Source organism: Collinsella sp. LCP21S3_C7 (assembly GCF_052118485.1).
In the GTDB taxonomy this organism is placed as follows: Bacteria; Actinomycetota; Coriobacteriia; order Coriobacteriales; family Coriobacteriaceae; genus Collinsella.
Genome location: NZ_JBQKHC010000005.1, coordinates 1 through 106,381 on the forward strand (window position 1 = coordinate 1; position 106,381 = coordinate 106,381).

Genomic DNA, 106,381 nt, shown 5'->3' on the forward strand with positions numbered 1-106,381 from the left:
GTTTTTAGCGAGCGGGCGAGCGCGCCGGCAGGCGGGCGAAGCCGGTGCGGATCCGCGAAGCGGATGCGCGGAATCCTATACGCCGCACCAATCGAACTTGAAGCCTCCGGCAACGGGGGCTTTTCTTTTACGCCGCCATTCGACCCCAGGCACTCGACTGGAATCGTGCGCCTCCGCCCGCGGGAGACTATTTCTTATCGACTCGTGTAAGATTCCGAGTAGATGTCGCGGTCCATCCGCGACCACTCCTTCGCTAGACGACCGATCAGGGTGATATTTCGTGGCAGAGCGTCCGACATACAAGCTCAGGTTTCTCGACCCCAAAAAGCGTTTTCCATCGATGCCAGAGCAACCCGCGGGGCGCTCGTATGGTGTTGTCTGGAAAGTTTTTGGCGAGGATCCTAAAGAGTCTTGCTACGTCGTCGAATTCGTAGGCAAAAGCCACATATCGCTTTTGGGCTACGTGAGCGTGTCAGGTGAGGTCTATAAGGTTGACGGCCCTGTTCAGAAAGTGCCATTGCCCAAGAGCCCCGAAATGAAATTGGTCCTTGACGAGTCCGATTCCAGTGTTGGCGAGATTTTGGTGCGGGGAGCCAACGGTGCAATGCGCGCTTGCGCGCGAACGGCCGGCTCTCCCGAAGGGCCCATGCGTGAGCAGTCCGACCACGAGACATGGAATTCGAGCCGTGCTCTCCCTTATGGCGAGTTTATGGCCTCGATGTTCTTGCGCTACGTGATATTTGCCGATCCCAAAAACGCCCTTGCGAACACGGTACCTGCCGACGAACTCGATGAGGGTATAAAAAACACCGCCAACAAGATCAAACTTGTAAAGTTGCCCGAGCCGGTCGAGGTGTTTTTGGGCTTTAACACGGCACCGCTCCCCGATGCTATCGAGACGCTGCTCTACCGCGTTGACCATGCCGATAATCCGAGCGGTATCGAGCGTTATGCCGCCGCCCTTATGAGCGAGGTCGATTTGCCCCGACTGCGCACCATCGCTGCCAAGTCCGAGATGGGCCTAGCGCGTATCGACCGCTCAAAGCTGTTCTATCTCAATTTTGATCGTAGCCTGCTGGACCAGGACGAGATCGACATGCTGCTTGCTATCGAGTGTCGTCTTAACCGCCTCTCCGGCATCCTTGAGCGTATTGGGGCAGGGTTGGGCCCCGTTGCCTCGTCGCCAAGCTTTGAGGGCTGCTCGCTCTTTGACCTATGGCATATCAGCAAGACGACAAACGACGTTCCTCGCCTGCTCGAAACGTTGCCGAATGACAACCCGTGGGCCAAACCGGGGACGGTTGCGTGCCAGCCGGGTGGCGAGTGGGACGTTCGCACCCGCTTTGCACGTATCGTAGAAGCACTCAACGTGGTCACGCGGCTCGACTACACCTATCGAGCGAACGTCGCCGAGGGCATCATGCTGGTTCGATTTGGCCGCACGGTTGTCGATGCTATGCCGCAGCGCGAATACGATGCTCAAGATGATGCCTGGCGCGAGGTGGATGAGCCTAAGCGCGCAGCATGGGCCGCGGAGCACGATGCGCGCGTGGCGCTCACGCTGGCAGCGGCTTGTTTTGCTGCCGGTGCCAGCATTACGCGCTGCTACGTTCAGATTGCGGCTCCCGATGGCGAGCAGGGCGAGCGCATCATTGCAACATATTCCTTTGGGCGTGCGGCCTATCTGGCCAATTGCGTTCCCGCCGCTAAGAATTTTGAAAGCATGGATATGGATGATATGCCGTGCAAGCGCATGCTTGAGGCATATGAGTCGGACGCGCCGGATGCGATTGAGCCCGCTGAGGTTCATGCTCGCCCGCGTGACGACCACCGTTCGCTGCCGCCGGCGTTGCGCGACCTGCTGCTTGCCGATACGGCTGATGAGCTTGAGGTTATGGAGGAGGGCGATGACCCGTATGTGGCGCGCGTCGCTGAGTTGCGCGAGCGGGCAAAAGTCGACCGCGCGGGTGCGTTTGAGGGCTTTTCCCGTCTTGTTGAGGAGCTGGAGGCCAAGTGCGCCGTTGCCGAGCTTTTGGCGACAGGACCAGTCCAGACGCTGTTTTGCGACAACCAACTGGTGCGTATGGTGCTGCCGGTAATGGAGGAAGACCGCTCCGTTCGTATTTTGCGCGCTCCCGATGCGCTGTACTTTGCCCAGCATGAGATTTGCAGCTTTTACGCCGATCAGGAGGATTTTGAGCGGGCATTGCCCGAGGTGCGTCATCTTTACGATCTGGCGCGCTCATCCATGCAATCACACTTTGCACTCATCAACGTGCTGGCGCGTCTGGAGCGCTATGACGAGGTCATTGAGGTGGCGCGCCACGGCCTGCGCATTGCCAGTGACCGTTCCGCAATCGGCTACCTGTTCTATCGCCTAGCGTTTGCCTACTGGAACTGCGATCAGCTCGAGCTGGCGTTGGCGTGCTACCGCTTGGTACCGCGCGGCGAGGAGTCGGGTAGCAACGCACTGGAGGAAATGCAGGGCCTTATGAACGAGATGGGTGTCAATGAGCCACCGACGTTCGAGGAAGCGGTTGAGACCATCAGTAAGGCCGGGCTCGAACTGCCGCCGGTGCCCGCCGTGTCCAACCAGCTGGCAGACGCTGCTGTGCAGCTGGTCGATAACGGGTTCTTTTTCCTGGCACGCGTCTGCATCTTCCAAATGTGGCGCACGATGGGAAACGATGAGCTCGGCTCCCTCAGCCGGTCGTTGGGATAGGGGTTTGATTTATGGGGGAGGAAAGCCTGCCGGCCAATTATCAAAATTTCCCCTTGCCCGGATTCGAGTGTTTGGTTACTATGGAACGGCTGTTACGGAGAGCTGACCGAGAGGCCGAAGGTGCTCGCCTGCTAAGCGAGTATGCCCCAAAAGGGCATCTGGGGTTCGAATCCCCAGCTCTCCGCCAGTACGAATTTGAAGAAGGGCTCCGTAAGGGGCCCTTTTTGGTATGGAGAACGTTAGCTGGGGATTCGAACCCGAGAGGGCACGGGCGTTAAGCAAACGCGAAAGCGTTTGTAGCCCGTGGGCGAAAAGCCGCCAGGCTTTGAAGCCGGAGGGCATGCGCAGCATGCCCGGACATCCCCAGCTCTCCGCCAGTACGAATTTGAAAAAGGGCTCCGTAAGGGGCCCTTTTTGGTATGGAGAACGTTAGCTGGGGATTCGAACCCTCAAAAAATGAGGCGCCCCGTTGGACGCCTCATTTGGTTCGATGTGATAACGCTTCGGCCCTACACCTCAGGAGCCTTGGCTACGGTCTCGCTCTCGGCTGTGAGCGGGCGGTTGTCGATGCGGCGGCCCAGGCGGTCGAGCTTCACGAGCAGCCACTCGATGGGATTGGGCCCCGTTCCTTCCTCGTCGGCAACCAGGTCCATGACGGCAATCTTGGTGCCGTCCTGCTTAAGCGTAACGCTGCCCACCTTATCGCCAACATGCACCGTGCCCGAAAGGTCATCGTAGCTAACCTTTTCGGTCACTTCGCCGGCGAGTGAGAACACCGTTGCCTGCGCGGTGGGGTCGGCAAGCGTGGCGTCGATCGTTTTGTCTGTCCAGTCGGTTTGACTGACACGTGCCATCAGCGGATTTCCGTTGGCGGTCTTCTTTTGCGTATTGGCGATTTCGACCGTTACCTTGTGGTCGTAATACCAACTAGCAAGTGTGGCCGTATCGGCAAAACGCTGGTCGGTGGTGCTGGAGTTCAAGACAACGGTATAGATCTCGTCGCCATCGCGATTGTAGGCGCTTGCAAAGCAGTATCCGGCATCGTCGGTGGTGCCGGTCTTACCGCCGATATTGCCGTCTTGGCCCAATAAAACATTGTGCGTATCCATGGAATGCGAATGATCGGAGCCGTCGGCGCCCGTCACTTCGATCCAGGGATCTTTGCTCGCCATGACTTCGCGAATCGTGTCGTCCTTCATGGCCTCTTGCATCATCAATGCCACATCGTGTGCGGTTGAATGCATATCGCCGGCCCATTCGTCAAAATCCAGCCCGTGCGGGTTCTCGAAGAGCGTTCCCGTGCAGCCGAGCTTCTTGGCCCGCTCGTTCATGGCTTTTACAAACGTAGCGACGGCATCTTTGGTCTTGGGGTCAAGTTTTTTGCCCACGTGTTCGGCAAGCGCGATGGCGGCGTCGTTGCCCGAGGGGATCATCAGGCCGCGCAGCGCTTGCTCGACGGTGAGCTCGTCGCCTTCGAGGAGTCCCGCGGTCGAGTTGCCTACGGTTGCCGCCGCGTTGCTCACGGTGATTTTCTCGTCCATTTTGCAGTTCTCGACCGCGAGGATTGCAGTCATGACCTTGGTGATCGAGGCGATTTTGACTTGCTCGTCGGCGCTACGGGCATAGTAGACGGAGCCGTTTTTACCCATGACAAACGCATTGGAGGCATCGATATCGGGCAGGTCTTCGGCTGCAATGCCGCGTGCATCGGCGGCTTTGCCGCAGATGTTATCGGTCGTGAGCACTTGGGCGCCGGCGACGGACGGAATACCGGCGACAAGGGCGACGGCGCAGGCAAGGCCAACGGTCAGCTGCGCGGAACGCTTTACAAGAGGGGTAAGATGCTTCACTGATTTCGCTTTCGACGGGATGGTCTCCTTTGGCTCTAGAGTATATCGTTTACCGGCTGTGCCGCTTGGGGTTTGGCGCGTAAGGTTTATCTTCGTGTCTGAGCGGACGCTTGGGTGTGCACGGTCGATATGATTGCCCGTCGCGTATCGAGGAGGTCCTTACAAATACTTGACAATACCCTCACGCATATATGAGCTGCGATTTTTACTATCGATACTGCTGATTTGATATCGATGTGGAGGTATGCGGTATGACGGCTGCTGCGGCTGTGGGGCCCACGGAGCTCGAGGAGCTAATGGAAGCGCAGGCCGAGGCCACGCATGAGCGCGAAGTTGGGGATGCGACTCGCCCCACGGCAGAGGACCTTGCCGCCTCGCCGACGCGCATCGATGTCGAGGGCCTCGACCTGTTCTATGGAGATCACCACGCGCTTAAGGATGTGTCCATCAAGATCCGCGACAAGCAGATTACCTCGTTTATCGGTCCTTCGGGCTGCGGCAAGTCGACGTTGCTGCGTTGCTTTAACCGCATGAACGACGGCATCAAGGACTGCCGCATCGAGGGCAAGATTGCGCTCGATGGTCAAGATATCCTGGGCGATTACGACATCTGCCGCCTTCGTCAGCGCGTGGGCATGGTGTTCCAGCGCCCCAACCCGTTTCCCATGAGCATCTACGACAACGTCGCCTATGGCCCCCGCGGTATGGGTGTGCGCGATCGCGCTGTGCTGGATGAGCTGGTCGAGGATTCCCTGCGCCGCGCTGCCCTGTGGGACGAAGTCAAGGACAAACTCAAGGAGTCTGGTCTGGGGCTTTCGGGCGGACAGCAGCAACGTTTGTGCATCGCCCGTGCGCTTGCCGTGCAGCCCGATATTCTGCTGATGGACGAGCCGACCTCGGCGCTCGATCCCGTGTCGACGCTCGTGGTGGAGCAGCTGGCCTGCGAGCTCAAAGAGACCTGCACGCTCGTGGTCGTTACACACAATATGCAGCAGGCGGCGCGCATATCCGATTCCGTCGCGTTTTTCTTGCTAGGTGAGTTGGTGGAGCACGCGCCCACCGCTCAGCTTTTCAAAAATCCTACCGACCCGCGTACGGCGGATTATTTGACGGGCCGTTTTGGCTGATACCATCTAGTAAAGGTACCTTTAGGATTAAGATGCGGTCATGCCGGCCGCAAAGGGGTTCAACATGATCTATTACGTCGAGGACGATGACAACATCAGGGATTTGACGGTCTATGCGCTGCGCAAGCAGGGGATCGAGGCCGAAGGCTTTTCGTGCGACGGTGAGTTTAAGGCTGCCGTGGCGCGACGGGTGCCCGATGCCGTGCTGCTCGATATCATGCTGCCCGATACCGATGGCTTGGCGATTATGCGTCGCCTGCGTGCCGATCGCCTGACGGAGACGGTGCCCATCATGATGCTTACCGCCAAGGATACCGAGCTCGACAAGGTGATGGCGCTCGATGGCGGTGCCGACGATTATCTGACTAAGCCGTTTTCGCTCATGGAGCTTGCGAGCCGCTGCCGCGCACTGCTGCGTCGCGGCGGCATGGTCAAGCAGGCGAGCGATGTGCTCAGCGTGGGCGATATCGTGCTTTCGCCCAGCCATCGCGAGGTGACCGTTGCCGGCGAGCCGCTTAAGCTCACCCTGCGCGAGTTCGACCTGCTCGAGTACCTCATGCGCAAGCCCGGCGTGGTCTTTACCCGCGAGTCGTTGCTGCAGAGCGTGTGGGGTTGGGATTTCGACGGCGGATCGCGCACCGTTGACGTGCACGTGCAGACGCTTCGCCAAAAACTGGGCGAGCATGCCAGCGCCATCGAGACCGTGCGCGGCGTGGGCTACCGCTTGGCCGAGCCTTCTGCCGGTGACGGTGCCGAAGGTGACGACACCGCGGCCACCGCATCGGAGGAGTAACCCGTGGTCTTCGCCCCCCAGGGAAAACATACGCTGTCGCACCGCGTTTTTGTGACGATCTTTGTTTGCGCCATGGCGGTTATCGTGGCGTTTACGGTGCTGGGTGCGTTCTTTGTGCAAAACACCTTGGCGGATGCCACGAGTGCCAATCTGGCGCAGGAAACCGAGCTCATTGCTGCCGCCCTCGACGAACAGCAGGAGCCCATCCCGTTCTTGCGTAGCCTCGATCGCGAGGATTTGCGCATTACGCTGATTAACAAGGATGGATCGGTTGCCTACGACAACGAGGCGTCGCCTTCCTCACTGCCCAACCATGGCGATCGCCCCGAGGTCATCGAGGCCTTTGAGAGTGGTTTGGGTTCCGCGGAGCGCGCAAGCTCTACGCTCGACGAGATTATGCTGTATCGCGCCGTCGCCCTTGATAACGGCCAGGTTGTCCGCTTGGCGCAAGCCCAGCCTGGCGTTGCGGCGATTTTGCTGTCGATGGTGGCGCCGATGCTGCTTATCGCAGCAGCGGGTGCAATACTCTCGTTTTTTATGGCGCGCCGCGAGTCCCGTGCAATCATCGCGCCGTTGCAAGAGGTGGATTTGGACCACCCACGCCGTAGCTATGAGCACGCCTATGCCGAGATGGTCCCCATGCTTGAGCGTATCGAGTCGCAGCGCCAGGAACTCAAGCGCCAAATGGCGGTGCTAGCGGACAACGACCGAATGCGCCGCGAGTTCACGGCCAATATCACCCATGAGCTCAAGACCCCGCTTACCGCGATTTCGGGGTATGCCGAGCTTATTGCAAACGGCATGGTTGAGGGCGAGGACGACTTGCGCAACTTTGGTGGCCGCATCTATCGCGAGGCGGGCCGCCTGGCAGCGCTCGTCAACGACATTCTTACGCTTTCCAACTTGGACGAGGCGGAGCGAGCATCCGAGGGCGAGGCGGTGCCCATTGGGTCCACAGAACCCATCGAGCTCTCTCGCGCCATTTTGACGGTGGAACAGCGTCTTGAGCAAGTTGCCCGGCAGTCGAATGTGACCATTGGGCACGAGACGAAGCCCATGGTGATCGAAGGCGTGCCGCGCCTGATTGACGAGCTGATCTACAACCTTGCAAGCAACGCCATTCGCTACAACCGACCTGGCGGTACGGTCACGCTGCGCTGCGGGACCAATGACGAGGGTCATCCGTACCTGTCTGTTGCCGATACGGGTATCGGTATTGCGCCCGAGGAGCAGGGTAAAGTGTTCGAGCGTTTTTATCGCGTGGACAAGAGTCGTTCTAAGGCGCGCGGCGGAACCGGCCTGGGTTTGGCGATCGTCAAACACGCCGCTCTGTACCATCACGCCGCGATTGACCTGTCGAGTGAGCCGGGCGTGGGAACCACCATTACGGTAACGTTTCCCGTGCAACAAGAGGGACCGTTCGCGTAGCGGCATAGCAAAAACCGAGGATTAGACGGTACGCCCGCGCCTCCGCTGCCGCGTGAATTGTTGCGCAACTTACACGCGGACGCTGTATCTTATGTATAGAGCTCGGGTATGGTAGAAATATGCGATATTATACGAGCAGTTTTGTCAATACGAACTCGGGAACTGAAAGGCAAGCTGCATGACCCTTCTCGAATTGTTCCAGCTGCTTAAAAAGCACCTCAAGCTGGTCATTGCCCTTCCGGTGGTCTGCGCGATCGCCATGGGCGTCGTCTCCTTCATCATGATGGACAACACCTACACCGCCACGACGAGCATGTACATTCTCGCCAAGACCGATGGCGGTCAGATGAGCTATAACGACCTTTCGGCGAGCCAGATGCTTTCCAACGATATCGCCACGCTGCTCGACAGCGATAGCGTTAAGAGTGGTGCGGCCAAGGATCTGGGCCTTTCCGATCTGGATGATTACAAGATTGCCGTTTCGTCCGAGACCACGACGCGCGTCATTACGCTTTCGGTGACGGGTACCGATGCCAAGGAGACGGCCCAGGTTGCAAGGGCCATGGCCAACTCGGTAAGCACGGTCGCCCAAAATGTTGGCGCCGCCCAGAGCATTAACGTGGTCGATGAGGCCAAGACCCCTGAGTCTCCGAGCGGCCCCAAGCGCTTGCTGTACGTTGCCGTTGCGTTCCTTGCCGGCGTCTTTATCGCAATTGCCTACGTTGTTTTGGAAGATATGCTCAACACGCGTATTCGCGGTGCCGAAGAGGCGGAAGAGCTCCTGGGTATTCCCGTTGTTGGCCGAATTCCGGCTATGAAAGGTGGTAAATAGGCATGGCTAAGGCGAAGAGCACCGATAAACTTGTTGTGCAGAATGCCGCCAAGACCCTTTTGGCCAACATTCGCTTTTCGAGCGTAGACGATCCCATTCGCACCATTACCGTTACGTCCTCGATTCCCGACGAGGGCAAGTCTACGGTTTCCATCAACCTTGCCCAGGCTATCGCCACCAGCGGCAAGAGCGTTCTTCTGGTCGAGGGAGACATGCGCCGCAGGTCTCTTTCCGATATGCTTGGCGTTCGTTCGCGTGGCGGACTCTACGCAGTCCTGTCCGAGCAGATTTCCATTGACCAGGCAATCGTCGAGACGGGTCAGAAGAACTTCTACTTCCTCGATGCTGAGCCTCATATTCCCAATCCTGCCGACATCATCGTGTCTCACCGTTTTGCCAAGCTGGTTAAGGCGTTGTCTGCCAAGTTCCAGTATGTCATCTTTGACGCTCCTCCGGTCTGCACCTTCATCGATGCTGCCGAGATCGCCAGCCTGACTGACGGCACGCTGTTTGTGGTGCGCGAAGACTTCACCAAGCGCGAGGAGGCGCTCAACGCCATCGCTCAGCTTAAGAAGTCCGAGAAGGTCAAGCTCATCGGTACCGTTATGAATTACTGCGAGACCGAGACCAGCGATTATTACTATTCTTACTACACCAAGGAAGGTAAGAAGGTAAAGAACGGTTCCGCTGCTCAGGGTACTTCTAAAATGGGCATCTTTACCAACCGGGCAAACGTTTAGTTGATTAAGGCCGACCTATGCGCGACATTCATTGTCATATCTTGCCGGGTGTAGACGACGGCGCTGCCGATCTTGATGAGAGCTTGGCGATGCTTGCAGCTGCCAAGCAGGCTGGCGTAACCAGAATTGTCTGTACCCCGCATTGCCGAGATCCCTATTTTGACTACGACAAGATGTGGGATGCCTTTGAGCTATTGCGGGATAACGCAGATGGTTTTCCGCTTCAGATGGGCTTTGAGGTCAACCACCGAAAGCTCGTCGAGCTGGGCATCGACGCTGCGGAATACCTGCATTTCGATGGAACCAACGAGTTCCTGCTCGAGCTTTCGACGCATGCTGATTCCTATGCGTTTAGAGAGTACGAGAGTACGATTTACGATTTGCAATGCCGCGGCTACCAGGTGATCATCGCTCATCCCGAGCGATATCGCGCTGTTCAAAAGGATGTGAGTGTAGCCGAGCGTCTGGTCGATATGGGCTGCAAGCTGCAAGCTTCGGCAGACTTTATCGCCGGCGGCCGCTTTGGTCGCGAGAAAAAGCCGGCGCAGCGCCTGTTCGAGCAAAATCTGTACAGCTTTATCGCGAGTGACGCCCATAACGTGGGCCACTACGATTGCCTGGCAAAAGCGCGTGCGAAGTTTGGCGTGCGCGGGGCTCATTTTCGCTAAAATCTGTCCCTAACGTTCTTACTGAATGAAGGGGCCGCTTTGGATATCCAACTTAAGACAGGTTGCTTTGAGGACGCGGCGCTGGTGCGCCGCGCCGTTTTTATGGACGAACAAGGCTATGAAAACGAGTTTGACCAGATTGACGAGGACCCGGGCTGCATCCATGTGACGCTGTATGTGGATGGCCAACTCACCGGCTGCTCGCGCGTGTTTCCCGAGGAGCTGGAGCGCGCGGCAGATGCGGAGGCTCCGGTGCCACCGGCGTGCGACTTGGACGAAGGCGTCGCCGCAGGGGAGACCTACATTATGGGGCGCGTCGCCGTGCTGCCGGCTATGCGTCGTCGCGGGTTGGCAAGCGCGATCGTCGAGGCCAGCGATACATGCGCACGCGATGCCGGAGCTAGACTTATTAAGCTGCACGCGCAGGAATACGTGTTGCCGCTCTATGAAAAGGCTGGCTACACACAAATTGCCCCGGTTGACTACGAAGACGAGGGCCAGCCCCATGCCTGGATGGCCAAGCGCGTAGATGGCAGATAGGGACGTTTCTTTCCTGTCGGCAGTTGGGGACACTCCTTGGCAATTGGCGCATCGGAGTGCTCGGACATACAGTTTTTCGATTCCGCATGTATATATGCACGCTAATGGGTTATAAAATCTAAGTCTGAACATAGCAGGTCTGCGATACGGCTCGGGTAACCGGGCTGTTTTTGCGGACGGGGGTAGCGCGAAAGGACTGCACATGCGTCAATTTAAGACCGAGAGCAAAAAGTTGCTCGACCTCATGATCAACTCCATCTACACCAACAAGGAAATCTTCCTGCGCGAGCTTATCTCTAACGCGAGCGACGCCGTCGACAAGCTCAACTTTAAGAGTCTGCAGGATCCGAGCGTCAAGCTCGACCAGGGCGACCTGGCTATTCGCGTCTCCTTTGATAAAGACGCCCGCACCATTACCATCTCGGATAACGGCATTGGCATGACCGCCGAGGAGCTCGAGCGCAACCTGGGCACCATTGCCCATTCCGGCTCCGAGGAGTTTAAGACCGAGAACGCCGAGCAGCAGGGCTCGGATGTCGACATCATCGGTCAGTTTGGCGTGGGCTTCTACTCGGCCTTTATGGTCGCCAGCCACGTGAAGGTGGTCAGCCGCGCTTATGGCGAGGATGTCGCCCATGTGTGGGAATCCGACGGTCTTGAGGGCTATACCATCGAGGACGGCGAGCGCGCCGAGCACGGCACCGATGTCATCCTGACGCTGCGCGAGAACGAGAAGCTCGACGCCGATGGCGAGGCCGAGACCTACGATCGCTTCCTGACCGAGTGGGGCCTCAAGAGCCTGATTCAGCAGTACAGCAACTATGTGCGCTACCCGATCCAAATGATGGTCTCCAAGAGCCGCCAGAAGCCCAAGCCCGAGGACGCGCCGGAGGATTACAAGCCCGAGTACGAGGACTACCAGGAGCTCGAGACCGTTAACTCCATGACGCCGATCTGGAAGAAGCGCAGCTCCGATGTTGAGCAGAAGGACTATGACGAGTTCTACAAGTCTACGTTCCACGACTTTGACGATCCTGCGCGCACCATCAGCTTCCACGCCGAGGGTACGCTCGAGTACGACGCCCTGCTGTTTGTGCCGGGCCGCGCGCCGTTCGATTTGTACAGCAAGGACTACGAGAAGGGCCTGGCGCTCTACAGCTCCAACGTCCTGATCATGGAGAAGTGCGACGACCTGCTTCCCGACTACTATAACTTTGTCCGCGGCGTCGTGGATTCCGCCGACGTGTCGCTCAACATCTCGCGCGAGACGCTGCAGCAGAACCGTCAGCTCAAGGCTATCGCCAAGCGTGTGGAAAAGAAGATTACCGCCGACCTTGAGGATATGCGTGACAACGACCGCGAGGCCTACGAGAAGTTCTTTGAGAACTTTGGCCGTGGCCTTAAGTACGGTATCTATTCGAGCTATGGCATGAAGGCCGATGAGCTCGCCGACCTGCTGCTGTTCTGGTCTGCCAAGGAGCAGAAGATGATTACCCTGGCCGAGTATGCCAAGGGCATGCCCGAAGATCAGAAGGCCATCTACTACGCCGCCGGCGACTCGCGTGAGCGCTTGACCAAGATGCCCGTGGTAAAGGGCGTACTCGACCGCGGCTATGACGTGCTGCTGCTGACGCAGGATGTGGATGAGTTCACGTTCCAGGCTATGCGTGAGTACGTTGCCGTCGATATGCCCAAGATCTACGAGGACGATGCTGCCCGCGAGGCTGCCGAGAAGGCTGTTGCCGACGGTGCCGAGCCCGAGGTCGAAGATCGTCACCTGGAGCTCAAGAATGTCGCTACCGGCGATCTTGACCTGGCGACCGAGGACGAGAAGAAGGAGGCCGAGGACGCCACTAAGGAGAACGAGGACCTCTTTAGCGCCATGAAGGAGGCACTCGGTGACAAGGTCGAGAAGGTCGCTGTCTCTGCGCGCCTGACCGATGCTCCCGCGTGCATCACCACCGAGGGTCCGCTTTCGCTCGAGATGGAGAAGGTGCTTCAGAAGGGTCCCGAGGGTGCGCCCGACGGTATGCCCAAGAGCCAGCGTGTGCTCGAGCTCAACGCCAAGCACCCGGTCTTTGCCAAGCTCGTCGCTGCTCAGAAGGCGGGCGACGCCGACAAGATCAAGCAGTACTCCGGCCTGCTCTATGACCAGGCCCTGCTCGTCGAGGGTATTTTGCCCGAGGACCCCGTTGCCTTCGCGGCGGCTGTCTGCGAGCTTATGTAATTGGTTCCGCCGTTCTGCCGAACGGCGGACCGGTCGACGCTGCGCGGGCACCAGAGCGACAACTTGTCATTCAAAGAGGACGGCATGACCAGAAGGTCTATGCCGTCCTCTTTTCATGCCAATTTGTTCGCTCTGGTGCCCGCTCGCTGGCATTGCCAAAACATCGACGTTACCGTGGTCCAAACTAGTCGTTGGGGACGTTCTTGTTTGACTGGTCGTTTAAGAGCGTTCCTAATGACTAAAGAACGTCCCCAACGACTAGTTGGGTTGCTAATTTGTGCGGGTTGTGGTTTTGTGACCTGCTGAAATTTAAGATACTGTACAACTGTACGTTAACTCATCTTCGTAGTATATTGCTACCCGCAAAACTCAATACCATTGTGCATCGAGACGTTAAAACGCCTTCGTACAATGGTTATCGATAGTACGATTCGATTCAACGACAGGATGGATGGTCCAAGCGTGAGTCTCGGCAGCAAACTATCCGATGCAAAGGTTTCCTTTGCAATCTTTAAACGCGACATCAAGCGATTGATCGTGAACCCCGTCGCCCTGGTGGTTACCTTCGGCGTGTGCGTTATTCCCTCGCTGTATGCCTGGTACAACATCGTTGCCAACTGGGATCCGTACGGAAACACCCAGGGTATCAAGATTGCCATCGCCAACAGCGATCAGGGCACCCAAAACGACTTGGTGGGCGAGCTCAACGCGGGCGATAAGGTCGTCGATCAGCTCAAGGAGAACGATCGGCTGGGCTGGACCTTCGTCGATTCGGCGGCCGATGCCAAAGAGGGCGTCGAGAGCGGTGAGTACTATGCGGCCATCGTAATCCCCAAGAACTTCTCGGATAACTTGGTTTCGATGCTCGACGGCAACTACCATCAGCCCAAGCTTACGTACTACGTCAATGAGAAGAAGAGCGCCATTGCGCCCAAGGTTACCGACACCGGTGCAAGCACCATCGAGGAGCAGATCAACTCGGAATTTGTCTCCACGGCGGGCGAGACCGTTGCCGGTATCGCCAAGGATGCCGGAGTCGATTTAAAGGACAAGGCAACCCAGACCCAGGATTCGCTGGCAAGTTCGGTGTCCGAAGCATCCGATACCTTGGGCGAGGTGCGTGGTTCGATTGGCGACATGAATGCAGCCATCGATAAGACGAGTGGTTCCATTGCCTCGGCAGATGCAGCACTTGCCGGTCTACAGGGTCAGGCGCCGTCGCTGACGCAGGCGATCTCCCAGGGCAACGACCTGCTGGGCGAGGCTCGCGCCACGGCGGGTAATTCCATCACCTCGCTCTCCAAGGCGCTCTCGGAAGGCAGCCTTGCGCTCACCAAGACGTCAGCCTCCGCGAACGCTGCGATTGGCAAGCTGACGGGCACGGTCACATCTACGACCACCCGTATCGACAACTCGCTTGAGTCTCTCCAGGCGACGATCGACCACAATAAGGCCGTTATCGGGCACTTGGAAATTCTCGTTAATGACACGTCGACAGGTTCCGAGGAAATTGACGCGCGCATTGTATCGATCATCGATTTGCTCCGCGAGCAGAATGAAAAGCTTCAGAGCATCAAGGATAGTCTGTCTGCGCAGTCGAGCGCCATGGCGAATGACGTCGCGGCTGTCTCGGGTGCCAGCGACGCTATCAATAACGCAATCCAGACCGGTGTGACTAACCTTGGCCAGGCCCAGACGGACCTGGGTCAAAACGCGCTGCCGAAGGCCTCGAGCGCGCTTGATTCATTTGCCGCCGTCTCGGGTGATCTGACGGGAATCGTGTCTGGCCTCACGCCTGCTATTGCAAGTGCGCGCGGTACACTTTCGCAACTCAACGCTACGCTCGGTCAGGCCAAGACCACGCTGTCCCAGACCGATGCCTCGCTTGCCAAGGTCCAGGACAAGCTCGCAACCGCCGCCAACGACATTGCGGCGCTGCAGACCTCCGAGTCCATGGGCGAGCTGGCCGACCTCATGGACGTCGACGTCGATGACGTGGCAGATTTCATGGCATCTCCGGTTGAGCTGACGTCCAAGTCAATCTATCCGGTCAAGAGCTTTGGCTCGGGCATCGCGCCCTTCTACACCAATCTGGCGCTGTGGGTAGGCGGCTATGTGCTCATCGCCATCTACAAGCTCGAGGTCGACCGCGAGGGCATCGGTAGCTTTACGGCGCGTCAGGGCTACTTTGGCCGCTGGCTGCTGCTGGTGATCCTGGGCGCGTTCCAGGCCATTATCGTTACGGTGGGCGACCTGGTCATTGGCGTTCAGTGCGTCAATCCGCTGCTCTTTGTGCTGGGCGGCATTGCTATCTCGTTCACTTACGTCAACATCATCTATGCGCTGTCCACCACCTTTAAGCATATCGGTAAAGCCATTGGCGTCATTCTCGTCATTGTGCAGATCCCCGGCTCGTCGGGCATGTATCCCATCGAGATGATGCCCGGCTTCTTCCAGTGGCTGCATCCACTGCTGCCCTTCACCTATGGCATCAACCTGCTGCGCGAGACGGTCGGTGGCATGTATGCGTTCAACTACCTGTTCAACCTGTGCATCCTGGGCGTGTTCCTTATCGTGGCGCTCTTTATCGGTCTGCAGCTGCGCCCGTTGCTGCTCAACCTTAACCTGCTCTTTGATAAACAGCTTTCCACGACGGGCCTCATGATCTGCGAGTCCAACGACCTGCCGCGCCAGCGCTATTCGCTGCGCACGGCCATGCGTGTCATGCTCGATTCGGATTCGTACCGTCGCGAACTGCTCGATCATGCGGTCGCCTTTGAACATCGCTACCCGTACTACATCAAGGGCGGTTTTGCCGCCGTGGTGGGCGTTCAGGTCCTGCTCTTTGTCCTGTCGACGGTTCTCGATATCGACAATAACGGCAAGATCATCCTGCTTGTCATTTGGATCATCTCGGTTATTGCCATCTGCGGCTGGCTTATCAATATCGAATATATCCGCGCGAGCCTCAATACCCAGATGCGCATCTCGGCGCTTTCGGATGAGGACTTGCGTCGCGAGATGCGCGAACATACGGCCGCCATTCCTGCCGCCCGCCACATGTTTGGCCTCAACGCCAGCGAGCGTGGTGCCAAGGGCGGCGATCAGTCCACGGGCCGCTTGCCGCATATAGGCTCGCACCATAAATCTCAGGGCAGCGACAGCACAGCCACAAATGATGGAGATACCACCGCGCTTGGCAAGCACTCCAAAGGAGGTGAGGCATAAATGAAGAACATCCTGCATCTGTTTAAGCGCGATGTCCAAAACGTGTCTCGCTCCGTGATCGGCATGATTGTCGTGATGGGCCTCATTATCGTGCCGTGCCTGTATGCGTGGTTTAACATCGCCGGCAGCTGGGATCCGTACGGCAACACCGGCAATCTTAAGATTGCCGTGGTCAACACCGACGAGGGCTACGAGAGCGATCTGATTCCCGTCGAGGTCAACGTGGGCGAAAACGTAACCGCCACCCTGCGCGGCAACGAGAACTTCGACTGGGTTGTCCTCAACGACCGCGATAAGGCGATCGAGGGCGTTAAGTCGGGCGCGTACTACGCTGCCGTCGTTATCCCTAAAACGTTTAGCGCCGACATGATGACGCTTTTCTCGACTGAGGTGAAGCACGCCGATATCGAGTTTTGCGAGAACCAGAAGGCCAACGCCATTGCCCAGATTGTGACCGAGAAGGGCTCGAGCGCCGTCCAGAGCCAAGTCAATGAGACCTTTACCAAGACCATCACGACCATCGGCCTTAAGACGGTGTCCAGCCTGCTCGATTACATGAGCACCGACCAGGTGAGCAACTTTATCGCCAATCTGTCCTCTACGCTCGGCGATTCGGTCGAGGACCTGCGGGACGTTCAGGCGAGCGCGACGTCGCTCGCGGGCATTTTGAGCTCTACGTCCGATTCACTGACGTCGGCGAGCGGTATGCTCAAGCAGACGGGCACCGTCGATGAGTCGACGAAGCAGCTGATGGAGCACGCCAAGAGCGGCATCAATGATTCCAAGGAAGCGCTCAAGGCCGCCAACGATGCCGTTGACGCGGCGATTGACGGAAGCGCGGGCTCGTTCGACAAAGTGTCTGCCGAGCTCGCGAAGGCGTTCGACACCGCAAACCAGCATGTGGACCTTACGGTGTCCCAGCTCAGCGCCGCCGCGACGGCGCTCAATACGCGTGCCGACGATATCGACGCCACGGCCGACCAGCTCCGCAGCCTTGCCGACCAGGTGAGCGATGAGAATTTGAAGGACGGCCTCAAGTCCGCCGCGACATCGCTGGGCAGAATCGCCGTTGAGTACAGCAACAATGCGAAGGACCTGACGGCGACCGCAAATTCCCTTTCGGACGGCATGGCGGAGGTCAACAACTCGCGTGCCGAGGTCGACCAGGCCATCGCCGATGCCAAGGCCGGCATCGCGGGCGCCAAATCCGATTACGATTCCACGTTCTCGGTTAAGGCCAAGGAGCTCAAGAAGACCGTCTCGGGCATTCTAGACTCGCTCGATGGTATCTCGGGCGATTTGGATAGCGCCGTAGATGGCCTGACCGACGCATCCGGTTCGCTGTCAAAGGGCCTCTCCAAGGCTGCAAAGCTGGTCAACAAGGCTTCCGATCAGCTGGGCGAGGCGTCGGACAAGATCAGCGCGTTTAAGGACGAGCTCGACGGTGCCTTGATGTCGGATGATCTTGCGACGATCAAGACGATGATCGGCAACGATCCCGAGGGCCTCGCCGCGTCGCTTTCCGGCCCCGTTGCGCTCGACCGCAAGCCGGTCTATCCGATCCGCAACTACGGTTCGGCCATGGCACCGTTCTACACGATTCTGTCGCTCTGGGTTGGCTCGATCGTACTGGCAGCCATGATGAAGGTCTCGGTCGACGATGAGCTTATCAACGAGCTCATCCCCGTGCGCCTGCACGAGATCTATTTGGGCCGCTACTTGTTCTTTGGCGGCTTGGCCTTGCTGCAGGCGACGCTCGTGTGCGCGGGCGACATTCTGTTCTTTGGCATTCAGTGCGACAACCCCCTGCAGTTTGTGCTTGCCGGCTGGGTCGCGAGCCTCGTGTTCTCCAATATCGTCTACACGCTTACGGTTTCGTTTGGCGATATCGGCAAGGCGCTCGCTGTCGTGCTGTTGGTCATGCAGGTCGGTGGTTCTGGCGGCACATTCCCCATCGAGATGACCGGTCCCGTGTTCCAGGCGATCTACCCGTTCCTGCCGTTTACCCATGGCATCAATGCCATGCATGCCGCCATGGCTGGCGCCTACCATATGGAGTACTGGGTTGAGCTGGGTATTCTGGCGAGCTATCTGATTCCGTCGCTGGCCCTGGGTGTGGTCTTCCGTCGTCCGGTCATCAAAGCCAACGACTGGATTATCGAAAAGCTGGAGTCGACAAAGCTAATTTAGTGCGGCAACGTTAACGCTGATGTAGCACTAATGCCAGCGAGCGAGCCGCATTTGCGCCAAGGTGACGTGAAATGAAAGGGCGCTGACCTTCTGGTCGCGCCCTTGAAATTGAACGTCAGATTGGCGTGAATGCGGCTCGCGCAGCGTCGGCCGGTCCGCCGTTCGGTAGAACGGCGGAACAAAACGCTTTAGTGGGCTGAATTGCGTGGGCTGCTTGATTGTTGCTACAGTTGCGGGGCGTGCCGGGGGTCCGGCGCGTCCCGTTTTTATTTGACCATGAGGCGGCATGCGGTCGCGCGCGTGCGGACACCACGCCCAGACCGAGCGCGAGGATGCCCTATGGCCCATCATGCCGCTATTGAAATCGAAAATATGCCCGATAGCCCTGTAGCCCGCGAAGACCTGGGTGCCGGCGGTGCCTCTCGCGGTGCCGGTGCGCGCTCGCCGCTGTTCTGGAAGGTCTTGCTGCTTTCGATAGCGGTCATCTGGGGCTATTCCTTTACCACCATGAAGGACGCGCTCGATACCATTCCGGTGTTCGAGCTGCTCTACATTCGCTTTCTTCCGGCGTCGCTGGTCATGCTTGCCGTCTTCCACAAGCGCATTGTTGCCCATTTCAACGCTCGAAATCTGATTGTTGGACTTGGCATGGGCGCGCTCATGTGGGGTGCCTACGGTTTGCAGACGATTGGCCTGGCGCAGACCACGGCAGGCAAAAGCGCGTTTTTGACGGGCACGTACTGTATCTTGGTTCCGTTTGCGAGCTATGTCCTAAGCGGCGAAAAACTTACCCGTTACAACTTGGGTGCCGCGTTGCTGTGTCTGGCGGGCATTGGCTTGGTGGCGCTTGATAGCGTCGAGTTCAATGTCGGCGATGTTATTACGCTGGGCGGCGCGGTCTTCTTTGCCATCCAGATGGCGGTGGCCGCTAAGTACGGTCGCAAGATGGACATCAACGTCATCACGTTTTGGATGTTTGCGGGCAACGGTGTGCTGTGCCTGATCTCTTCGCTGCCGTTCGAGACCCAGGCGCCTTTATCCGTGTGGACGCCGAGCTTTATTGGCGTGATGGCATTTCTCTCGGTAGGCTGCACATGCGTGGGTTTGCTCATCCAAAACGTGGGCTTGGCGCATGTCCCGGCCTCGACGGGCTCACTACTGCTTTCGATGGAGTCGCCATCGGGCGTGCTGTTCTCGGTGCTGCTGATGGGGGAGGTGCTCACCTCGCGTTTGCTTGCCGGCTTTGCGCTCATCTTCCTGTCGATTATCTTGAGCGAGACGCACTTTGGCTTTTTGCGTAAAAAGCCGCGAGCGCGTTTGTAAACAATCTGTTGCGCCGTCCCTCTGGGGCGGCGTTTTTTATGCGTCGCCTTTAAAGTTATGCCCTGCACTTTAGAGTATGAAAGTGCTTGCTGCTAAAACTTTACTGGAGGGCATCTATGGCACCAGCTCTGTCCGATTTCCAACCACAACCAGCGCTTCAGACCTCAGCGGCGGCGCAAGCCGCCATTGGCGACGGTCTGGTCAAAGAGGCTCAGGCTTTTGCCGATGAGCTTGCCGCATGGCGTCACGATCTGCATCGGATGCCCGAACTCGGTAACGACCTCCCACAGACCTCTGCGTATATCCAAGCGCGCCTGAACGAGATGGACATCCCATTTTCCACGCTCGTCGATGGTTCCTGCGTTGTGGGCCTTGTCGGTGCCGGTGCCGCCGCGGCCCAGGGCAATGGCGTCTGCACGGACGAACAGGCCGGTACGGTCGTTATGCTGCGCGGCGACATGGATGCCCTGCCCGTTGTCGAGGAATCCGGCGAGCCCTTTGCATCTACCAATGGCTGCATGCATGCTTGCGGTCATGATATGCACGCGACGGCGCTGCTTGGTGCGGCGCGCCTGCTCAAGGCTCGCGAGGCCGCGCTTGTCGACGCCAATGCCACCGTCAAGCTGTTGTTCCAGCCGGGCGAGGAGACCTTTGAGGGGGCACGTGCTGCCATCGCCGACGGCTTGCTCGAGAACCCGCGTCCTCAGGCGGCTTTTGCCATGCATGTCAACGGCCAGTCGCCGCTTGGCCTGGTGCTCTACGGCAGCCCGGCGCTTTCCGGCGTGTACGGTTTCCGCATCACGCTGCAGGGCAAGGGCGGCCACGGTTCGAGCCCCGAGATCTGCATCGACCCCATCACGGCAGGCGTGCATGTGCACCTGGCGCTCCAGGAGCTTATCGCTCGCGAGGTGCCGGCGGCCAAGGAGGTCGCGCTCACCGTGGGTAAGTTTGCCGGTGGCCAAGCGGCCAATGTGATTCCCGACACCTGCGTGCTCGAGGGAACATTGCGCGGCTTTGACGTTGAGCTCATGGAGCACCTCAAGACCCGCATCGCGGAGGTCGTCAAAGGCGTTGCCATGACCTATCGTACGCCGGCGACTATCGAGACGCTCTCGGATGTTCCCCCGCTCGTGCTCGATGACGATATGACCCAGGCTTCGCTTGGCTATGTGGGTGCGACGTTGCCCAAGGCCGCCTTCCTGCCTCTGTTCCATGCCATGGCGAGCGAGGACTTTGCGCTTATCTCGAGCGAGATACCGAGCGCGTACTTTACGCTCGGTGCGGCTGTGACCGATACGGACGAGCACTTTGCCCAGCACCATCCCAAGGCACGCTTTAGCGATGCCGAGTTGCCGCTCGGCGCCGCGGCTTATGCGGCGGTCGCCCTGGGCTATATCGCCGACCACAAGGAGTAATCCATGTCCCAGCAGCATAAATTCTTCCCCGGTTGGCTCGTCGTGGCTTCCGGCTTTGTCATCATGGCCACGTGTTACACGATTTTCGTTAACTGCATGAGCCTGTTTCAGCCGCTTATCGTGAGCGACTTGGGCATTTCCCTTGCTCAGTACAACATCTCCAACGCCATCTCAACCGTGGTGAGCGTTGTCGGCTCGCTTGTCATTGGCCATGTTGCCGACAAAGTGAGCGGTCGCATCTTGGGTTCCCTTACCGTTATCGCCACCTCTGCCGTTCTTGCCGGGATGAGCTTTGTCGGTGAGCTGTGGCAGGTCTACGTGCTCTTTGCCGTCTCGGGCTGCTTTGCCGTCGCCTCGACCCGCCTGCTCATTAGCCTTGTGACCGCCAACTGGTTTACGGCCAAGCGAGGTCTTGCGATCTCCATAGCACTTTCGGGCTCGGGCTTTGGAGGCGCTATTCTGTCTCCCACCGTGAGCTCGCTTATCGTGAGCGTTGGCTGGCGTTCCGCCTTCCTGGTGCTCGCGGCCATCTGCATGGTGGCGGCGCTGCCCATCACGGCCTATTCCTTCCGCACCAAGCCTTCTGAGATAGGCCTTAAGCCGCTCGGCGAGAACCCGGGCGATCCGTCTGTCTCGACAGCTGGCGACAAGGACGAGCACACGGCTCCCGAGGTTAACGTCGGTTGGTCTCGCATCAAGAAGAGCCCGGCGTTTTGGCTGCTTGTCGTTGCCTTCCTCTTTATGGGCCTCGTTAACGGTGCCATCTTGCCCAACCAGGTCACCAACATGACGAGCGTTACCGTCAACGGCGCCAAGATTGTCACGGGCGGTCACGATCCCGTGTGGGCGGGCACTGTGCTTTCGGCCTATATGGTCACCGTCGTTATCGCCAAGATTTCGCTCGGCGTCATTTACGATCGCTTTGGCCTACGTTTTGGCAACGTGTTGGGATCCGTTGCGTGCATTATCGCCTGCGTCGCCCTGTGCTTCCCCGCGACCGATCTTGGCCCCATCGTGGCTGCCGTGAGCTTTGGTGTCGGAACGTGCATGGGCACCATCACGCCCACTATCGCCGCGTCCAAGCAGTTTGGCATGGCCGATCTGGGCAAGGTCACGGGCACCATTACCTCGCTCGAGATGGTCGGCGGCACCGTGGGTGCCATTGTCTCGGGCGTGCTGTTCGATGCCACGGGCTCCTTTGCGAGCACCTGGATCGTGTGCCTGGTGTGTTCTGCGGTCATGCTCGTATTCCTGCTGGCATCCGAGCCCATCGCCGCTAAGCTGCGTGCGAGCGTGGCGGGGGAGTAGACGTCCGTCGCTCTTTTCTGTTCGCCCCGTGTTCTGTCCGTGGCCGCCTTGGAAGCCGAATGGATGCTCGTACCATCATTCGGTTTCCAAGGCGGCCACGGGCATACAAAATGATCCGTTTTCCTCTGTCCCCAACAGATCGCGTGATTCGAAGGGGGCGGAGGAAAGCGGATCGGCTGCAGCGGCGGCACGTCTGGCCGAACGAGCCCCCATACCCTCGTTCGGTCAGACGCGTCGCCGCGTTTTGTTTTTGTGCCGTATAATGACCACTACCTATGACGCGATACTAAAAGAAAGGTGTTTGCCCATGCAGGCACAGAAGGCGGAGGGAACCCGCGACCTTATCGGCGCCGAGATGCGCGCCTGGCAAAAGATGCAGCGGATTGCTGCCGGCGTGTTCGAGCCGTTTGGCTTTAAGCCCATCGAGACGCCCGCGATCGAGCAGGTGGACGTGTTTGTCCACGGCATCGGCCAGTCGACCGATGTCGTGCGCAAGGAGATGTTCCGCGTGTTTAGCGGCGCCAACCTGGAACGTGTCTTTACCGAGGGCACCGATGCCAAGCTCAAGCCCAGACAGCGCTTGGCGCTTCGTCCCGAGGGCACTGCCGGCGTGGTGCGCGCCGTCGTGGAGAACAACCTGGTGCCCCAGGGCTCCACGCCGTTTAAGGCCTACTATGCCGAGGCCATGTTCCGCGGCGAGCGCCCCCAGAAGGGCCGCCTGCGTCAGTTCCATCAGGTGGGCATCGAGTGGCTCGGTGCTCCCGATCCGGCTGCGGACGCCGAGTGCATCATTATGCTCATGGAGTTCTACAAGCGTCTGGGCTTCGATCTTTCCAAGCTCCGTCTGCTCATTAACTCGATGGGTGATGCCCAGTGCCGTCCGGCCTATCGCGAGCAGGTCAAGCAGTTCATTCTCGATCACGCCGACGAGATGTGCGATGAGTGCCGCGAGCGCGCCGAGCTCAACCCGCTGCGCGCCTTCGACTGCAAGAACGACCATTGCCGCGAGATCATGGCCGAGGCCCCGCTGATGGGCGACAACCTGTGCGACGAGTGCCGCGAGCACTACGAGCAGGTCAAGCGCTATCTGGATGCCGCCGGCATCGAGTATGTCGAGGACCCCACCCTGGTGCGCGGCCTGGACTACTACACCCGTACCGTCTTTGAGGTCGAGGCCCCTGGCGCCGGCGTCGGCTCCATCGGTGGCGGCGGCCGCTACGACGGCCTGGTCGAGCTCGAGGGCGGCAAGCCCACGGCCGGTGTCGGCTTCGCCGTCGGTTTTGAGCGCGCCCTGCTGGCCCTGCAGGCCTTTGGCAGCGACCTGGGTGCCGATGAGGCTCCGTGTGTCTACGTTGCCAACGCCGGCAGGGAACTGCGTCAGAACGTTTTTGCCATTACGCAGAAGCTTCGCGCCGCAGGCATCGTGACCGAGGCAGACTATCAGGGTCGTTCGCTCAAGGCTCAGTTTAAGCAGGCCGACAAGGTGGGCGCTAAGCTCATTTTGGTCTTGGGCGGCGACGAGCTTGCCGCCGGCAAGGTCAAGGTGCGCGACATGCAGAGCCATGACGAGGCGCTGGTCGATCTGGCCAACGTGGTCGAGGCGGTTCGAGAGCGCCTGTAGGGCATCATTTTGAGCTGCGGGTCCGCTAACGCGTCCCGCTCGCGGCGAACGATTGTTACGGGGGTGTTTCGCTTTTATGCGGAATGTCCCCGTTTGCATATGCCGCCCACCGAGAAATACGACCATTTGGGGCAAAAAGCCTTGCAATGCAGAAAATACTTTTGTGTGGTAAAGCGCAATCAGTGTCGAAAGTATTTCTCAAGTGCCTATAATGAATACCGCATGTTACGTGCATAGAAGGAGGAATGGGAGGAAACGTGGCTGAGAACCTAAGCAACCAGTCTGTACCCGAAGCCGCGGCGCGCGTCGCTGCCGTGGTCAACCGCCTCGTTAACCGAATCGGCTCGAATGCCGAGTCCAGGGAGCGTCTCGCCGAGATTGAGATTCCCGAGGAGCTGCGCGACAACCTTGCGCTGTTCCTGCGCCTGGAGCGCCGTGTGCTTAGCGAGTATGATCCCGAGATCGCGGACCTGTTCGACAAGATTCTGTCGGCCGAGATCGTGGCCAATGCCGGCAACCCCGGTAGCCGTGCCGCCGACGAGGCCGTCGACGAGCAGGGCGTGCCCACCGCCGACGAGCCCACTGCTGTGGCGTTTCGTGAGGTCGTCGATTTGATCGACAGCCTGCCGCTCGATAAGCAGCAGGTTATCGTCCGTGCCTTTACGAGCTTCTTCCATCTGGCAAACCTGTCGGAGGAGAACTACCGTGTGACGCAGCTGCGCGAGCGTGAGGCCGGCGCATCGACCGATACCGAGGTCGATCCCGCCAACGAACTCACCGTCGCCTATCACCAGCTTGTGGATGAGATGGGTGTCGAGGGCGCCAACGAGCTGCTCGGCAAGCTTGAGTTCCATCCCGTCTTTACCGCGCATCCCACCGAGGCCCGTCGCAAGGCCGTCGAGGGTAAGATTCGCCGTATCTCTAACCTGCTGGAGGAGCGTCCGCGTTTGGGCGGCTCCGACCTGGTGGAGAACGAGCGCCATATGCTGCAGGAGATCGACGCCCTGGTGCGTACGAGCCCCATCGCGCTCAAGAAGCCCACGCCGGTCGAGGAAGCCGATACCATCATCGACATCTTCGATAACACGCTGTTCGACGTCATCCCCGTCATCTATCGTCGCTTTGACGACTGGGTGCTGGGTGACAAGGCCGGTACCGTGCCGCCGCTGTGCCCGGCGTTCTTCCATCCCGGCAGCTGGATCGGTTCCGACCGCGACGGTAACCCCAACGTCACCGCCAAGGTGAGCCGTGAGGTCGCCGCCAAGTACTTCACCCACATGGTGCTCAAGCTCGAGGACAAGTGCCGCCGCATCGGCCGCAACCTCACGCTCGAGGCCACCTACAGCAAGCCGTCTGCCGAGCTCATCAACCTGTGGAACCATCAGGTCGAGATGAGTGCGCATTACACGGCCCGCGCCGAGCTTATCTCCGAGCACGAGCCGCATCGCGCCGTCATGCTCGTCATGGCCGACCGTCTGAACGCCACCGTACGCCGTATCACCGACACCATGTATCACAGCGCCGACGAGTTCCTGGATGACCTGCGCGTCGTCCAGCGTTCGCTGGCTGCCTGCGGTGCCGTCCGTGCCGCCTACGGCCCGGTGCAGACCATCATCTGGCAGGTCGAGTCCTTCGGCTTCCATATGGTCGAGATGGAGTTCCGTCAGCACTCCGTGGTGCATGCCCGCGCCCTCAAGGACATCCACGAAAACGGTATCCATGGCGACCTGCAGCCCATGACGCGCGAGGTCATCGACACCTTCCGCGCTATCGGCTCCATCCAAAAGCGCTACGGCAAGAAGATGGCACACCGCTACATCATCTCGTTTACCAAGAGTGCCCAGCATGTGGCCGACGTCTTTGAGCTGGCCCACCTGTCCTTCGCACACGAGGAGGACGTTCCCGAGCTCGACGTGATCCCGCTGTTCGAGCAGCTCGAGGACCTCGAGGGCTGCGTCGACGTGCTCGACCAGATGCTTACGCTGCCCGTGGTGCAGAAGCGTCTTGCCCAGACCAACCGCCGCATGGAGGTTATGCTGGGTTACTCCGACTCCTCCAAGGATGCCGGTCCTACCACGGCCATGCTTGCGCTGCACTCCGCGCAGGAGCGCATCGCCAAGTGGGCCGAGAAGAACGATATCGACCTGGTGCTCATGCACGGTCGCGGCGGCGCCGTGGGCCGTGGTGGCGGCCCGGCCAACAAGGCCGTACTGGCGCAGCCCAAGGGTTCGGTCAACTGCTTCTTTAAGCTCACCGAGCAGGGTGAGGTCATCTTTGCCCGTTACGGCAACCGCACGCTGGCTCAGCGCCATGTTGAGTCCGTTGCCGCCGCAACGCTTTTGCAGTCGGCCCCGAGCGTCGAGAAGACCAACACCGAGACCACGCAGAAGTTCTGGGATATGGCCGAGAAACTCAACGCCGCAAGCCACGAGCGCTATCTGGACCTGCTGAACACCGAGGACTTTGCACCGTGGTTCTCGACTGTGACGCCGCTGACCGAGGTCGGTCTGCTGCCGATTGGCTCGCGTCCCGCCAAGCGCGGCTTGGGTGCCAAGTCGCTCGACGACCTGCGTACCATTCCGTGGATTTTCAGCTGGAGCCAGGCACGCATTAACCTGGCCGCTTGGTACGGCCTGGGCACCGCCTGCGAGCAGCTGGGCGATCTTGACCAGCTCAAGGCTGCCTACCAGGAGTGGCCGTTCTTCCGCACCTTTATCGATAACATCGAGATGTCGATTGCTAAGACCGATCAGCGCATTGCCAAGATGTATCTGCATCTGGGCGACCGCGATGATCTGTCCAAGAAGGTCTTTACCGAGATGCAGCTCACCCGTAAGTGGGTCCTTGCCATCGTCGGTGACGAGTGGCCGCTGCAGCGTCGTCGCGTGCTCGGCTGTGCCGTTCGCGTGCGTAACCCCTACGTCGACGCCCTGTCCATCGCCCAGGTCCGCGCCCTTCGCGAGGTGCGTATGAACCAGGACGAGATGGCCGAGGAGAAGAAGGCCGAGTACATGAGCCTGATTCTTTCGACTGTGACCGGCGTCTCGGCAGGTCTGCAGAACACGGGGTAATCGATAGCCCTGTGGCTCTCACCGGGGCCCTACGGGTTTCCCTCTGAATGCGTCCTCGCACTTGAAGCCCCCTTATCCTGCTCCTTCGGAGCTGCGGATAAGGGGGCTTCGTGCTGCGGAATGCATTCAGAGGGAAACCCGTCGGGCCCCTTCGTCCTCGGTCCTCTGGAATTAAAGCTGAGGAGAAGAATGGCGCGCTTCGCGCATAGCGTGGAGTGCGGCGAGGGCTTCTTGCGTCCTGCGGAGTGTGCCTAAAAGTAAACTTATGGCGGGCCCTGCGATGTCCAGCTTCGGCGGAAGGCCGCTGGGTGAGGGTGGTGCCTGGGGCGACGTGCAAAAAACGGAGTTTTCAGCAGCCAAAGATCGATGCATAAGGCCATAGCCGGCCCTCGCTGCCTTTGTTGATGATTTTGCAAGACAATTGGGCCTTGGCGATGCTCATATATGGCTGGTTTCTCGCCGCATGTTATCCAGATGGGACGAGTCATGAGGACGATCTACCTTTTGAAAGACTTTTGACACCAAAATCTTATCTTGCGATGCTGAATACTCGCAAAAATGCACGCTCCGGAGGGGGCTACCATGTTGCGGTTCGAAACCCAATGCGTCATTCTATGCAGTATATTGACCTATTTATGCAAGATAGCTTACACGCGCATGCCACAGGATTGATGTTTGCCTCGGCGCTGCGTAAGCCACCCTGCCTATAGCTTCTTTGACAGGAGGCCACGGTCCCGTTTGGGATCGCGGCCGTTTTGTTGTGGGTTAAATATGAACGTTGTGTTAACGACTCGGTGGACGGTGGCGTTTTTCGGTGAGCGGCGTATCCTTCCAACGGTTTATCTAGTGTGTCAGTTGAAAGGAAGAGGGCGCTCGTCATTGTTTGAATGTGAACTGCCGTTTGACCACAAGACATTGCATCTGGAGCTCGAGGATAAGAACTTCGCGGGTGTGATGGAAGGTCACCAAAACGAGTTTAAGACTGCAAAATCGCAGGAAGAGCTGGTAGAGGAGTCGCTTGCCAACCCTTATGGATCGCCTTCGCTCGAGGAGCTTTGCGCTGGCAAGAAGGATATTGTCATCATTAGCTCCGACCATACGCGCCCCGTTCCCTCGCGTGTGACGATGCCTATTCTGCTGCATCACATCCACTCCGCTGCGCCTGAGGCGCGCGTTCGCATTCTGGTTGCTACGGGTATGCATCGTCCGTCGACGCACGAGGAACTCGTCAACAAGTATGGCGAGGAGATCGTTGCCAACGAGGAAATTGTCATGCACGTCGCGACCGACGACAGCATGATGGAAAAGATTGGCACCCTGCCTTCTGGTGGCGAGTGCATCATCAACAAGATTGCCGCCGATTGCGATCTACTGCTTGCCGAGGGCTTTATTGAGCCGCACTTCTTTGCCGGTTTTTCTGGCAGCCGCAAGTCCGTGCTGCCCGGCATCGCCAGCTACAAGACCATCATGTACAACCACAACGGCCAGTTTGTGAACGATTCCCATTCGCGCGCCGGCAACCTGTGCCACAACCACGTGAGCGAGGACATGTTTGCCGCTGCCGAGATGGCTCACCTTGCCTTTGTGCTCAACGTGGTGCTCAACGGCAAGCACGAGGTCATCGGCTCCTTTGCCGGCGACATTCACAAGGCGCACGAGGCCGGCTGCGAGTTCGTGAAGAGCCTTGCCGGCGTTGAGCCCGTCGAGTGCGAGATTGCCATCACCACCAACGGTGGCTATCCGCTCGATCAGAACGTCTATCAGGCCGTGAAGGGCATGTGCGCTGCCGAGGCCACACTTCCCGAGGGCGGCGTGATCATCGATGTCGCCGGTTGCGCCGATGGTCACGGTGGCGAGGGCTTCTATCACAACATCGCTGACAACGATCCGGCAGAGTTTGAGCGCGCCTGCATCGACCGTCCTAAGGACGAGACCCTGCCCGACCAGTGGACGAGCCAGATCTTTGCCCGCATCCTGGCGCATCACCCTGTGATCATGGTCACCGACCTGTGCGATCACCAGATGCTCAAGGATATGCATATGACGCCGGTCAACACCCTCGAGGAGGCGCTCAAGCTCGCCTTTGAAATGAAGGGTGCCGATGCCAAGGTGGCCGTCATTCCCGATGGCCTGGGCGTTGTCGTCGCTCAGCACTAGCGCGCGGCCTAAACGAATCGTTTGTAACCGACAAGAAAGATAAGGTTTTATGCTTACCAAACTCCTCTGCGAATTCGGTGCAACGGCCCTCATGATCATCTTTGGCGTGGGCGTACACTGCGATACCGTGCTTAAGGGCACCAAGTATCAGGGCTCCGGCCACATGTTTGCTATCACCACCTGGTCTTTTGGCATCTCGGTCTGCCTGTTTGTCTTTGGCGGCGCCGTGTGCATGAACCCGGCTATGGTGCTTGCCCAGTGCATCGTCGGTCTGGTGCCGTGGAGCAGCTGCATCCCCTTCATGATTGCCGATATGCTCGGCGGCTTTGTGGGCGCCGTAATCGCTTGGTTTATGTATACCGATGAGTTCAAGGCTTCCGAGGGCGTCGTCGACCCCATTGCCCAGCGCAACATCTTCTCGACCAACCCCACCACCGAGGGCACGAACTATGCCCGCAACTTCTTCTGTGAGGCTATCTGCACCTTTGTGTTCATCAGCGCCATCCTTGCTGCCGCTAGCCGCGCCGGCGAGAACGTTCTGATGCTCGCTATCTGCGTCGGCCTGATCGTTTGGGCCGTTGGCATGGGCATGGGTGGCATCACCGGCTTCGCCATGAACCAGGCACGCGACCTTGGTCCTCGCATGGCCTATCAGGTGCTGCCGATCAAGAACAAGGCTGACAACAACTGGAAGTACGGCCTGCTCGTTCCTGGCATCGCGCCGTTTATCGGTGCCGCTCTGGCCGCGCTGTTTGTGCACGGTTTCTTGGGCATGTTCTAGTCCAAGGCCACATAGTTGTCCGCTGGCCGCATGGGGTAACTTCCCAGCGCGTCCTCGGACATGAAAGAACCTCCGCTGCGCACTTCGTGCGGCGGGGGTTCTTTCGTCCTGTGGAATGCGCTGGGAAGTTACCCCATGCGGACAGCTGCGGGGTCTTTGTTGCGTTCGTACAAGCAACCCAACATATTTCTGAATTTGGATGGGAGGGGCTTGTCGCTGTTGGGGGGCGTTGAAGTGCGAGTGACACTTTGGGATGCGCGGGCGCCTTGGGTTGGGGCAATGCTCTGGGATGAGCCTCTTACTTAGGTGAAGAGGGGTTTTATGGCTGATAGGTAGTCTTTGGCTACGTCGGCCTTGTCGGCTTGGAAGTTGTGCCAGGCCCACCATTGGACGGTGGCTACGAAGCTTGAGGCTATGTGGTGGAGGAGAAAGTTGCGATCCATGGTGCTGGCGGGGCCTGCGGGGTCGACAGGGACGGTTTCGGCTGCGCGCGACATGATGGTCTTGCGGAGACAGTCGGCGAAGACGCGCGAGCCGGCTCCGGCTACGAGGGCGCGTACGCCCTGACGACGATCCCAGAGGTTGTTGAGGATATGCTCGACCTGTACGAGCGGGTCATTGAGGGGTGTACCGTCATCGTCGAGGGCATGGGTGCAGATATCGCACACGTACTCAGCGAGCAGGTCATCTTTGCTCTTAAAGAGGCCGTAGAACGTTGCCCGACCTACATGGGCGCGAGCGATGATGTCGCCGACGGTAATCTTGCCGTAGTCCTCCTCGCGCAGGAGCTCGGAGAACGCCGCAACGATGGCAGCGCGGCTTTTTGCCTTGCGGGCATCCATGGCTATGCGTCCGCGTGAACGAGCAGACAGCGGAGCGTGCCGGAGCAACCCTCGTAGGGGCGTTTGCCGGCGCCGTAGCCGACGGCTTCGATGTGGTAGCGTGAGGGCAGTTGGTCGGACGTGCGCAGCGCGGTGACGATGGCGGCGCCCGTTGGCGTCACGAGCTCGCCGGCGACCGGTGCAGGCGTGAGGGCGATATTGCCTGCCTGGCACAGGTTGACGACAGCGGGGACGGGAATGGGCATGAGGCCGTGGGCGCAGCGGATGGTGCCGTGACCTTCGGAGAGCGACTCGACGACAATGTCCTCGATGCCCAGGTCATCGAGGCAGATGGCGACCGAGCAGACGTCGACGATGGAGTCGATGGCGCCCACCTCGTGGAACATGACGGTGTCGGACGTTTTGCCGTGAGCTTTGGCCTCGGCAGCAGCGAGCGCGGTAAAGATGGCGAGGGCACGACGCTTGGCGCCATCGCTTAGCTGTGAGCCGTCGATGATGGCGGTGACGTCCGCCAAAGAGCGGTGGTGATGGTGGTGGGCGTGATGATGGTCCTCGTGGCCATGGCCGTGGGCCTCATGGTCGTGCTCGTGCGTATGCTCGTGGCAGTGCTCGTGTTCGTGTTCGCCATGGTCATGATGGTGGTGCTCATGCTCGTGCGTGTGCTCGGCAGCTGTTTCGTTGCCGAAGAGCCAGGCCATATCGTGATCATGGTTCTCGAGCTCCTCTGCCAACTGAACGTCAAAGTCGCAGGCGTCGATGCCATGCTTGTTTGCACGCGTGACGGCGATCGTAAAGCCGTCGACCGGCAACGTGGCGAGCTGTTCGCGCAGGTGCTCCTCGCTGGCGCCCAGGTCGAGCAGGGCCGCGACGGTCATATCGCCGCTGATGCCCGAGGTGCCGTCGATGATAAGCGTATGCTGATGGTTGGACATGGAATGCTCCTTAACGGGCGCAGGGTGTTCCGGCGCTCAGATGATTGATAAGACTTGCCTGGTAGGCGGCGCCAAAGCCATTGTCGATATTGACGACCGAAACGCCGCTGGCGCAGGAGTTGAGCATGGCGAGCAGCGCGGCTACGCCACCAAAGCTCGCGCCGTAGCCCACGCTGGTGGGAACGGCGATGACCGGACAGCTTACCAGACCGCCGATAACGCTCGCCAGCGCGCCCTCCATGCCGGCAATGGCGATGACCACCTGTGCCTGGGCAAGTTCCTCGGCATGCGCGAGCAGACGGTGCAGGCCGGCGACACCTACGTCGTAGAGGCGGTCGACCTCGTTGCCGTAGAACTCGGCCGTCAACGCGGCTTCTTCGGCGACGGGCAAGTCGCTCGTGCCGGCGCAGGCGACAACGATGCGTCCGTTACCGGTAGGGGAGGGCTTGCCGCCCACGAGGGCGAGCTGGGCGTTCGGGACATATCCCAGGTCGATCCCGTTGTCGAGAAGCTCCGAGGTGCGGGCTGCTTTTTCGGCATCCAGGCGCGTAACCAGGGTGCGCTCCTGACCGGCATCGCGCAGCGCTTTGATAATGGCGGCAATCTGCTCGGCGGTTTTACCGGCGCCGTAGACAACCTCACCGGCCCCCTGGCGCACCCCGCGCGAAAGATCGAGCTGCGCAAAACCCAGATCGGCGGTTGGCGCCGTTTGGATGCGCGTAAGGGCGACTGCCGGGGTGACTGCTCCGTCGGCAACATCGCTCAGTAACTGCTCAAGATCTCGCTTATCCATATATCTTCCCTTCGACGGCGCAAAGTCTAGCACTCAAAGGGTATGTTTCCGAACACTAAGATAAAATTGTTCGGAAACTAGATATAGGGTATTTGATTCTGTTGTTAGATGGATCGGCTAGTCACGCAGGATGATGTCCATGGCGAGCATCAGGTTGCGCTCGTCGATGGCAAACGGAGCGGCCTCGCGCGTCTTGGGCTTGGCGCAAAATGCGATGCCCGTGCCCGCGGCCTGAATCATGGGGATGTCGTTGGCACCGTCGCCGATCGCCACGGTATGGGCCATATCGACACCGCACTCAACCGCCCAATCCAGCAGCTGGATGAGCTTGGATTCCTTGGTCACAATGTCTGCCGCCAGCTTGCCCGTGAGCTTGCCGTCTACGACCTCCAGGCGGTTGGCCAGGCAAAAATCGATGCCCGCGGCAGCTACGATCTTGTCGGCGACCTCGTGGAAGCCGCCGCTTACCACGCCGACCTTCCAGCCCTTGCTGTGCGCCGAGCGCACAAGCTCCAGTGCGCCGGGGGTAAACGTCACGCGCTCAAAGGTGCGCTCGAAAACGCTCTCGTCCAGGCCGGCAAGCAGCCCCACGCGCTCCTCGAGCGCCTGCTTAAAGTCGAGCTCGCCGCGCATGGCGCGTTCGGTGATCCGCGCAACTTGCCCGCCCACGCCTGCTTCCTCGCCCAACAGGTCGATGACCTCCTGGTTGATGAGCGTGGAATCGATATCCATAACGATGAGGCGTGCAGTCATGGTGGGCCTTTCCGAGTGCGGTTGTATTGTAGGCACATTGTCGCACGCGGCGCGCCTTGGCGACGGCCAGGCCGCGTCAATTGTTTCGTCTCCGTCAAGTCTTTGAGCGGGAGCCACTTTTTCGCGGTACATCGGCGCGGGTGCGATAAGATAGAACGCCATGTCCGGCTGCGCGGTTTACGCAGGCTGGGCAAATCTGTACGACGCCGCCCGGAACGACACGGGGCGGCACAGATCCATAAAGGAGGATCACTGGTATGAGCCAGACCCGTCCCATCGACGAGCATTCCATGCACACCCGTACCTGCGGCGAGCTTCGCCGCGAGAACGTGGGCGAAGAGGTCACCCTCACCGGTTGGGTGAGCCGTCGCCGCGACCACGGCGGCCTTATCTTCTGCGACCTTCGCGACCGCGAGGGCATCACGCAGCTCACCTTCGACCCCGAGCACTCCGATGGCGATGCCTTTAAGATCGCCGAGACCATGCGTCCCGAGTGGCCCATCAAGATTCACGGCGTCGTGCGCGCCCGTGGCGAGGAGACCACCAACGCCAAGCTCGCGACCGGCGAGATCGAGGTCCTGACCGACCACGCCGAGGTGCTCAACACCTCCGTCACCCCGCCGTTCCAGATCGAGGACGGCATCGAGACCAGCGAGGACACCCGTCTGCGCTATCGCTATCTGGACCTCCGTCGTCCCGAGATGATGGCCAACCTCAAGCTGCGCTCCGACTTCACCTTTGCCATTCGCGAGGCGCTTCACAACCGTGAGTTCATGGAGGTCGAGACGCCCTCCCTGTTCAAGTCTACGCCCGAGGGCGCCCGCGACTTCATCGTTCCCAGCCGTATTCAGCCGGGTAACTTCTACGCCCTGCCGCAGTCCCCGCAGCTCCTAAAGCAGCTGCTCATGGTCGGTGGCGTCGAGCGCTACTACCAGGTTGCCAAGTGCTTCCGCGACGAGGACTTGCGTGCCGACCGTCAGCCCGAGTTCACCCAGGTCGATATCGAGATGTCCTTCGTGGACCAGAACGACGTCATGAGCGCACTCGAAGAGGTCTTGGCCGACGCCTTCGGTCGCATGGGTGTCGAGATGCCCACGCCGCTGCGTCGCATGGACTACTGGGAGGCCATGGACACCTATGGCTCCGACAAGCCCGATACCCGCTATGGCATGCATCTGGTCGATCTGACCGACATCTTTGCCAACTCCAAGTTCAAGGTCTTTGCGACTGCCGCAAACGAGGAGGGCTCTGTCGTCAAGGCCATCAACGCCAAGGGCGCCGGTGCCTGGGCACGTGCCAAGATCGATAAGCTCGCCGGCGTGGCCTCCACGTTTGGCGCCAAGGGTCTGGCCTGGATCGCTTTCCGCGAGGACGGCTCCATCAACAGCCCCATCGTCAAGTTCTTCTCGGACGAGGAGATGGCGGCTCTGCGCGAGCGCATGAACGTCGAGCCCGGCGACCTCGTGATGTTCGCCGCCGGCCCGCGCCTGCTCTCTGACGAGATCCTGGGCGGCATGCGCTCTCACATGGCCAACGCACTCGAGATCAAACGCGAGGGGCACGACTTCCTGTGGGTCGTCAACTTCCCGCTGTTCCACTGGGATGAGGACCGCAAGGCCTATGCAGCCGAGCACCAGCCGTTCACTCTGCCGACCGAGACCGACATCGCCAAGATCGAGGCCGACCCGTTGGCTGCCGGTTCCTGCACCTACGACTTTGTCATGGACGGTTTTGAGGCCGGCGGCGGTGGCATGCGCATCCATAACGCCGAGATGCAGATGTCCATGCTCAAGCTCCTGGGCTTTACCGAGGAGCGCGCCGAGTCGCAGTTTGGCTTCCTCATGGAGGCGCTCAAGTTTGGTGCGCCCCCGATGGGCGGTTTTGCCCTGGGTCTGGACCGCGTGTGCATGCTGCTTACCGGCTCCGATTCCATCCGCGACGTCATGGCGTTCCCCAAGACGGCCAGCGGCTCCGACCTCATGTCGGGCGCCCCGAGTGCCGTTTCCGGCGCCCAGCTCAAGGACGTCAGCCTGCGCTTGATGTAGGCGAGCGGCTACATATTGTCTCTAACGAGGGAAGGACGCGTGCCTTCCCTCGTTTTTTATGCGCGGGCGTTGCGAGGGCATAGGGTGACCGGACGTCGCGGAAAGTGCGTCCCGGAATCTGCGTCCAGAATGGGCCGCGCTTTCCCAAAGGGGGTCCTCTGGGAAAGCGCGGCCCAGAATTCGGCAAAATAATGGGGCACAGTTTCCGGTTGAGCCTTCTGGCGGAAACTGTGTCCCATCGTTGACACTCGAAGTGGGATGTGGTTTCCGTCCCGCTCTCGACAAGCATCTAACGCTACAATAACTACCACGTGGCTGGGTCTGGCCGGCCAAATGTGCGATGCTGCGGGAGGGGACATGGTCGAGTTTACAAAGACGATTAAAGATCCGTTGGGACTACATGCCCGCCCGGTTGCGCTTCTCTATGACATTATCGCCAAGCATCGTAGTGACGTGTCGGTCAGCATCGGCGATCGCCACACGGATGGCCGCGATATCATGGGACTCATGGCCCTCTATGGTGAGTGCGGCGAGAGCGTTGTCTTTCGTGTTTCGGGCGCGGATGAGGCCTCGTGCGTCACGTCGATCAGAAACCTCTCGCTCTAAGCGTAACAATGTGAAAAAGGGAGAGTCCCCTCTGTTGCATACATTGGTATGACAAGGCACCGCAAAGAGACCGTCTTTGCGGTGCCTTTGTTTAATAAGGGAAACTTTTTCGAAAACTGAATAGAGATTCTTTCCAAAAAGTTAACCGCGTGTTAGTTTACTAGTTCGAACATAGACGCGGTTAACTTTTATCGCGTCGATGTTGAGGACGAACCGATGTTAGGAGCTCACTCATGTCTTGCGGACCGCAGATGCCGGCCATGCCGCTTTCGATGGTAAAAGCGGGCGAAACCGTGCACGTTTCTCGTGTAAAGGGCGATGAGGACATAAAGCACCGTCTCAAGGACCTCGGCTTTATCGAGGGCAGCGAGATCCACGTGGTGAGCTCGAGTGGCGCCAATATCATCGTCACGGTGCTGGGCTCACGCTTTGGCATCGATTCCAAGGTTGCCATGCACATCATGACCGTCGGTTAATCTGCAGCATTTCATAAAAACCGAAAGGGGGATAAGAGGATGAAGACGTTGGGTGACGTTAAGGTGGGCGAGAGCTCTACCATCGTCAAGCTTCACGGTGAGGGCGCACTTCGCCGCCACCTTATGGACCTGGGGCTCATCAAGGGCACTTCGTTCAAGGTCGTGAGGGTTGCACCGCTCGGTGATCCGGTCGAGATCAACGTGCGCGGCTACGAGCTTTCCATCCGCAAGGAGGAGGCGGCCGTCGTCGAGGTCCAGTAAGGGCCCACGACGTAAATTTCTGCAGATAAAGTTAGATTTTTCTAACTTAATGCAGCATCTTTGAAGCACATCATCCAGCCCGCGCGGAGAAAGCAGCGCGGGCGCACAAGGAAGAAGGATTGAATGGCGGATTCTCAGATCCATGTCGCGCTGGCGGGTAACCCCAACTGCGGCAAGACCACGCTTTTCAACCTGATCACCGGCGCCAACGGCTACGTTGGCAACTGGCCCGGCGTCACGGTTGAGAAAAAGGAGGCCAAGCTCCTAAGCGACAAGAACGTTACCATCACGGACCTCCCCGGCATCTACTCGCTTTCCCCCTACAGCCCCGAGGAGCAATGCTCGCGCGATTACCTCATGAGCGGCGAGCCCGATGTCGTCGTTCAGGTGGTCGACGCCACCAACCTCGAGCGCAACCTGTACCTGGCGCTTCAGGTTATCGAGACCGGCCTGCCCGTGGTCGTCGCCCTCAACATGGCCGACTTGGTCGAGAAGAACGGCGACAAGATCGACACGGACAAGCTCTCCAAGAAGCTCGGCTGTCCGGTCATGATGATTTCGGCCCTTAAGAACAAGGGTATTAAGGAGCTGTTCGAGCAGGTTAAGAAGTCCGCTGCTTCCAAGGGCCAGGTGCCGGAGCACAAGTTCGATTCCTCCATCGAGGACGTTCTGGACCACATCGAAAACAACCTGCCGGCGAGCGTTCCCGCCAACAAGCGTCGCTACTACGCCGTCAAGCTGTTCGAGCGTGATGCGGACGCCTGCAAGCTCATCAACCTCACCAAGGAGAAGGCCTCTCGCGTGGAAGAGCTGGTCGCCCAGTGCGAGCAGGACTGCGATGACGACGCCGAGTCCATCATCACCGGTGAGCGCTATGGCGTCATCGCGCATATCATCGACGAGTGCCTCACCAAGGCTCCGGCCAAGATGGGCACCTCCGAGAAGATCGACCGTGTGGTTACCAACCGTATCCTGGGCCTGCCGATCTTTGTGGTCATCATGTTCTGCGTGTACTACATCGCCGTTTCCACCTTAGGTGGCACGGTGACCGACTTCACCAACGACCAGCTCTTTGGCACCGACGGCTGGTACGTGCTCGGCCAGGGTCGCGACGCCTACGACGCAGCTGTCGAGGCTGCGGGCGACGACGCCGACTCGGTTGACCCGGCGCAGTACGGCCCCTATGTCCCGGGTATCACCACCGTGGTGCACGATGCCCTTGTGGCGGGTGGCACCGAAGACGGCGGCCTGGTCGATTCGCTGGTTTGTGACGGCATCGTCGGCGGTTTGGGCGCTATCTTCGGCTTCGTCCCGCAGATGTTCCTGCTCTTTGTGATGCTGTCCTTCCTGGAGGACTGCGGCTATATGGCCCGCGTCGCCTTCATCATGGACCGCGTGTTCCGCCGCTTTGGCCTGTCCGGTAAGTCGTTCATCCCCATGCTCGTGTCCTCGGGCTGCGGCGTCCCCGGCGTCATGGCCACCAAGACCATCGAGAACGAGAAGGACCGCCGCATGACGGTCATGACCACCACGTTTATTCCCTGTGGCGCCAAGCTGCCGATCATCGCCCTGCTCATGGGTTCCATCATCGGCGATTCTTCCACCACCGCGGCGTGGATCAGCCCGCTCTTCTACTTCCTGGGCGTCTTCGCCGTCATCGCCTCGGGCCTTATGCTCAAGAAGACCAAGCTCTTCGCCGGCCGCCCGACGCCGTTCGTTATGGAGCTTCCTGCCTACCACTTCCCGGCGATTCGCTCTTGGGCACTGCACGTGTGGGAGCGCTGCTGGGCCTTTATCAAGAAGGCCGGCACGGTCATCTTCGCATCCACCGTCGTTGTTTGGTTCCTCTCCAACTTTGGAAGCTACAACGGTTCCTTTGGCTTCCTGCCTGCAATGGACGGCATCCCCGAGGAGTTCATGGACTACTCCGTGCTTGCCATGCTCGGTAACCTGGTCGCTTGGATCTTCGCTCCGCTCGGCTTTAGCACCTGGCAGGCAACTGCGCTGACCGTCTCGGGCCTTGTGGCTAAGGAGAACGTCGTCGCCACCGCCGGCTCGCTGCTGTCCGTGGCTGACGCCGCCGAGACCGACCCGAGCCTGTGGACTGCGTTTGCCGGTATGTTCCCCACCATGGGCGCTTGCGTTGCCTTTGGCGCGTTCAACCTGCTGTGCGCTCCGTGTTTTGCCGCCATGGGCACCATCCGCAACCAGATGGACTCCGGCAAGTGGACCGCGATTGCCATCGGTTACGAGTGCGCCTTCGCTTGGGTGATCGGCCTGTTCATCAACCAGTTCTACAACCTGTTTGTGTTGGGACAGTTTGGTATCTGGACGATTGTGGCCATCGTTCTGCTGGTTGCGATGCTCTTCCAGATCTTTCGCCCTATCCCTGCGCATGCATGGACCGACGAGGACGAGACCAACACTGCTTCCGCCGCAGTTTCCGCTTAAGTCCGAATAAGGATTGGCCCCTTTCCACGAGCCCGGGTGTCCCAGCGACACTCGGGCTTTTTGGCGGTGGGGGAGATGTGGCGTTTCCGCAGATAAAACCGACCAAAATAAACCTGTCCCTTTTTGGTAGGTGGAAAATAGGGTAAAGTAAGTGATGGTTAACTAGAGGAGGCTTGCTATGGCACCTATCGATATTGTTGTTCTGGCTGTTATCGGTATTGCGTTTGTCGCGGTATGCGTGCGCATCTACCGCAAGGGCACCTGCGCCGACTGTGCTCAGGGTGGCGTTTGCACAGGACATTGCTCCAACAAAAAGACGTGCGCCGCACTTAAGGGCGTGGACAAAATCGCCGAAGACCTGGGCCGCGGTATTCATTAGTCGAACGGCGCTTGGGCATGTATGACTGCGGATATGGCAGCTGCTGATACGATAGGTACATCAGCAACTGCCGCCGAGCGGCTTAAACGAAAGGAAGCCTGTATGGAGTCCTGTGCCTACCCGATGCTCTTTAGCCCGATCAAGGTCGGTACGACCGAGGTCAAGAACCGCGTCTTTATGCCGCCGGTATCTACCAACCTAGCCGATCACGGCTATGTGACCGACGACTTGGTCGATCATTACCGTGCCCGTGCCAAGGGCGGCGTGGGCCTCATCATTACCGAGGTCGTGACGGTTGAGCCCACCTATACCTATCTGCCGGGTGACATGTGCTGCTACGACGACACGTTTATCCCCGGCTGGGAAAAGCTCGCCGCGGCCGTCCACGAGTATGGCTGCAAGATCATGCCGCAGCTCTTCCACCCCGCCTACATGGCCTTTAACATTCCGGGCACGCCGCGCCTGATCGCTCCGTCCTTTGTGGGCCCGTCCTATGCCCGCGAGGCACCGCGTCCTATCACGGTCGATGAGATTCACGAGCTCACGCATCAGTTTGGCGACGCTGCCGTACGTATGCAGAGGGCCGGTGTCGATGGCGTCGAGGTCCATGCGGCACATGCCCACGGCATGCTCGGCGGCTTTTTGACTCCGCTCTACAACAAGCGTACCGACGAGTACGGCGGCTCGCTCGACGCCCGTATGCGCTTCTTGCTCGAGGTCATCGCCGAGATTCGCGAGCGCTGCGGCAAGGACTTTATCATCGACGTCCGCATTTCGGGCGATGAGTACACCGATGGCGGCCTGACCCTCAACGACATGATCTACGTCTCGCGTCGCCTGGAAAAGGCCGGCGTCGACATGATTCACGTGTCGGGCGGCACCACCATCAAGCGTGGCTCCGCGATTCCCGCCGCCGGTACCCAGCAGGCCTCGCACGCCGCCTGCTCGCGCGAGATTAAAAAGCACGTCAACATTCCCGTCGCCACCGTCGGACGCATTAACGAGGCCTGGATCGCCGAGGAGCTGATCGAGGACGGCGCTGCCGACATCTGTATGATGGGCCGCGCCAATCTGTGCGATGCCGAGTTCTGCAACAAGGCAGCCGCTGGCAACGCCGACGAGATCCGTCCCTGCATCGGTTGCCTGCGTTGCCTGAACGGCATTATGTTTGGCAAGCGCATCTCCTGCACCGTCAACCCGGACGTGGAGCGCGACGAGGCTGGCTACGAGCCTGCCGCCGAGGCCAAGAACGTACTGGTTGTGGGCGCCGGTCCCGCGGGTATGGAGGCAGCCTACATTGCCGCCAAACGCGGTCATAACGTGGTGCTCGTGGATAAGCAGGACGAGCCGGGCGGCGAGATGCGCATCGCAGCCGTTCCGCCGGCAAAGCAGGAACTCACCCGCGTGATCAAGTATCAGTACCGTCGCCTGGCCGAGGCCGGCGTAAAGTGCGTCTTTGGCACCGAGCTTACTGCTGAGGACATTCAGCGTGACTACACCGACTACGAGGTCGTCCTGGCCTATGGCGCCGAGCCTATCGCCCCGGCCTTCATGCAGGGCTTTAAGCAGGTTATGACGGCTGACGACCTGCTGGGCGGCAAGGCTTTCCCGGGCAAGAAGATCGTCATCGTGGGTGGCGGCACCGTTGGCTGCGAGACGGCCGATTATCTGGCCCCATTGGTCAACGACCTGTCGCCGGCCAACCGCGACGTCACCGTCATCGAGATGACCAAGACGCTCGCCGCCAACGAGGGTGGTGCCGGTCGCGCGGTGCTCATCACGCGCATGCTCTCAAAGGGCGTTCACGTGCTGACCGAGGCCAAGGTGACCGAGATTACCGAGGACACTATCAGCTACGAGAAGGACGGCGAGGTCCACACCATCGCCGGTGCCGATACGCTGGTGCTTGCTATGGGCTATCGTCCCAATACCAAGCTGGCCGACGACCTGGCGGCAGCCGGCGTTACCACTCACGTGCTGGGCGATGCCAACAAGTGCGGCAACATTCGCGACGCCATCGGCGATGGCTACAAGGTCGCCTGCGAGCTCTAGTTAACCCCTTGTTGCATGGGGACAGGTTGCTTTGCACCAACTTGGTGCATGTGAACCTGACCCCATTGCACCATTTGATAAAACGCAAGCGGCGGCCGTCCCGTGTTTGGGCGGCCGCCGCTTGCGTTTTATCAAAGAAAGATCATTGCCGAGCCTTAAATGCCTTTTGTCTGCGTGCCTTCCACAATCATGTTGCGGTTGTAGGCCAGGTGCAGATACATCGCATCGTGAGCGGCGGTGGGGTTGTGCGCCTCGATGGCGTCGGCCGCACCGTGGTGCGTGTGGATGGTCTCCTCGACGAGCTTTTTTGCCCGTTACGTCGATAAAAAGGGGAACAGACGCCTTGAACACACCCATCAGACGGGTAACGACGAGGTTGCCGCCATCCCAGGGCGGCTTCATGGAGTAGCGCCCGTACGCATCGAATTTATCCTCTCATAGATGTGCGGCACCAAGAGCCCCGAGTTCATACGAGCTCGGGGCTCTTTTCGTTTGGATTGCAGACGTATTGACAGACGAAAACAGTCTGCGTCCGGTATTGAGCCATACGAAAGCGAAATTATGCGTCTTAATTCCGTACGCAAATCAAGACGAAAACCGTTTGCGTCTCGGATAAATCAGTACGCAAACGGTTTTCGTCTTATATCTTGAAGGCCTACAGGCGAAACGATTCGGCAACGGTGGAGGTCGACCGGTTTGAGTATGGCAGGCTGACGCTCGAAGGCAGCAACGTAACGTTCGACGCGCTCACGTCGGCTCGCCAGGACTTGAGTTTTCACACGCTCGAGCATAAGTGTGTTGAACATCTCGGCATTTCTGAGCTAACGCCGGATATTATGCGCACGCTTCGCTTGCTCGGCAAAGATGGCTATACCAACGCTGCGGCGATTTTGGCGGATAAGAATGATTTTCCGGGCATCGACTGCGTCCGTTTTGGTGATACCGAGGATGTGATCTTGGATCGCGAGGCGGCGACAAATATATCCGCAATTGAGCAGGTGGACAGGGCGGTGGCTATGTTTGCACGCTACTACCGTTATGAGCGTATCGAAGGGATGGAGCGCGTCCAAACCGATCGAATTCCTCTCGAGGCGTTTTGCGAAGCTGTCGCAAACGCTTTGGTGAATCGGACGTGGGACGTTCGAGCTATAGCAACCCGCATAGCGCGCCTTGATTATCAACCGTCCGTATTTCACAGCAACTTATAACAGGCTCGGGGTGCCAATTTGGGGTGCAGTAGTGCTGCGCCACGAAAAGGGCCTATCTACTACGTTTAAGCCGCAGGGGTCAACCATAGTCGGCTTTTTCGAAAATCGACAAGCTGCCTACCTGCGGTTTTGTTTCCACGGTTTTTGGTATGGCCGAGGCTATCCGTGTTAACGTAGTAGATGGGCCACTTTTGTGGCAAGGGGCCGATCTGCGGGCTAGGGTAGCTAAAAGAGCCCCGTCCCAAAAAGACTGATTGGGAGCTGGGGCGTGTCGATGCGATAGTATTGCATGGTGGTATTCGACTAACCGAGGGTTTATCCGAGGGCTTTATGGAACAGCACCAGCATAATCAAAGCTTGCAAGATCAGGCATACAATGCACTGCGCTCCAAGATCATCTATGCCGAGCTCAAGCCCGGCACGCGCCTTTCGGCGATTGGTCTGGAAAAGGAGACGGGAATCGGGCGTACGCCCATTCGCGAGTCCTTTGTGCGCCTGCGTGAGCAGGAGCTGGTGGAAACGCGTCCCAAAAGCGGCACCTACGTCTCTAAGATCAGCATGGAGCGCGCCGAGAACGCCTGTTTCTTGCGCGAGAAACTCGAGCGAAGCGTGCTTATTAAATGCTGCTCGGTCGCCTCGCCCGAGCAAAAGCATCGGCTCGATCAGATTCTTGCCGAGTCCGAGTCGCTCGACCATGGCGAAACGCGTCGTTTCTTTGACCTGGACAACCTGTTCCATGAGACGTGTTTTGAGATTGCCGGCCGTCACATGTTGTGGGATTGGATGAAGAGCGTCAATACGCATTTTGAGCGATACAACTGGTTGCGTATGGTGTCGCAGGATCTAGATTGGGAGCCGATTCGTCGGCAGCATCGCCGGATTCTCGAGGCCATTAAGAGGGGCGATACCGACGCGGCGAGCTATCTGGCCGAGACACACCTGCACCTGATGCCCGAAGAGCAAGGTCCGGTTATCGCCTTACATCCCGATTATTTTGAGCTGTCCAAAGACTCGGCTATCTAGCCCATTATCGCATCTGCTCGAGACGCAAAAACGATGCTGTTCACCTACAGCGTTTTGCAACCGAGATTTTTAAAAAATGCCTAAAATGGCTCAGACTGCCGACAATGGGGAAACGGGGTGCGCTATGGCGCAGATGAGAATCAAGGACATTGCCGTCGAGGCGGGTGTGAGCCCGGCCACGGTCTCGCGCTATCTCAATAACCGCCCCGGGCAAATGACCGAGGAAACCCGTGCTCGCATTGCGGAGGTTATCGAGCGTACCGGCTATCGCCCACGTGCCGCCGCGCGCAATCTGCGCAGCTCGCGTACCAACCTCATCGGCGTGATCTTGGCCGACATCGCCAACCCGTTCTCTAGCGCCATGCTCGAGGGCCTTTCCGCCAGCGCCGCCGCGCGCGGCTGCTCGCTCATGACAGCCATTAGCGGCAACGATCCCGCCAAGGAGGCCGAGTCGCTCACCAGGCTTATCGACGCTGGCGTGGACGGCCTGGTCGTCAATACCTGCGGTGGTAACGACGAGGCGATCGTCGCGGCAGCGGGACGCCTGCCCGTTGTGCTGCTCGACCGCGACGTTGCCGACGGCGGTGTCGATCTGGTGACATCTAACAACCGTGAGCTGGTCGCCGGCTTGGTAGACGCCTTGACCGCCGCTGGCAGCGAGTGCCTGTGCCTGCTCACCGAAGCAAGCGACGACAGCCCCGTCCGTCGCGAGCGCGCCGAGGCCTTTACCGACGAGCTTTCGCGCCGCGGCCTTGCCGGCGAGGTCGTCACCTTGGCCGATGGCGGTGCCACGGGCGTCGGCCGCCTGGACGAGACCATCCGCGGCTATGCAGGAAAAAAGCTCGGCCTCATTGCCGTCAACGGCCTGGTTTTCCTGAGCCTGACCGAGGCGCTGGCGCAGCTTGGTCCCTCGCTGCCGGCGGGGCTCAAGATCGCGACGTTTGACGACTGTCCCTGGAACCATGTGCTCTTTGGCGGAGTCACCACGGCCGCGCAGGACACCCTCACCATCGCCGAGCGCGTGGTCGATCGCCTCTCCGAGCGTATCGACGTTGTTACCACCACCGTGGGCGATGCCGCAAAGCTGGCGCCTAAACGCATCGAGGTTCCCGGCCACATCGAACACCGCGCTTCGACCTCGCGCTAGCCGCTCGTTCGTAACTGCCTGTTCGCGCACGTTTTTTGGGCGCTTGATACGCTTTAACCCTGCGGAAACATTTTTCTGCGATAGTATCTGCGATATAGACCAGTCGAAACCCGCCCGAAAGAAAGGGGAGCGACATGAACCAGCAGAACATCGATTACGTACTCCGTTCCGTAGAGCAGCGTGACATCCGCTTTGTGCGTCTGTGGTTTGTCGACATTCTCGGCCGCCTCAAGAACTTTGCCATTAGTCCCGAAGACCTCGAGGTCGCTTTTGAGGAGGGTATTGGCTTTGACGGCTCCGCCATCGAGGGCTTTGCCACGCCCGAGGAAGCCGACATGCTCGCGTTCCCTGACGCCTCGACCTTCCAGATCCTGCCGTGGCGCCCGAGCCATAACGGCGTCGCCCGCGTGTTCTGCGATGTGTGCACTCCCGATCGCAAGCCGTTTGCCGGCGACCCGCGCGACGCCCTGCGCCGCATGTTCTATAAGGCCGAGAAGGCCGGCTACCTGCTCAACGTGGGTGCCGAGCTGGAGTATTACTACTTCCCCGACGAGCACACCCCCGAGCCACTCGACAACGTGGGCTACTTCGACCTTTCGGTGAGCGATGCCGCTCGCGACCTGCGCCGCAATACGGTGCTCACGCTCGAGAAGATGTCCGTGCCCGTGGAGTACACCTTCCACGCCGCCGGCCGCTCGCAGCACGGCATGAGCTTGCGTCACGCCGAGGCCCTGAGCATGTCCGACGCCATCACCACGGCCAAACTCATCATTAAGCAGCAGGCCTACGAGAGCGGTTGCCACGCCTCCTTTATGCCCAAGCCGCTGGCGGGCGAGGACGGCAGCGCCATGTTTTTGCATCAGTCGCTGTTCGACCACGACGGCAACAACGTCTTTTGGGGCGAGGACGACGAGAAGTACCACCTCTCCGATATCGCCAAGCACTATATGGCCGGCATTCTGGCACACGCGCGCGAGATCAGCGCCATCACCAACCCCACGGTCAACTCGTACAAGCGCATCACCACGGGCGGCGACTCCGTGCCACAGTACGCTACGTGGGGCCTGCGCAACCGCGCGAGCATGGTCCGCATCCCGGTCTACAAGCCCGGCAAGCAGCTGTCCACGCGCATCGAGCTTCGCAGCCCCGATCCCATGGCCAATCCGTACCTGGTCAACGCCGTCACGCTGGCGGCTGGTCTGGACGGCATCGAGCGCAAGCTGGAACTCCCGCCCGAGGCAACGGCCGAGACGCTCAAGCTTACCGACCGTCAGATGGTCGAGGCCGGCTATACGCCGCTGCCGCGCTCGCTCAAAGAGGCGCTCGACGTGTTTGAGGACTCGCAGTTTATGAAGGATGCCCTCGGCGAGCACATCCACAGCTTCTTCCTCAAAAAGAAGCGCGACGAGTGGCATAAGTTTGAGTCCACGATTACCGAGTGGGAGATCAAGCATTATCTGGCGAACTCCTAATCGCGCTGGTTCGTTCCAGTACGATTGAGCTCATTTCCTTGGAGGTCGATATGTCCGAAAAGAGTGCCCTGTTCATGGCGCGCACGACGCGCTTCCACGAGTTTGCCCGCAGCTTGACGACCACCCTGGGTGTCGAGGTGAGCCTGGCAACCCCCGATTCGCCGACTGCGGCGCACGACTTTGACCTGCTGATCCTCGATTCCGATGGCATCCGCAGCGACCGCATCGATCAGATTGCCAAATGGCTCGACGACCGCGGCGGCGTTCCCATGTTGGTAATCGTCGACGACGAGGCGCTCGGCACCCTGCGCCTGCCCAATCACGCGCATGCCGACTTTGTATGCCCCACGGCGACGCCCAACGAGCTTAAGGCTCGTGCGCAGCGCCTGATGGGCGAGGAGGAGACCGTCGCCGCCGACGATGTGCTCAACATCGATAACCTCGAGATTAACCTGGCTACCTACCAGGTGACACTCGACGACGAGCCCATCGACCTGACGCTGATGGAGTACTCGCTGCTGAGCTTTTTGGCGACGCACCCCAACCGCGCCTACAGCCGCGAAGTGCTGCTGCACCGCGTGTGGGGCTTTGAGTACTGCGGCGGCACGCGCACCGTCGACGTGCACATTCGACGCATCCGCTCTAAGGTGGGCCCGCAGATCGCGGCGCACATTACCACCGTCCGCGGCGTGGGCTATCTGTTTAAGGACTAGCTTTTCACCGCAAAGGGGGCAGGCGCCTTCGTGGTGGTTTTGCCGCATGCGTGGATCCCTTTCGAGTTTGCAGCAGAACTTAAGCATTCCTTAAAGATTGCGTTCTCATACACGTTCGCCCGCATATTGGGGTACAACTCAACGTGAACAATGATGGCCCGCCACATGTTTGGCGGGCCTTTGGTTATTAGACGAAAGGATCGCAGTCATGAGCGAGAACGATTCCCAGCGTCCCCAGGATGCGGGCAACGCTGGCGAGACCCAGCAGCAGCCGCGCGTGCAGGTGGAGTCGACGCCTGCCGACGGCAACATTCCCTACGTGCAGGCCTACGACACACGGACCGGCCAGCCGCTGGGCGGTCAGCAGGTTGTAAACAAGCACACGGTGGTCAAGACCAAGACCAAAAAGCTGCCGATCTTTATTACGGCGCTCGCCGGCTGCGCCTGCGGCGCCCTGCTGGTCATCGCGCTCATTATGAGTGGCACGCTCAACATTGGCGGCGGAAAGAATGTCGTGACGGCGGGTGCCTCGGGTTCATCGACGCAAAAGATTACGATTGACTCCGAGGACACCACGCTTGCCGAGGCCGTTTCTGCCAAGGCCCTGCCCTCCGTCGTTTCCATCACCGCCACTTCGAGCGGTAGCCAGAATGGCTCGCTTTCGCAGTCTGCCGACGAGTCGGATGGTTCGGGCAGCGTCGGTTCGGGCGTGGTGCTCGATACCGAGGGCCACATCCTCACCAACAACCATGTGGTCGATGGTTACGATCAGTACGTGGTTACCATGGACGACGGTACCACCTACGAGGCCGAGTTCGTGGGCAACGACGCCTCGAGCGACCTGGCCGTCATCAAGCTCAAGGATGCTGACGCCTCCAAGCTCACGCCGATCGAGATTGGTGATTCCTCCAAGCTCAACGTGGGCGAGTGGGTCATGGCGATCGGCTCGCCGTTCGGCAACGAGCAATCTGTCTCCACGGGCATTGTGTCGGCGCTGTATCGCTCCACGGCCATGAGTTCTACCAGCGGCAACACCATCTACGCCAACATGATTCAGACCGATGCCGCCATCAACCCGGGCAACTCCGGCGGCGCGCTCGTTAACGACAATGGCGAACTCGTGGGTATTAACTCTCTTATCGAGAGCTACTCGGGCTCCAGCTCGGGCGTGGGCTTTGCCATTCCGGTCAACTATGCCAAGAACATCGCCGACCAGATCATCGACGGCAAGACGCCGGTTCACCCGTACCTGGGCGCTACGCTTTCGAGCGTCAACGCGCTCAACGCCCGCACTAACAATCTCGGCACCGATAGCGGCGCGTATGTGGCAAGTGTCGTCGAGGACGGTCCTGCCGCCAAGGCTGGCATCCAAGAGGGCGATGTCATCACCAAGCTGGGTGACGATGAGATTACGAGCGCCGATGGCCTGATTATCGCGCTGCGCAGCCACGAGGTGGGCGAGAAGGTCGAGATCACGCTCGTGCGCGGCAAGGAAGAGAAAAAGGTCACGGTCGAGCTGGGCTCCGACGAGGAGCTGCAGAACCAGCAGCAGAACGACAGCGCGACCGACACCGGCAACGGCGGCATTACCGACGAGCAACTGCGCCAGTACCTGGAAGAACTGCTGGGCCAACAGGGTCAGGGGCAAGGCTACGGTCAGGGTTTCTAACGAGCTGTATCGCACATATCGAAGCCAGAGGGGCTGTTCCGCCAGCGCGGGACAGCCCCTCTTTTCCTATTGATCCGTTGGGGGCGGAGGAAAACGGATCATTTAGAAATGGCAAGGGCATGGTTCGGAAGGGCTTGGACAGTTAGTTCAGATTTGTATAAAACGGGTGCGGTCTGAGGCGTGTTTTGAGCGGTTTTGAAATGAAAGACGGGCCGAGATGGGTGTCTCGAAGACGGAAGCAAACCTAATTCGCCGTTCAGAACGATTGATTGGGGTGAAAAGCCGATATTTCAGCTCGATTCGGCGCGCGTAATTATACAAATCTGAACTAACTGTCCAACCCCGGTCCGGTCGCTGCCAATTCGGTGCGGTTTGAGACCGCTATTCGGCCCCATTGCGACCGGTGGTACTCTAGTATCCGTTTGAAATCGAGCGAAGGAGTGCCGCTATGGAGCAATCGAGCCTGTTTGGTGACGGCGTGGACATCGATACCGAAACGCCAGCGAGCACGGATACCGCCGCGCCGGCCGATGACCGTGCCCAGGCGGCAGCGCGCGCGGCTGAGTTGCGCCACGAGCTCGACTACCACGCCTACCGCTACTACATGCTCGATGCGCCCGAGATCACGGACGCTGCCTTTGACAAAATGATCGTTGAGCTGCAGGAAATCGAGGCTACCTACCCCGACCTGGTGACGCCCGACAGCTATACCCAGCGCGTGGGCGGCTACGTGAGCGAGCAGTTTACGCCGGTCAAGCACATGGCGCGCATGTATTCCATGGACGATGCCATGGATCTGGACGAGCTCGACGCTTGGCTCCAGCGCACCGAGGATGCGCTCGGCGCCGGTAGCGTTGCCTATACCTGTGAGCTCAAGATTGACGGTCTGGGCGTCGCGCTTACCTACCAAAACGGCACCTTTGTGCGCGCCGCCACGCGCGGCGACGGCACCACGGGCGAGGACGTGTCGCTCAATGTCCGTACCATCAAGGATGTGCCCATGCACCTGTCCGAGCCGGCGCTCGCTCACATGGGCGCCGACCGCGAGCGTACCATCGAAGTGCGCGGCGAGGTGTACATGCCCAAGGGCAGCTTTGTTCGCCTGAATGAAGAGGCCGATGCCGAGGGCCGCGACCCCTTCGCCAACCCGCGCAACGCCGCTGCCGGATCCTTGCGTCAGAAGGATCCCAAGGTCACGGCGCGCCGCGACCTGGCCACCTTTATCTATGCCATCGCCGATACCGACCCGCTGCACGTCCACAGCCAGCGCGAGTTTCTGGACTGGTTGCGTAGCGCCGGCTTTAGCGTCAACCCTAACGTGGCTCGTTGTGCCACGCCGGCCGAGGTCCACGAGTTTTGTGCCCAGGCGCTCGAGCACCGCGGTGACCTGGATTACGACATCGACGGCGTGGTCGTAAAGGTTGACAGCTTCCAGCAGCAGCTCGACCTGGGCTTTACCGCTCGCGCACCACGCTGGGCCATTGCCTTTAAGTTCCCGCCCGAGGAAAAGCAGACCATCCTGCGCGAAATTCGCATCCAGGTGGGCCGCACCGGTGTGCTCACGCCGGTCGCCGAGTTCGACCCGGTGACGGTTGCCGGCTCCACCATCGCGCGCGCCACGCTGCACAATATCGACGAGATCCGTCGCAAAAACGTGCGCGAGGGCGACACCATCATCGTGCACAAGGCGGGCGACGTTATCCCCGAGGTCGTGGGTCCGGTGCTCGACAAGCGTCCGGCCGATTCGGTCGACTGGTATATGCCCGAGGTTTGCCCCGTGTGCGGTAGCCCCGTGGTCCACGAGGATGGCGAGGTGGCTTACCGCTGCGTGTCCATCGACTGCCCCGCACAGCTCAAGGAGCGCCTGCTCCACTGGGTGAGCCGCGGCTGCATGGACGTCGATGGCCTAGGCGACGAGATCGTCGACAAGATGATCGCCGCCGGGCTGATTCACGACGTCGCAGACTTCTACCAGCTCACGGTCGACGACATCGCCGGCCTGGACACGGGGCGCACCTATGCCAGCTCCAACAGCAGAAAGGGCGTTAAGAAGGGCGACCCCATTCCGGTAGGCCTCAAGACGGCCGAGAAAATCATCGCCGAGCTCAACAAGTCCAAGAGTCAGCCGCTCGGTCGCGTGCTGTTTGCCCTGGGCATCCGTCACGTGGGCAAGAGCGTGGGCGAGGTCATCGCCGAGCGATTCCTGTCGATTGACAAGCTTATCTTGGCGAGCGAAGAGGATATTGCCGAGTGCGAGGGCATCGGCCCCAAGATTGCGGCGAGCGTCAAGCAGTTCCTGGCCGTGCCCGAGAACCTTGCCGTCCTGGAACGTCTGCGCCAGGCGGGCCTGTCGCTCGAGGTCGATTTGGGCGCCGCGCACGCGCAAGCCGCAGCCGACGCTGGCGTGGCAGGCGAGCTCGCCGACGCACAGCCGCTCGCGGGTCTGACCTTCGTGCTCACCGGCACGCTCGTCAACCGCACGCGCGACGAGGCGGGCGCGGCGCTCAAGGTGCTCGGCGCCAAGGTTTCGGGCAGCGTATCAAAGAAGACGAGCTATCTGGTTGCCGGTCCCAAAGCGGGTTCCAAGCTTACCAAGGCCGAGCAGCTGGGCGTACCCGTGCTGGACGAGGACGCACTCGAGCAGATCTTGGCTACCGGTGAGGTGCCCCAGGCTTAGTGCATCGATAGCCAAATTGAAGAACCGCCCGAAAGCGCGATGCCTTCCGGGCGGTTCTTACTTTGTTGGGGAAACCGGCATCGTGATCTGCGTCACGTAGGTCGCGGGGTCGTCGCTGATGATGTCGTCAATGAGGGCGATTTCGCGTCGCCCCGCTACGCTGCTAACTTGTCAAAAGCCCCGCGCCGGTTGAGCACGGTAAACGCGACAACACAGATGACTGCCGACAGAATCGACCCGCACGGCGAGGCGATGCCCATGGGAAACAGCGTGTCGGAATAGGCGTTCGACAGCAGCCACGCGCCCGGCACGCGAATGAGTGCCACGGCCAGCACGTTGTGAGCAAAGCCGATGTAGCTCTTGCCGTATGCAGCGAAAAAGCCGCTAAAGCAAATGTGGATGCCGGCAAAAATCGCGTCGAAAATATAGCTGCGCATATAGCCGGTCCCGGCAGCGACTACTGCAGCGTCCTTGGCAAAAAAGCCAATAAACGCCGGCGCCACCAGCCACATCAGCACCGTGATCAGGCAGCCGTACACCACCGAGATGGTCATGGCGTCTTTGAGCACCTGACGCGCACGGTCGCCCTTGCCCGCGCCGGCGTTTTGCGCCGTGAGTGCGCTGACGGTGGCGCCCATGGAACTCGGTACAATGAACAAAAAGCTGATCATCTTTTCGACCAGGCCCACGGCGGCGGCGTCGACCAGGCCGCGATGGTTGGCGATGACGGTGATAAACATAAACGCCACCTGGATGCAGCCGTCCTGCACGGCCACGGGCACGCCGATCTTAAGGATGCTGCCGAGCACCTCGGGCTGGGGACGCAGGTTGCTACGCTTAACGTGGATGTTCGTACGGCGGCTCTTAAGCCACACGAGCGCGAGGGCAACGCTTGCCGTCTGGGCGGTTACCGTGCCGAGTGCCGCACCCACGGGGCCGAGCCCCAAGTGGCCGATAAACAGAAAATCGAGCGCGATGTTGATGATGCACGCCACGCCGATCACGTACATGGGCGAGCGCGAATCGCCCAGCCCGCGAAAGATGGCCGAGAGGATGTTGTATGCGGCGATAAACGGAATGCCGACAAAGCAGATGCGCAGGTAGGCGGCGGTTCCTTCGACTGCCTCGGCTGGCGTCCCAATAAGTGCCACGATCTGTGGGCACAGTGCGAGCAGGATGGCTGCCAGCACTACCGAGACACCCATAAACAGCGTGATAGTGTTGCCGATGACGGTCTCGGCGCGATCGAAGCGGCGCGAGCCCACGGCGTGGCCGACGATAACCGTCGTTCCCATGGCCAGACCCACGAGCGTCACGGTAATGATATAGAGCGTCTGCGCGCCATTGCCCACGGCGGTGATGCCGGCGGCACCGCTAAACTGCCCCATCATGTACAGGTCGGCCATGCCGTAGAGCATCTGCAAAAAGTACGAGAGCATATAGGGCAGGGCAAAGACCGCGATGGTCTTAAGGACATTGCCGCGTGTGAGGTCGTGTTCCATAGGTGGGGCTTTCTGGCTGGGTCTGTTTCCGTACCAGTGTAGTGAAAACCCTACAACGATTGTAGAGTCAAGGTTTGCTTGTTGAGGATGGGCTTGGGAAGCCGGTCTTGCTCAAAGCGACCTGTCCTGTCGTACGGGTGTCGGCATGATTCTCTCGTGGGGGTATTATGTTTTTCGAAGAATAAAACGCCGCGTGAGGGGAGGGCTGCGTGGACGGGCACGTGCAGCATGACGGTTTTGGCCGCGATATCAACTACCTGCGCATCGCCGTTACCGACAAGTGCAATTTCCGCTGCATCTATTGCATGCCGGCCGATGGCGTGGCGCCCCGTGCACACGACGAGTTACTCAGCGCCGAGGAAATCGCCCGCTTTGTGCGCTTGATGGCGGGGGAGGGCATTCGCCGCGTGCGCCTGACGGGCGGCGAGCCGCTGGTCAGCCGCCGTATTATTCCGCTTATTCGCGACATCCGCGCGATCCCTCAGATCGAGGACATCTCGCTCACCACCAACGGCGCCCTGCTGCCCAAGCTGGCGCCGCAGCTCAAAGATGCCGGGCTTAACCGCGTCAACATCTCGCTCGACACGCTCGACCCTACGCTCTTTGGAAAGATCACGCGCCTGGGTCGGCTCGAGCAGACCATGGCCGGCATCGACGCGGCGCTGGCTTGGGGCTTTGAGCCCGTTAAGGTCAACTGCGTTGTTGTGCGCCGGCTCAACCAGGATGTGGCGGCCCTCGCGCGGCTCACGCTCGACCGTCCCATCCACCTGCGCTTTATCGAATATATGCCCATCGGCGACGAGCACACGAGCTCGCATTGCGCTGTGGACCCGCATGCGCCCGCGCTCAATCCCGAGCTGTGGGATGCGAGCGATACCGTGCCGAGTGACGAGCTGCGGGCGCGCATCAATGCCGGGGCCACCGCGAGGGGACTGGGCGAGCTCGAGCCGCTCGACATCAACGACGCTCCTGCCGGCGCGGGCCCTGCTCGCTATTGGCGCTTTCCGGGCGCGGCGGGAACGGTTGGCTTTATTAGCGCCATGTCCAACCATTTTTGTGCGAATTGCAACCGTCTGCGCCTGACGGCCGATGGCAACGTGCGTCCGTGCCTGTTTAGCGATGCTGAGTATTCGGTGCGCGACGCCCTGCGCCGTGGTGATGATATACAGGTACTTTCGATTTGGCGCGATGCCGTGGCCCACAAACCGCAGGAACACGCGATAATTGAGGGCACGCAACGATTTATGTCCCAAATCGGAGGATGATCATATGGCCAAGAGCAGGTACGCCGACGCCACCAAGGCCGCTCGCAGGGCCGCGATGTCTGCCCACAAAGTCACGGCCGCGGCGAATGATGGCAACGCCGACGCGTCCGCGCAGCCGACTTCCAGCGCGGCCACCGAACCCGCCCGTGACGCACGTCGCAACGAGCTGACGCACGTGGATGCCAAGGGCGAGGTGCGCATGGTCGATGTGTCCGACAAGGCCGAGACCCATCGCATCGCCATCGCCGAGGGCACCATCCTCATGCATCCCGAGACACAGGCCATGGTGCTGCAGGACCGCGCCAAAAAGGGCGACGTGCTTGCCTGCGCGCGCGTGGCGGGCATCATGGCCATCAAACGCACGAGCGACATCATTCCCATGTGCCATCCGTTGCTCATTACCAAGAGCAAATGCGACATTGCGCCCATCGCTCCGGCGGGGACGCCGGCCGAGGACGTGCCCGAGGGCTGGGCACCGGCGCGCGCGGACGGGCAGGTTGGCTTTCACGTACTGGTTACGGCCGGCGTGACGGGCAAGACGGGTATCGAGATGGAGGCCCTGACCGGCGTGAGTGCCGCGTGCCTAACGATCTATGACATGTGCAAGGCGGTTGATCGCGGCATGGAGATCGTCGACGTGCGCCTGTTGCACAAGGAGGGCGGCCGCTCGGGCGTATGGGACCGCGCAGAGCGTCAGGCCGCTGCTGTTGAGGCAGTGGCCACTGACGGTGCCGCACCCGCGAGCGCACCCGTCGCCGTCGCGCCCGCAGCTCCGACACCGGCCGTCCCCGCGATCGCGTTTATCGGCTACCAGAACTCGGGCAAGACCACGCTCGTCGAGAAGGTTATCGCCGAGCTCACCCGCCGCGGCCTGCGCGTGGGATCGCTCAAGCATCACGGGCATCACGGCTTTGATATCGACGTGCCCGCTAAGGATACCTGGCGCCATCACCAGGCCGGATCCAAGCACGTGGGCCTCATCTGCGCCACGCGCTGGGCGGAGTACGCCGACACACGCGAGGAGGACGAGATGCCCGCGCGCGAGCTGCTGTCGCGCTACAACGATGTCGACGTGGTGATCATCGAGGGCTACAAGACCGAGGGCTTCGACAACATCGTGGTCGCGCGCTCCGGTGTCGACCGCCTGCGCGGCAAGAGCTCGCTCGACCTGGTCGACGGCCGCACGCTGGCCCTTGCCTGCAACGAAGCCCTGGCACGCCAGGCATTCGATGCCGGCTTTGCGACCCGAGCCATCAACATCAACGACGCCCGCGCCATCTGCGACCTTATCCAAGACCATTTGGCCTAAAACCTGCCAAAAAGGGACAGGTTTATTTTGGCAGGTTTTATCTGGGCAAACGTCATTTCCACCACAGAGGGTCCAGGCATCTTTGTGGTGGTTTTTGCTTTGGTAGATTTTTGTGACATGCCTTACAATCTACCAAGTAGTTCATGACGGGCGAAAAACGGAGAGAAGGGTCCTGATGCGTCCTTAATGTTTCATGCGGATAGATTGATTTGACAGACGGCGGCGAATGTCCACCGCCCGTATTCGTATGAAACGAGGAGTCTCCGTGCTCGTATCTCTTCTCTCAAAACCTCACCCTTCGTTGTCCGCGCAGGCTAAGCACCTGGTGGCAATGCGCTTCCTCATATATACCGGCTTTCAGACCAGCTACTTCATCGGCGTCATCGGAACACTCACCTATGCAGACGATGCCTCGGTCGTGGCGACATCGCTGGCCGTCCTGTTTATGAACGTCTTCGTGATCCTGGGATCCTTTGCGGGTGGAGCGGCGCTTGACGCTTGGGGTCCGTGCCGGCATTTCCGGGCGAGTATCTTCGGCACGTTGGCAACCGGCGCGGCGATAATCGCCTTTGGCAGCGCGACCGGAACAGTCCTTGCCGGCGCGGTGCTCCTGGGCTTTGTGATAGGATTCGCCCAGCCCGTCGCCACGTCCTATCCGGCGTATCTCACCGACGACCCCGTCGAGCTCAAAGACATCAACTCCGCCATCGCCATGCTCTCCAACGTGAGCATTATCGTCGGCCCCACGCTGGGCGGCTTTGTCGCGGCGGCTGCATCGTCGCACGCGGTGTTTTTGCTCATGATGATCTTTACCGTACTGGCGCTCGTCGCCGGTTGGGGCTTTAGGCCGCAAGCAGGTCGCGTCGCCGCGCGCGAAAGTGCTCCCGCGGATAGCAGCACAACGGCAAGTACTGCCATTCAAAGCTCCGACTCCAATAAATCCACCCGCGTCACCTTCGTGACCAGCATCAAGACAGTCTTTACCAACAGCGTCCTCGCCCTGCTGTTCTGCATTATTTTCCTTTCGAACTTTGGCTATGGCGCCTTCGATCCACTGGAGTCATTCTTCTACCGTGATGTCCTGCATGTCGGTGTCGAGTGGATGGGCTGGCTCTCGTCTGCCTGCGGCGTGGGCGCGGTGCTGGGCGCCGTGGTCGCGCTCCGCTTGCCGCCGCACCTGGTCAACCTTAAGACGCTGCTTGTGGCGCTTCTGTCCGTGGGCCTGGGAAGTTTGCTCTATGTGGGGACACCGTACGTGGGCGTAGCCCTTGTCGGCCAGATTGCCCTGGGCGTGGCCTGGGGCGTCGTCAACCCGCTCCACAACACGATCGTGCAAACGACGGCCCCGCTCGAACAGCTCGGTCGCGTCAACTCGGTCATGGGCTTTGGCAACATGTTCGCCGGCGTGGCGCCGCTGGCGATTGCCCCGTGGCTGGCGGCGACGTTTGGCGTGCAGCAGACGCTCATCGGGGCGGGTATGGTCGTGACGGCGGTTCCCGCGTCACTGCTGCTGTTTGGACGCCGGCGTTTGAATCGTGCCGCAAAGCAGTAAAAACCATCACAACATTCGATGAAAATCGCGATTTTGCCGAATAACGTCGAATGTTGTGATGGTTTGCGCCCCGGGTCATGCCATCCTGCGGATCCGGCCACCACAAAGGGGCCAGGCACCTTTGTGGCGGTTTTTGCTATGGACGGTGCGGTTTCGCTGCAGAACCGCCGGCCCGCCGCCTGCCAACCGCCGCCCTCGTTACGTTTTCGCTGCATTTGGGTAAAGCGCCTGCTTCAAGCCGGCGTTGCCTTGTATACTAGAGCGGTTTAGCTGTTATGCGGAAGGGAGCGCCTATGGCACTCAGCGAGAAAGACGTGCGCGGTATCGCCGAGTACGCAAAGATCGCACTGACCGATGACGAACTCGCCCAGATGACGTCCTACATGAACGATGCCGTCCAGATGCTCGAGCCCGTCTTGCAATATGACTTGCCCGACGTGGAGCCCACGTTCCATCCCATCGGAAGCCTGTCCAACGTGATGGGCGATGACCTGCGCGAGCCCGAGCGCGACCTGCCGCTCGACGTCGCGCTCGAAAACGCCGGCAGCGCGCGCGACCGCTACTTCCGCGTGCCGTCCATTTTGGGAGAGGGGGAGAGCGAGTAATGGCGCAGAGCTTCGATTCCCTTACCGCTGTCCAGATTGCCGCGGGCGTTGCCGCTGGCGACTTTACCGCTACCGAGGTGGCCCAGGCCTCCCTTGCCGCCATCGAGGCGCGCGAGGGCGGGGTCCAGGCATTCCTGCAGGTGGCGCCCGAGCTTGCGCTCGAGGCCGCCGCGCGCGTGGATGCCGATCGTGCCGCAGGCAAGCCGCTGCCCCCGCTTGCGGGCGTGCCGCTGGCCATCAAGGACAACATGAACCTTGTGGGCACGCGCACCACCTGCGCTTCCCGCATGCTCGAGAACTACCAGAGCGTCTACACCGCCACCTGCGTCCAGCGCATGCTCGATGCCGGCTGCCTGCCCATGGGCAAGGCCAACATGGACGAGTTTGCCTTTGGCAGCTCCACCGAGAGCTCGGCGTTCCACCGCACCAACAACCCCTGGGATACCGAGCGCGTGCCCGGCGGCTCCTCGGGCGGCTCCGCTGCCGCCGTCGCTGCGGGCGAGGTCGCGCTCTCGCTGGGCTCGGACACCGGCGGCTCCATTCGCCAGCCGGCGTCGCTGTGCGGCGTGGTGGGCTTTAAGCCCACATATGGCGCCGTGAGCCGTTACGGCGTGGTCGCCTTTGGCTCGTCGCTCGACCAGGTGGGCCCCTTCGGCCGCACGGTCGAGGATGTCGCGCTGGCCATGAACGCGCTTACCGGCGCGGGCCACGATCCGTACGACTGCACCAGCCAGGATTGCGCCGTCGATTTTACCGAGCATCTCAACGACAGCATCGAGGGTAAGCGCGTGGGTATCATCCCCGCGTTTATGGAGGCCGAGGGCCTGACGCCCGAGGTCAAGGCCGCTGTTCAGCGCGCCGCCCAGGAGCTGCAGAACCAGGGCGCCGAGCTGGTCGAGGTCGACCTGCCGCACCTGGATGCCGCCATCGCCGCCTACTACGTCATCGGCCCGGCCGAGGCGTTCTCCAACCTGGCCCGCTTCGACGGTATTCGCTACGGCTATCAGGAGGAGGGCTGCGCCAACCTGTCCGACCAGAGCTCGCTGTCGCGCGCCCACGGCTTTGGCGCCGAGGCCAAGCGCCGTCAGATGCTCGGCGCCTACCTGCTGAGCTCGGGCGTGTACGACAAGTACTACTACGCTGCGCAAAAGGCCCGCACGCTCATCACGCAGGACTACGACACCGCGTATGCCAAGGTGGACACCATCCTCATGCCCGCCTCGCCGCGCACGGCCTTTAAGTTTGGCGAGATCAGCGACCCCACGCAGATGTACCTCTCCGACCTGTACACCATCTCGCTCAACATTTGCGGCAACGGTGGTATCTCGGTGCCGCTGGGCTTGGGCGAGGATACTCAGCTGCCCGTTTCTGCCCAGCTGGTGGGTCCGGCGTTTAAGGACCGTCAGCTGCTCACGTTTGCCCGCGCCCTGGAGCGCGGCTTTGCCGATGCCGCCACGGGTGCGCCCGCGCTTTCCGTCGCACCCGATTTTGCCGGGAAGGGAGGCGAGCTGTAATGAAGGAGCTTTCCGAGGTCCTGCAGGATTGGGAGGCCGTGATCGGCCTGGAGATTCATACCGAGCTCACCGCACTCGATACCAAGATGTTCTGCAACTGCAAGCTCAGCCACGATGACGAGCCCAACGCCAACGTGTGTCCGGTGTGCTTGGGCCTGCCCGGCGCCCTGCCGGTGCCCAACAAGCGCGCCATCGAGAGCATCGTTAAGGCCGGCCTCGCCACCAACTGCGAGATCCAGCGCCACTCGATGTTCTACCGCAAGCACTACTTCTATCCCGATATGGCCAAGAACTTCCAGACCACGCAGGGTCCGGTCGCCTTTGCCATGTACGGTCACCTGGACCTGGACGTGACTGGTCGCGGCGCTGCAGAGCGCCCCGATTGCGCGTTTGGCGAGGCCGAGGCCCAGAGCCTGGCGAGCGCCTCGGCCAACGCCGAGGGCCTGTCCACGTCCATGACGTCGACCATGCGTGAGGGCAATCAGCGTGCCGGCCATCTGGCCAGCTATGACGCGTCCAACCTGCAGATGCCCGAGCGTCGCGAGGACGGTTCCTACACGGTGCCCATCCGCATTCTGCGCATCCACATGGAGGAGGACGCTGCCAAGATGGTGCACGTGGGCGGTGCCGAGGGCCGCATTACCGCCGCTGCCGAGTCGCTCGTCGACTACAACCGCTGCGGCACGCCTTTGATTGAGCTCGTCACCGAGCCCGACTTGCGTACGCCTGAAGAGGCTCGCCTGTTTATGGAAAAGCTCCGTCGCATCTTTGTGACGCTGGGCATTTCGGACTGCTCCATGGAGAAGGGCTCCATGCGCTGCGACGGCAATGTGTCGCTGCGCCGCCGCGGCGAGACCAAGCTGGGTACCAAAACCGAGCTTAAGAACCTCAACTCGTTTAAGAGCCTGCACGACGGCCTTGCCTACGAGATTTGCCGCCAGGCCGAGGTGCTCGAGGAGGGCGGCATTATCTATCAGGAGACCCGCCACTGGGAGCCCAGCCGCAAGCGCACCGTGGTCATGCGTGTGAAGGAGACGGCCGACGACTATCGTCTGTTCCCCGACCCCGACTTGGCGCCGTTCGATCTGGACGACGAGTTCATCGATCGCTGCCGAGGTGAGATTCCCGAGCTGCCCGATGCCAAGCGCGCCCGTTTTGAGGCCGATTTTGGCATTAAGGCGGCCGATGCCGAGCAAATCGCCGGCGACCCGGAGTTTGCCGAGTTCTTTGAGGCCGCCGCTGCCGGTATGGCTGGCAAGGAGGCCCAGACGGTTGCAAACTTGCTGGTGAACGAGATAATCGCCTACCTTAAGGGCGCGGGCGTGTCGCTCGCCGAGTCCGGCATCGCGCCGGCTCAGGTGGCAGCGCTTGCCAAGCTGCTGGCGACCGATGCCATCAGCTCCAACCAGGCTCACGAGGTCTTTGAGGCCATGGCCCAGACCGGCGACGACCCCAACAAGATCGTCGACGAGCGCGGTATGCGTCAGGTGAGTGATGCCGGCGCGCTGCAGCCGATTGTGGACGAGGTGCTGGCAAACTGTGCCGAGCAGGCACAGCAGTATCGTGACGGCAACCAGAAGGTCATCGGCTTTTTGGTGGGCCAGTGCATGAAGGCGAGTCGCGGCAAGGGTAACCCAAAGCTCTTCAACGAGTTGCTGAGAACCTCGCTCTCGTAAGCGGGAACCGAGGGGCCGGGCGCAGGGCCTTGCCTCTCAATTTCGGACAGTCCTGACTCACGACGGAGGCGCCACTGGCGCCTCCTGTTCGTGCGGAACTCATTGAGAGGCAAGGCCCTGCGCCCGGCCCCTCGGTTCCGTGGCGACTCGGCCGTTCTGGTCAGTCGGGCTGAATGGAAATAGAGTGAATGGGCGCGCCGTTGGCGCGCCCATTGTTTTTGAAGGGAACTCATTTTGAGCAAGCGCCCGCCCTGCCGGGGCTCCCGGGTTCCGTGGCGACTCAGCCGTTCTGGTCAGTCGGGCTGAATGGAATTTGGTGAATGAGGGTGCCGTTGGCACCCTCATTTTTTTTGTGGATGTGGCGCAGGGACGGTCCCTTGGTCACATTTTTGGGCTGTGGAAAGCGAAGCTTAATACTTTTCCCGAGAAGTGAACGACCTTATTTGGACCTCTGAAGCATCGACACTATTTGGACGCTGTTTCCTGCGGTTTTGCCGAGTTTTCCCTGCGGTTTTGTTACTAAAAAATGCGGATGCTTCAGGGGTCCGATTTTGCTCGTTCACTTCTCGGGAAAAGTATTAGACCTCGATTTGCTGGGACAGGGGAGAGTCTTTCTTGGATGCCGGAGATGTACGTTGCGGCAGACCGATTGTCGAAAGTCGGCCGGTCTGCACCCTAAGATTTCCAGAAAGTTAACCATTTTTGACCTTAATAGTTAGTACTACTTAACTACTATCCAAAAGTGTGCTCATGCAAACTTATTCACTTGGGTGCTGAGGCACCGTGCCGTGTCCAATGCGGCAAAAGGGAGAAGCAACATGAAGAGGCCGACGTTTAACACCCTGCTTGTCGGTGGCGGTTTTCTGCTTGGTACGGCTGGCATCAAGCTGCTCGCCAGCGCTCCGGTAAAGAATGCCTGCGTGCAGGGCATCGCGTGCGGCATACTGCCGTCGAGTACATCGTGGCGCACGGCATCGCTTCGTCCATCGAAGGGTGTCGCGCCATCATCGGTTCCGAGCACTTTGACCGATACGGATCTTGCTGCGATCGTGCGCCTGCGCCGTATGAGCCAGGGCCTCGTTGATCGTCTGACGAGCTCCTACTCTAAGGTGATGCTCACCAACTCGGCGCTCTTGGCACTGGGCAGTACCGGCGCGATTGCCTCGCAGGCATCGTCGCTGCTGCACAACGGCTCGACGATCGCCTACAGCCTGAGCAACGCGAAGGCTTACCTGCGTTAGCAGACGTGTTTGCCCACGTTATCTGGCCTGCGCCCAGACGGCATCGGTGTCGTCCGGGCGCAGGCCTTTTGCATTTGACCCCAATTGATAGCGTCTCTATATAGTGTTGCTATCGAGGCTAGCAATTGAAGGGAGTGAGATCGACGTGGGTGCTGCTAGCGGCATGGCGCAGGTGAACGTTCGCGTGGATCGCCAGGTCAAGAACCGTGCCGAGGAGGCGCTGCGGATTTCGGGCGGGACACTGCCCGAGCTCATCAAAAAGGTGGTGGCCAAGGTTGCGCAGGGTGGCGGTTCGTGCGAAGAGGTGTTGTCGGCCGTTGAAGACCAACTGCCTAGTGCTGGTGCCACCTCGCCGTTTGTCGCATCATGGGCGGAGGTGGATCGGCTTTACGCGGACCTGGGCATCGATACATCATCTGCGTCTGATGACCGCAGCTGGGACACAATCTATTCCGAAGCCATGGATGAGCATTATCGCCAAAAGGGGATGATCCTGTGAGTGGAGGCCCCCTTAAGATTATGGTGGACGCCAACGTATGGGTCGATTCGTTTTGCGCCGAGCATACCGAGTCGCTTGCCGCGCGCGCTTATTGGGCAGGCGACGGAGGCGGGGGCGTTGCTGTTCTTTCTGGTGCATATCGCCAAGGACGTGCTGTACGTTGTCCAACACGAGCTGAAGCGTAGCGTTCTTGCCGGCGGGGGAGCGCTCGACGAGGCATCTGTCCGTGCAATTGGCGATGCGGCGTTGGCGTTTGTTCGGAACGTGACCGAAAACGCCACGGCCGTGGGTGCAGATGCATCGGACCTTTGGCTGGCCGACAAATACTTAGCGCTCCATCGCGATTACGAGGACAACTTGGTGCTCGCCGCGTGCAAGCGCGCGCAGATCGATTACTTGGTGACCAACAATCGCAAGCTGCTCGAACATGCCGATCTTGCAGCAAAGACCCCGCGCCAAATGATGCCGATTCTAGCTTTGGCCGAACGTGGTGGCGCGGCTATCGGTTAACGCGAACTGTTTGCGTGGCCTTCGGAACGTCGGCGCTCAGAAGGCCACGCATCCTTTAATTACAAAAGCGCTGCCTTGATGACGGGAGCTTCGACGAGCTTCTCGGCGGCCTTTTCGTCGGAATCGTTTAGTGCTGCTAGACTGCGGTAGACCCACTCGTTGACCTGGGTGTTCTTGACGCCTGCGGTCTGCATAAGGGCGCCTACCTCGCGGATTGCTGCGAGCAGATCGGCTTTGGGACCCGCGAGCTCGACCTCGATGCCGTGGTAGGCGGCCACGCCGCGGTTCTCGCTCACGTGGTCGATAAAGCCCGCGACGGTCTCAAACTGCTGGGCGAGAGCTGCATCATCGTCAGCGTCCAGCGCAACAAGGGCGTTCGATACCGTGAGGGCGGGATGTCCACAGGGGACAAAGCCTTCGATGACATCCATAGCTTCGGTAATGGTTGAGCCCAGGCCTGCGAGGGCATTGACGAGTTGCTGCTTGGTATCCATAACGGTCCTTTCGACGGGTCAATTTTGCTTGGCGAAAATATACGTGACGCGTTCAGTGGCAAAAATGCGAAGTATGGTGCACATTAGGGTCTTCACAGCTCGTGCATAGAGCAGCTGTCTGCCTTTAGAACGTGGTAAGATAACTATCCACGAGCGGGGTTTACCCCGCGTGTTCCTTGAAAAGTCGACGGTTATCGGGTGTTTGCAGGCCCGATACCATCCAGACTTTCCCAACATTCGGGGGCGACTGGTTTCGACACGATAGCTCTGAGAGAGGAAGCAAGCCGAGGTCTCCTCGCCTCGTTAAACAGGGGTACCGTCAAATTGAATTGACAACAACTCTTCTTTTGAGCCTATGGCTCTCGCTGCTTAGTTTATAGCGGCGCGTCAACCCGGTGATTTCCCCGACACCGGCGCGACGTCATGTTAGGGGAATGCTCCCGCGCACGTAATCGGTATGGCGCGGGCTAAGACCGAACCGGTTGGGATGCCGCGAGCGTGTCGCTGCGCGCAAAGCGTCCGAGACTAAACCGGCGACTGAGCTTGGAGATGCCAATCAGGGGGCTTTCGTGGACCGGAGTTCGATTCTCCGCGCCTCCACCAATAGTTACAGGCAGGTAGAGAAGTGTTTCTACCTGCTTTTTTTATTACATATAGACACCGCGGAGAATCGAACTCTATGCAGGGCGCGGGCGTAAAGAAAACGCGTAAGCGTTTTTAGCCCGCGGGCGAGGACGCCGGCAGGCGGCCGAAGCCGGTGCGGATTTGCGAAGCAAATACGCGGATTCTCCGCGCAAAGCCTCTACAAGGTGGAGTAGTCAATTTGGGACGGGGCTATTTTAGCTACCCCTATAAGCCAGTCGATATTAGTTCCGGTCCCCAATAATTCGTCGACAGTCAAAGGGCAGCTAAAATAGCCCCGTCCCAAATTGACTACTCACGTTGGCGCCTCAAGCGGAAACTGCAACCCGGAATCGAGCTGTGGAGTGGGACATGCTTTCCCAATGGCAGCTCAAGCGGAAAGTCCATCCCGGAATCGCCCCCAAGAACGGGACGTGCTTTCCGCCAGCCGCCCCGTCCTACTCAACTCCAAAACCCATGCGCTCGCCATCTCAAAACTGGGTAGAAGAAGGCCAAAACGAAACAGTAGGAGGTCAACATGACGGCAGAAGATAAGGCAAAGAACGCCGGCAAGGTCGCGCTCGTCTTGGAGGGCGGCAGCTTCCGCGGGCAATTTACCGCGGGCGTGCTCGACGTCCTCATGGAAGCCGGCGTCGAGATTCCGGCTGTCTACGGTGTATCGGCCGGCGCCCTCAACGGCGTGAACTACAAGTCGCACCAGATCGGCCGTGCCAACCGCATCAACCTGGCTTTCTGCAACGACAACCGCTTCATGGGTGCCGCATCGTTTGCGTCCACGGGCTCCATCGTGGGTTACGACTTCATCTTCAACGATGTCCAGGACCGCTTGGATCCCTTTGATAACGAGGCATTCGACGCGAGCCCCATCGAGATGTACGCCGTCGCGACGGACATGCTCTTTGGAACCGCTGCATACCTGCCGGTCAAAAGCGCCGTGCTCGACCTCGATGCCGTGCGCGCCTCGACGTCGCTGCCGCTGGTGACGCCGCCGGTCGAGATCGACGGGCACAAATACGTCGACGGCGGCGTAGCCGATTCGGTCCCCATCGAGCACGTGCTGGAGGAGGCCGGCTTCGATCGCGCGGTTGTCATTGTCACGCAGGACCGCTCGTACGAGAAAAAGCCCTACGAGTTTATGCCTGCCGCACGCGCCCGCTATGCCGACTACCCCTACCTGCTCGAGGCTATCGAGACGCGCCACGACCGCTATAACATCCAGCGCATGCATCTGTGGAAGTATGAGCGCGAGGGCCGCGCGCTGGTCGTTGCCCCGCAAAAGCCTGTCGAGGTCGGTCACGTCGAGCACGATCCGGCAAAGCTTCTCGACCTGTATATTCAGGGTCGTCAGGAGGCAAAGCATCTGCTGAGTGATATCGAGGCATTTGTCGAGCGCTAGCGTCGCGACATCATTACCGATGGACGACATGTGCAGAAAGTCTGGTCAGAGCCAAAATACCTGTTGACTCGGGCGACGAGCGGGGTAATATGGACGGGTTACTTGCAGAGCCCCGTGAATCTCTGTAACAACACGTACTGTACATGGAGGAGTCTAAGTGATTTCGAAATCGACTCACTACGCCAAGCAGGGCGAGGTCCAGCGCAACTGGGTTCTCGTCGACGCCGATGGTGCTGTCCTGGGCCGTCTTGCCACCCAGATCGCAATGATCCTGCGCGGTAAGAACAAGCCCCAGTTCACGCCCAACAGCGACTGCGGCGACTTCGTTGTCGTCATCAACGCCGATAAGGTCCAGCTTACCGGTAACAAGGCCGACACGAAGACCTATTATCGCCACAGCGGCTACAACGGCGGCCTCAAGGCTGAGAGCTTCCACCAGGCTATGGAGAAGCACCCGGAGAAGGTCATCGAGCGCGCCGTTCGCGGCATGCTGCCCAAGACCACCCTCGGCCGTGCCCAGATGACCAAGCTTAAGGTCTACGCTGGTGCCGAGCATCCGCATGCTGCCCAGAACCCCACGAAGATTGAGCTGGAGGCTTAAAGATGGCTGAGAACACCGTTGTCTACCAGGGTACCGGCCGTCGTAAGAACGCCGTCGCCCGCGTCCGTCTCGTCCCCGGCACCGGCAAGGTGACTATCAACAAGCGTGACGCCGAGCAGTATTTCGGCCGTCATCAGCTCGTTGAGAACGCCCTTGCTCCCTTCAAGGTGACCGATACCGCCGGTCAGTTCGACGTTATCGCTCTGTGCGATGGCGGCGGCATCTCCGGTCAGTCCGGCGCTCTGCGCCTGGGCATCGCTCGCGCTCTTCTGAACGCTGGCGACTACCGTGCTGACCTCAAGAAGGCCGGTTTCCTTACGCGCGATGCTCGCGTGGTCGAGCGCAAGAAGTACGGCCTCAAGAAGGCCCGCCGCGCTCCCCAGTTCTCCAAGCGTTAAGGTTTTTCTCCTTACGAGATACAATGTACAAGCGGGGCCTGCCGATTGCTCGGCGGGTCCCGCTTTTCTTTTTCGACTAGGGTGGGCGAGTGCGTTTTGCCCACTTGGGAAGGAGCGATCCTATGCCCCAGAACATCTTTGGCACCGACGGCGTCCGTGGCGTCGCCAACGCCGACCTCTCGTGCGACCTCGCGTTTCGCCTTGGCCGTGCGGCGACCAAGTTCCTTGGTCCGGACATTTGCGTTGGCCGCGACACGCGTCTTTCGGGCACCATGCTCGAGAGCGCTCTGACCGCTGGCATTATGGCCGAGGGCGGTCGCCCGCACTGCTGCGGCGTTATCCCTACGCCGGCCGTGGCGCTGCTCACCGTCCAAAACGACCTCGACGGCGGCATCGTCATCTCCGCTTCACACAATCCGCCGGAGTTTAACGGCATCAAGTTCTTTAGCCGCAAGGGCATGAAGCTTCCCGATGCCGTTGAGGAAGAGATCAGCGCCTGGGTCATGTCCGAGGAGGCCATGGCTGCCGACACGCTGCCGACCGGCGCCGGTGTGGGCCACATCATCAAGATGAAGGACGCTCGCAAGGCATACGTCGACCACGCTATCAGCACTCTCGACGGCCTTAGGCTCGACGGCCTGGTCGTTGCCGTTGACTGCGGTCACGGTGCTTCCTGCCAGACCACGCCTGCCGCGCTTCAGCGTCTGGGCGCCACGGTCCACGCCATCAATACCGACTACTGTGGCACCGACATCAATGTCGAGTGCGGCTCCACTCATCTTGAGCCCCTGCGTGAGCTCGTACTGCGTACCCACGCCGACATCGGCCTGGCCCACGATGGCGACGCCGATCGCGTGCTGTTCGTGGACAGCGAGGGCAACGAGATCGATGGTGATTACATCCTGGCCATCTGCGGCTCTGACCTCGCCGCTCGCGGCAAGCTCGCCAACTCCGAGATTGTCTCGACCGTTATGTGCAACTTGGGCTTCTCCATCGCCATGAAGGAGCAGGGCTTTGAGATGGTGCAGACCGCCGTGGGCGACCGCTACGTGCTGGAGCGCATGCTCGAGGACGGCGCCGTTATCGGCGGAGAGCAGTCCGGCCACATCATCTTCCTGGAGCACAACACCACCGGCGATGGCCTGGTGACGGCGCTGCAGCTGCTGGCCGTGCTCAAGCGCACTGGCCGCACCCTCACCGACCTCGCAGGCATCATGAAGAAGTACCCGCAGGTGCTCGTCAACGTGCATTCCGACAACAAGGCCGGTCTGGACGATTGCCAGCCCATTTGGGACGCTGTCGCTGCCGCCGAGAAGGAGCTTAACGGTCGCGGCCGCATTCTGGTGCGCCCGAGCGGTACCGAGCCGCTGGTTCGCGTGATGGCCGAGGCCGAGACGCACGAGCTGACTCAGCGCGTCGTTGACGACATCGTCGAGGTTGTCAAGCGCGAACTTCCCTAATGGTCAAAAACCAATGCCAAGTGGTAAACTAGTAAGCTGGTTTTGATTATTGGTATGTCCAAGGGGGAGCATGTTCACTAAAGTCCTAAGGTCTTTTGGTATGCGTGGTCGAGTCCTTACGCTGGATGCTCCCATCTCGGGCGATGTCATTCCGCTTTCCGAGGTTAACGACCAGACGTTTGCCACGGGCCTTTTGGGCCAAGGCGTTGCCATTCGGCCTACGGGCACGCGCGTGATTGCACCTGCGGATGCCAAGATCGAGGCGATTTTTCCAACGGGACACGCCGTTGCGCTCAACACGGTCGATGGCTTGGATGTTTTAATCCACGTTGGACTCGATACCGTTCAGCTTGAGGGCAAACACTTTACCGTGCATGCACAGGTGGGCGATATCGTCCATAAGGGCGATGTGCTTATCGAGTTTGAACGCGAGGCAATCGAGGCCGAGGGCTACGATGTGACGGTTCCCATTTTGGTGTGCAACTCTGTTGAGTTCTCGAGCATCAAGGGCTCCGTCGGCGAGCATGTCGAGGAGATGGATCAGCTCATCGTCGCTCGCGAGCGCTAACTCGTTCGCTTGCCCTTTGGCCTACAATTCAAACACGTTTACGGAGGGCGCCCTTGAAAGAGGGCGCCCTTCGTGGCAAAATGAAAAATGTCCGAGGCTAAAAGGCTTCGGGTCACCGTGGACGGGCAGGGGCCTCGACGCGGCTAGACACGAGATACATACATTACGCGACCTCGCCCTGGTGGCCGCACACGTTGGTTGCGGCCGACGCAGGCCGCGGGCAAGTGCTTGTAAGGGGAGCCTTGCCTCTCTTCTACGAGAAAGGATGCGTAATGAAGATCATTAAAGCTAAAGACTACGAGGATATGAGCCGCAAGGCCGCCAATATCATCTCGGCGCAGGTTATCCTTAAGCCCGATTGCGTGCTCGGTCTTGCCACCGGCTCCACTCCGATTGGCGCCTACAAGCAGCTCGCCGATTGGTACAAGAAGGGCGATATTGACTTCTCCGAGGTCAGCACCTATAACCTGGACGAGTATCGCGGCCTTTCGCACGATGATCCCCAGAGCTATCACTACTTCATGCGCGAGAACTTCTTCGATCACATCAACGTCGATCTGAATAACACGCACGTGCCCGATGGCTCCAACCCCGATGCCGCCGCTGCCTGCTCCGAGTACGATAAGCTCGTCGCTGCCGCCGGTTACCCGGATCTGCAGCTGCTCGGCATTGGTAATAACGGTCATATTGGCTTCAACGAGCCCGATGACCACTTCTCCAAGGGTACGCACTGCGTCGACCTCACCGAGAGCACCATTCAGGCCAACAGCCGCCTGTTCGATAGCATCGACGACGTTCCCCGCCAGGCTTACACCATGGGTACCCAGACCATCATGTATGCCCGCATGATCCTGGTCGTCGCCAACGGCGAGGCCAAGGCTCAGGCTGTGCACGATATGTGCTATGGCCCGGTTACGCCCGAGTGCCCGGCTTCGATCCTGCAGCTGCACACCAACTGCGTCGTCGTTGCTGACGAGGCTGCCCTTTCGCTCTGCGAGTAGTACAATCCGAGCGATTTGTTATTGCTTTGTTACAGGCTCCCGTTCTGCGGGGGCCTTTTTTATTATGCATATGCGGGACGGCGGCTAGCTTATAGACTCATGGGCCCTTATGCTGCGTCCGTCCGCAATATCTGCCAGCGGAATCAGAATGAGCGCGGGCTTTATGGTGTGCATAACATTAGCTTGCCAAAAGCTTGACGGTGGTGCCTCGTATAGTGTGATGCATTCTCTAGCATATTCTATTCAAATATGCTACTAATGAGTCGCAAACGGTAGCAGCGCGTAGGCGAGTTGCGCAACAAAATATTACAAGCCCCATTGCGTTACACTGCCAAATGAGTGGGACATGCTGGCAAGCGCATTGACCTGCGCAAAGACCGGTTGGTTGGGGGAAAAGTTTCAATCGGCGCTCGCTGAACAAAAACTTGCCAAATGCGAACCGAAAGACAACCTAAAACTCTGCGTCGTTCGATTTACGGGATGGCTTGGGCTGTCTTGCGATTACGGTGTCCATGTGGCCGAGGTAAGGAGCGAGCATGATGAACGGGCTGAACGATACGGACGATCTCGAATTGGCGCCATTGGGCACAGGTTATATGGTCCGACGTGATCGCCTGATGAGCGAGTTGATTGTCAAGGGCCGCAAGGCGGGCATTGTGTTGCTCTATGCACCAGATGGGTTTGGGAAAACATCGATATTGCTTCAGTACACTCAGGAAGTCAAAAGCGACCCGACGCGCGGTCTGGTACGAATCATCGAGGCTGACCGCGCGATTGCCCGCGAGGTGTTTATGCAGCTCGAAGTGGTCACAGATGAACTTGAGGACAAACCGCGATCGTTGATTGCGATTGATAACGTCCCCAACCTCGATCAGCAAGATACCGAGGAGCTTATCGATCGAATTCGAGGCCTGCGCACTATGGGGATCGGGGTCTTTGTCACCTGCCGCCCCTCAAATCGCCAGTTGATTCGCGGGCTGGGTGACTCGGTCAAGATCAATGCGCAGATGCTCAAGGTGCATGCCTATGAGTATTCGGCTTGGGCATCGGCGTTCTCGATTAGCACGTCGCTCGATTTTTACCAGCTCACACAGGGTGTTCCCGAGTTGGTTTCGGCTATGCAGACGGGGCTGTACGGAGAGGGCGACGTTGCCAGCTTGCTCGAAAACGAGATTGTCAACGTATACGGTGCGGCACTTGCCGATATGGCATCAATCGATAACGGCGCCCTATTTAACGTGGCGTGCGTGATGGCCCTGATGGGCGAGGGCAAGATTGCGGAACTTGAGGCATGCGGTGTCAGGCTCTCCATGATCGATCAGTCCTATCTTGTTCGTGATTATCCGATTTTTGGTGTCGATCCGGTCGACCGAAGCTTTACGTGTATGGGCACCGAGGATAACGCGCGCCTGAGATTACGAAAAATGGTTGCGGAAATTCGTCCAGAGCTCGTTATGCGCGCGGCACGCATTCTGCTCAAGGCGGGCCGATGCGATGCTGCGATGGATTTGGCAGATGCCTTTTTGGATCGCGACGCCGTCCTTGAGCTTGCTGGACAGTATGGTGTCGATTTGGCTCTGACTGGGCATGGAGGGGATGTCTGTCGCGCGGTACTGAGGACGACGGATGCCGACAAGCCCGCGTTGGAGCCGACGCCCACCGAGGCACTTGGTGTCTATTTGGCGGCGGTAAGCGTTTCGAATACTAAACTGGCCCGGTATATGGCCTCGATTGTCGAACATGCGAGCGCACAGTCGGTCCGCGAGATTGATTTGGTTTCTTGGAAAGTCGCCCAGGTGCTTACGGTCGTCTGTTATGGAGATTGCGAGCTTGGGCTTCCAGCCAATCCTGCTCTTCCAAAAAATGAGGCATCTTGTGCTGCGCTCGATATGCTGTCGGCGCATATCGAGGTCAAGAGCCGGCTGACCGAACAGGCGAAAGACGGCGCAGCACTTTCGGGACTCAAGGCGAACAAGGTATATGATTGCGAACTCGATATTGCAGAGATTCTCATACGGGCAGATCGGATGTTGGCGGAGCTCTTTGATGGGTCCTTTATGGGAATCGATGAGCGTGACGACGAGATGTCTCGAACACGGGAGGCACTCGATGCTCGTGGGCTTAAGGCACCGGCTGTCTGGGTGCGTATGGTGCTGGCGGCACGGCGTCTGCTTGCAGGCCTGCCAATGACTGACGATACGGCGTTTAATGAGCTCGATCGCTTTGCCGTGCGCGTGCGTGACAATCAAATCCAGCTGTTTGGCCTGCTACTCGAAGGCTGGCAGGCGCTCGCCGAGGGGCGCCCGGTCAACGCGAAGTTCCGCGCGGTCCAGGTGCTCAAGCTTGCTGACGAGTCGATCGCATACATGCGCGACAACGCGTTGCTGTTGGAGCGTGCATCAAGCCTTCGCAATACGTCGATGGTGTCGGTACGAGAAGAGGCAGAGCTGCTCGACCTAAGTCGGACACAAGTCGGCGGCGCGGAGGCTTGGGTCGTAGCGCTGCATTTGGCGTCTGCGGGCCGTGACAGCGATCTTGCCGCCTGGATGTCTATGAATCGTTCTGGGATTCTGGAGCCAGCGTATCGGCTGTTTGCACGCCTTGCGATGCATTGCCTGGGCGAGCCTGCTGCCAAGATTCGAAAGAAGCTCCCGGTGCGTGAGCTATCGCGATATTCGCTGCGCGACGATTTGGAGGGAGAGAGCGAGCGGCTGTTCCAGGTCGGCGAGGTCGAACCCGTCGACGCTATCGATCATATCGAGATTCGCATGTTTGGCGCGTTTCGTGCCGAGCGCGACGGATTTCCCATCACAGACAAGATGTGGCGTCGTAAGAAAGCGGCAACGCTTGCCGAGCGGCTTGCGTTGGGTATCGATTCGTTTGTCGATCGCGAGACCTTGGCTATGGAACTGTGGCCACATGCCGAGTACAGTAGCGCCCGTAACAACTTGTATTCGACTGTGTCACGCTTACGATCCGCTTTGGGACCCACACCAGATGGCAAGTCGTGCGTCCTGATCCAAAACGACTGCCTTGGCCTCAACAGGGATTACGTTAAGACCGATGTGAAGCTATTTGAGCAGATAAGCCGCGAAATATTGGGTAATCGCACAAGAGTGCGTGGGCCTCACCTGGTCGAGCTGTGTCTTAAGATCGAACAGCTCTATACCGGACCGCTGTATATCCCCAACGGTTGCAATCCGACGTACTTTTTGCGCATGCGCCGCATCATGCAGTCGAAGTTTATCGACTGCATGATAGTGGGAGCAAGCGCTGCGTTGGAAGAAAACGACCTGCAGTCGGCAATCTGGCTGGTAGAAGCGGGGCTACGTCAGGAGACCGCACGCGAGGACATGGTGCGATGCGCCATGCGCGTGTACGGAGCGGCGGGGAGACGCCGCGATATCGTCGAGCTCTATAGCGGGCATATCCATCATCTTAAGGAACAGGTCGCAGGCGTTCCCGAGCCCGAGACCAAGCGTCTCTACGAGCGTCTGGTCGAAAGCAGGGTCAACCGACCGTTCATTGAGCGATAAAAAACGGGCGCCCGCATCATTCTGGCGCCCGCAGGCTTGCTCTGTGTGAACCGATCGGCCCTTAGACGAGCTTGATCTTCTCGATATCCTTGCGCGAGGACTCTCGATACAGCGAGAACTTGCGACCGATAACCTGAACGACGTCGGCGTGGCAGCGCTCGGCGAGTTCCTCGGCGGCCTCGCGGGCAGAAAGGTTGGAGCCGTCCAGCACGGAGCACTTAACGAGCTCGTGCTTTTCCAGGTAGGCGGCCGTCTGCTCGACGGTACCCTCGTTGACATCGGACTTACCGATGATGATGGCGGGGTTGAGGTGATGGGCCATGCTGCGAAGCTGCTTGACCTGGGCTCCTGTCAGTGCCATGGGATCTCGCTTTCTATGTATGGGGCGCCCCGCGATGGGGCCTTAATCTACGTGAGCTGTCCCACGATAGCGCAGGAACGGCGCGGTGTGGAGCGCGTTTGCCAGTTCGCAAAGAATGCGGATGCCGGGTGGGTAGACGATGCATGCTTTAGATGGGCTACGGTCGGGGCGCAGAGACCGGCTCCCAGGCGATGAACGCCCATCGGACCTTGCGGATGTGGTCGAGCATGTAACCTCCCTGCGGCACGCCCTTGGATCCCGGCTCGCCGGCATGGGGGTTCTCGATCATATGTTGGGCGATATAGTCGCGCAGACGATCGATCTTATCCTCGTTGCCATGCTCGAGCATACGGGAGAAGTCCGCCACGCCGGCCTCGAGGCTATCGAAGGTGTCACGACGGGGCGATTCAAAATACGTGACCTGCGGTAGTGCACCCATCTGAATAAGGATGTTAAAGGCGTACACAAAACCATTGCTGCGGGTAACCGAGGCGCCGATGGCATTCATCACGTGCAGGTCATAGCGCGGGCTGGAGTTGGCGACCATCGTGACAGCACAACGCCGCCGAGCAGCCTGTAGACGCATCCATTCGCCATTCCAATCCGCAGAAAGAAGCTCAGAACGAGCATCACCATCAGCCACGGGCCATCTCCCTTACAACAAAAAAGCGGCCCCTCCCAAAAGAAGAGCCGCAACAAGCATATATCAGAAAAAGAACCGTTCCAACGCCAAACCGCCGCACCAGCCAAGTGGTGCAGGAGCGAAGCAACTGCAACCGGGATAGAACCCAACTGAGGTCCCGTTGTGCGGGAGCCCCAGTGAGGGCAAATATATAAGGTCGATCGCGAGTTCCGCACGAGCCGGAGAGCACTTAATGTGCTCTCCGTGCGAGTCAGGACTGTCCGAGCAGGCGACCTTATATATTTGCCCTCACCGGGGCTCCCGCCAGAACCCTTCAGCTAGTTCTTGAGCGAGTTCAGCGGCGCCGGGAAGCGTCCGCCGCGGTGGGCAAGCACGGTGCCGGCGTTGGGGTTCACCGGCATGATGGGCGCACGGCCAAACAGGCCGCCATACTCGACGCAGTCGCCCACGCCCTTGCCGATGGCGGGGATCACGCGCACGGCCGTGGTCTTATTGTTGATGACGCCGATGGCCATCTCGTCGGCGATAATGCCGGCGATAGTCTCGACCGGGGTGTCGCCGGGAATGGCGATCATGTCCAGGCCAACGGAGCACACGCAGGTCATGGCCTCGAGCTTCTCGAGCGAAAGCGCGCCGGCCTCGACGGCGGCGATCATGCCGGCGTCCTCGGACACGGGGATAAAGGCGCCCGAGAGGCCGCCCACGCTGGAGCTGGCCATGACGCCGCCTTTCTTGACGGCATCGTTGAGCATGGCGAGCGCGCAGGTCGTGCCGGGGCCACCGCAGGTGCCCACGCCGATGATCTCGAGGATGCGCGCGACGGAGTCGCCGACGGCAGGCGTAGGCGCTAGCGACAGGTCGACAATGCCCTTCTCGACACCTAGGCGACGGGCAGCCTCGCGACTCATGAGCTCGCCGGCACGGGTGATCTTAAAGGCGGTCTGCTTAATCTTTTCAGCGACTTCCATCATCGATGCGGAATCGGGCAGCTTCTCCAGGGCTGCGGCCATAACGCCGGGGCCCGAGACGCCTACGTTGATGACGGCGTCGGCCTCGCCACCGCCGTGAACGGCGCCCGCCATAAACGGGGAGTCCTCGACCATGTTGGCAAAGCAGACAAACTTGGAAGCACCGACGGAATCCTCATCTGCCGTAAGCTTGGCGGCATCGATGATGGTCTGAGCCGCCATGAGCACGGCGTCCATGTTGATGCCGGCGCGCAGGCTGGCGACGTTGACGCTGGAGCAGACGCGGCTGGTGGTAGCGAGCGCCTGGGGGATGGACTGGATGACGCGGCGGTCGGCGTCGCCGATGCCCTTCTGGACGAGTGCGGAGAAGCCGCCCAGGTAATCGATGCCGAGCGTCTCGGCCGCGCGGTCGAGGGCATGTGCGATGGGGGTGAGGTCCTCATCCTTGCAGCACGCGGCGATCTGCGCCACCGGGGTGACGGAAACGCGCTTGTTGACAATGGGGATACCGTACTCGCGTTCGAGGTTCTCGGCGGTCTCGACCAGATGCTCAGCCGTGTGCGTCACGTGGTCGTAGATCTTCGTGCACATGCGGTCGAGGTTCTCGTCGCCGCAACCCATGAGCGAAATACCCATGGTGATGGTCCTGATGTCGAGGTTCTGCTCCTCAACCATGCCGCGGGTTTCCGCGATTTCTGCGGGCGTGATCGCCATCCTTGCACTCCTATCTGCCAAAACGAGCATAGTCTTGTCTATTCTAACGTGCCGCACGTGCCAAGTGGCGCATGCGGCACGTTTTGGTGCTCGGTTGTTTCCGTTGTGTTACTGCCCAAAGACCTCTTCGGCGATACGAGCGCTTTCGGCGGCGTCCTTGGCGTAGTAGTCCGCGCCGATCTGCTTGGCGTATTCGGGGGTGAGTACGGCGCCGCCTACGATGATCTTGACACCCGGCACCTCGGCATGAAGCAACTTGATGGTCTCCTCCATAGCGACGACCGTGGTGGTCATAAGCGCCGAGAGGCCGACGAGCTTGATGTCGCGCTCCCGTACGGTCTTGAGCACCTCCTGCGGGTCGACGTCGCGGCCTAGGTCAAAGACGGTATAGCCGTAGTTATCGAGCAGCATCTTGACGATGTTCTTACCGATGTCGTGGATGTCGCCTTTGACGGTGGCCACGCAGATTTTGCCCTTGTCGGCAATCTCGCCGACGGGCATCCGGCGCTTGATGGTGTCAAAACCCACGCGCGCGGCCTCGGCCGAGGCCATGAGCTGCGGCAAGAAGAACTTTCCCTGGTCAAAGAGGACGCCAACCTCGTCGAGGGCGGGGATAAAGTGGTTGTTGATGAGGTCCATGGCGTCGTGGTCTGCCAGCAGACGCTCGGTCTCGGCCGCAATCTCGCCTTTGCGGCCCGAGACGACCATGCGACGAATCGGGTCGTCGTTGCCGTCGGTGCCAGCGGCGGGCACAGTGTCGGTCGATACTGTCTGAGCCGCCGCCGGGTTCGCGGCGATCTTGTACGGATCGGTCCAGCCGGCGTAGCGCTCGATGTATCCGGTCGAGCCCTCGTCCTCAACGCTCAAGACGCGATAACTGTAGACGGTATCCATAAAGCGCTTGGAGCCCGGGTTCATGATGGGGGCGTCCAGGCCCGCGCCGAAGGCGGCAGCCAAAAAGACCGAGCCCAGCAGCGGGCGGGCGGGCAGACCAAAGCTGATGTTCGACACGCCGAGCGCGCATTTGACGCCCAGACGCTCCTTACACAGGGACATGGCGCGCAGGATCTGCTCGGCTTGGCGTTGATTGGTCGAGGCGGTCATGACCAGACAGTCGATGAGGATGCGGTCCGGTCCGATGCCGTAGCGGGCGGCCTCGGCCACGATGCGCTCGGCGATGGCGAAGCGAGCCTCGGCGGTATCGGGAATGCCGCCTTCGTCGAGCGTGAGGCCGACGACGTTGGTGCCGTAATGGGCGACCAGCGGAAAGATCTCATCCATGATCTGCTGCTTGCCATTGACCGAGTTGATGATGGGCTTGCCGGCGTAGCGGCGCACGGCGGCCTCGACGGCTGCGGGGTCGGTGGAGTCGATCTGCAACGGCAGCAGCGTGGAGCCCTGGAGCTGTTCGGTCGCCTGTTGGATGATCTTGACCTCGTCGATCTCGGGCAGGCCCACGTTGACGTCCAGGATGTCGGCGCCTTGCTCCTGCTGACTGATGCCCTGGCTTACGACGTAGTCCAGGTCGCCGTCGCGCAGGGCCTGCTGCAGGCGCTTTTTGCCGGTGGGGTTGATGCGCTCGCCGATGACGGCGATCTTGTGGCCGTCACAGGGAAGGTCCACCACGGTCTGGGCGCTCGTGACCGACATACTGGGCTTGCGGTGGCGCGGGCTGGGCGTGTGGTTGTCGATAAGCGTGCGCAGCGCTGCCATGTGCGCCGGCGTGGTTCCGCAGCAACCGCCCACGACGCTCACGCCGTCGGCGATCATGCCGGCGACGGCCTTGGCGTATTCGGGGGCCTGGATGTCAAAGACGGTGTTACCGTCGTCGTCCACGTGGGGCAGTCCCGCGTTGGCCTGCACCATAACGGGCTTGTCGGTAACGGTGAGCATGCGTGCGGCGAGCCCTCGGAGCTCGGCCGGTCCCTGGCTGCAGTTGATGCCCAGGACGTCGGCGCCGATGGCGTCGAGCGTGATAGCGGCAACCTCGGGACTCGTGCCCAGGAAGGTACGGCCGTCCTCCTCAAAGGTCATGGTGGCAAAGACGGGCAGCTCGGAGTTCTCGCGGCAGGCAAGGACCGCCGCCTTGATCTCGGCAAGATCGGTCATGGTCTCGATAATAAAGAGGTCCACACCCGCGTCGACGCCAGCGCGCACTTCCTCGGCAAAGAGGTCATAGGCCTCGTCGAAGCTGAGGGTACCCAAGGGGCGAAGCAGCGCACCGATGGGGCCGATGTCGCCGGCGACGTAGTGGGCACCGGCCGCGCGGGCGCAGGCGACAGCGGCGGCAAAGACATCTGCCACGGTGGCGGCACCGTCGAGCTTGTGGGCGTTGGCGCCAAAGGTGTTGGCGGTGATCACATCGCAGCCGGCCTCGACATACTGACGCTGAATATCGGTAATGACCTGGGGCTCCTCAAAGTTGAGCAGCTCGGGCAGGGCGCCGGCCTTCATGCCGGCCGCCTGCAGCATGGTGCCCATGCCGCCGTCGAACAGCAGGTGCCCCGTGCCCTCGATGGCGGCGCGCAGGCGATCGTCCTTAATGCAAAGGTCGTCGATCGTGCGCGTCTTGTACGTGGCGCCCTTGCGGCGGGCGGCATCAACGGGCGCCGCCAGCGCGGCGCCGTCCAGATCATGAGTGATAAGCGGAGTAAACATCGGGGGCTCCTAATGGCTGGAATAGCAGGTGGTGTGGGCGGCGCGGAAGCGGCAGTGCTCGCGCATGCGGCAGATATTGCAGGTGGGGCGACTCTGGGCGTCGTGGACCTCGCCGTCAAACAGGCCGATCACCGCGGTCACGCTCTTGGTGGGCATGAGCAGGCTGGTAGGTGTGACGGTAAGCCCGATGAGCCGCGTGGCGTTGAGTGCAGCCACGATTGAACGCTGAGCCGTAAGCGGGCAGTCGCCGTAGCCGGGACTGAAGCGCCAGTTACCGGCGAGTCCGTGTGCGGCGGCCGCAGCCTTGACCTGCTGGTCCATCTGCTCGACGGCAGCTTCCACATAGGCGGAGCACGCGGCATCGAGCACGGCTCCCTCTAGGGGCTGCTGGGCTCCCGTGGTGCGCAGGCGACGCTCGGCGTCCATGCCGAGGGTGCATGCCATGAGCGCGGCAAAGCGGGCGTCTTTGAGATGTCGATAGATATCGCGACCGCGCAGCTCAACGTTGGTTCCAACCAGACGGATGCTGGGCTCTCCCTGCTCGTCCACGCCCATGGCGTCGACGGCAAATACGCGGTGCACGCCACGGGGCTCAATGTCCAGTTCCAAACGTTCAACGACAAGCTCAATACGTCGTGACAGCTCGGGTTCAATCTGCTGGCCGCCGTAACCCAGATACCGCAGCATCTCGGCACGATCGACGCGGGGATGGTGGGCATCATCGATACGGTAGAGCGCCGGCGACGCAAGGTCGGCCGGCACTTCACCAAAAGCTGTATCGATGTGCGGTTTTTCCATTACCCCAGGCGCTCCATAATGGTTGCGGCGATCTCAGGACAATTCATAGTGTATAGGTGTAGACCGTCGGCACCGTGCTCCTTAAGGTCGCAAAGCTGACGGGCGGCATAATCTACACCGGCTGCCTGCAGGCTCTCGGGGTCGTTCTCGTATTTGGCGAGAATCTTGATGACGGGGGAGGGCAGCGACGCGCCGCACATAAAGACCATGCGGCTGATCTGCGACTTGCCCATAAACGGCATGATGCCTGCGGTAATGGGCACAGTGATACCGGCCTTGTCGGCAAGCTCGCGAAAACGGTAGAAGCACTCGTTATCAAAAAAGAGCTGCGTCACAAAGAAGCTCGCGCCGGCGTCCTGTTTTTGCTTGAGGTATTCGACCGAAGCGTTGAGATTCTCACAGGCAATGTGGCCCTCGGGGTAGGCTGCGGCGCCCACGCAAAAGCCGGCGTCGACGAGCTCGGGGATGAGGTCGCGGGCGTAGGCGTAGTCCGAGGCGGGCTTGTCATCCTCGCTCGCGCCGGCGGGAAGATCGCCACGCAGGGCCAGCACATTTTCTACGCCGGCGGAGCGGTATTCGTCGATCTTGGCGGCGATATCGGCATGCGTGCGACCAACGCAGGTGAGGTGCGCCACTGAGGGCGTATCGAATTCGCTCGTAATCATATGCGCGATGGGGGCGGTGGCGGCGCCGTTGCCCGAGCCGCCGGCCGAGCAGGTGACCGAGACAAAGCTCGGCGAAAGCTTGCACAGATTGCCAGCCACCTCGCGAGCCGTGTCGAGGGTAAGCTCGCCCTTGGGCGGGAACATCTCAAACGAAACGGGCGTGGTGCCCTGGGATGCTGCCTGCTTAAAAACCTCGTCGACGCGCATATCGTGCTCCTTTAGATACATTAGCGTGATGTGTTGTAAGGATTCTACAGCACCGCTGCGCTACGGTGGAGTTTTACTCGCCATTTGGAAATATCAATCGAAGATGTTTCGCTATCGGCATTCCCTATAACAGCGTAGCTAATTTGGAGCTTTTTTATCCCATCAACCAGGTACGCAGGGTAGTCTTTTTGGGACGGGGCTTTTTTAGCTACCCAATCCGGCGCCTCCAAAGCTTGAGACCATATTTAAATAGGGCAGCTAAAAAAGCCCCGTCCCAAAAAGACTACCTGTAAACCATGCGGAGAGATCTGCAATTTATACAGTTGATTGACTGTTGAGGGTGGCAACATCGCCGCGATGCGGTAACCTCATTGATTAGTTTCGCGACGGCAACATAACGGTAATGTCGCGGAAACACGGCGAGTCTAAGCTATGACTCGTTCGTTAGTAATCAACACCGCTTCTCACGCGGTGCCGATACGAAGGGAGTTCCGTATGGCTGAACTTACTGACCGCTTCGGGACCATGGTGTTCTCTGAGGAAGTCATGAAGGACTACCTCCCCAAGGACATTTGGAAACGCCTTGCTGCAACCCTCGAGGACGGTGAGCCGCTCGACCTGGATGTGGCCAACGCCGTTGCCCATGCCATGAAGGTTTGGGCCATCTCCAAGGGCGCGACGCACTACGCGCACTGGTTCCAGCCGCTTTCGGGCATTACTTCCGAGAAGCACGACAGCTTCCTCGAACCCAACCACGACGGCACCGCTATTACCAAGTTTACGGGAAAGAACCTCATCCAGGGCGAGCCGGACGCCTCCAGCTTCCCCAACGGCGGCCTGCGTGCCACCTTCGAGGCCCGCGGCTATACCGCTTGGGATCCCACCAGCCCCGCCTTTATCAAGGACGATGTCCTGTGCATCCCCACGGCTTTCTGCTCCTACACGGGCGAGGCCCTGGACAAGAAGACCCCGCTGCTGCGCTCCATGACCGCGCTCTCGCGTGAGTCCAAGCGCGTTTTGGCGCTGTTTGGTAAGACCCCCAAGAAGGTCGTTCCTTCCGTGGGCGATGAGCAGGAGTACTTCCTGATCAAGAAGGACGCTTACCGCAAGCGCAGGGACCTGGTCATCACCGGCCGCACCCTCTTTGGTGCTGCTCCCTGCAAGGGCCAGGAGCTCGAGGAGCACTACTTTGGCGCTATCCGCCCCACCGTCTCGGCCTATATGAAGGACCTGGACGATGAGCTGTGGGCGCTTGGCATTCCCGCCAAGACCAAACACAACGAGGTCGCTCCCTGCCAGCATGAGCTCGCCCCCGTCTATGGCGAGGTCAACGAGGCCATCGACCAGAATCTGGTCATGATGGAGAAGATGAAGCTCATCGCCTCCCGCCACGATTTGGTCTGCCTGCTGCACGAGAAGCCCTTCGAGGGCATCAACGGTTCGGGCAAGCACAATAACTGGTCGCTTGGCACCGAGTCCGAGAATCTGCTCGATCCGGGCGACACCCCGCTCGACAACCTGCAGTTCATCGTCTTCCTCACCGCGGTGATCGAGGCCGTCGATAACTATCAGGAGCTCCTGCGTGCCTCCGTTGCCTCGGCCGGCAACGACCATCGTCTGGGCGCCAACGAGGCTCCTCCGGCGATTATGTCCATCTTCCTGGGCGACCAGCTTACCGAGGTCGTCGAGAAGATCATCGATGGCAAGGCTTCCGTCCATGCCACGCGCGGCGTGCTCGACCTGGGCGCCGATACCCTGCCCAAGCTGATGCAGGACAACACCGACCGCAACCGCACCTCTCCGTTCGCCTTCACCGGCAACAAGTTCGAGTTCCGTGCCTGCGGCTCCGAGCAGAACGTCTCCGACTCCAACCTGGTGCTCGATGCCGCCGTGGCCAAGTCGCTCAAGTCCTTCGCCGACGCACTCGAGGGTACGCCCGAGGATAAGTTCCAGGACGCCGCGCTCGAGTACTGTAAGAAGGTGCTGACCGATCACCAGCGCATCCTGTTCTCCGGCGACGGTTACTCCGACGAGTGGCCCATCGAGGCCGAGAAGCGCGGCCTTGCCAACAACAAGACCACGGCCGACGCTCTTCCCGCCTTTGTTTCCGATAAGGCTATCGCGCTCTTTGAGGAGACGGGCGTCCTGACCAAGGCCGAGGCTCAGTGCCGCTACGACTGCAAGCTCGAGAAGTACAACAAGCTCATGAACATCGAGGCTACCACGATGATTCGCGAGGCACGTCGTACCTATCGTCCGGTCATTACCGCCTATGCCACCAAGGTCGCTAAGGGCCTTGAGACAATTCGTGCCGCCGGTGCTGAGGCCGCAATGCAGTGCGAGCAGAACACGCTCAACAAGCTCTGCAACGGTATCACCGCCATCAACGACTCCATCAAGGCGCTCGACGCCGTGCATCAGAAGGCCGAGGCTCTCGATGGCCAGGAGCAGGCCAATGTGTATGCACACGAGGTCGTTCCCGCTATGGATACGCTGCGTGCCTCCGTGGATGCCATGGAGGAGATCGTGGCCGCCGACTACTGGCCGGTCCCGACCTACGATGACATCCTGTTCTACGTGTAGGGCATAGCCAACATATCGTCACGGTATTAAGCCGGGGTCCGCATCGCGCGGGCCCCGGCTTTTTGATTGCGAAGGACGCTTTGGAGTCCGTTTTGCCGCCGATTTGCCGTGGTCCGCACCCTGTCGGGTTCGAATCCCGGCACATGGGTAGAAAAAAGCCCGTCACCGCGGGGGTAACGGGCTTCTCGTTTCAAATGGTGCCCCCAGCGGGATATCCGCGTGCGGCTGGCGCCGCCCGCCTTCGCTGCGTCGCTTCGCTCCTTGCGTGCTGCGCTGGAAAATGCTTCGCGTTTCCTCAGCTCCGCACCCTGTCGGGTTCGAATCCCGGCATATCGGTAACAAAAAGCCCGCTACTGAATTGGTAACGGGCTTCTCAGATTCTGTGGTGCCCCCAGCGGGATTCGAACCCGCGATATCCACCTTGAAAGGGTGGCGTCCTTGGCCGCTAGACGATGGGGACAGCGGGAAAGAGTATAGCAGACTTTTTTATCCGTTCACATATCGTTGGCAAACTGAAAAACCACCACAAAGATGCCTGTCCCTTTGTGGTGGCGGGGCGTTAGGGGAGGAGCTTCATGGCGGCGTCGTGGGCGGCGTGCTCGTAGGTGTCGTCGAGGGGCTTGAGCGGCAGCAGGGCGGCGGCCTGTGCATCGCCACGGCGCTCGAGGGCATGGGCGATGAGCCAGTCGGCGAGCTCAGGGTTCTTGGGCAGTGCCGGTCCGTGTAGGTACGTGCCGATGACGCCCTTGTAGATGAGGCCCTCAAAGCCGTCGTCGCCGTTGTTGCCGGTGCCCGTGACGACAGATGTTCCGAGCGGCGTGGCCTCTGCATCGAGCAGGGTGCGGCCGCCGTGGTTCTCGAACCCCACAAAGGGCTCGGGTGCCAGGTCGGTCTTGACAGCGACGTTGCCTATCAGGCGGTCGGAGCCGCGCACGGTCTCGGCGGCGATGACACCTAGACCCTCGATGCGATTCTCGCCCATATAGTACGAACGACCGAGCAGCTGATAGCTGCCGCAGATAGCGAGCAACGAGCCGCCGTCCTCAACATATGTCGCAACCTTGTCCTTTTGAGCGAGCAGCTCGTGTGCCACAGCCAACTGATCGCGGTCGGCACCGCCGCCCATCATGACGATGTCGGCGTCGGTAAGATCGAGCGTCTCGCCCATGCGGACCTCGTCCACGCGCGCGGGAATGCCGCGCCAGGCGCAGCGGCGCTCGAGGGCGATGACGTTGCCGCCGTCGCCATAGAGGTTGAGGGCGTCGGGATACAGATAGACGATACGCAGCGGGCGCGGAAGCTCGACCGGCGCAATATCGGTGGGGACGGCGCTGCCATCGGTGCGTGTTACGGCGCAGGAGGCAACCGAGCTCGCATCGGCGTCTTTAAGTCCGTCGAGCTCTTTGACCAGCGGCGGGAATGCCGTGTAATTGGCGACGGCGTAGAAGGTGTCATCGGCTGCCTCATCTGCCACGGCGCCGATCGCCTGCTCGATATTCGAGATGATGGCGGCGTCGATGCCGGCGTACTTCAGGCGCACCTGCATGTCGTGCGCGCGCGTACCCCCGGCAAAGGCGACAAGCCCTGGGGTATCGGCGATGCGCTCGAAGTCGACGTCGTAGATCCACGAGACATCGTGGCCGTCGGCGTCGTTGTCATTCAGGAAGAAGGCGCAGAGCCTGCCGCCTGCCGTTTTAATGGACTGGATCTGGCGATCGAAGCCCACGGGATTTTTGGCCAGGTTTGCCTCGACGGTACGGCCGGCAATCTCCCAGCGGCCCATGCGTCCGCCGGCGGGGACGTAGGCATCGAGCGTGGGCTGCAGATGCGCTGCGTCCACGCCCAACTCGCGCGCCGCAAAGAAGGCGGCGGCAACGTTGTAGACCATGTACAGGCCGTTGTAGCGTGTGGCGATGTGCGTTGCGGGCGCTTTTGCCTCGGGTCCAAAGGTCAGGTCAAAGCCGTAGCCGTCGCAGCCGAGCTCAACGCCTGTCACGCGACGGACCAGCGCGGGGCGACCCCAACCGCACGAAGGACAATGATAGGCGCCGAGCTGGCCGTACTGCACATAGTCGTACTCCAGCGGCGCGTTGCATTGCGAGCAAAAACGCGAGTCGCTAATGCGATCGGACTCGGTGCCCGTGGCGCCGTCGATGCCAAAGGCGATGCTCATATTGGGGACGCGTGCGGCGATCGAGGCGCAGAGCGGGTCGTCGGCGTTATAGATGAGCGTCGTTGCCGGCGAAAGCTCCAACGCGTGGGCTATGACGTCCTGGGTGTGGTCGATCTCGCCGTAGCGGTCCAGCTGGTCGCGGAACAGGTTGAGCAGCACAAAGTAGGTCGGCTTGAGCTTGGGCAAGACGCGCACCGTGTAGAGCTCGTCGCACTCAAAGACGCCTACGCGCTTGCCGCTGGCGGCACGCTTAAGATCGCTGCGGCCCTCGAGCAGGGCACCCACCACGCCCGGCTCCATGTTGTTGCCGGCGCGGTTGCATACCACGGTGGCGCCGCTGGCGGCAACGGCGTCGGCGATGAGGTTGGAGGTGGTGGTCTTACCGTTGGTGCCGGTGACCACCACGCTGCGGTCGACAAGGCTCGCGAGGTCGCTTAGCAGCTCGGGGTCGATCTTCATGGCGATGCGGCCGGGGAGTACGCCGCCCTGGCGCTTAAGGATGGAGCGCAGCCCCCAGCGGGCGATATCGCTCGAAGTGCAGGCGAGAGATGAGCGGAAGTTCATGAAGCCGTTCCTAACGTGAATGACATGGTCGTGGCGATCGTGCCGTTAAAAGCCATAACGGCGCGCAAATTCCTGGGCAAGCTGCGATACGTCTTCGCAAGCGTTGGCCCAGGGGGCAAAGTCGGGAGTATCCGAGATGATACCGTCGGCCTCCCAAACTGCCTGGTGCGAAAGGTCCCAGGGGTCGTGCGGCTCGGGCCGGCAGGGAAGGTACGGCGTCTGATACATGGGGTTCAGCAAAAAGAACGCGCCGCCCTCGCAGCGGTTGGCAAACTCACGCAGGGCGCGTGTCGCCGGGCGCATCTTGTTTGTTTTGAACAGCAGGATCGTGCGGGCGAGTAGGTACCAGGGGGAGTTCTCGAGGGCATCGGCCCCCATCTGCTCCTCGAGCTGGTGGGCCAGGGCAAAAAAGCCGTCCTCGTCTTCCAGACGAGCGAGGGCGAGTAGCACGGTGCCAGCAGCTCGGGTGGGATAGCCTTCCGCCTTAAGAACACGGCGAGAATAGTTGACGGCAGCACGGTAGCGAGCGCTCGCCATGCACAGCTGCGAGATGGCCTCGAGCGTGTGGAGCCACCCGATAAGCGCCGGCTCGCTCACGGTGAGATCGGCCGCCGTCACGCCGTCTGCCAGCACCTTGTTGGTCCAGTAGTGCGGGGCCTCCATATCGAATCCGGGCACGCTTTGCCGTAAGTAATCGGCTGTGGTCGCCTCGAGCTTCATCAGGTCGCCCAGGCAGGCGTCGACGGGCGTGTCCGCCAAAATGATGGCAAGCAGATGGGCATCGAAGACATACGCATCGACGCGGACGATCTTGAGCAGCTCATCGCGCATATCGTCGAACAGGCGGTTGCGCGTCTGCTCAAACTCCTCATCGCTGCCCATATCCTCGATACGATGGAGCTCGTCGAGCAGGTGGCGGTGAACACCGGCATAGGAAAGCAGTGCCTGGGCATGCTCGGTCTGCGCATACTTATGAGGGTTGACGCTCACGTCGTTATGGACAAGATCGCGCGCTGCATCGGTGAGTTCGGGGTGCGACGCAACGTAGGCGCGCTCCAGGTAGGCGGGGATGTAGACGCTCGGATCCATTAGAGGTCTCCTCCCTTAAACGGCAAGCCCTGCTCGGCCGCCCGCAGGATGCGCTCGTCAATCTGGGAACGCACGATATCGTTGGTGGCGACCCAGGCGGCAAAGCTGGCGTTGTCGGGGGCGCCCAAGCCCTCCTGCAGTACCGGCGTCGCTTCGGACAGCGCAAGGACAAGCTCGTCGGTGGAGCCCACGCCCACGTTGACGCGGGCATAGACGCCATCGGGAAACTCGGTTTGAAAGTAAAGCGCCTCGGCTGCGTGCGGGCACGAGCGCGCAAGGATGCGCAAGTAGTGTTCGGCGCCCTCGTAGTCCAGCTCGCGCCAGGCAGCGCTCATCAGCGCGATGAGCGTCCACGGGTCTAAGTCGCGCTCCGCGTCCTTGGGACGACGGCGCAGCGGCGTGTTGGCGAGATAGGGGACGGAGTGGGCAGAGCGAAAGCGTTTGAGCTCCTCGGCGGGGTATTCGAGTTTTGCCATGGCGAGCATCGCAGTGTGGCGGACACCGGCCGGATCGTTGGGGGCAAAGTCCAGGCTGCGGTCTGCGGTTTCGAGCGACAGGCGGTAACGGCCGCTAATGAGGGCGCGCGACGCAAGGGCGGCAAGCCAGCGCAGGTAGGGGCGGCGTGTAAGGTCGCCTGCGGCCTCGCGCTCGTAGGGGTCCTGCGCCGAGGCGATCTTGAGTGCCAGGTCGTGCTCGACTTCATCGCACTTGGATATCAAGTACTGTACGTACTCCTCGTTGGAGTTAGCGGTGAGGGCGGTCAACATGCGCTGAGCGTCCCAGTTGGTCGGGTCGAGCGCGGCTGCCTCGCGAAGCATGTTTTCGGCAGCGGTCTCTTCTTGCTCTGCCTGGGTATCGTCAGGGATAAAGGGAATGCGGTAGTCGACAGCCTCGACTACCTTGGCAATCAGATGTCCGGCGCGGTCGCGGTCGTGCACGATGAGCGGCGCGGGGTTGCGGGTGAATTGTTCCATCAGACGCTCTACGGCAGGGCCGTCGGTGAGCGGGATATTGTCGCGGCGCAAGGCCTCAAGAACGAGGCGATGGCAATCTTCTTGAATGGGATCGAATGCCATGGGGCCTCCTTTGCTGCGGTTAGGGTTCAAATGTCTCTATATAAGGTTCTAGTTTACCCGCATGAGGCACATTGGGAGTGCCGCACTTGGACATGCACCTTTGCACCACGAAGACGGATGTCGCACAAATGTCGGCACCTTGGACGACCGAGTGGTATCACGGTGCCGCAAACGGTCGATTTTTGGCGGCGAACGGTGTGTCTTTTGGAGGGGCACAGTCCTGCCCTGGATATGTGGTCAACCTTGATAAAACGTTTGCCCAGCTTGGGAGTATGAATGCCGCATAAGGGTCTTCAGGGATAGAAAAAACGTTTCATCATTGTCGACTTTCGGTAAATAACTGACCAACCAGAACGGTAAAATAATATTTGTCTGAGCGTTGAGACGTTTAGACATCGCGCATTGTCATCGCCGGCAACGCGCAAAACGGTCCTAACGGAGCCAATCGGGTGCTCCGTTATATACGCAAGTCTAAGAGGGGCTTGTTTAGGAGGCACAGTATGGGACGTTTTACCAATCCTCGCGATCTGTACTTTGGTGAGGGCGCTCGCCACGAGGTGAAGAACCTCAAGGGCAGCAAGGCCATCATCGTGACCGGCGGCGGCTCCATGCGCCGCGGCGGTTTTTTGCAGGACATCGAGGCCGACCTCAAGGAGGCCGGTTTCGAGGTCAAGCTGTTCGAGGGCGTCGAGTCCGATCCGTCCGTCGAGACGGTCATGAAGGGCGCCGAGGCCATGACCGAGTTCCAGCCCGACTGGATTATCGCCATTGGCGGTGGCTCGCCCATCGATGCCGCTAAGGCTATGTGGCTGTTCTACGAGTATCCCGAGGAGACCTTCGAGGAGGCAGTCGTCCCGTTCTCCTTCCCGGAGCTCCGTCAGAAGGCTCACTTCTGCGCCATCTCCTCTACCTCCGGCACCGCTACCGAGGTCACCGCGTTCTCCGTCATCACCGACTACGCCAAGGGCATCAAGTACCCGCTGGCCGACTTCAACATCACCCCTGATGTCGCCATCGTCGACCCCGAGCTCACCTACACCATGCCCGCCAAGCTGTGCGCTCACACCGGTATGGACGCTCTGACTCACGCCATCGAGGCCTACGTCTCCACCGCTGGTTCCATGTACACCGACGCCAACGCCCTGCATGCTATCCGCGAGATCGTCGAGTGGCTGCCCAAGTCCTATCAGGGCGATCATGAGGCCCGCCAGCACATGCACGACGCCCAGTGCATCGCCGGCATCGCCTTCTCCTCGGGTCTGCTGGGCATTGTCCACTCCATGGCTCACAAGACCGGTGCCGCCTTTGAGGGCGACCACATCATCCACGGTTGCGCCAACGCCATGTACCTGGGCAAGGTCATCCAGTTCAACGCCAAGGACGCTCGCGCCAAGAGCCGCTACGCCTTCATCGCCAAGGAGATCCTGCACCTCGCCGGCGAGACCGAGGACGAGCTGGTCGAGGCTCTGGTCCAGGAGATTCGCGACCTCAACGACAAGCTCGACATCCCGCAGGGCATCAAGAACTACGGTGCCAAGGGCGTGAAGGCCGACGAGTCCATCATCGATTACGATGAGTTCGAGGCTAAGAAGCACGACGTTGCCGCCAACGCCATCCTCGACGCCTGCACGGGCTCCAACCCGCGCCAGCCGTCTCAGGAGGAGATGGAGCAGCTGCTCGAGTGCGTCTACACCGACACCCCGGTCACGTTCTAATCGGCACACATTGTTCTGATAAGGGTCTCGCGCTCTGTGCGCGGGACCCTTTTTCTATGGTGCAATCTAACCTGTCCTCAATGCGCCAAGTTGCCACAAGGGGACAGGTGGCTTTGCACCAATCGTTGTTTGATGAAGGGCGGATTCTCGTATGGCGCTTCCTATGGTTTATGGCGGTCCCGGCCGGTATGTTCAGGGGCCGGGCGAACTTTCGCGTCAGGGCAGATACCTGTCGTGGTTGGGATGCTCCGCCTATGTCCTGTTTGACCAAGGCACCGAGGACCGGCTGCGCAAGCAGATCGTCGATGGATTTCTGGATGAAGATCTAAGCGAGCCGTTCTTTAAGATTTATGACGGTCCGTGTACGGAAGAGGCCGTTGTCGAAATGGCTAAGGAAGCCCAGGCTGAGTATTGCGACATGGTGGTGGGTATTGGCGGCGGCAAGATGCTCGATATCGCCAAGGCCGTTGCGTTTTATGCCGAGTTGCCGTTGTGCGTATGCCCCACGGCGGCTTCGATGGACGGCCCGTGCAGCGCGATTTCGGTGCTGTATCACGAGGATGGGTCGTTCGACCGCTATCTGATGCTCGAAAAGAATCCAGATTTGGTTGTGGTCGATACCGGCGTGGTCGCGGCGGCTCCGCTGCGTATGACGGTCGCTGGTATGGGCGACGCGCTGGCAACGTATTTCGAGGCTCGTTCGTGCGCCGCGGCGCACGGCGCCAACGAGCACGGTGGCGCGCCGGGACACTTGGCCTTGGTTGCGGCTCGTGCCTGCTATGACACGCTTATGGAGTTTGGTGTCGCTGCCAAGCGCGATCTTAAAAAGGGTCGTATATCGCCGGCGGTTGAGCGCCTGATCGAGTGCAATATCCTACTCTCGGGCGTCGGCTTTGAGAGCGGTGGCCTAGCGCTTGCCCATGCTATCGCCAACGGCCTGACGATTCTGCCCGAGTGCAAGGCCATGCACGGTGAGGCCGTGGCATTTGGCCTGGTGGTGCAGCTTCGTTTGGAGCGCGCGCCCGAGCTTGATCAGGTGCTCGAGTTTTGCCAGCGCGTTGGTCTGCCGACGACACTCGAGGAGCTGGGCCTTGGTGAGATTTCCGATGCCGACCTGCTGAGCGTTGCGGACGCAACTTTTAAGAACGAGCGCAATATGGCTAACGAACAGGCCAAGGTGACCAAACAAAAGCTCGTGCAGCTCATGTGCGAGGCATAGCTTGGCGCTTGATTGACCTTGTGCAATCGAGGCGGCGATAGGCCATAGGCTATTTGTCTCAATGATGCGCCGCATGTAATTTGCCCGAGGCGTGGGCCGATGGCGTATCATTATCTCTTGCTTGTTTGCACTGCTCAGGGAGGGGCCGCGCATGGCGCAGGAACACGATCTGTTTGATGACATTATCGAGATCAGCAAGGGTTTCGACTTTCTTAAAAACCCGCTTGGCGGTGTGACCGATGCGCTCGATCCGTCGGCGCCGCAGTGGAATCCCGCCGACTACAAGGAGCGTCCGCGCGGCAACACCATTCCGTGCCTGACCTGCAAAAACGAAAAGAGTGGCTGCTCCGCGTGCATGGATGTGTGCCCGGTCAACGCTATCGAGGTCGAGGAAGACTCCATCGAGATTCTCGACTCCTGCCGCAAGTGCGGCCTGTGCGCCGCTGCCTGTCCGACCGAGGCAATCTTCTCGCCGCGCCTGGCGCCCAAAAACCTGTATGACGACATTGTCTCGGCGGCAACGAGCCACGAGACCGCCTACGTCACCTGCACGCGCGCCCTCAAGCGCATGCCGCGCGAGAACGAGGTCGTCGTTGCCTGCGTGGGCGATATTACGGCCGAGACCTGGTTCTCGGTACTGGCGGACTATCCCAACGTGAGTGTGTACCTGCCCCTGGGCGTGTGCGATAAATGCCGCAACACCGGCGGCGAGGATATCCTGGGCGAAGCGATTGCGAAGGCTGAGGAGTGGTCTGGCACGGGTATGGGCCTGGAGGTCGACCCCAAGAGCCTCAAGTGCCATAAGCTTCGCGAGTACGAGCGCAAGGAGTACATGGAAAAGATTGCCCGCACGACGGGTCTGACGGTGACCAAGCTCAACCCGGCGACGGCGGCGCTGGCCTCGGTGACGCAGAAGTTGAAGGCCCATCGCCATCAGATTACCCAGCTGGAGCGCACGCTCAACACCATGTGCGGCACCACGACGGCAAAGCGTCGCCGTTCGCTCACGCATGGGCGGCAGCTGGTGCTTTCGACACTGCAGAACCATCCCGAGCTTGCCCAGAACATGCAGGTGAGCACGCCGGAGTGCGATTTTGACAAGTGCACGTCGTGTGGCGAGTGCGTCAATGTATGCCCCACGTTCGCCTGCGATTTGGTGGGAAGCGGCCGCTTCGCGTTGGAGTCCACATATTGCTTGGGCTGCGGCGCCTGTGTCAAGGTTTGTCCCGAACATGCGCTCAAGCTGGTCGAACACGATGCGTCCAACTTGGTTGTCGTCGACCCCGAAGCCGAGGAAAAGGCCGCTCAGAAGGCCAAAGCCCACGAAGAGGCCCAAAAGGTAAAAGCCGAGGCGAAGGCCAAGCTCGACAAGATGCTCGACCAGGTGGAGAAGCTCGCGGACTAGCCAGCTACCCCAATCTCTGCTTCATTTGCGCCGCCGCGGTGTCCGGATTCGCCCGGATGCTGTGGCGGCGCTATACTTATACAGTTTGAAGTACCTGTACCAAAAGGAGCTGTCGTGTCCCTTTCCATCGGTATCGTGGGCCTGCCCAACGTGGGCAAGTCGACGCTGTTCACCGCGCTTACCAAAAAGACCGGCCTTGCCGCCAACTACCCGTTCGCCACGATCGACCCCAACGTGGGTATCGTCGATGTGCCCGATAGCCGCCTGCAAAAGCTCGCCGACATTGTCAACCCTGGCCGCATTGTGCCGGCTACGGTCGAGTTTGTCGACATCGCGGGCCTGGTGAAGGGTGCCAACGAGGGCGAGGGCCTGGGCAACCAGTTCTTGGCAAACATTCGCGAGACCGACGCTATCTGCGAGGTCGTGCGCTATTTTAAGGATCCCAACGTCATGCGTGAGGTGGGTCGCACGGGCGAGTTCGTCGATCCCGCCGGCGATGCCGACACCATCATGACCGAGCTTATCCTGGCCGACATGGGCACGCTCGAAAAGCAGCTGCCTAAGCTCGAGAAGGAGGCTAAGCGCGACAAGGAGCTCATGCCCAAGTTTGAGGTCGCCAAGCGCCTGCTCGCCTGGCTCAACGAGGGCAAGCGCGCCGCGTCCATGGAGATGACCGACGAGGAGCGCGCCGCTGCCAAGGGCCTGTTCCTACTCACCATGAAGCCCATCTTGTATGTGGCCAACGTGGACGAGGACATGCTCAACGAGGACCTGGCGCCCATCGATGGCGTCAAGCCACTGCCGATCTGCGCCAAGATCGAGGCCGAGCTTTCCGAGCTCGATCCCGAGGATGCGGCCGACTACCTGGAGAGCCTGGGCCTGGAGCAGCCCGGCCTGGACGTGCTCGCGCAGGCAGCCTACAAGCTGCTCGGTCTGCAGTCGTTCTTTACGGCTGGTGAGATGGAGGTCAAGGCCTGGACGGTGCGTCAGGGCGCGACCGCCCCGCAGGCCGCCGGTGTCATCCATACCGACTTTGAGCGCGGCTTTATTAAGGCCGAGGTCATTGGCTATGACGACTACATCGAGCTCGGTGGCGAGCAAGGCGCCAAGGCTGCAGGCAAGCTGCGCATCGAGGGCAAAGAGTATGTCATGGCCGATGGCGACGTCGTGCACTTCCGCTTTAACGTGTAAGGACGGCGAGCATGTTTAAATATGGAAAAAAAGCTGGCTACATGGGCATCGCGCTGCTGGTGCTTGCAGTGCTTCCGCTGGTGGTCGCAGCGTTTGTAATCCCCAACATTGGTCCCGAGGTGGCAACAAAGTTTAATGCCGCCGGTGAGGTGACGCGCTGGGGCAAGAGCTACGAGCTGCTGGCATTGCCGGTGCTCAACCTGCTGCTGAGCGTGGCGACGTACTTTACGGCGGGACGCCAGGCAAAGAACAATGAGGACTCCGCCGCCATGGCGCGCATCGTGTGCGAGCGCTACCTGCGAAACGGCTGCATCACGGGCGTATTCCTCAACGTAATTAACGTCTACTTTATGTATTCGGCGATTACCGGCACAGGCTTTGGCCTGGGCTTTTAGCTTGCGCCTTTAGGCAACGAGCCTGCAAGCATATTCGATGGCTGCTGCGAGGCCGCCGCTCGATCGTGGTTGAAAGACCACATCGGCGGCGGCCTCGTTTTCGTATCCGGCACCGCGAAGGCAGAGCGCGATACCGGCTTCCAAGAGAAGGGGCAGGCCACACTGGCTGGTTGCGATTACGGCGGCCTGATTGAGTGAGCAGCCGTGCGCTTGGCATTGGATGGCAAGTTCACCTTGCGCCGGGCAAGGGACCAAAACGGCGGCGACGCGACTTGATAGCAATGCAAATGCTGTGCGCTCATCGGGCGAAAGGCATTCTGCTTCAACGACGACGAGCTTGGGAGGTGCGCTGTTTGTGCGAAGCGTGGCTCGGTACATGCGGACCGAAGAACCCGACATAGAAAACTCCTGTATATTGGGCAAAACGTAAACTATAGTTTACGTTTTTGTTTTGCTCCATTTCAAACTCGTCTGCATGAACGAACATGCGAAACAGATTCTTGGCGAGCGAGTCGAGCGGACGCGCAAGGCCCTTGGTATCTCCAAGGTCGATTTTTGCGTGGCGGTTGGAATCAGCCGACCTTATCTCGATCAAATCGAAAGCGGAACGGCAAACAGCACGCTCGAGATTTTATTTAAACTTGCGCCCGCGCTTGGCATGACGGTGTCAGAGCTTCTCGAGGGCATTGAGTAGGCGTTTTTGCCAGATTTGTCGTTTGCTGAACGGGTCCCCCCGACGGCGGCGTGCAAAAACCCGAGTATTCAGCATCCCTCAATAAATTGACAGCAACCGAAGGCGCAAATACGATGCTTGCTGTTTTGGATTATCCACAAAATTCATTATTATGAGGAATAATAGAAGCGTGGGACGAGCCTATCGAACCGAAAAGCGATTTACAGCTAGCGGTTTTAACGTTTCCGGAAGGGGCGGGTGCTGAAAACTCCGCTTTTTGCACGTTCCGAGAGGTACCACGTGCCCTACAAGGCCCAAAGAGGCGGATTTTGTTTTAGCTACACCATCGGGATGCGGTCATGGTTGACTTGGCTGTAGAACAGGCGCTGAATCTCGGCCGCATCACGTGACTGGCCGAGCGCCCACATGGTCTTGGCCACGAGCGTTTCGGTGGTCATATCGTCGCCGCGCAAAATACCCGGATGGTCGGCGTAGGCACGGCCGACCTCATAAACACCCAGATCGAGGCCCTCTTCGGGGACCTGTGTGGTCATAACGACGGTGCGACCCGAATCGACCCAGCGGAAAATCGCCTCCTGGAATGACTCGCCGGACTCGCCAAACTCGGGAATACCGCCAATGCCAAAGGTCTCCAGAATTACGGCGTCGTAGCTATCGGTCAGGGCGTCCAATATGCCTGGATTCACGCCGGGCGTGAGCTTAAGGACAAACACGCGCGGGTCGATACTGTCGTAGAAACGAACCGGGCTCTCATTCTGGTGGGTGCCGTGGAGCCCGTTGCGCACGATGCGGTCGTTGCGGATGTAGGCAATGGGCGGATAGTTGACGCTGATGAACGCGTTAAAGCTCATGGTGCGCTGCTTGCGGGCGCGCGTGCCGGCGATGGCCACACCGCCAAACACGATTGAGACGTCGTGCGAATGCTCGTCGAGCGCATAGAGCAGGCTCTGGTACAGATTGAGCTTGGCATCGGTAAAGGGGTTGCCCATGGGCTTTTGCGAGCCGGTGAGCACGATGGGCTTGGGGCTGTCCTGAATCAGGTAAGAAAGCGCCGCCGCGGTGTAGCTCATGGTGTCGGTGCCGTGCAGAATCACGAAGCCGTCGTGGTCAGCATAACCCTCGACGATGACGTCGCGGATACGCATCCAGTCACTCGGACGCATATTGGTGCTGTCGATGTTCATGGGCTGCACGACGTCGAGCTCGCAGAGGCCCGAGATCTCGGGGACGCTCTGGGCGAGCTCCTCACCGGTCAGGGCGGGAGAGAGGCCGTTGCCGTCCTCGGTCGATGCAATGGTGCCGCCCGTGGCGATGAGAAGGATGCGCTTCATGTTGGTGTTCCTATCGTATTTGCCGCCCCAGAGGCGGAGTCGTTCGGCAGTATTGTGGCACAGGGCGTCCAATGTTCAAACGTATTACATCATCTGTAACGTTTGGTAACACTTCAATTGCCGTCAAATAGGGGCCCAGGTCGTGCGTTTGCCGTGCGCTGATGGCTGCGAGGGACGAGAAACCCCATATAACGTGTACACTATGAAAGTTATTCTCGTTTATTCGCGCGGGTGGGCATCGGCTCCCCGCCAACAAGAGGGGGAAACCATGGATCAAAAGGCTTCCGCAAAGGTCCTCGTACTCGACTTTGGTGCGCAGTACGGTCAGCTCATTGCCCGTCGCGTCCGCGACCTCAACGTGTATTCCGAGATTGTTCCCTGCGACATCTCGGCCGATGAGATTCGCGAGATGAACGCCTCTGCGCTCATCCTTTCCGGCGGCCCGGCCTCCGTGTATGCCGAGGACGCTCCGTCCATCGATCCTGCCATCTTTGACCTGGGCCTTCCCGTCCTGGGCTTCTGCTACGGCCATCAGATCACGGCCGTGACGCTCGGCGGCAAGGTCGGCCACTCAGAGGTGGGCGAGTACGGCCGCGCCACTATTACGCGCACTGCCGGCGCCAAGCTCTTTAACTCCACGCCCATGCAGCAAACCGTGTGGATGAGCCACCGCGACGCCGTGTCCGAGGTGCCCGAGGGCTTTACCGTTACCGCCAGCACCGACGTGTGCCCGGTTGCCGCCATGGAGTGCCCCGAGCGCAAGATTTTCACCACGCAGTTCCACCCCGAGGTCAAGCACTCCGAGTACGGTCAGCAGCTGCTGAGCAACTTCCTGTTTGAGATCTGCGGCCTGGAGCCCAATTGGAGCATGGACAACCTGGTCGAGACCATGACGGCCGAGTTCCGCGAGAAGGTCGGCGACGACCGCGTGATTCTGGCCCTGTCCGGTGGCGTCGACTCCTCCGTCGTGGCTGCGCTGGGCGCTCGCGCCGTGGGCAAGCAGATGACCTGTGTGTTCATCAACCACGGCCTGCTGCGCAAGGGCGAGCCCGAGCAGGTGGAGGAGGTCTTCACCAAGCAGTTCGATGTCGACTTTATCCACGTTCACGCCGAGGACCGTTATGCCGAGCTTCTGGCCGGCGTGACCGAGCCCGAGGAGAAGCGCCGCATCATCGGCACTCAGTTCTGGAAAGAGTTCTTCGCCGTGGCGCAGCAGCTCGAGACCGATGGCAAGCCGGTCAAGTACCTGGCTCAGGGCACCATCTACCCCGACATCATCGAGTCCGGCGCTCGCAAGACGGGCGGCAAGACGGCCACCATCAAGAGCCATCACAACCTGATCCCGTTCCCGGAGGGCGTACACTTCGACCTCATTGAGCCGCTTGATCACTTCTTTAAGGACGAGGTCCGCGCGCTTGGTCTGGCACTGGGCCTGCCGGGTCATATCGTGTTCCGTCAGCCTTTCCCGGGCCCGGGTCTGGCCATCCGCATTATCGGTGCGGTCGACAAGGAGAAGCTCGAGATCCTCAAAAACGCCGATGCCATCGTGCGCGAGGAGCTGGATGCCTACAACCAGCGCCTGTTTGAGCAGACCGGCGAGCGCAACTCTGAGCACAGCTGCTGGCAGTATTTCGCGGTCCTGCCCGACATCAAGTCTGTTGGCGTTATGGGCGACGAGCGCACCTATCAGCGCCCGATCATCCTGCGTGCCGTCGAATCCAGTGATGCCATGACCGCCGACTGGGCCAAGCTGCCCTACGATGTGCTGGCCCGCATTTCCGGCCGCATCGTGGCCGAGGTTCCCGGCGCCAACCGCGTGTGCTACGACATTACGTCCAAGCCGCCCGCGACCATCGAGTGGGAGTAGGCTGATAGGGTTCTGACCTGCACTTTTGAGTGCCGTACTGTGCCGCTGAGTTTCGTTTCGTACGAGAGTCATGGCAAAGCCGTCAGCGACGGCGGTGAGTAAATACGAAAATTGAGCCTCCGTTCCCGTGCTGGGACGGAGGCTTTTTCTTTGCCTTTTTACTCCCTTTCACCTGCGATTTTGCTATTTACTCCCCGTATTTCAAGACGGCAAAGTATGGGGCGGTATTCGGAGGAATGGGAGTAAGAATTTATCCCAAGTGAGTAGACGTGCGATTTTTGTCCCCGATAACGAAAAGGGGCCGTTTTAGGTCCTTTGAAACTCAAATCGAACTCAATCGGCTTTTCGGCGGTCTCTGCACGGCGTTTCCCCAGGTGGTTAATGGGGAGTAAAGAATCTCGCCATCTCAATGAAAACGGGAGTAACCAGGGGAAATGCCGCGGCGTACTGCTGTGTGCTGCCGTGTAAGCCACCGCGTCATTTACTCCCCGTTTACGCTTGAAATGCCTTGGCATGCAATGGAGAGTAAAAACTCAGCATACGCAGGTGCGAGCGGAGCTCACCGACTATCCTGGCGCCCTGATTCGGTTTTAGTGGTAGCGAAATGCGGAGAGCTGCTACAGCGAGGCTTTCCAGTCCTCGTACTCGGCGGCGTCGATCTCGCCGTTCTCGAGCCGTGCGCGCTTCTCGGCCCACAGCTGGATCGCCATCGCCGCTTTGGGCGCGTGAGGCGCCTTGGGGTTCAGAGAGAGCCCCGTGCCGTCGGCTGCGGGCACGATGCCGAATGAGTCCTCGAGCCGCACGAGCAGCGATATGAGGTCGCCCGCGGTTTCGACGCCGTAATCCTTGAGGGCGTTGACGGATACGCCTAGTGCTGCGGCGATGGATTCGAGCAGCTCGGGCTTCACGGCGCGGATGCCGCTCTCGTAGTGGCGCACGGCCCCCTCGGTCAGGCCGACCGCCTCGGCAAGCTGCGCTTGCGTCATGCCGCGCGACTTGCGGTACCGCCTTATGTTCTCGCCTACGGACATGCGCCCTCCTCCTGGAATTACGTACCCGCACATCTTACCAGCGTACGCAAATGTACGCAATTCTATTGACAGTACAGATATGTACGTTTACTCTGAATCTGTAAACCGTACGTATCTGTACGCTAATGACAGGAGGAGCCATGGACGAGAAGGTGGCAAAGACGCCGAGACCGCACATGCTGGATGCGGACGAGGTTGCGGAGCTGCTGAGGATCAAGAAAGGCAGCGCCTACGAGGTGATCAGGAAGATAAACGCCGAGCAGGAGGCGCGCGGGCGCGTGGTTATCCGCGGACGCGTTCGAAGTGACGTCTTCGACGCCCTGTACTTCCCGGAGGTGGACTGACATGCCGGTGTACAAGGACGACAGCAACGGCACGTTCTTCGTGCAGTGCTACTACCGCGACGCCCGCGGCTCGAAGCGCCACAAGACAAAGCGCGGCTTCTCCTCCGAGGTGGAGGCGGCCGTATGGGAAAGCCAGTTCAAGAGCCTTAACGGCGGGGCCATGGACATGACGTTTTCCGAGTTCGTTGAGGTGTACGCCTCCGAGGTGAAGCCTCGCATACGTGAGCATACGTGGATCACCAAGGAGCACATCATCAACGACAAGCTCGTGCCGTTCTTTGGGGATATGCGCATGTGCGATGTGAGGCCGATCGACGTTATTAGGTGGCAGAACGAGCTTACTGAACACCGGGACGCCGACGGTAAGCCCTGGGCGCCGACGTACCTGCGCACGGTGAACAACCAACTCAACGCCATCTTCAACCACGCCGAGCGCTACTACGGGCTCACCGACAACCCGGTGCGAAGGGTCGACAAGATGGGCTCGAAGAAGGGCGGCGAGATGCAGTTCTGGACCAAGGACGAGTACCTGAGGTTCAGCGAGGCCGTCATGGACAAGCCGCTCTCGTTCCACGCCTTCGAGCTGCTCTACTGGACGGGCATCCGCTGCGGCGAGCTTCTGGCGCTCACTCCGTCCGACTTCATGCTGGAGAGTTCGCGTCTGCGCATCAACAAGTCGTACCAAAGCCTCCACGGCGTAGACACCGTGACCGATCCCAAGACGCCCAAGTCGGTGCGCACGATCGTCATGCCCGCCTTCCTGCGCGACGAGATGGCGGACTTCATCGAGCTACGAGACGACGTCGCCCCCGACGAGCGCCTGTTCGCCGTTACCAAGCACTTCCTGGCCCACGAGATGGAACGAGGGTGCAAGGCGTCTGGCGTGAAACGCATCCGCATACACGACATACGCCACAGCCACGTGAGCCTGCTGATCGAGATGGGCTTCTCCGCGCTGGCCATCGCCGAGCGCATGGGCCACGAGGCGGTGGACATCACCTACCGATACGCGCACCTGTTCCCCACGAAGCAGGACGAGATGGCCGCCGCCCTTGACGGGGCGAGGGGATAAGAAGGATGCCGTGCGAGAACAGCGCCCGCAAGCGCAGTAAGACGATGGCGTTCCGCTGCACGCCCGAGGAGCATAAGCTCATATGCGAGATGGCCGCCTGGAGCGGCATGAACAGGCAGGATTACATCATCGCCAAGCTCACCGATACCCAGGTCGAGGTGAGACCCTCTGTGAGCGTGCAGAAGGCGCTGAAGGACTCGATGGCGGAGTTGGCCAAGGAAGTACGGCTGGCGGCCTCCTACAGCGAGCTGAGCGAGTCTCTGCAGCAGAGAGTCGAGCACGTGATGAGGTTCTTCCTGGCGCTCGGCGAGCCTATTGACTCGCGAGTGGACGACGCGTCTCAGGAAGAATCGTTCCCGGCGATGGCGACTGAGGTCGAAACTAACGACAACGCCGACAATGCAAGTATCTTTGGAATGGGTCGCGGCTAACGCTCATCTAAGCGCCGACCAGGAACTGCGATTCTTTAGGGTGTTGCCCGCAAAGCAAATAGTTAATCTTCCGCGAAAGGAAGCTAAACGGTCCGTTCCTCGACATAGAGGATCTCGTTTTGCGCCTCCAGGATTCGCGCGGCGTCGCCGATGCGCTCGGCGCACCTCTCGCTTATCGACCTCAGGGCCAGGACCCCCTCGACGTCGAGCAGGTCCAGCTGGTCGGCGTGCGCCAGGGACTCGAGCAGCTGGTCCAGGCCCCTCGCCAGCCTTCCTGCATCCGCCACCGCGTCAAGCAGCTCACGACGCTCGTCCTTCTCGTTGATATCCATCATTGGCTGCCCTCCTTCTTCCGACGGACGTGTTGCGCAGCACCGTAGCCGTTCCGCATGGAGAACCATCTCGCCACCGCGATCCCGTGCGCATATTGGCCGCAAGCGGCGCGGGGAATGCCGTCCCGATGCGGACCACGGCACCGCGACTCGGGAACGCGCCGTCGTTCCCGCCGCGGCGTCGTCTCCAATCCCACGGGAGCCCAGCAACCGCCGACAGATCGCATCCCATGCCTGGAAGCCTCGGCGCCCATGCCTGATTCCATGCCGCACGCCTGCGCCCTTCCGATCCGAAACCCGCCCCGGCGTTCCTTGGACGCGCAGGGTCGCACGCCGGCAGGCGGCCCGCAAGGGCCGCGACACTTTTTCGGGTTCTTCGCTCCATGCGCTGCGCGCGCGAACAACGCGAAAAACTGCCGTCGGAATACTTCTATTTCCACGCCCGACTTCGCTTCCTCCCTTGCCGGCACGCCCGCGCCGCATGCGACTCACGCGACGCAAGGCACGCCACAGGGGCGGGCCTCCGAGTCTAAGGAGCAAGACATGAACGACATGAAGGAAAAGGCGATGGGCGCGGTCAGGACCTTCCTCGAGCGTAAGGGCTACGAGATCGTCGATGAGGCCTGGCAGGGGCCCGAGGGCATCGGCGGAATCGACCTCGTGGCGGTGGACGAGGACGGGACCCTGGTCTTCGTCGACGCCACGGTCCGGATCGGAACGGACGGCTTCCCCGAGGCCCACAGGGCGCGCGGGCTGCGCGAGGCGCTGGCGGCGACGTGGCTCGCCGGCAACGGCGACGACTACGCCGACACGCCGGTCCGCTTCGACGAGGTGGCGATGATGGTCGTCAAGGAAAACCGAGCGCTCCTGCGCCACCACATCAACTGCTTCGGCGAGATGGAGCCGCTCTCCTAGGCGGCGCGCCCGGCCCCGGGCTCCCGGGGCCGGGTTTCCCCGAATCCGCCCCTTGTACCACGAAAGCGTACATATCCGTACGTTTTTGTGGTACACTCCGCTTGTCGGACAAATCCGTACGGTTTTGTCCCGACGCTCCGAGACTCGGGGCGCGCCGGACCGGATGCGCCGAGGCGCGCCCCACGCTAGAGAGGACGCGACCCATGCGCACGATAGCCATTTCCAACTACAAGGGCGGCGTCGGCAAGACGACGACCGCCGTGAACCTGGCGGCGATCTTCGCCGCCCGGGGCCTTCGGACCCTGCTTGTCGACCTCGACCCGCAGGCGTCTGCCACAGACTTCTTCGGCCTCTACGACCGGGCCGTCTCCGAGCGGCGCACGTCGGTCGAGCTGCTCTACGGCGGCGCGCCCGTGGAGGAGGTCGCCTACGCTGCCGGGGAGAACCTCGACGTGGTGGCCTCGACCATCGACCTCGTCGACCAGAACGAGATGCTCCTGCGCGAGCAGCGACTCAAGTTCGCCCTCGACGACGCCTCGGGCTCCTACGACGTCTGCCTCATCGACTGCAGTCCCGTGATGCGCAGGCTCGCCTTCAACGCCTACCTCGCCGCGGCGGAGGGCGGCATGGTCGTCATCCCCGTGAAGCTCGACTCCACCGTGATGCGCGGCACGGCGCTCACCGTCGAGGCGACGCGCTCCATCGCCGACGCTCTGCGCATGCCCACGCCCCGCTGGAAGATACTGCGCACCTGCGTGCCCGGCCGCATGACCAACGCCGAGGCCACGGGCGCGGCCGTGCTCGACGGGTTCTTCCCGGACGAGCAGTTCGAGACGGTCATCCACGCGAGCAGCAAGGTCTGCGAGGGCAGCTGGCAGTGGAAGCCGGTGGCCGCCTTCGAGCCGGGGAGCCGCCCCGCGCGCGACTACAAGGCGCTCGCAGACGAGGTGTGCCGTGAACTCGCCTAGGCAGGTGGCCGCGGGCTTCACCATCACGGGGCTTCTCGACGGCGCGTCGCGCACCCGCGGGCGCTACCCGGTGTCCGAGATCGCGGTGGCCGACATCGCCGACCACCCGGCGAACGCCGCGTACTCTATGGACCCTGCTGGGATAGCTGAGCTCGCCGAGTCCATACGCGAGGACGGCCTCACCGACCTGCCGCTCGTGCGAAAGGTCGGCGACGGCTCGTGGCAGATGGTCTCCGGGCATCGGCGCAAGGCCGCCTACGCGCTGCTCGCGAAGGACGACCCCGCTTACGAGAGGATGCCCTGCCGCGTGATAGAGGGCATCGACGACGAGCGGGCGGTGACGCTGCTCCACGCAGCGAACTACTTCACCCGCGCGCTCACCGTGACCGAGCGCGCCGCCGCGACCGAGGCGCTCAGGGGCGACGCCGTGCGCCTGCGCTCCGAGGACCCCTCGCTCTCCGGCATGCGCGTCGACGACGTGAAGGCCGCCATCATCGAGCGGCAGACGGGCCGCAAGGTCTCCGGCAAGACCATTGCGCGTGAGGAGAGGCTGGCCCGCCGGATTGCCGAGGACCTCTCGCCCGAGTGGGCCGCCGAGGCCGATCGCGGCAACCTCAGCGCCGAGGCGGTGCGCTCGCTCGCGGGCATGCCGAAGGAGCGCCAGGCGGAGATGCACGCCGCAATGGAGCCCTGGCGGCGCACCAAGCGGGAGCTCTCCGACTACGTGAGGAGCGAGAGCAAAACGCAGGCCGGCCCCGACGGGCGCATCTCCAAGGCAGCGAGGCTCGTCGCCGATTTCCTCGAGAGCCCGCCCGAGAGCCCGAGCGCGGCCGACCTCTCGCTGCTGCGTGAAATGGCGCTCATGACCGCGCCGTACGCGGAGGCGGGCACCGATGCCCGAAAGCGTCGCAGAAGGGCCTCAGGCCCGAAATCCAGCAAGTAGCCTATGGCGTCCGACACTTCGGTCGGGCGTCCATAGCACTTGGGGACCGGGCGGCCTCGGACCCGTCATGCCGCGGGCCGTTTAAGAGCCCGCTTTCGCGAGGCCCGGTCCCAGAGGCGGCGCCCGAGCCGGGCCGCCGCCTGCGGGGGATCCCCCGCGCCCCTAGAGAAACGCGCCCGCCGCACGGCGGGCCCGAGGAAAGGAATCCGCCATGAAAGAGGAAGCCGACGCCGCCAAAGGCAAGGAGCGTCGAGTCACGTTCCGCATGGAGGGAAGCGACTACGACGCGCTTTGCGAGCGGTGCGAGCGCGCCGGCCTCAGCAAGTCGGAGTACCTGCGCTACCTCGTTCGCATACCGCTGTCGACGGATGTCAACGCGGGAGACGAGCACCGCATACTCGTGGACCGCAGGGCCCTTTGGTCGATGTCTCGGGAGCTCACGAAGTGGGGCTACCACTACAACCAGGCAGTGCACGCGATGAACCTCATCAACTTCCACGCCCGCCACGGGCACGTCGACCGGGACCTCGTCGCGGAGAGCATCCCAACGATCGAGCACGAGCTCGCCGACGTGAACGGCGCGGCCCGCGAGATGGCGGCCGAGCTCGGGCGCATCGGCGCCGACTCGCTCGTAGAGGGCTCGCCATGCCGATCCTGAAGCCGATAAGCGGCCACGGCTCGACGGGTGGCATCCGCCGCTACCTCGAGAAGGGAGGCCGCGCCCTGGCGCGAGACCTGTTCAACCTGAGCTACGACGAGCGCGACGCCGGCGCTCTGGGAGAAGCCGCCAAGGAGGCCTGCGCCTGGGACGCCGAGATGGACGCCACGCGCGCCGCGTTCGGCACGGACGCCTCATGGAGGGGCAAGCCCGCGCGCACGTTCAAGCACTTCGTGCTCTCGCCGGACCCCGGTGACGACATCGACCTGGCCGCTCTGCGGGAGCTCGCGTGCTCGTGGGCGCTCAAGCACTTCGGCGACCACGAGATCGCCATCGTCTACCACGACGACAACGCCCGCGGCATACCGCACGCGCACATCGTCGTGAACAACGCGAACCTCCGTACCGGCTACCGCATGCAGACCCAGCACCCGGAGGACCTCAACCGAGACCTGCAGGACATGGCGCGCGAGCGCGGGCTGTCCGGGCTCTCCAACGACAGGTCGCCCGTATCGCCCTCGATGGCACGCGGGCGGGCCGGCGCGGGCGGGCCCAGGAGCCGCAGGAACGTCTACCTTGGAAGGGCCGAGAAGGAGATCATGCGCTCGGGCGGCTACTCGTGGGTCGGCGACATCCGCGCCCGCGTCGCACTCGCCAAGACCACGGCGCGCGACGAGGCGGAGTTCCTCGGCATCCTCGACGCCCTGGGCGTGCACGTCGCCGACAACTCGGCCAAGGCGCGGCGGGACGACTGGGTGTTCAGCCTTGTCGAGGAGCCGTCCAAGAGGGTTAGCGGCGAGCGTCTTGGGTTCGTCTACGGCAAGGAGATGCTCCGCCGGCGCTTCGAGCGCGAGGGCGCCTACCGTCCCACGGACGCGAGCACCGCGCGCATTCGCGAGGCCGCTGAGTGCGCCCTCGAGCTCAACGACCTCTCGGAGCTGAGCAAGCTCTCCTCGGCGCTCGAGACCTGTGCGAAGTTCGACGTCGAGTCCATCGAGGAGTTCGGGCTCAGGATGGCGACGCTGGAGCGCCGCGGCCAGGCGGGCGGCGAGGGGTACCGCCGCCTCGAGGCTGCGCGCGATTACATGGCGATGAACGGGCTCATGCCGCTCAAGACCCGCTACGGGGACAATCGCGGGCGCGGCGCTGCCGAAGGAAACTCTCGCGACGGCCGTCGCGAGGACGAGCAACAGCGAATCCTCGCCGCCGAGCGGCAGCGGGCTCAGCAGGACCAGCGCAGGGAGAGGGGCCGGAGATGATGGTGAGGATAGAGTATGAGGGCGGCAGGACGACGCTGTTCGACACGCTCTCGTTCACGGAGGGGTCGCCGTTCTCCGGCGCGAACATGCTCACGGAGTTCGAGCTCGAGATGCGCGAGGAGCCCGAGAAGGGGCTCTGGCTCACGGCGAACTGGCACCAGGTGCGCGACGACTGGCGTGCCGACGCGCCCGCGGACGGCATCCCGGCCGCGCACAGGTCCCGCGGGTGGCGCTTCATGCTGGCCTCGGAGGCGGAGCTTGGGCGCGCCCGCCGCGTCCTGCTCGACGGCGACGAGGCGTTCGCCCGGGTGCGGGGCTACCTGTGCGACGCGGCTGCAATTTGCGCTTGCTACCGCGAGCACGTGGGCCCTCCCTCAAAACCGCTGAAATCGCAGATAAGGGACCTGCAGCGCGCGCTGGGGAGGGCGGAGGTCCCGGGCGTGCCAGACGAGCTGGCGAGGCTGCTCGCGCAAGAGAAGGAAGAGGGCGCCGAGGAGGGCGCCCGCAAGGTAAAGGAAGATTGGGGTGACGTCGATGAAGAGGCTTGGTAGGTTCCTCATGGCGGCGCTAAAGGTCACGCTGGGCTTTTTCGTCTGGCTGTTCCGCGCCGTGTTCAAGTGGGTGATGTGAAACACGCTTGCGTAGCGGAATTGCCGGCAACGACTCACAAACCGAGAAGCTGTTTCTTCTTCGCGGCGTAATCCTCATTTGTGAGGCTTCGGTAGTTTGTGTGACAAGGGGCTAGCCTAGGCAGCAACGCTCTTCGCTCCCTTCACGCCCTTCTTCCTCGCCTTCACCGGGCGACCCGGGAGCTGGGGCTGGC

Annotated in this window: 85 protein-coding genes, 2 tRNA genes and 1 other RNA gene; 67 read left to right on the top strand and 21 right to left on the bottom strand. The window is 60.5% G+C overall.

Features of this window, described 5'->3' with window-relative positions:
• Positions 1–535: 535 nt before the first annotated feature.
• Together ACTQ1E_RS03340 and ACTQ1E_RS03345 are read left to right on the top strand one after the other, a co-directional pair.
• Complete coding sequence (locus ACTQ1E_RS03340) at positions 536–2,722, top strand: tetratricopeptide repeat protein (protein WP_441564726.1); 2,187 nt, start codon at positions 536–538, stop codon at positions 2,720–2,722.
• Positions 2,723–2,818: 96 nt separating this feature from the next.
• Positions 2,819–2,909, top strand: a tRNA-Ser gene (locus ACTQ1E_RS03345).
• Between the two features lie 322 nt (positions 2,910–3,231).
• Here the strand turns inward: ACTQ1E_RS03345 and ACTQ1E_RS03350 are convergent.
• Positions 3,232–4,572, bottom strand: coding sequence for a D-alanyl-D-alanine carboxypeptidase family protein (locus ACTQ1E_RS03350; RefSeq protein ID WP_441564728.1), 1,341 nt, complete (start codon positions 4,570–4,572; stop codon positions 3,232–3,234).
• Positions 4,573–4,823: 251 nt separating this feature from the next.
• On the opposite strand from ACTQ1E_RS03350, the gene pstB reads away from it, so the two are divergent.
• From pstB to larD, 17 genes are all read left to right on the top strand, one after another.
• A complete protein-coding gene (pstB, locus tag ACTQ1E_RS03355) occupies positions 4,824–5,699 on the top strand; it encodes a phosphate ABC transporter ATP-binding protein PstB (RefSeq protein WP_441564729.1) in 876 nt (291 codons plus the stop codon).
• Between the two features lie 64 nt (positions 5,700–5,763).
• Complete coding sequence (locus ACTQ1E_RS03360; RefSeq protein WP_154517679.1) at positions 5,764–6,492, top strand: response regulator transcription factor; 729 nt, start codon at positions 5,764–5,766, stop codon at positions 6,490–6,492.
• 3 nt (positions 6,493–6,495) lie between these two features.
• On the top strand, positions 6,496–7,920 hold the full coding sequence (locus ACTQ1E_RS03365) for a sensor histidine kinase (protein WP_441064068.1): 1,425 nt from the start codon (positions 6,496–6,498) through the stop codon (positions 7,918–7,920).
• A 178-nt stretch (positions 7,921–8,098) separates the two neighbouring features.
• The gene (locus tag ACTQ1E_RS03370; RefSeq protein WP_441564731.1) at positions 8,099–8,752 is read left to right on the top strand and encodes a YveK family protein; all 654 of its coding nucleotides are present in this window, start codon (positions 8,099–8,101) and stop codon (positions 8,750–8,752) included.
• Between the two features lie 2 nt (positions 8,753–8,754).
• Positions 8,755–9,492 carry a CpsD/CapB family tyrosine-protein kinase gene (locus ACTQ1E_RS03375; protein ID WP_441564733.1) on the top strand — a complete coding sequence of 246 codons (738 nt, stop codon included), beginning with the start codon at positions 8,755–8,757 and terminating at the stop codon, positions 9,490–9,492.
• Between the two features lie 17 nt (positions 9,493–9,509).
• Positions 9,510–10,160: a tyrosine-protein phosphatase gene (locus ACTQ1E_RS03380; RefSeq protein WP_441564735.1), complete on the top strand. Its 651-nt coding sequence runs from the start codon at positions 9,510–9,512 to the stop codon at positions 10,158–10,160.
• A 39-nt stretch (positions 10,161–10,199) separates the two neighbouring features.
• On the top strand, positions 10,200–10,700 hold the full coding sequence (locus tag ACTQ1E_RS03385) for a GNAT family N-acetyltransferase (protein ID WP_154517683.1): 501 nt from the start codon (positions 10,200–10,202) through the stop codon (positions 10,698–10,700).
• Positions 10,701–10,902: 202 nt separating this feature from the next.
• On the top strand, positions 10,903–12,927 hold the full coding sequence (htpG, locus tag ACTQ1E_RS03390) for a molecular chaperone HtpG (protein WP_427719038.1): 2,025 nt from the start codon (positions 10,903–10,905) through the stop codon (positions 12,925–12,927).
• Between the two features lie 462 nt (positions 12,928–13,389).
• Complete coding sequence (locus ACTQ1E_RS03395; protein WP_441564738.1) at positions 13,390–16,155, top strand: YhgE/Pip family protein; 2,766 nt, start codon at positions 13,390–13,392, stop codon at positions 16,153–16,155.
• Positions 16,156–18,345, top strand: coding sequence for a YhgE/Pip family protein (locus ACTQ1E_RS03400; protein WP_441564740.1), 2,190 nt, complete (start codon positions 16,156–16,158; stop codon positions 18,343–18,345). It begins immediately after the preceding gene.
• A gap of 339 nt (positions 18,346–18,684) precedes the next feature.
• A complete protein-coding gene (locus ACTQ1E_RS03405) occupies positions 18,685–19,668 on the top strand; it encodes a DMT family transporter (RefSeq protein WP_441537419.1) in 984 nt (327 codons plus the stop codon).
• Between the two features lie 116 nt (positions 19,669–19,784).
• Entirely contained in the window at positions 19,785–21,083 is a 1,299-nt protein-coding gene (locus ACTQ1E_RS03410; protein ID WP_441564742.1) for a M20 family metallopeptidase, read from the top strand.
• Between the two features lie 3 nt (positions 21,084–21,086).
• Complete coding sequence (locus ACTQ1E_RS03415) at positions 21,087–22,391, top strand: MFS transporter (protein ID WP_441564744.1); 1,305 nt, start codon at positions 21,087–21,089, stop codon at positions 22,389–22,391.
• Positions 22,392–22,698: 307 nt separating this feature from the next.
• Positions 22,699–24,012 (top strand): histidine--tRNA ligase, encoded by a 1,314-nt coding sequence (gene hisS / locus ACTQ1E_RS03420; RefSeq protein ID WP_441564746.1) that lies wholly within the window; start codon positions 22,699–22,701, stop codon positions 24,010–24,012.
• 257 nt (positions 24,013–24,269) lie between these two features.
• Positions 24,270–27,083, top strand: coding sequence for a phosphoenolpyruvate carboxylase (locus ACTQ1E_RS03425; RefSeq protein ID WP_441067968.1), 2,814 nt, complete (start codon positions 24,270–24,272; stop codon positions 27,081–27,083).
• An 879-nt stretch (positions 27,084–27,962) separates the two neighbouring features.
• A complete protein-coding gene (larA, locus tag ACTQ1E_RS03430) occupies positions 27,963–29,240 on the top strand; it encodes a nickel-dependent lactate racemase (RefSeq protein WP_427748316.1) in 1,278 nt (425 codons plus the stop codon).
• Positions 29,241–29,289: 49 nt separating this feature from the next.
• Complete coding sequence (gene larD, locus ACTQ1E_RS03435; RefSeq protein ID WP_441017382.1) at positions 29,290–30,021, top strand: D/L-lactic acid transporter LarD; 732 nt, start codon at positions 29,290–29,292, stop codon at positions 30,019–30,021.
• Between the two features lie 302 nt (positions 30,022–30,323).
• On the opposite strand, the gene ACTQ1E_RS03440 is transcribed toward larD, so the two are convergent.
• From ACTQ1E_RS03440 to serB, 4 genes are all read right to left on the bottom strand, one after another.
• Positions 30,324–30,863 (bottom strand): TetR/AcrR family transcriptional regulator, encoded by a 540-nt coding sequence (locus ACTQ1E_RS03440; protein WP_441564748.1) that lies wholly within the window; start codon positions 30,861–30,863, stop codon positions 30,324–30,326.
• A 2-nt stretch (positions 30,864–30,865) separates the two neighbouring features.
• The gene (locus ACTQ1E_RS03445) at positions 30,866–31,795 is read right to left on the bottom strand and encodes a LarC family nickel insertion protein (protein ID WP_441564750.1); all 930 of its coding nucleotides are present in this window, start codon (positions 31,793–31,795) and stop codon (positions 30,866–30,868) included.
• A 10-nt stretch (positions 31,796–31,805) separates the two neighbouring features.
• Complete coding sequence (gene larB, locus ACTQ1E_RS03450) at positions 31,806–32,588, bottom strand: nickel pincer cofactor biosynthesis protein LarB (RefSeq protein WP_154517707.1); 783 nt, start codon at positions 32,586–32,588, stop codon at positions 31,806–31,808.
• A 117-nt stretch (positions 32,589–32,705) separates the two neighbouring features.
• The gene (serB, locus tag ACTQ1E_RS03455; protein WP_427747576.1) at positions 32,706–33,341 is read right to left on the bottom strand and encodes a phosphoserine phosphatase SerB; all 636 of its coding nucleotides are present in this window, start codon (positions 33,339–33,341) and stop codon (positions 32,706–32,708) included.
• 257 nt (positions 33,342–33,598) lie between these two features.
• Between serB and aspS the strand changes: the two genes are divergently transcribed.
• The 14 genes from aspS (at position 33,599) to ligA (ending at position 51,520) form a co-directional block, all read left to right on the top strand.
• A complete protein-coding gene (gene aspS / locus ACTQ1E_RS03460) occupies positions 33,599–35,386 on the top strand; it encodes an aspartate--tRNA ligase (protein WP_427729277.1) in 1,788 nt (595 codons plus the stop codon).
• Between the two features lie 357 nt (positions 35,387–35,743).
• Complete coding sequence (locus tag ACTQ1E_RS03465; protein ID WP_195838595.1) at positions 35,744–35,992, top strand: HPr family phosphocarrier protein; 249 nt, start codon at positions 35,744–35,746, stop codon at positions 35,990–35,992.
• A gap of 233 nt (positions 35,993–36,225) precedes the next feature.
• Complete coding sequence (locus tag ACTQ1E_RS03470; RefSeq protein WP_441564753.1) at positions 36,226–36,468, top strand: FeoA family protein; 243 nt, start codon at positions 36,226–36,228, stop codon at positions 36,466–36,468.
• A gap of 39 nt (positions 36,469–36,507) precedes the next feature.
• A complete protein-coding gene (locus ACTQ1E_RS03475; protein WP_427795998.1) occupies positions 36,508–36,729 on the top strand; it encodes a FeoA family protein in 222 nt (73 codons plus the stop codon).
• A gap of 123 nt (positions 36,730–36,852) precedes the next feature.
• Positions 36,853–39,180, top strand: a complete 2,328-nt coding sequence (gene feoB, locus ACTQ1E_RS03480) for a ferrous iron transporter B (protein WP_441564755.1) — start codon at positions 36,853–36,855, stop codon at positions 39,178–39,180.
• Between the two features lie 178 nt (positions 39,181–39,358).
• Positions 39,359–39,559: a hypothetical protein gene (locus tag ACTQ1E_RS03485; protein ID WP_117634210.1), complete on the top strand. Its 201-nt coding sequence runs from the start codon at positions 39,359–39,361 to the stop codon at positions 39,557–39,559.
• Positions 39,560–39,661: 102 nt separating this feature from the next.
• Positions 39,662–41,611: an FAD-dependent oxidoreductase gene (locus ACTQ1E_RS03490; protein ID WP_441564757.1), complete on the top strand. Its 1,950-nt coding sequence runs from the start codon at positions 39,662–39,664 to the stop codon at positions 41,609–41,611.
• Positions 41,612–42,291: 680 nt separating this feature from the next.
• Positions 42,292–42,819, top strand: a complete 528-nt coding sequence (locus ACTQ1E_RS03495; RefSeq protein WP_441564759.1) for a hypothetical protein — start codon at positions 42,292–42,294, stop codon at positions 42,817–42,819.
• A 330-nt stretch (positions 42,820–43,149) separates the two neighbouring features.
• Positions 43,150–43,842 (top strand): GntR family transcriptional regulator, encoded by a 693-nt coding sequence (locus ACTQ1E_RS03500; protein WP_441564761.1) that lies wholly within the window; start codon positions 43,150–43,152, stop codon positions 43,840–43,842.
• Positions 43,843–43,966: 124 nt separating this feature from the next.
• Positions 43,967–44,989 (top strand): LacI family DNA-binding transcriptional regulator, encoded by a 1,023-nt coding sequence (locus ACTQ1E_RS03505; RefSeq protein WP_441564763.1) that lies wholly within the window; start codon positions 43,967–43,969, stop codon positions 44,987–44,989.
• 134 nt (positions 44,990–45,123) lie between these two features.
• Positions 45,124–46,461, top strand: coding sequence for a glutamine synthetase family protein (locus ACTQ1E_RS03510; protein WP_427728639.1), 1,338 nt, complete (start codon positions 45,124–45,126; stop codon positions 46,459–46,461).
• A 50-nt stretch (positions 46,462–46,511) separates the two neighbouring features.
• Complete coding sequence (locus tag ACTQ1E_RS03515) at positions 46,512–47,174, top strand: response regulator transcription factor (RefSeq protein WP_161145500.1); 663 nt, start codon at positions 46,512–46,514, stop codon at positions 47,172–47,174.
• 208 nt (positions 47,175–47,382) lie between these two features.
• Positions 47,383–48,843 (top strand): S1C family serine protease, encoded by a 1,461-nt coding sequence (locus ACTQ1E_RS03520; RefSeq protein ID WP_441055553.1) that lies wholly within the window; start codon positions 47,383–47,385, stop codon positions 48,841–48,843.
• A gap of 448 nt (positions 48,844–49,291) precedes the next feature.
• Positions 49,292–51,520, top strand: a complete 2,229-nt coding sequence (gene ligA, locus ACTQ1E_RS03525) for an NAD-dependent DNA ligase LigA (RefSeq protein WP_441564765.1) — start codon at positions 49,292–49,294, stop codon at positions 51,518–51,520.
• Positions 51,521–51,675: 155 nt separating this feature from the next.
• Here ligA and ACTQ1E_RS03530 read toward each other — a convergent pair whose 3' ends face one another.
• Positions 51,676–53,022: an MATE family efflux transporter gene (locus tag ACTQ1E_RS03530; RefSeq protein ID WP_441564767.1), complete on the bottom strand. Its 1,347-nt coding sequence runs from the start codon at positions 53,020–53,022 to the stop codon at positions 51,676–51,678.
• Positions 53,023–53,231: 209 nt separating this feature from the next.
• On the opposite strand from ACTQ1E_RS03530, the gene moaA reads away from it, so the two are divergent.
• From moaA to ACTQ1E_RS03575, 9 genes are all read left to right on the top strand, one after another.
• Entirely contained in the window at positions 53,232–54,287 is a 1,056-nt protein-coding gene (gene moaA / locus ACTQ1E_RS03535) for a GTP 3',8-cyclase MoaA (protein ID WP_441564769.1), read from the top strand.
• Between the two features lie 4 nt (positions 54,288–54,291).
• Positions 54,292–55,596 carry a molybdopterin-guanine dinucleotide biosynthesis protein B gene (gene mobB / locus ACTQ1E_RS03540; RefSeq protein WP_441564771.1) on the top strand — a complete coding sequence of 435 codons (1,305 nt, stop codon included), beginning with the start codon at positions 54,292–54,294 and terminating at the stop codon, positions 55,594–55,596.
• A 265-nt stretch (positions 55,597–55,861) separates the two neighbouring features.
• The gene (locus ACTQ1E_RS03545; protein WP_441564773.1) at positions 55,862–57,148 is read left to right on the top strand and encodes an MFS transporter; all 1,287 of its coding nucleotides are present in this window, start codon (positions 55,862–55,864) and stop codon (positions 57,146–57,148) included.
• Positions 57,149–57,441: 293 nt separating this feature from the next.
• Entirely contained in the window at positions 57,442–57,753 is a 312-nt protein-coding gene (gatC, locus tag ACTQ1E_RS03550; protein WP_035136890.1) for an Asp-tRNA(Asn)/Glu-tRNA(Gln) amidotransferase subunit GatC, read from the top strand.
• On the top strand, positions 57,753–59,267 hold the full coding sequence (gatA, locus tag ACTQ1E_RS03555; RefSeq protein WP_441564775.1) for an Asp-tRNA(Asn)/Glu-tRNA(Gln) amidotransferase subunit GatA: 1,515 nt from the start codon (positions 57,753–57,755) through the stop codon (positions 59,265–59,267). Before gatC ends, gatA begins: the two co-directional genes overlap by 1 nt.
• On the top strand, positions 59,267–60,943 hold the full coding sequence (gene gatB, locus ACTQ1E_RS03560; RefSeq protein ID WP_441564777.1) for an Asp-tRNA(Asn)/Glu-tRNA(Gln) amidotransferase subunit GatB: 1,677 nt from the start codon (positions 59,267–59,269) through the stop codon (positions 60,941–60,943). Before gatA ends, gatB begins: the two co-directional genes overlap by 1 nt.
• A gap of 818 nt (positions 60,944–61,761) precedes the next feature.
• Positions 61,762–62,184: a hypothetical protein gene (locus ACTQ1E_RS03565; protein ID WP_441564779.1), complete on the top strand. Its 423-nt coding sequence runs from the start codon at positions 61,762–61,764 to the stop codon at positions 62,182–62,184.
• A 145-nt stretch (positions 62,185–62,329) separates the two neighbouring features.
• Positions 62,330–62,683, top strand: a complete 354-nt coding sequence (locus ACTQ1E_RS03570; protein ID WP_441564781.1) for a hypothetical protein — start codon at positions 62,330–62,332, stop codon at positions 62,681–62,683.
• Between the two features lie 117 nt (positions 62,684–62,800).
• Complete coding sequence (locus tag ACTQ1E_RS03575; protein WP_441564783.1) at positions 62,801–63,193, top strand: hypothetical protein; 393 nt, start codon at positions 62,801–62,803, stop codon at positions 63,191–63,193.
• A 59-nt stretch (positions 63,194–63,252) separates the two neighbouring features.
• Here ACTQ1E_RS03575 and ACTQ1E_RS03580 read toward each other — a convergent pair whose 3' ends face one another.
• Positions 63,253–63,687 (bottom strand): hypothetical protein, encoded by a 435-nt coding sequence (locus ACTQ1E_RS03580; RefSeq protein WP_427719414.1) that lies wholly within the window; start codon positions 63,685–63,687, stop codon positions 63,253–63,255.
• Between the two features lie 239 nt (positions 63,688–63,926).
• Here ACTQ1E_RS03580 and ssrA point away from each other — a divergent pair.
• The 8 genes from ssrA to ACTQ1E_RS03620 all read left to right on the top strand — a co-directional run bounded on the left by ssrA (position 63,927) and on the right by ACTQ1E_RS03620 (position 73,289).
• Positions 63,927–64,290: a transfer-messenger RNA gene (gene ssrA / locus ACTQ1E_RS03585) on the top strand.
• Positions 64,291–64,846: 556 nt separating this feature from the next.
• A complete protein-coding gene (locus tag ACTQ1E_RS03590) occupies positions 64,847–65,725 on the top strand; it encodes a patatin-like phospholipase family protein (protein WP_441564785.1) in 879 nt (292 codons plus the stop codon).
• 157 nt (positions 65,726–65,882) lie between these two features.
• Entirely contained in the window at positions 65,883–66,326 is a 444-nt protein-coding gene (gene rplM, locus ACTQ1E_RS03595) for a 50S ribosomal protein L13 (protein WP_370450665.1), read from the top strand.
• A 2-nt stretch (positions 66,327–66,328) separates the two neighbouring features.
• A complete protein-coding gene (rpsI, locus tag ACTQ1E_RS03600; RefSeq protein WP_022094634.1) occupies positions 66,329–66,724 on the top strand; it encodes a 30S ribosomal protein S9 in 396 nt (131 codons plus the stop codon).
• A 122-nt stretch (positions 66,725–66,846) separates the two neighbouring features.
• Positions 66,847–68,184 carry a phosphoglucosamine mutase gene (gene glmM / locus ACTQ1E_RS03605; protein ID WP_441564787.1) on the top strand — a complete coding sequence of 446 codons (1,338 nt, stop codon included), beginning with the start codon at positions 66,847–66,849 and terminating at the stop codon, positions 68,182–68,184.
• Positions 68,185–68,284: 100 nt separating this feature from the next.
• Entirely contained in the window at positions 68,285–68,752 is a 468-nt protein-coding gene (locus tag ACTQ1E_RS03610) for a PTS sugar transporter subunit IIA (protein WP_427719420.1), read from the top strand.
• A gap of 272 nt (positions 68,753–69,024) precedes the next feature.
• A complete protein-coding gene (nagB, locus tag ACTQ1E_RS03615; RefSeq protein WP_441016422.1) occupies positions 69,025–69,753 on the top strand; it encodes a glucosamine-6-phosphate deaminase in 729 nt (242 codons plus the stop codon).
• Between the two features lie 617 nt (positions 69,754–70,370).
• Complete coding sequence (locus tag ACTQ1E_RS03620) at positions 70,371–73,289, top strand: AfsR/SARP family transcriptional regulator (RefSeq protein WP_441564789.1); 2,919 nt, start codon at positions 70,371–70,373, stop codon at positions 73,287–73,289.
• A gap of 61 nt (positions 73,290–73,350) precedes the next feature.
• Here ACTQ1E_RS03620 and ACTQ1E_RS03625 read toward each other — a convergent pair whose 3' ends face one another.
• The 6 genes from ACTQ1E_RS03625 to ACTQ1E_RS03650 all read right to left on the bottom strand — a co-directional run bounded on the left by ACTQ1E_RS03625 (position 73,351) and on the right by ACTQ1E_RS03650 (position 80,303).
• Positions 73,351–73,650 (bottom strand): YhbY family RNA-binding protein, encoded by a 300-nt coding sequence (locus tag ACTQ1E_RS03625; RefSeq protein WP_441564791.1) that lies wholly within the window; start codon positions 73,648–73,650, stop codon positions 73,351–73,353.
• 157 nt (positions 73,651–73,807) lie between these two features.
• Positions 73,808–74,293 (bottom strand): hypothetical protein, encoded by a 486-nt coding sequence (locus ACTQ1E_RS03630; RefSeq protein WP_441564793.1) that lies wholly within the window; start codon positions 74,291–74,293, stop codon positions 73,808–73,810.
• Between the two features lie 317 nt (positions 74,294–74,610).
• A complete protein-coding gene (locus ACTQ1E_RS03635) occupies positions 74,611–75,975 on the bottom strand; it encodes a PFL family protein (RefSeq protein ID WP_441068017.1) in 1,365 nt (454 codons plus the stop codon).
• A gap of 108 nt (positions 75,976–76,083) precedes the next feature.
• Complete coding sequence (locus ACTQ1E_RS03640) at positions 76,084–78,633, bottom strand: homocysteine S-methyltransferase family protein (protein ID WP_441564795.1); 2,550 nt, start codon at positions 78,631–78,633, stop codon at positions 76,084–76,086.
• A 9-nt stretch (positions 78,634–78,642) separates the two neighbouring features.
• Positions 78,643–79,431: a hypothetical protein gene (locus tag ACTQ1E_RS03645; RefSeq protein WP_441564797.1), complete on the bottom strand. Its 789-nt coding sequence runs from the start codon at positions 79,429–79,431 to the stop codon at positions 78,643–78,645.
• On the bottom strand, positions 79,431–80,303 hold the full coding sequence (locus ACTQ1E_RS03650; RefSeq protein WP_441564799.1) for a methylenetetrahydrofolate reductase: 873 nt from the start codon (positions 80,301–80,303) through the stop codon (positions 79,431–79,433). The genes ACTQ1E_RS03645 and ACTQ1E_RS03650 overlap by 1 nt, the downstream gene beginning before the upstream one ends.
• A 495-nt stretch (positions 80,304–80,798) precedes the next feature.
• Between ACTQ1E_RS03650 and ACTQ1E_RS03655 the strand changes: the two genes are divergently transcribed.
• On the top strand, positions 80,799–82,886 hold the full coding sequence (locus ACTQ1E_RS03655) for a glutamine synthetase III family protein (protein ID WP_154517961.1): 2,088 nt from the start codon (positions 80,799–80,801) through the stop codon (positions 82,884–82,886).
• Between the two features lie 383 nt (positions 82,887–83,269).
• Here ACTQ1E_RS03655 and ACTQ1E_RS03660 read toward each other — a convergent pair.
• From ACTQ1E_RS03660 to ACTQ1E_RS03675, 4 genes are all read right to left on the bottom strand, one after another.
• Positions 83,270–83,346 (bottom strand) — tRNA-Glu (locus ACTQ1E_RS03660).
• 99 nt (positions 83,347–83,445) lie between these two features.
• Positions 83,446–85,623 carry a MurT ligase domain-containing protein gene (locus ACTQ1E_RS03665; protein ID WP_441564801.1) on the bottom strand — a complete coding sequence of 726 codons (2,178 nt, stop codon included), beginning with the start codon at positions 85,621–85,623 and terminating at the stop codon, positions 83,446–83,448.
• 45 nt (positions 85,624–85,668) lie between these two features.
• A complete protein-coding gene (locus ACTQ1E_RS03670; RefSeq protein ID WP_441564803.1) occupies positions 85,669–86,712 on the bottom strand; it encodes a hypothetical protein in 1,044 nt (347 codons plus the stop codon).
• A complete protein-coding gene (locus ACTQ1E_RS03675; RefSeq protein ID WP_441564805.1) occupies positions 86,712–87,788 on the bottom strand; it encodes a hypothetical protein in 1,077 nt (358 codons plus the stop codon). Before ACTQ1E_RS03675 ends, ACTQ1E_RS03670 begins: the two co-directional genes overlap by 1 nt.
• A gap of 500 nt (positions 87,789–88,288) precedes the next feature.
• Here ACTQ1E_RS03675 and ACTQ1E_RS03680 point away from each other — a divergent pair, with 500 nt between their 5' ends.
• The 5 genes from ACTQ1E_RS03680 to ACTQ1E_RS03700 all read left to right on the top strand — a co-directional run bounded on the left by ACTQ1E_RS03680 (position 88,289) and on the right by ACTQ1E_RS03700 (position 93,713).
• Positions 88,289–89,503, top strand: coding sequence for an iron-containing alcohol dehydrogenase (locus tag ACTQ1E_RS03680; RefSeq protein WP_441564807.1), 1,215 nt, complete (start codon positions 88,289–88,291; stop codon positions 89,501–89,503).
• 151 nt (positions 89,504–89,654) lie between these two features.
• Positions 89,655–90,722, top strand: a complete 1,068-nt coding sequence (locus ACTQ1E_RS03685; RefSeq protein WP_441564809.1) for a glycerol dehydrogenase — start codon at positions 89,655–89,657, stop codon at positions 90,720–90,722.
• A gap of 151 nt (positions 90,723–90,873) precedes the next feature.
• Complete coding sequence (locus ACTQ1E_RS03690) at positions 90,874–92,127, top strand: 4Fe-4S binding protein (protein WP_441564811.1); 1,254 nt, start codon at positions 90,874–90,876, stop codon at positions 92,125–92,127.
• 114 nt (positions 92,128–92,241) lie between these two features.
• The gene (ychF, locus tag ACTQ1E_RS03695; RefSeq protein ID WP_089572784.1) at positions 92,242–93,318 is read left to right on the top strand and encodes a redox-regulated ATPase YchF; all 1,077 of its coding nucleotides are present in this window, start codon (positions 92,242–92,244) and stop codon (positions 93,316–93,318) included.
• Positions 93,319–93,329: 11 nt separating this feature from the next.
• A complete protein-coding gene (locus tag ACTQ1E_RS03700; RefSeq protein ID WP_427719441.1) occupies positions 93,330–93,713 on the top strand; it encodes a DUF1648 domain-containing protein in 384 nt (127 codons plus the stop codon).
• A gap of 9 nt (positions 93,714–93,722) precedes the next feature.
• Here ACTQ1E_RS03700 and ACTQ1E_RS03705 read toward each other — a convergent pair whose 3' ends face one another.
• Positions 93,723–94,112 (bottom strand): hypothetical protein, encoded by a 390-nt coding sequence (locus tag ACTQ1E_RS03705; RefSeq protein ID WP_195838610.1) that lies wholly within the window; start codon positions 94,110–94,112, stop codon positions 93,723–93,725.
• A 76-nt stretch (positions 94,113–94,188) separates the two neighbouring features.
• On the opposite strand from ACTQ1E_RS03705, the gene ACTQ1E_RS03710 reads away from it, so the two are divergent.
• A complete protein-coding gene (locus ACTQ1E_RS03710; RefSeq protein WP_427719445.1) occupies positions 94,189–94,407 on the top strand; it encodes a helix-turn-helix domain-containing protein in 219 nt (72 codons plus the stop codon).
• A 317-nt stretch (positions 94,408–94,724) separates the two neighbouring features.
• On the opposite strand, the gene ACTQ1E_RS03715 is transcribed toward ACTQ1E_RS03710, so the two are convergent.
• Positions 94,725–95,738: an asparaginase gene (locus ACTQ1E_RS03715; protein ID WP_154517941.1), complete on the bottom strand. Its 1,014-nt coding sequence runs from the start codon at positions 95,736–95,738 to the stop codon at positions 94,725–94,727.
• A gap of 268 nt (positions 95,739–96,006) precedes the next feature.
• Between ACTQ1E_RS03715 and guaA the strand changes: the two genes are divergently transcribed.
• Positions 96,007–97,605, top strand: coding sequence for a glutamine-hydrolyzing GMP synthase (gene guaA / locus ACTQ1E_RS03720; RefSeq protein ID WP_441016455.1), 1,599 nt, complete (start codon positions 96,007–96,009; stop codon positions 97,603–97,605).
• Between the two features lie 617 nt (positions 97,606–98,222).
• On the opposite strand, the gene ACTQ1E_RS03725 is transcribed toward guaA, so the two are convergent.
• Complete coding sequence (locus tag ACTQ1E_RS03725; RefSeq protein WP_169277778.1) at positions 98,223–98,636, bottom strand: helix-turn-helix domain-containing protein; 414 nt, start codon at positions 98,634–98,636, stop codon at positions 98,223–98,225.
• A 140-nt stretch (positions 98,637–98,776) separates the two neighbouring features.
• On the opposite strand from ACTQ1E_RS03725, the gene ACTQ1E_RS03730 reads away from it, so the two are divergent.
• The 3 genes from ACTQ1E_RS03730 to ACTQ1E_RS03740 are packed head-to-tail and all read left to right on the top strand — an operon-like array spanning position 98,777 to position 100,483.
• A complete protein-coding gene (locus tag ACTQ1E_RS03730; RefSeq protein ID WP_006681531.1) occupies positions 98,777–98,980 on the top strand; it encodes a hypothetical protein in 204 nt (67 codons plus the stop codon).
• Position 98,981: 1 nt separating this feature from the next.
• Positions 98,982–100,052: a tyrosine-type recombinase/integrase gene (locus tag ACTQ1E_RS03735; RefSeq protein WP_441068039.1), complete on the top strand. Its 1,071-nt coding sequence runs from the start codon at positions 98,982–98,984 to the stop codon at positions 100,050–100,052.
• Between the two features lie 5 nt (positions 100,053–100,057).
• Positions 100,058–100,483: a plasmid mobilization protein gene (locus ACTQ1E_RS03740; protein ID WP_073293290.1), complete on the top strand. Its 426-nt coding sequence runs from the start codon at positions 100,058–100,060 to the stop codon at positions 100,481–100,483.
• A gap of 83 nt (positions 100,484–100,566) precedes the next feature.
• Here ACTQ1E_RS03740 and ACTQ1E_RS03745 read toward each other — a convergent pair whose 3' ends face one another.
• Entirely contained in the window at positions 100,567–100,818 is a 252-nt protein-coding gene (locus ACTQ1E_RS03745; RefSeq protein WP_073293292.1) for a hypothetical protein, read from the bottom strand.
• Positions 100,819–101,358: 540 nt separating this feature from the next.
• Here ACTQ1E_RS03745 and ACTQ1E_RS03750 point away from each other — a divergent pair.
• The 6 genes from ACTQ1E_RS03750 (at position 101,359) to ACTQ1E_RS03775 (ending at position 106,109) form a co-directional block, all read left to right on the top strand.
• Entirely contained in the window at positions 101,359–101,730 is a 372-nt protein-coding gene (locus ACTQ1E_RS03750; protein WP_073293294.1) for a YraN family protein, read from the top strand.
• Between the two features lie 203 nt (positions 101,731–101,933).
• Positions 101,934–102,698 (top strand): ParA family protein, encoded by a 765-nt coding sequence (locus tag ACTQ1E_RS03755; RefSeq protein WP_073293296.1) that lies wholly within the window; start codon positions 101,934–101,936, stop codon positions 102,696–102,698.
• Positions 102,685–103,641: a ParB/RepB/Spo0J family partition protein gene (locus tag ACTQ1E_RS03760; RefSeq protein ID WP_073293298.1), complete on the top strand. Its 957-nt coding sequence runs from the start codon at positions 102,685–102,687 to the stop codon at positions 103,639–103,641. The genes ACTQ1E_RS03755 and ACTQ1E_RS03760 overlap by 14 nt, the downstream gene beginning before the upstream one ends.
• Positions 103,642–103,852: 211 nt before the next feature.
• Complete coding sequence (locus tag ACTQ1E_RS03765) at positions 103,853–104,299, top strand: CopG family transcriptional regulator (protein WP_368138684.1); 447 nt, start codon at positions 103,853–103,855, stop codon at positions 104,297–104,299.
• Positions 104,287–105,558, top strand: a complete 1,272-nt coding sequence (locus ACTQ1E_RS03770; RefSeq protein WP_441564814.1) for a relaxase/mobilization nuclease domain-containing protein — start codon at positions 104,287–104,289, stop codon at positions 105,556–105,558. The genes ACTQ1E_RS03765 and ACTQ1E_RS03770 overlap by 13 nt, the downstream gene beginning before the upstream one ends.
• The gene (locus ACTQ1E_RS03775; protein WP_368138682.1) at positions 105,555–106,109 is read left to right on the top strand and encodes a hypothetical protein; all 555 of its coding nucleotides are present in this window, start codon (positions 105,555–105,557) and stop codon (positions 106,107–106,109) included. The genes ACTQ1E_RS03770 and ACTQ1E_RS03775 overlap by 4 nt, the downstream gene beginning before the upstream one ends.
• Positions 106,110–106,381: the final 272 nt, after the last annotated feature.

Bases quoted from the DNA above. Each gene is read 5' to 3' on its own strand.
- ACTQ1E_RS03340 (WP_441564726.1), top strand. From the start codon at position 536: ATGAAATTGGTCCTTGACGAGTCCGATTCCAGTGTTGGCGAGATTTTG.
- pstB (WP_441564729.1), top strand. From the start codon at position 4,824: ATGACGGCTGCTGCGGCTGTGGGGCCCACGGAGCTCGAGGAGCTAATG.
- ACTQ1E_RS03360 (WP_154517679.1), top strand. From the start codon at position 5,764: ATGATCTATTACGTCGAGGACGATGACAACATCAGGGATTTGACGGTC.
- ACTQ1E_RS03370 (WP_441564731.1), top strand. From the start codon at position 8,099: ATGACCCTTCTCGAATTGTTCCAGCTGCTTAAAAAGCACCTCAAGCTG.
- ACTQ1E_RS03375 (WP_441564733.1), top strand. From the start codon at position 8,755: ATGGCTAAGGCGAAGAGCACCGATAAACTTGTTGTGCAGAATGCCGCC.
- ACTQ1E_RS03380 (WP_441564735.1), top strand. From the start codon at position 9,510: ATGCGCGACATTCATTGTCATATCTTGCCGGGTGTAGACGACGGCGCT.
- htpG (WP_427719038.1), top strand. From the start codon at position 10,903: ATGCGTCAATTTAAGACCGAGAGCAAAAAGTTGCTCGACCTCATGATC.
- ACTQ1E_RS03400 (WP_441564740.1), top strand. From the start codon at position 16,156: ATGAAGAACATCCTGCATCTGTTTAAGCGCGATGTCCAAAACGTGTCT.
- ACTQ1E_RS03405 (WP_441537419.1), top strand. From the start codon at position 18,685: ATGGCCCATCATGCCGCTATTGAAATCGAAAATATGCCCGATAGCCCT.
- ACTQ1E_RS03410 (WP_441564742.1), top strand. From the start codon at position 19,785: ATGGCACCAGCTCTGTCCGATTTCCAACCACAACCAGCGCTTCAGACC.
- ACTQ1E_RS03415 (WP_441564744.1), top strand. From the start codon at position 21,087: ATGTCCCAGCAGCATAAATTCTTCCCCGGTTGGCTCGTCGTGGCTTCC.
- hisS (WP_441564746.1), top strand. From the start codon at position 22,699: ATGCAGGCACAGAAGGCGGAGGGAACCCGCGACCTTATCGGCGCCGAG.
- larD (WP_441017382.1), top strand. From the start codon at position 29,290: ATGCTTACCAAACTCCTCTGCGAATTCGGTGCAACGGCCCTCATGATC.
- ACTQ1E_RS03440 (WP_441564748.1), bottom strand. From the start codon at position 30,863: ATGGATGCCCGCAAGGCAAAAAGCCGCGCTGCCATCGTTGCGGCGTTC.
- ACTQ1E_RS03445 (WP_441564750.1), bottom strand. From the start codon at position 31,795: ATGTCCAACCATCAGCATACGCTTATCATCGACGGCACCTCGGGCATC.
- larB (WP_154517707.1), bottom strand. From the start codon at position 32,588: ATGGATAAGCGAGATCTTGAGCAGTTACTGAGCGATGTTGCCGACGGA.
- serB (WP_427747576.1), bottom strand. From the start codon at position 33,341: ATGACTGCACGCCTCATCGTTATGGATATCGATTCCACGCTCATCAAC.
- aspS (WP_427729277.1), top strand. From the start codon at position 33,599: ATGAGCCAGACCCGTCCCATCGACGAGCATTCCATGCACACCCGTACC.
- ACTQ1E_RS03465 (WP_195838595.1), top strand. From the start codon at position 35,744: ATGGTCGAGTTTACAAAGACGATTAAAGATCCGTTGGGACTACATGCC.
- ACTQ1E_RS03470 (WP_441564753.1), top strand. From the start codon at position 36,226: ATGTCTTGCGGACCGCAGATGCCGGCCATGCCGCTTTCGATGGTAAAA.
- ACTQ1E_RS03475 (WP_427795998.1), top strand. From the start codon at position 36,508: ATGAAGACGTTGGGTGACGTTAAGGTGGGCGAGAGCTCTACCATCGTC.
- feoB (WP_441564755.1), top strand. From the start codon at position 36,853: ATGGCGGATTCTCAGATCCATGTCGCGCTGGCGGGTAACCCCAACTGC.
- ACTQ1E_RS03485 (WP_117634210.1), top strand. From the start codon at position 39,359: ATGGCACCTATCGATATTGTTGTTCTGGCTGTTATCGGTATTGCGTTT.
- ACTQ1E_RS03490 (WP_441564757.1), top strand. From the start codon at position 39,662: ATGGAGTCCTGTGCCTACCCGATGCTCTTTAGCCCGATCAAGGTCGGT.
- ACTQ1E_RS03500 (WP_441564761.1), top strand. From the start codon at position 43,150: ATGGAACAGCACCAGCATAATCAAAGCTTGCAAGATCAGGCATACAAT.
- ACTQ1E_RS03505 (WP_441564763.1), top strand. From the start codon at position 43,967: ATGGCGCAGATGAGAATCAAGGACATTGCCGTCGAGGCGGGTGTGAGC.
- ACTQ1E_RS03510 (WP_427728639.1), top strand. From the start codon at position 45,124: ATGAACCAGCAGAACATCGATTACGTACTCCGTTCCGTAGAGCAGCGT.
- ACTQ1E_RS03515 (WP_161145500.1), top strand. From the start codon at position 46,512: ATGTCCGAAAAGAGTGCCCTGTTCATGGCGCGCACGACGCGCTTCCAC.
- ACTQ1E_RS03520 (WP_441055553.1), top strand. From the start codon at position 47,383: ATGAGCGAGAACGATTCCCAGCGTCCCCAGGATGCGGGCAACGCTGGC.
- ligA (WP_441564765.1), top strand. From the start codon at position 49,292: ATGGAGCAATCGAGCCTGTTTGGTGACGGCGTGGACATCGATACCGAA.
- ACTQ1E_RS03530 (WP_441564767.1), bottom strand. From the start codon at position 53,022: ATGGAACACGACCTCACACGCGGCAATGTCCTTAAGACCATCGCGGTC.
- mobB (WP_441564771.1), top strand. From the start codon at position 54,292: ATGGCCAAGAGCAGGTACGCCGACGCCACCAAGGCCGCTCGCAGGGCC.
- gatC (WP_035136890.1), top strand. From the start codon at position 57,442: ATGGCACTCAGCGAGAAAGACGTGCGCGGTATCGCCGAGTACGCAAAG.
- gatA (WP_441564775.1), top strand. From the start codon at position 57,753: ATGGCGCAGAGCTTCGATTCCCTTACCGCTGTCCAGATTGCCGCGGGC.
- gatB (WP_441564777.1), top strand. From the start codon at position 59,267: ATGAAGGAGCTTTCCGAGGTCCTGCAGGATTGGGAGGCCGTGATCGGC.
- ACTQ1E_RS03565 (WP_441564779.1), top strand. From the start codon at position 61,762: ATGAAGAGGCCGACGTTTAACACCCTGCTTGTCGGTGGCGGTTTTCTG.
- ACTQ1E_RS03580 (WP_427719414.1), bottom strand. From the start codon at position 63,687: ATGGATACCAAGCAGCAACTCGTCAATGCCCTCGCAGGCCTGGGCTCA.
- ACTQ1E_RS03590 (WP_441564785.1), top strand. From the start codon at position 64,847: ATGACGGCAGAAGATAAGGCAAAGAACGCCGGCAAGGTCGCGCTCGTC.
- rpsI (WP_022094634.1), top strand. From the start codon at position 66,329: ATGGCTGAGAACACCGTTGTCTACCAGGGTACCGGCCGTCGTAAGAAC.
- glmM (WP_441564787.1), top strand. From the start codon at position 66,847: ATGCCCCAGAACATCTTTGGCACCGACGGCGTCCGTGGCGTCGCCAAC.
- ACTQ1E_RS03610 (WP_427719420.1), top strand. From the start codon at position 68,285: ATGCGTGGTCGAGTCCTTACGCTGGATGCTCCCATCTCGGGCGATGTC.
- nagB (WP_441016422.1), top strand. From the start codon at position 69,025: ATGAAGATCATTAAAGCTAAAGACTACGAGGATATGAGCCGCAAGGCC.
- ACTQ1E_RS03620 (WP_441564789.1), top strand. From the start codon at position 70,371: ATGAGCGAGTTGATTGTCAAGGGCCGCAAGGCGGGCATTGTGTTGCTC.
- ACTQ1E_RS03625 (WP_441564791.1), bottom strand. From the start codon at position 73,650: ATGGCACTGACAGGAGCCCAGGTCAAGCAGCTTCGCAGCATGGCCCAT.
- ACTQ1E_RS03635 (WP_441068017.1), bottom strand. From the start codon at position 75,975: ATGGCGATCACGCCCGCAGAAATCGCGGAAACCCGCGGCATGGTTGAG.
- ACTQ1E_RS03640 (WP_441564795.1), bottom strand. From the start codon at position 78,633: ATGTTTACTCCGCTTATCACTCATGATCTGGACGGCGCCGCGCTGGCG.
- ACTQ1E_RS03645 (WP_441564797.1), bottom strand. From the start codon at position 79,431: ATGGAAAAACCGCACATCGATACAGCTTTTGGTGAAGTGCCGGCCGAC.
- ACTQ1E_RS03650 (WP_441564799.1), bottom strand. From the start codon at position 80,303: ATGCGCGTCGACGAGGTTTTTAAGCAGGCAGCATCCCAGGGCACCACG.
- ACTQ1E_RS03655 (WP_154517961.1), top strand. From the start codon at position 80,799: ATGGCTGAACTTACTGACCGCTTCGGGACCATGGTGTTCTCTGAGGAA.
- ACTQ1E_RS03665 (WP_441564801.1), bottom strand. From the start codon at position 85,623: ATGAACTTCCGCTCATCTCTCGCCTGCACTTCGAGCGATATCGCCCGC.
- ACTQ1E_RS03670 (WP_441564803.1), bottom strand. From the start codon at position 86,712: ATGGATCCGAGCGTCTACATCCCCGCCTACCTGGAGCGCGCCTACGTT.
- ACTQ1E_RS03675 (WP_441564805.1), bottom strand. From the start codon at position 87,788: ATGGCATTCGATCCCATTCAAGAAGATTGCCATCGCCTCGTTCTTGAG.
- ACTQ1E_RS03680 (WP_441564807.1), top strand. From the start codon at position 88,289: ATGGGACGTTTTACCAATCCTCGCGATCTGTACTTTGGTGAGGGCGCT.
- ACTQ1E_RS03685 (WP_441564809.1), top strand. From the start codon at position 89,655: ATGGCGCTTCCTATGGTTTATGGCGGTCCCGGCCGGTATGTTCAGGGG.
- ACTQ1E_RS03690 (WP_441564811.1), top strand. From the start codon at position 90,874: ATGGCGCAGGAACACGATCTGTTTGATGACATTATCGAGATCAGCAAG.
- ACTQ1E_RS03700 (WP_427719441.1), top strand. From the start codon at position 93,330: ATGTTTAAATATGGAAAAAAAGCTGGCTACATGGGCATCGCGCTGCTG.
- ACTQ1E_RS03705 (WP_195838610.1), bottom strand. From the start codon at position 94,112: ATGTCGGGTTCTTCGGTCCGCATGTACCGAGCCACGCTTCGCACAAAC.
- ACTQ1E_RS03710 (WP_427719445.1), top strand. From the start codon at position 94,189: ATGAACGAACATGCGAAACAGATTCTTGGCGAGCGAGTCGAGCGGACG.
- ACTQ1E_RS03715 (WP_154517941.1), bottom strand. From the start codon at position 95,738: ATGAAGCGCATCCTTCTCATCGCCACGGGCGGCACCATTGCATCGACC.
- guaA (WP_441016455.1), top strand. From the start codon at position 96,007: ATGGATCAAAAGGCTTCCGCAAAGGTCCTCGTACTCGACTTTGGTGCG.
- ACTQ1E_RS03725 (WP_169277778.1), bottom strand. From the start codon at position 98,636: ATGTCCGTAGGCGAGAACATAAGGCGGTACCGCAAGTCGCGCGGCATG.
- ACTQ1E_RS03730 (WP_006681531.1), top strand. From the start codon at position 98,777: ATGGACGAGAAGGTGGCAAAGACGCCGAGACCGCACATGCTGGATGCG.
- ACTQ1E_RS03735 (WP_441068039.1), top strand. From the start codon at position 98,982: ATGCCGGTGTACAAGGACGACAGCAACGGCACGTTCTTCGTGCAGTGC.
- ACTQ1E_RS03740 (WP_073293290.1), top strand. From the start codon at position 100,058: ATGCCGTGCGAGAACAGCGCCCGCAAGCGCAGTAAGACGATGGCGTTC.
- ACTQ1E_RS03745 (WP_073293292.1), bottom strand. From the start codon at position 100,818: ATGATGGATATCAACGAGAAGGACGAGCGTCGTGAGCTGCTTGACGCG.
- ACTQ1E_RS03750 (WP_073293294.1), top strand. From the start codon at position 101,359: ATGAACGACATGAAGGAAAAGGCGATGGGCGCGGTCAGGACCTTCCTC.
- ACTQ1E_RS03755 (WP_073293296.1), top strand. From the start codon at position 101,934: ATGCGCACGATAGCCATTTCCAACTACAAGGGCGGCGTCGGCAAGACG.
- ACTQ1E_RS03765 (WP_368138684.1), top strand. From the start codon at position 103,853: ATGAAAGAGGAAGCCGACGCCGCCAAAGGCAAGGAGCGTCGAGTCACG.
- ACTQ1E_RS03770 (WP_441564814.1), top strand. From the start codon at position 104,287: ATGCCGATCCTGAAGCCGATAAGCGGCCACGGCTCGACGGGTGGCATC.
- ACTQ1E_RS03775 (WP_368138682.1), top strand. From the start codon at position 105,555: ATGATGGTGAGGATAGAGTATGAGGGCGGCAGGACGACGCTGTTCGAC.